Consider the following 90,805-nt stretch of genomic DNA (forward strand, 5'->3'; position numbering starts at 1 on the left):
GAGAGCGTCCAGAATCACCTACATCCGTAAGTGTTTGTGGAGAACGAACTTCGCCCAAGCAGCAGCTTTAAGGACAAAAGGAATATTATCGTTACATCTTGAGGAGAAACACTATGTTAGTCTTGGAGCTGGTGATCGTACTGCTCGCCATATTTTTAGGTGCCAGACTGGGGGGCATCGGAATAGGGTTCGCTGGTGGCTTAGGGGTTTTAGTCCTTGCCATGATCGGCGTTAAACCGGGCAACATTCCCTTCGACGTTATTTCAATCATCATGGCCGTTATCGCCGCAATCTCTGCCATGCAGGTTGCCGGTGGTATGGACTATCTTGTTCACCAAACCGAAAAACTGCTGCGTAAGAATCCTAAATACATCACGATTCTAGCGCCGATTGTTACCTATTTTCTGACTATCTTTGCAGGTACAGGGAACATTTCGCTGTCTGCACTACCGGTTATCGCCGAAGTGGCAAAAGAACAAGGCATTAAACCATGCCGCCCTCTTTCCACCGCCGTAGTTTCAGCTCAGATCGCGATTACTGCATCCCCTATCTCAGCCGCTGTGGTTTATATGTCTTCTGTAATGGAAGGCCATGGTGTTAGTTACATCCACCTGCTCATGGTCGTTATTCCATCAACCTTCTTAGCAGTACTCGTGATGTCTCTCATCGTATCTTGGTGTTTTGACTCCAAACTGTCTGACGATCCTGTTTACCAGAAGCGTTTGTCCGAGGGTCTGATTGAACTGCGTGGCGATAAGCAAGTGGTTATCAAACCTCGTGCGAAAAGCTCCGTATGGCTGTTCCTGCTGGGCGTTGTGTGCGTAGTTTGCTATGCCATCATCAATAGCCCAAGTCTGGGTCTGGTGGAAAAACCACTGATGAACACCACCAACGCGATCCTGATCATCATGTTGAGCGTTGCAACCCTGACGACTATTCTGTGTCGTGTTGAAACTGACAGCATCCTGAACTCTAGCACCTTCAAAGCAGGTATGAGCGCATGTATCTGTATTCTGGGTGTAGCGTGGCTGGGGGATACTTTCGTTCAAGCCAACCTTGAGTGGATCAAAGAAACTGCAGGTACTGTCATCCAGTCTCATCCTTGGTTGCTGGCAGTCATCTTCTTCTTCGCTTCTGCTCTGCTTTACTCACAGGCAGCAACGGCTAAAGCGCTGATGCCAATGGCACTGGCTCTGAACGTTTCTCCTCTGACCGCAGTCGCGTCTTTCGCAGCGGTTTCTGGCCTGTTTATTCTGCCAACCTACCCAACGCTGGTTGCTGCAGTCCAGATGGATGACACCGGTACAACTCGCATCGGGAAATTGGTCTTCAACCATCCATTCTTCATCCCTGGCACTATCGGCGTAGCACTGTCTGTTATCTTCGGCTTCGTGCTGGGTAGCGTAATGCTGTAAGCCCTCTTAGCTTCAAACTCGAAAAGGACGCCAAGGCGTCCTTTTCTTATTCTGCAAACTCACACCTCGCTGTACTGACAATCTCCGCCCACACAAGGTATAGTGTTGATTCAAAATCATCCACGGTGAGGTCTAGCTTAGATGTCAGATACAGAAAAGTCACAGCTCGAAACCATCACAGATGCCATCGTGGTGCTCTGTACTGCGCCAGATGAGGCCTGTGCTCAGCAGTTAGCTTCGCTAGCGCTTAGCGAAAAATTGGCCGCCTGCGTCACACTGCTACCCGGCGCATCCTCCATGTATTACTGGGAAGGAAAACTGGAACAGGAATATGAAGTCCAGATGATTTTGAAAAGCGAACGCTCATATCAGGAAGCGCTTCTCAACTTCCTGAAACAGCATCATCCATACCAAACCCCTGAGCTTTTAGTTCTACCAGTTCACGCGGGAGATAAAGATTACCTGTCATGGCTCAACGCTTCTTTACGCTAGTTTTTCTGTTTTTATGCACTCTGTTTCCGGCACATGCGGCGCTATTTGATAGTAAAACGCAGTTCGTGCCGGTCGATCAGGCATTTGCCTTTGATTTTAAACAACAAGAACACAAACTCGACCTAAGCTGGCAAATCAAATCCGGCTATTACCTTTACCGTCAGCAAATTAAAATCGAACCTCGTCAGGCAACGCTCAACGACTTCACCTTACCTACCGGTATTGAGCATCATGATGAGTTCTACGGTAAAACCGCCATTTTTAAAGATGCGCTAACGCTGAATCTGCTGCTGCAAAACGCTGATAAAGGTGCCAGTCTTATCGTCACCTATCAAGGTTGCGCTGAGGCAGGCTTCTGCTATCCGCCTGAAACCAAAACCATCCCGCTAGACTCGGTAGCTCCGCTCAACGCAGATGCTTCATCAGGCATCACACCGATATCTGAGCCTGCAACACCGTCTTTACCCTTCTCCCCGCTTTGGGCTTTATTAATTGGGATTGGTATTGCATTCACCCCTTGCATACTTCCGATGTACCCGCTGATTTCCGCTATTATTCTTGGGCAAGATCGTCAACAAAGCTATCGAAGAATATTCGTTTTATCACTGGTATACGTACAGGGGATGGCGCTGACATACACCTTGCTCGGCATGGTCGTTGCCGCTGCGGGATTGCAGTTCCAAGCAGCATTCCAACATCCTTATGTTCTCATTGGGCTATCTGTTTTATTCGTACTACTGGCGCTGTCGATGTTTGGTATGTTCACTTTGCAACTGCCTTCGTCGCTGCAAACTCGCCTCACGCTCTGGAGCAACAAACAGCGCAGTGGTTCGCTGGCTGGCGTATTCGTCATGGGCGCACTCGCTGGACTCATCTGCTCCCCATGTACCACGGCACCGCTGAGTGCAATCCTGCTGTACATCGCACAACGTGGCAACACGTTGGCCGGTGGCGGGACGCTGTATCTCTACGCATTAGGCATGGGTATACCGCTTATCTTAGTGACAACATTTGGCAACCGTTTACTGCCACGCAGTGGCCCATGGATGCAATACGTCAAAGAAGCTTTTGGTTTCGTGATTCTGGCCTTACCGGTATTCCTGCTGGAGCGCATCCTTGGTGATGAGTGGGGCTTACGCCTCTGGTCATTACTGGGAGTCGCTTTCTTTGGCTGGGCATTTGCACTCAGTTTAAAATCGTCCCATCGATTCGCACGCATTATGCAAATCGCCATGTTCGGCGCGGCGCTTATTTGCTCACGTCCCCTGCAGGACTGGGCATTCGGCAGCACGTCACAAACTGCGATTGCTCACCTTCCATTCCAAAAGATCAATAATATCAGTGAACTGAATCATGCGTTGGCGACAGCAAAAGCAGAAAATAAGCCAGTTATGCTCGACTTGTACGCAGACTGGTGTGTCGCCTGTAAAGAGTTTGAAAAATACACGTTTAGCGACCCAAGTGTGCGCCAACAACTGTCCGATACGGTGCTATTGCAGGCCGATGTCACCGCAAATAACGCAGAACATGCGGCTCTGCTCAAGCATTTAAATGTTTTAGGTTTACCGACGATTCTGTTCTACAACGCACAGGGGCAAGAGCAGCCACAACAACGTGTTACTGGGTTTATGCAGGCCAGCGAATTCAACGCACATTTGCACAATCGCTAACCATCAACGACACTGAGGATCCGATCGTGAAAGATCCGCATATTAGACAGGAGGATCGCGTGCAACGAGAACTCGTGCTCAGCCAGGTGCTCAGCCTGCTGGAACAACAGGGACTAGCGACAACTACCTTGGAAAGATTGGCTCCGCAGCTTGATATTGCTAAGGAAGAGCTAGTCCGTTTTTGGCCAGATCGTGAAGCCCTGCTTTACGACAGTTTGCGCTACCACGCACAGCAAATTGATACTTGGCGTCGGCAAGTGTTGCTAGACGAATCACTCTCTGCGCGGGATAAAATTTTAGCGCGCTATCATGTCTTGGCCGAGTGTGTGCAGCAACAACGCTATCCTGGCTGCTTGTTTATCGCGGCCTGTAGCTTCTTTCCAGAAGACGATCATCCGATTCACCAGCTCGCCGAACAGCAAAAAACAGCCTCTTACGAGTTCACCCTAGCGCTGTTGCAAGATATTGATATGGATGACCCTGAAATGGTCGCTCATCAGATGGAGCTCGTTCTGGAAGGTTGTTTAAGCCGCCTATTAGTGAAACGCCAACTAAAAGATGTCGAAACAGCACGCCGTCTAGCCGAGGATATCTTGCAGATCGCACGCTGTCGTCGTAATGGTGCGTTGAGCTAACGCTCAGTAGCACCAAACACATACGAATAAGCCACCCTGAGCGAAGGGTGGCTTATTTGAAGGTAGGAGAATACGAACAGAACCGAATTAGTTAGCGTCAACCAGTGTTACGCTATCGGTGATAATGCCGTCTTCAGCGCCTTTCAGAGCCAAATTAGCTTCATAATATTTGCCATCTTTCAGCAGTTGCTGAGCTTTTTTCACTGCCTGCTGAGTTTGTTTCAGTGGCATCAGATATTGAGTTTCAGTTACGCCAACGCCGGCCAAACGCAGCTCTTCCATTGCCCCTTTATGATCGCCTTTCTTGAATTTAGCATTAGCGCTATCAATGGCTTTCTGTTTTTCAGGGGTCGCAACAAAATCTTCAGCCAATGAGATAGAGGCGTTGATGACCACATAGTTATCACCCGCCAGCGGCGTTTTCTTATCGGTCTTGATGAACTCTTTCCAGTTGGTGCTATCGTCAGACAGTAGAGTATTTGCTTGATTTACCAGTTTCTGCGCAACGTCTGGATAGCCGCGGAATAAGGACACGCGGGCATATTGCACATCACGCATGGCATTAAAGCCTTGCTGAGCGACTTTCGCGACCTCTTTAGCTTGTTGAGCCGTCAGCACGTTGGTACTTACAGTGGTGGTGGTTGCTGCCGGCGCTGTGGCTGCAGAATCAGCGGCCCAGGTAAAAGTTGACATCATGGCAAGAGAAAGCGCGGTTGCTGTAAGTATACGTTTCATAATTATCACACCTGATTTCATTTATATTATTCGGTTATGCGCTCCCTATCAAAAAGGGAGACTCGCAATCAACGAAATCAAGGTTATATATCGCCAACGATGGCTGTCAACGCACTGGAATTAAAGGCATTTTTTGTAAAATAAGCATGACATCTCGAGGTATAAATAATTTACAGCCTATCGTTAAGTATTTAAATTCATTACAAAAGGATAAAAAATCGTCGAGCAACAGGGTCAAATTAGCACCTAACCTATTGTTAAAAAACAAAAATAACTAAAAAACCTATCGTCAAAAAAAGTAAACCGACATCAATATTAGCTCTCTACATCAGATGTATTTACTCGCTACACACATAAAAGAATCAAAATAGGATTCTAATATATAAAATTTAGTTCCATGTTCTCTCGTGCCATATAGTTTCCACCTCTGCAGCCAGCTGAAAAATATCCCACGTAATTTTATGTCAGCCTTAAATGTCATCTTTTATCAACTCACGCAGGGCTTTTTAGTATCTAAGTAAACAAACACCCCCCCTGACCAGCCAATTTTTAAAGAGAAAAAGCAAAACGTCCTCTGACATGGCGCACATTTCATGCAAAACAACTAAAAACGACGAAACATTAGGCAACTGAGCAAACTATTGAAGAAATTACGTTGACGCCACCGCACAGATCCAGTTTAATACGCCCCGTTGCCCGGATAGCTCAGTCGGTAGAGCAGGGGATTGAAAATCCCCGTGTCCTTGGTTCGATTCCGAGTCCGGGCACCACTATTTAGAAAAACCCGCCTATGGCGGGTTTTTTGCTTTTAAACACACCAATCCTTTCTGATGCCTTCTCCGAGTACAATTTTTCTAGATTCACAGGATCATTGATTGCTCTGTACCCTCGTTCAAATATGAAAAATCCCTGTGACTAATAAATGAGATACCTGGCCTACGTGATTAAATAATCAGTTTTAGAATGAATGCTGATTATTTAAGAAACTAAGATATTCAAACCTGACACAGGACATACAGAACGGCACTTATTCAATTTCTCTAGATAAAGAAAAACCCGCCATTGGCGGGTTTGATATGAATCTATCATGGGGAAAACTTAGCGCACTAAGACTGCTCACTAAATACCGCTTCGGGAGGCACTGTAACCGCCGATTGTCCTACGGCATGGCTAGCTAAACAGCGAGCTACTGAATCTGTGGTTTGTCCACGCAGAGCTTCACGTTTGCGGAAAGCGGAGCGGTGCTGGCTCTTCACCGTTTCAATATCACGCTCTGGTTCACTTTTGGGTAAATAGAACCATCCTTCCCTATCTATCTCGCCGCCACACTCCAGCCAGAAGCTATCATAACTGGATTTTAAACGCTGGCTTTTAATATGTGCTTTATTAGATATGCCAACAATTGATGAAACACCCAGTGATTGAGCGATCGCATACAGCGCAGAGATAAGTAAATTCTTTGGTCGCATGCCATGCATCAGCTTGGTCATGCTTTTAACTAGTTCAGCTGCATTTTCCGAAGCAGGACCCTGTAATCCACTTACAAATAGCTCGCCTTTATCACCGAATGAAAACGTTAAGCCGTATACTTCCTGCTGCTGTTCATTAAACAGATATAGACCTAAATCGCCTTCACGCGTGAACTTAGAACGCATGAGCTTAAGCTGAGCGAAGTCTCCGCTTTTAAGCTCAATATCAGCCAGCACAATTCCTTCGTTCGTCGGAGAATAAATTTTCTCAAGAGCCTGATGTGAAAAGCTATTCTCAATCATATTGAGCGTAGACATCGCCGTTCTCAGTTTCTGTTTACCAGACCAAGTACGGTTGAGGTATTTATTGACCGGACGTTTGATAAAAGGATGTGCGATCGTATTAGTCACATGATTCAATAACTGCGAACTATAATAATCACGGCACATTTTTTTATATTTAATATATTTAAACGTCGGTAATGCGGCAATACGGCAACCAAGTTTAACAGCATCATACCCGCTGTTCAGAGAACGCCATAAGCTGCTCTGGTGCCGCCATTTTTTGAAAAAGCTCATATTGGCCCCAACAAATTAATAATAGTTATATAACCCAGCTGCAGATGGCTCCCTGTGGCAGATCTGATAGGCGGGGGAAGCTGAGATCGAAGTAACCCTAAGTTTGAGCTATACGAACTCAACCAAACATAAACAAAAGGTGGATTATAGAGGTTGAAGTGTAAGTCCAAGAGAATATAGCGGTATTATTCTATCCAGCAAGTAAAAATAGCGACACAATATCTCGATGAGTATGTTTAACGACGTGATCGAATACCACTTGATAACAACGGGTTGTCCTGACTGAGCAACGTAGACATACCCTGTTTGCGATCCTATCTAAGAGAGAGCGGCCTCATAAGAGGCCACGTCTTAATCAGCAATAGAAGCGACAATATTTTTTATCTGCTGTTGCTGTTGCTGGTGCTGGCTAAGCTCATGTGCTGAAGAATAACCTTTATTTTGGATAATCACTTCACTTAAGCCCACCAGCCAATCGTAAATATAGAATCCCGTATTATTAGATGGCATGACTGAAAGCTTAGTTAAACGCAAAGAGTCTCCCCAGCTCGCCGTTTTCATCGCAGGTGGTTTCGCAAAGAGCTTTTGTCCACGGTTTACACGGCTATCAGGCCGCAATGATTCGGGTATTTGCTGGAAGCCTAACCATGCGACAAAATCGCCTAGCACGCTTAATACGCGTGAAACCTGACGATCCACCAGCATATCTACCCTTGTGCCTTCATTCTCAATCCCTGACAACGCTTGTGATAAAGTCGAGGCAATATGCATACGCACACTGGCCGTTATCAACTCTTGTGACAGTAGTTCTAACTCTGATTTACCCAGACCCAGCAAGGCTAGTAACGATTCATTCTCCGCCAAATTGCGCAGATGGTTAATCCAATATTGATAAGCTTGATTGGCAAAATTGGCCTCGGTTTGCGCTTCTGATGTTACGAAATCAGTCTCAGGAACAAAGTCAGCGACCAAATCGATATTCATCTCAATGCCAAACGGATCGCCATGCATAATTGGCAATACGCTATCGCTGTGGTTCCCCGAAACAACGGCACAGTTCGCCTGATTATTTAGCTGTAGATACAGTCTACGCAGTTCATCCCGAGTGGGTAATAAGCGTTCGAGTAGCTCACCATGTACTCCGGTTCGGTTTTGTAGCGCCTTAAGCAACGTCTGGGATATTCGAAGTTTCTCTTTTTCCTCTTCTTCCTCATCCAGCGCTAACCAGTTGCCTAACAGATGATCAGCCAGCTCACGCCGCAGCGATTCTAACCTCAGATTCAGACGTCTCAGAGTAGTCTCGCTGTTCACCTCCGTAGCTAAATAATCCACCATGCGACGAACACCGCTTTTATCGGTCACTAGCATCGACCCCCAGCTCTCACCTGGCAAACCCACATATCGCTGAACGGCGTCGTCGTAGCTCTTATTCTGGGTTACGCGCAGGTCAAACGGCGTAAGCGCCCAAATCAACGTAGGTTTACGCTGCTCTGTATCTCCTAACGTGCTTTTTGTCCAATGAGCCAGAATTTTGCCCACTGACTGCGTCGTGGTTTTTTCACCGACCGCGGTACATACCATTAATGCACCAAGCTGTTGGTTATCAGCATAGCGTTCTAATAAACCCTGTGTTTTAGCTCGTTGCAAAATGCCGTTCAGTGAGGATGAAGGTTCATATTCTCTTTCCAGAGAGCGACCAATGCCGGGAAAATCCAGCACGTCAGTCTGCTGAAATAGTGGTTCCCGAGCTGCGCCAGCTAAAGGCAGCGTGATTTCAAATGTCAGCAGCGCCAGTTCAGCAATGGAAAGTTCTACTGGTTTCGCTGTTTTGCGGTTGATGAGTGGACAAACCTGTACGCTAAAATCAAGCGGCGAGTTGGCATTTTCCAGCACTTCAGGGCTCAATATCCCTTCGGCTGGCAGCTGCATATCATCCACCAGAACGCTTAACGGAACCGCGACTTTCTCCGCACAGGATAAACGCTGTAAAATATGGCTAAAGCTGGCATAGGCCGACGTCAGTTCGTCTACGCCATTCCACAGCAGTGAGAACAATCGGGCGCGATGATCTACGCTCAAATACGGCGCAAGCCTTACCGCCGATGGCCAAAAATCACGGTTCATCCGTTTGCCACGTGAGCCAATGCGGCGATTTACCGCATCCCACAGCGCGACAACATCATATTCGCTCAATCCCGCCACAATGTCCGGCTGACGCAACGTTGAGAGAGCCGCTAAATGCTCGTCGATAACACCTTCATCCAGTTCTTGATAGTCAAACTCTGATGAGAAATCATTGATAAACGCATCAACCAGCATTTTGGCGATTTCATATTCTTTCAACAACGCCAGCTCAACAGGGTAATCATGATTATCTATACCCCTGCGGCGAGAGAATCGAGTGACGATACCGCAATCCAGATTTCCGGGGTTGATATGAGTGAGAAAGTCCAGCGTGCGCCCCGCCAAATAGATTTCTAACCGCCCATTTTCATTTGCAACTAGCGCGTGGATCAAATGTGATTTACCCGCCTGAGACAGCCCCCAAAAACCAATACTTGGCGGGCTTTGTGGCGAACTCTGTAAAGCCGTGAGCTGATGATGACAGCGATAAAGTTTTACTCGCAGGCTATCTGCTTCGATATTCAACCGAGGTGAGTGTTCGCGCGCGTTATCCACCCAATCAATTGCCTGAGTCACGCTATGCGCAATCGTCTGTAACTGGCTATTTATCTGCTTTGCATTCAATGATTTCATTAGCTAAATACGCTCCCACTGTCGATCCAATAATGGGCGCTATCCGATAAGGTATTTAATTGCAGTTTTAAATGGTGCAAAGGTACCGAACTGCCATCATCAAGTTTTACATCAGAAAGGGCAAAGCACTCAGGGCCTTGCTCATCGTTCATCGCTACCACGGCGAGCTTCACATACAACACACTTTCGCCAGCGACTTTGCGCGCCAGTTGCTGGTCAGTAATGGATAACCGATACAGCGGTGAAGCAGGCCAACGATCGTTATCTAATTGACGAAATCCAAGGCATAACGGACCGCGCATCTGAAAAACGTTGTCGCTTGGCAGCACAAATTTGGGATCATCAAGATCGATATCGCTGTAGCACACATCGTTGCTCATTAATGCTTGATGGTTATCAAGCATGCCCAAATAACGCACCGTTGAATATGGCTGAAAATCACCGGCCTTACAGTTAAAACTCGCTAAGCGTAAATTCACCGCTAACAGGCAAATCATGGCGCCAACGGCCGCCGTTGACTTCGGATTATCTATGCGTCCACGTTTGTTAAATGGATACCACTCGCTGGTGTGATAACCTTCAAGCGGCAAAATTCGGTTGATTGGCAGCGGTTGAAGATGACGGAACAATGCCTGAATACCAGGAAATCGCGACGGTCTACCGGTCAGTAGTAATACATCGCAGGAATACAGCGCGACCACTTCGCATAACGAACGCAGGTTTTGCGTAATACGCATGCGCGGAGAAAGAAACTCAGCATGTAGCTTACTTAGTTTCAGAATGAGCGGCACCTGTAAAACATCGAATGGAGCGGCGTCGGTAGGCTGGGCCCGTTGCACATCATTATTGATATAGTTCAGTACGGTATCCGTTGGCTGCTGGCTTAACAGTTCGCCAAAGGTAGTATCAATCTCAGCGCCGCTATCGAGAGGATCGTAGCCTTCATAACGCTCCAGAATAGCGCGCCCGATAGGACTAAAGAGCTGCAAGGTAGCTTGCTGTCGCAGCACGGATATACCTTCACCGCCAAACAGTTTCGCCATCCGCTCATCTGCATCTATCACGCCCGCTTTCCTGCATGCAGTCTGCAACGCTGGCAATACATATAGACGAATGACATCTAACAAAATGTCATCTCCTGCCAGTTTAAAACCTTCACGGAATAACAGCCGTGGCGTTATTTTGACATTGCTTCCTGCTCCATCATCTAAACGATACTGTGTGATCGCCAAATCTGTTGTGCCGCCACCAATATCGATTGACGCGATACGTAATGTTTTGCCCACGGTTTCCCCTTCAGCCAGCTCACGATCGGCGCGAGCCTGACTGGCAAAGAATTCTTCAGTGCGCCCGCCAAAGTTAACCTGTGTTTCGTTATAGAGATAAACCATCTGTCCACAGGTGGCCTCATCCCACTCCATCTGAACATCAGGAACGGGAACCGTGCTTTTTACGCGATCGTTTTCATGGGTAAAGTCATCGTCAGCGGGATGCCAGCCCATGCTTTTCCATACCAGACCGATAGCCTGAACCATGCGCCGACGGAAGATTTCGCGCTCTGGTTTCGGCATTGCAGAAGGCAACGTCAGGATAATACTGCGTAGCTGGCGCGGAGCCGCTGAGTGCGTCATTTTTAAACGCTGGGCGACGCTGTTTATCTGCATCAACGCCTGTGCCAACAATTCAGAAAGCATGAACGTCATCAGCGAACTACGGCTGTAGTGCGCGGAAAAGACAGGGAGACGCTCATCTAAAGGCTGTTCGTATAGCGGCTGGCCTTCGTCATTGATCAGGAAAGTCAGCGGCAGCGCGGTTGCTAACGTCTCTTGCTGCGTTTGCTCCAGTGAATTAAAACGCCAACCATGCATGTACTGCTCTTCATCCCACAGGTAGCGACGCGGACTGGAAAGCCCAGTCGATCCTTCCGTTCCCACCCTCTGTAGCGCCATACGGCTGGCCTCTCGACCGACACGCACGATCGATGGCCAAATAAATGCTTGTTCACGTCCACTTTCAACAGAGAAATTACGCTTGCCAAATTCAGCCTGTGCAAACTCAACTCGACTGTCGAACAGTTCGTTATACACGTAATGCGGCTGGCTCATGTCACGTAGCTGTAGCTCGTAGGTCTGCTTTAGCCCATTATGCTCATCGAGATGATCTTCAACCAAAATTCCACAGGTGTGGGAGTTACCAACATCCATAATTAGATCGACATGCACAGTCGGTTCTTGCAGCGTATTGGTATTCATTTTAATCGTTGGCACATTCAACTGATGACCCAATAAATGCAGTAAATTCAGGTAGTGCGCCTGATACTCAAACTCGCGTAGCGCGGTTTGGATACCGACCGAATGACGATCTTCCTGCTGCGTAACCTGCTGAATGAACACTTCACGCAGCCAACCATCCACCCAAGTAAGATCCAGAAATTCGCCCAGTTCTTCACTGCGATATGCCAATGCAAATCCAGCGCCGGTTTTCACATCATTTTCACTTGGCGCGAGCGATTCTGCATTGTGAATATCGGCATAAACCGCCGTATCAAACGCCATGCACAGGCGATAGGTATTGCCATCACGATCGGGTTCATCTAACGCTAAAATCTGCATTCGTGCCCAATTGTCTGGCCCCCCTAAGAAAGTACGCGGCGGATTGAATCGGAAAAATGGCAGCGGCAACCAGATTTTATTGAGTAGCCGCAGAGAATGCTCTAGAGGAATACTCGACTCGGGTTTTACTCGCTCCGGCTGAGCCCCTGCAGGAGCAGGCAGCCAATAGGTGTCAGTTTCAGCATTGTGCAGTAAACGTAGCAATGGGCCATTTGCGGTTTGGCGAACAAACTTTCCCGGTAGCTCAGAGGAAAAATTGGGCTTTAAGGCAAAGTCTAAAAACTGGATGCCGCTGTTCTGAATGAGTGCAACCTGATGTTTATAATCGGAAATTGTGGCTAACATGGTTTATTCACCCATTATTTACTGAGACGATTTGCCAATGCGCGTCATATTCATTGGCAAAAGAGTGTCGGCGTCATAGCGCCCTTTACATTCGGCTACGTCGTTCTCACCTGCTTTGCAGATAAGCTGTGGAATCTTGTAACGTGAACCATCGCTGCATTTCGCTTTAATTCTGCTATCAACCACTAAACTTCCTGAGCTCATGAGGCCGGTGGTGACATTCGCACTACAGCTAATCCCGTCACCGTGGGTGATTTTCACCGTGCCTTTGCTGTTTTTTATTTGATACACCAAACTTGGTGGTTTGCCGGTTCGTGGCGTTTTGATGTCTAAACTGGCGCGCCATTTCCCATTCATGAAACGCGTTGAGCCCATTTTTACCGCCTCTGCGGGCATCACTAACGCATTAGGCGCAGCGGCTGTCACCGGTGTTTCCTCCACCTTTATCTCTGGCTTTTTCTCTATCGGAGCTGCTGGCGCAGGCTCTGGCGAGGTCACGTGAGCGACGGGTAAATGCGTGGTCGTCACTAAGGTTTTGGTCGCGAGAGCAGGTTTTGTAGCCACGACGGCTGTTTTAACCTCTGGCTCGGAAGGTTTGGCCGCTGCCACATCTCCTTTAGCTCGTATCTGGACAAATAAGATCCCTAAAGCGATCAACGCTAGAGGCAACCACCAAAGTTGACGCCAGTCACGGCGAGGACGCGTTGTTTGAGCATCAATGGAGGTGGGACTTATGTCCAAAGAATCGTCAACGGTAGATGTTTGTTGGGAGGCCGTGTTTGCAAGCGCAACAGAAGGAACGGTAATAGGGGGCTTTGTTGGTAATTCGGTGATAGCCAGTTTTTCTGGCACGGTGTCAGCGCTGGCTGCACGTAAGCAATCAAAGGCATCGGTGCGAGATTTTTTATCGAGATTAACGAATCCCCAGAATGTTAATACCGGTTTACCATCAACTAAGAAAACATGGTTGGAGCCAGGAAACTGCATCGCCTTAGCAAGCAAAATACCAAACAAGCGCAGAGCAGGTTTATCTGAGTTTTGGGCTTTAAGGCTGAGGGTGTTGGCCGTTTGCTGGCAATGCTCTAGCTGGCGCAACGCTGAGGCGCGTTCTTCATCGCTGGCTGCTATCCAAGATGTGACTTTTCCCGCGATTGGCGCATACCAATCTATCCGATCGCCCCGTTCATTTGGCTGAGGGATCGCGAGGCTATCAGCGATAGTCTGTTGATGGCGCAGTCGCAGAGTTTCTCTGAGCTGCAAAGCTGAAGCGTAAACGGGCTGGCCGTTTTCACCCAATGCGAGAAAATCATCTAAGCTGCCGCTGCGTAATAATTGTTTTGCCACGAAAAGGACCTTTTGATAGACGCCTGACTACAGCGGCTACTTTAAGGCTTATGTTGCAAATCAAACGGTCAAAAAAGTGGCTAAAATGGTAAATACTTGGTCAATCACCCCGCGTATAACTGCTTTACTTTATCCATCCTAGGCAAGATCTACTCTGCCCAACGCTCTTAAATAGCAATCATGGCGTAGCATCCACCGATGCTGAGAGGTTTAAGTCTCTCATTTTCTCACCCATTTGAATCGTTTTTGGCGCAGGGGTATTCCGCTACTTTAGTGCATAGATTGTGCGTTACCTTCAAGAGCAATGTGACCATCATCACAGTTTGTATCTTCATGAATTATATCACTATTCATCATGATTTATTTCTTATGGAATCGATTGCTTAGTCGCATATATATTTATATAAAATCTTATTTTCTGTATTTTTATTCTCAATAAATAAAAAAATTATTCTCTATAGTCATTTTCCTAAATTTAAAAATAAGTAAATCATTCGACGTCATTTCTATACAAAAATTTACTCATTACGCTAAAGAATAAAAGATATTTATTTTAAGTCCGCATTGAAATTACAGCGTATAAATATCAATCGCTTGTAAACGCAATAAATCGGAATATTCCTACCAAAAGTGCGTTTTTTTTAAACACAAACTAAACAAACTAGTACAAAAAACACTATCCATTGATTTCATTGATAAAAAAATAATTCAATTTTCGTACAGGGATCGCTATTATTATCTAGCGTCTTCATTTTTGTGATTAATGTCACATGATGATATAGTTTCACAAGTAAAATACTTATTAAGTTGGAATCTATCATGAAAAAATTAACTAGCCTGGCCGTTATTATCGGCTTAGCAACTTCAGCTTCCGCTTTCGCTGCAAACTCAGACAACACTGGTTATTATGCCGGTGCTAAATTGGGTACCAGCTTAGAGCAAATTCACGGTCAGAAATCTGCAACTGGTAGCAGCGTTCCACGTGACACCAAACAAGCAGGCACCGCTGGTCTGGTATTCGGTTATAACTTCCAGAATGAATTTAACCTGCCAATCCGTGCAGAATTAGATTATTCATTCCGTGATACTACTGATACCGATCACTTCATCAAAGCTGACAACACTCGTACTCACAACCGTGTACGTCTGCAGACCGCTATGCTGAACGGTTACTACGACATCAATACCGACACTGCTTTCACTCCATACATCAGTGCTGGTATCGGTTACGCTAACGTAAACCTGAAAAACACTCAGGATGGCGCAAGCCACTCTGGTAACGGTGACAACTTCGCGTGGAGCGTTGGTACTGGTGTTTCTTACGCTATCAACAACCACCTGGATCTGGATCTGGGCTACAAATACCTGGACGCTGGCGATGCAACTGCACAAGCTTCCAAAGTTAAAGTGGCTACCCACGATTTCACCGCTGGTGTTAACTACTACTTCTAAGAGCGTTTCCTCTAGGATTTACGCCTAGAAAACGTCTAAAAGTATGTTTAATAAAAAACCCGCTTCGGCGGGTTTTTTTTCGGGGAGACGAGTCCTAAACCCCTTTATCCCTCTTCAACGCCTTTCCGTCTTGTCGCAATTGTTTTATCCTCCCGCCCCGTAATAAGCGTAATTCTGATTTGTTTTGGAGCACTGTGTGGCAACTAAGCTGAGTAATCAATTGCTGGAAGATATTCTGGCTCAGGTACGCCCTTTAATTGGGCAGGGCAAAGTTGCGGATTACATTCCAGCATTGGCTGAAGTACCGGCCGATAAACTGGGGATTGCTGTTTGCACCGTGGACGGTGAAACTTATCAGGCGGGGGACGCCAATGAGCGTTTTTCGATCCAGTCGATCTCAAAGGTATTGAGTTTAACCGTGGCGCTTAGCCGTTATGCTGAGTCGGATATCTGGGCTCGAGTCGGGAAAGAGCCATCGGGGCAACCCTTTAACTCCCTACTACAGTTGGAGTTGGAGCAAGGTAAGCCACGTAACCCGTTTATCAATGCTGGCGCATTGGTGGTGTGCGATATGTTGCAGTCGCGTCTGAGCGCGCCCAAGCAGAGAATGCTAGAGGTGGTGCGCGCCTTGTCTGGCGAGCCGGATATTGTGTACGACGCCCGGGTGGCACGCTCCGAGTTCGAACATTCAGACCGTAATGCGGCGATCGCCTATCTGATGAAATCGTTCGGCAACTTTGATAATGACGTGATAACGGTGCTGCAAACTTATTTCCATTACTGTGCTTTAAGAATGAGTTGTATGGAATTGGCGCGCACTTTTGTCTATCTTGCCAACAACGGGCATTCGCCTGCGTTGGAGGAGCCACTCATCAATGAGCGGCAGAACCGCCAGATTAATGCCATGATGGTTACCAGTGGCATGTATGATGGTGCTGGCGAATTTGCCTATCGTGTCGGGATGCCCGGCAAGTCAGGCGTGGGCGGCGGAATTATTGCCGTTGTCCCCCATGAAATGAGTATTGCAGTTTGGTGCCCTGAACTGGATGCCTCTGGCAACTCACTGGCGGGAACCGCTGCGCTTGAAATTCTTGCGCAGCGCATTGGCCGCTCGATTTTTTAGGAGACAAAGAACGCATGATTCGTAAATTAGGATTATCTCTACTGATGTTGACCGCGTGGCAGGCTCAGGCGGCATGGGAATGTAATGTTAAGCCGCAGGATGACATCATTGTTAATCCTCAGCAGGTACAAATCGTAGGTGCGAGTGGCAACCTGACTATCGATAAAAACGGTAATATGACCCGCGATGGCAAAGCCGTTACGCTGAGCACCAAAGCGCAACAGCAGGCAGTGAATCTGCAATCGGGGATCCGCAAGGATTTCCCATGGATCGATGAAGGAGCGCAGACTCGTTTGGAAAAAGCGCGCGTTTCTCTGGATAAAGTTATCGTTGAACAGGTTGGCAGCGATAGCAACATTCGTAATCGATTGACCAAACTGGATTCTCAGCTAAAAGAGCAGATGCAGCGTATTCTAGAAAAACGCAGCGATGGGTATACCTTCCACCATCAGGCTATTTCTAAAGTCGAGCAGGAAGGCCAGAATCTCGTTAACCAGACCATGGGTGGTGTCTTACAAGACAGCATCAATGAGATGGGGCTGAAACAGGCGGCAAATGCGACTAAGTCTGATAACCCTCTGCAGGCCATCATGGGCAACCTAGGTGGTTTACAGCAGGCGATTCGCTCCGAGTGGAGCAAGCAGGAAGATGATTTCAAATCTTTCGGCAAAGACGTATGCAGTCGTATTACCACGCTGGATTCTCAGCGTCAGGCTCTGTTGAAAGAGCTGCCAAAGGCGTAATCGACAAAAATAATTTGCCAGCCGTTTGGCTGGCAAATTAATCATTTCACTGAATTCACGACGGGTTTCTGCGGCTTACCTGAAAACAGGTAGCGCAGCAGCGGTACGCGCCGGTGGATTTCATATAGCATCAGCGAGCCCAACACCACCAGCGTGACGCCAACAGCGAAGCCAAGCAGAGGTTGGGGATGTACATTCTCCATCAGGCTTCCGTAGATAATCGTGAGTGGGTGGTGTACCAGATAGATAAACAGCGATGCTCCCACGAAGTACGTCACCCCACGCGATTCCCTATTCAGCAGTCGATGTCCCAGAGTTAACACGACCTTTGTCATGGTGAGACCAATGATGAATATCAGGCAAAACTGCACGCTGAGCTGTAGCGGCGCAAATACCTGAGTATTTTCATTGAGCAAATACAGCCCGACCGATGCCGCAGCAATCAGACCGTCAATGAATGACACTCGAGTGATATTTTCTTTATGTTTGATATGGACAAACGCCACTGCACCGAGCAGGTAAAACGGGAAGTACATCAGCGTATTAACCACTAAAAAGTTAAACAGTGCAGAGCCTGTAACTGTCGGCATTAACGTTGCAGAAAGCTTATGTAGCAGGGCAAAACCGACGCCAAGAGCAATAAAAATCGGTAACAATGCCCCAGTGGAGACTTTGCTCCATAGCGCACGATTGACGATGGCGTTGAGCAGCGGGGCGCTTATCACTGTCAGCAGGCTTAGCGTAAGCAAAAACCATAGATGCGAAACTAAATACCACACGCAGATGTTAGCCTTTTGCCACAGGTCGGCTTGCGCCCAATCACTGATCCCGGTGGTGTGATGCAAGATGAACCAAAACTGTGGCAGCGTGATAAGAACCATCGCCGTGGCCATCGGAATGAGCAGTCGGGTCAGGCGAACATTCAGCCACTTTTTCAACGGATAGCGCTGGTACAGCATGCAAGAAAAATAGCCGGAAATGACAAAAAACACCTGCATGCGGAATGCATGAATGAAGTCATTAAACAAACTTAATGGCAGGCTTTCTGGCATGCTGTTGACCACCCAATGGTGAGCCGAATAGACCAGTGAAACGTGGAAAGGTATCCCCAACAACATGAGCGTGGCGCGGATATAATCTAGATAGTGTTCTCGTTGGATAGTTTTAGCCAATGCGTTGTACCCAAAAATCCTGTCAGATAAGCATTAAAGTGGCGTAACTCTAGGGAGATAATGAACGTCGGGCAAGTGCCGACGCACATTTTTGGATTAATCTGCACATAAGCGTAGCTTAAATAAGAATTGCTAGCAGATTTAAAGCGTTGGCTCCTGTTGAGCTGAGGAGGTAACGACTAATTCTACTTGCTGTTGTTGCAGCAAAGCACTGAGCGCAGCAGGAGGTTCATCGTCTGTAAATAAGGCGGTCGCTTTCCCCACATTGCCGATTTCCACCGCCGCAGATGCATGGAACTTGGTATGGTCGGCTGCAAGTAAAATATGCCGTGAATGCGCCATCATTGCTTTGACTACGGTGGTTTCGTTCACATCAAAATCTAACAGGCTACCATCCGCTTCTATGGCTCCCATGCTGGTAATCAGATAGTCGGCGCGAAATCCTTCCACAAAGGAGACGGCACTCGGGCCAATAATGCCGCCGTTATGAGGTCGCAGAGTACCGCCGGGAACCATCACTTCGAACTCCGTATTTTTATACAGAATATGCGCGACTCGCAGACTGTTAGTGATAATGCGTAAATGGCTGTGGTTCATCAGGGCACGAGCGATATGCTCTACGGTCGTGCCAATGGTGATAAATACCGTGGAGCGATCGGGAATATAGTCGGCGATGGCCTCGGCTATCGCCATTTTTTCATTGGTATAAGAGATCTCTCGTTGCTCAAAGGCGGTGTTTACCACGCTTGAAGCACGTCCCGCGCCACCATGATGACGTGAGATCAGTCCCTGATCGCTGAGCTTGCGAATGTCTCTACGTACGGTTTGCGTTGAAACATCTAAAAGTTGTGCCAGTTCATCAATGTTCATATATCCACGCTGAGCGATCAATTGGATCAACTGATCGTGGCGTGGATTACCCGTTAATTCGGTCAGACTCATGTTTATTTCTCTTCAATGGGTCATGTTGTTGATCATTTTATACAAAACGAGTGAGGAAAGAGTCAGTTTGATCACAATCAGGGATGCCAGCTCGCCCACCTGGTTGGGTACATTTGAGTGCCGCCACGGCGTTAGCATAGCGTACTGAGGCAGCAATATCTGGTTGACGGCCTAGCGCCACGGCGAGTGCTCCGTGGAAAACATCGCCAGCGCCAGTGGTATCGACGACTTCAACGTGAAATCCCGCCTGATGCTGCAACTGCCCGTGCTGCAGCCAAAAACATCCTTTCTTACCTTGAGTGACATAAACTTGAGCATTTGTGTCATTTTCTGCCATCTGCAATGCGCGTTGGATATCATTTTCGCCTGTCATGCGTTGTAATCCGGGCTCAGAAAATGCTGCGTGGTCTGCTAACGCCACCAGTGGGCGGATATCCTGCGGTGTGACATCTGCATCGAGTAAGGTGGCAACTCCCGCTTGTTTTGCCAGCGTGAAAGCCGTCAACGTGCCCTGATGCCAGCGCACATCGGCAAGAACCATATCGTATTGGCTGAAGTCTATTGCCGTTAGCCACTGGGCATCATTAGGCAAGTCAGGGCTTGGATGATTGATGATGATACGCTCTCCATAAGCATCAACCAAGATGGCTGACTGAGACGATCTGGCCTGCGAATAACGCTGAGTGAACGCTGTGTTTACACCGTAAGACTCAAGTTCATTGAGTAGTGTATCTCCCGTCGCGTCGTCACCGACACGGCCTATAAAATCAACGTTAGCGCCCAGTCGTGCCGCTGCGACAGCCGCCGTTGCTGCTGGGCCACCTCCTATTTCTCGATAATCATGAGCTACGTATTTCCCACCACCTGTAGGTAATTTGTCGACGTAATACAACCTGTCCAGTACTGCAATTCCTACGCATGCAATTCGAGTCATGACTTATTCCTCTAAAGTGTTAATTCCCTTTCCGCACCCCGGTGCATTCCGAACTTATTTATCTTTGCACGGCTCTCTCTGACGAGAAGCGTTGGATTGGGAGGTTGCACGATCCATCACTGATTATCAGTAAAACCAGCCTTCGATCACGATGCCGCTATTTTAATTCTCCCAAATGTTAAAAGAGTGATGGCTGTCAATTTTTTGACCATAAATTACAAATACGATCAAAAACAGACAAAATATTCCATCAATGAACTCAAAGTGACATTGAATGACAGGAGAGTGAAATGGCAAAGATCGCTTTTATCGGGTTAGGACAAATGGGGCTGCCTATGGCCAATAACCTGCTTAAGCAGGGGCATCAGCTAAGTGTGTTTGATATCAGTACTCAAGCGATGGTGCAGTTAGTAGGCAAAGGTGCGCGGGCATGTCATAGCCCAGCGGATGCAGCGCAGAACGTGGAGTTCGTTATCACCATGCTGCCAAACGGCGATTTGGTGCGAGAGGTGTTATTCGGTGCTGAGGGTATCTGCACCACGCTTTTACCATCGGCATTGGTGATTGATATGTCCACCATTCATCCGCTGCAAACGGACAAATTGATTGCTGAGATGAAGGATCGCGGTTTCAGCATGATGGATGCCCCCGTTGGACGCACCTCAGATCACGCAATCGCAGGTACCTTGCTGATTCTGGCCGGTGGTACTTCAGAGCAGGTGGAGTATGCAACTCCAGTATTGATGGGGATGGGTTCTGAGCTGATCAACGCTGGTGGGCCAGGGATGGGGATTCGCGTCAAGTTAATAAACAACTATATGAGCATCGCTTTGAATGCACTTTCTGCCGAAGCCGCGGTGCTGTGTGAGGCGCTAGGGCTATCGTTTGATGTGGCGCTGAAGGTGATGAGTGGCACACCAGCAGGCAAAGGCCACTTCACTACGTCATGGCCAAATAAGGTACTTAAGGGAGATCTCACACCTGCTTTCATGATCGATTTGGCTCACAAAGATCTGGGGATCGCGCTTGATGTCGCGAATCAACTGCATGTCTCGATGCCAATGGGGGCCGCTTCACGTGAGGTTTATAGCCAAGCGAGAGCCAGCGGGAGAGGCCGTCAGGATTGGACCGCTATTCTGGAACAGGTGCGAGCAGCATCAGGCCTGAAAAAATAATCGTAATTCGTTTATTTTCAAATAATTAAGGGGCTGATGCTCAGCTCAAAAGGGAGAAGAAAATGCCTTATGTATCCGGTAAAACCATGATCCAACAGGCGTGGAAACACGGCTATGCCATTGGCGCATTTAGCGCTCACAACGCAGAAACGGTGCGTGCCATTTTACTGGCGGCACAGGAAGAACAATCACCGGTCATGATTCAGGTCGGACAAAAAGTGATTAGCGTGATGGGGCTAAAACCGATGAAAGAGATCATCGATGCTTTTATGCACGATATCACGGTGCCAGTTTGTATCCATTTGGATCATAGCCGCAGTTTTGAGCAAACCATGCAGGCAATCCAGTGTGGTTTCCAGTCGGTCATGTTCGATGGTTCTCATTTGTCCTTTGAGGAGAACGTCCGTATTACCCGTGCGGCATCGGAGGTTGCCCATGCGCTAAACATCGGCATGGAAGGTGAAATTGGCAAAATTGGTGGCACCGAAGATGATATTTCCGTGGATGAAAAAGATGCGCTAATCACGAGCTGCGATGAGGCACTGCGTTTCTCCGAAGGGACTGATGTGGATTATTTAGCGGTCTCTATCGGCACCGCGCATGGCGTCTACAAACAGGAGCCTAAACTCGCATTTGGACGCCTGCAAGAAATTCGTGAAATCGTGAAAAAACCGATTGTGTTACATGGTGGCTCAGGCGTTCCTGACGATCAAATTCGCCAAGCTATTGCATTAGGTGTTGCCAAAGTCAACGTCGATACTGAGCTGCGTCAGGCCTTTACCCAAGGGCTTTGCGAAGTATTAACCAACGATCCTGAAGAGTATGCGCTGGCTGTCTCTCTGGGTCATGGACGTGACGTGATGAAAGAAAAAGTAATCGAAAAAATCCGCTTATTTGGCAGCAATGGCAAAGCGTTGCAATTCTGAATATTCATTAAAGGATTAAGAACATGACGACCATTCAACGCCAGCATTTTGGCGAACACCTAGGGCAAACCGTTTCTCTTTTCACATTAAGCAATAGCCAAGGTATGCGCCTGTGTGTCACGGATTATGGATGTATTGTGACTCAGCTCTGGGCTCCCAACCGAGATGGAAAATCAGAAGACGTGGTGATGGGGTTTGATGATTTGGCTTCTTATCAGGCGGGTCATCCATTTTTTGGTGCTATTGCCGGACGATGCGCCAACCGCATTGCTGGGGGACGTTTCAAAATTGACGGGCAAGAGTATCTGCTTGCTACCAATGAAGCGCCGACTGGACAGCATTTGCACGGTGGTATCCGTGGTTTTGATAAGTATGTCTGGCAAGCGCAGGAAGATGGCGACGGTGTGATTTTTAGCCGTACCTCCGTGGATGGAGAAGAAGGCTATCCGGGAAATCTCACGGTGTGTCATCGCATCGGTCTTACTGATGACAACGTGGTGACGTTCGAGTTTGAAGCGCAAACGGATAAACCGACGCTGGTGAATCTGGTGAACCATAGCCACTACAACCTACGCGGCCATACTCACCTTATCCACGATCAACAGCTCAAAATCGATGCCGACTTCATGACGCCGGTCGATGAATCCACCATGTTGCCGACAGGAGAGATTGTTCGAGTTGCCGGTACGGCGTTTGATTTTCGCAATGCTCGTCGCTTAGGGGATGCGATGCAACAGCGTGCGGCACAGGACTTCGATATGAATTATGTCTTGAAGCCAACCGACACTGACTTACATCCGGCAGCCACGATGATTTGCCCACACAGTGGTCGTGTTATGGAGGTACATACCACGCTACCAGGTGTGCAGTTCTACAATGCATTCAAGCTTTCTAACAAGGTTTGGAATGGGAAAGAAGGGCACCGTTATCAGGCATTCTCCGGGATTTGCCTTGAGACACAAGCATTCCCAGACAGCATTCATTTTCCTCATTTTAGCAACGTTGTTTTGCGCCCAGGGCAAACATATGCCAGCCGCACCGAGCATCGTTTTCGCGTTATTGCTTAAATAAATTAATTACTGGAAGCAACATCATGTCAAATAAAGCAAAAGTCGGCGTTTTAGCGTTAGGACGTAATACCTTTGATGTGCCCTATGCCCAGGAAATGTTACAGCAGGCGTGGCATTCACTGGCATTGATGGATCTCGAGCTGGTGGGGGAGCCGGAGCTGCAGTTCGATGTTGAGTCAGCGCTGAAGGCATTACCCGCGCTGAAGCAGGCCGATCTTGATCTGCTGCTGATTTTACAGGTGACGTTCACCGATGCTTCGTTAACCACCGAAGTGATCCGCGATTTCCCAGTTCCAACCGCGATGTGGTCGTTTCCGGAAGCGCGTACCGGTGGGCGTCTGCGTCTAAATTCATTTTGTGGCGTGAATCTGGCTTGTCATGCCCTCAGCCGTGAAGGAATCAAGGTTCAAACGATTCACGGTGCGCCAGATGATGCGAGTGCGATAAATGAATTGCAACAACTAGCACAGGCGGCGGCAATCGTACGTCGCTTCAAGCAGACCAAGGTGATGGTTATTGGCGAGCACCCATTGGGTTTTGACGCTTGTAACTACAACCAGCAACAGCTTGAACAGCACTTCGGTGTTCAGGTCGCCCGTCAGCCGGTGTTGTCATTTATTGATGAAGTTAAAGCGCTACCTGATAGCGTGGCAGATGCCCCCTATGCACGCCGTGCAAAAGATTTCCCTAATCTCGGGGAAATGGATCAGGACGCGACGCGTAAAACCCTTAAAGTCTATTCCGCCCTGCAAGCTAAAGCCTTGCGTGAAGGTTATTCCGGCATTGCAGTGCGCTGCTGGCCAGACTTTTTCACCGATTACGGCTGTGCGGCCTGTGGTGCGCTAGCGCTGATGAATGAAGACAAAGTGCCGTGTGGCTGTGAAGCCGATATGTTCGGCGTCCTTTCTTCACTGATGGCTCAGTGGGCATCTGGGAATGCTGCGTTTAACACGGATTTGGTAGACATCGACCCACAAAATAACAGCGTTGTGTTCTGGCACTGTGGGCAGGCACCTATCGAAATGGCCGACCGTGATGGTCCCGTTCAGGCCACCATTCATTCTAACCGTAAGTTACCGCTGCTGTCTGAGTTTGCGCTCAAACCTGGACGTATCACCTTATGTCGCATCACACAGGGCGAGGGGAAATTACGCCTGATGTTGGCCGGTGGTGAAATGATCAAAGCGCCGTTGGCCTTCTCTGGGACCGCTGGCACCGCTCGCTTGGATGTTGATGCCGATGTTTATCGCAAGCGTTTGATCGACGCTGGAATGGAACATCACACGTCGCTGGTCTACGGCGAGCACCGTCCTCTGCTACGTAAAGTGGCGCAGTTGCTCAATCTTGAGGTTGTTGAACTGAGCGAGTAAGCGCTCTTTTTCTCAATTGGGATAAGCCCCTTCTCTAAGAAGAGAAGGATTGGTCAGCTTGTCTAGAATTCTCAATCCTTTATGGAGATCTACCATGGTTTCGCAGCAAAGTGGTCTTGAGTTACAGCAGCAACATGACGGTTTTACTCTTATTTTTCAGAATCGCGTATTACTTAAACACTCGTCAGAGAGCCCTTGCTTATGGATTGGGCATGGCAAAGCTGATATCGATATGTTCCGTGGTAATTTCAGTATCAAAGATCGGTTAGGTGAAAAACTGGCTCTGATTGATGCTGAGATTTCATCTACGGCAGCGGGTTTTGACATTCGCTTTAGCCGTGGTGATGTTGCTCAGGCAACGTTAAACGTTGCTATTGATGCCCACGATCGTCTTGAAATGAAGCTCAGTAATGCCGACAGTGAAAATAATCGCATGTGGCTGCGTTTAGCCGCAGAACCTCAGGATCATATTTACGGTTGCGGTGAGCAATTCTCCTATTTTGATTTACGTGGCAAACCATTCCCTTTATGGACTAGCGAGCAGGGCGTTGGGCGTAACAAGCAAAGCTATGTAACTTGGCAAGCCGATTGCAAAGAAAACGCCGGAGGGGATTATTACTGGACCTTTTTCCCGCAGCCAACCTTTGTCAGTAGCCAGAAATACTTCTGCCATTTCGATAACAGTTGCTACATGAACTTTGATTTTTCCGCACCTGAATATCATGAACTGGCTATTTGGCAGGATGAAGCGGTGCTGCATTTTGACTGTGCGGATAGCTACATCACTTTGCTGGAGAAACTCACTGCGCTGCTTGGACGCCAGCCAGAATTGCCAGACTGGGTTTATGACGGCGTAATTTTGGGCATTCAGGGCGGCACCGAGGTTTGTCAGAAAAAGCTGGATGTCATGCGTGAACATGGCGTAAAGGTCAGCGGTATTTGGGCTCAAGACTGGGAAGGTCGCCGCGTGACTTCCTTCGGTAAACGTTTGATGTGGAACTGGCGTTGGGACAGCGAACTTTATCCCGAGCTTGATAAGCGTATTCCACAGTGGAAAAAAGAGGGCGTGCGTTTCTTGGGGTACATCAATCCGTACGTTGCCATCGAGAAGGAACTGTATGCGGAAGCGGCTGAAAAAGGTTATCTCACCAAAGATTACAACGGTGAAGATTATCAGGTGGAGTTCGGTGAATTTTATGCGGGGGTAGTCGATCTCACCAAGCCTGAAGCCTATGACTGGTACAAGAATGTGATTAAAAAGAATCTGATCGAATTTGGCCTTGATGGCTGGATGGCAGATTTTGGTGAATATCTACCTACTGATACCGTATTACATAACGGCGTTGATGCAGAAATTATGCATAACGCGTGGCCTGCGCTATGGGCAAAATGCAACTACGACGCATTGGTAGAAACGGGCAAATTAGGCGAAATCCTGTTCTTTATGCGCGCGGGATATACCGATAGCCAGAAATATTCCGTGATGATGTGGGCCGGTGATCAAAACGTTGATTGGAGCTTAGACGATGGTCTTGCATCGGTTATTCCGGCTGCTTTATCGCTGGCGATGACCGGGCACGGTTTACATCACAGCGATATCGGTGGTTACACCACGCTTTTCGATATGAAGCGTAATAAAGAATTGCTAATGCGCTGGTGTGAATTCTGCGCCTTCACTCCGTTAATGCGTACTCATGAAGGAAATCGCCCAGACGATAATTGGCAGTTTGATCATGATATAGAAACCATTAGCCAGTTTGCACGAATGAGCCATATTTTTGTTGCTCTCAAACCCTACATCAAACAGGCGGTTAAATTTAATTCGCAGTCCGGTTTACCGGTAATGCGACCACTATTTTTGCACTATGAAGATGATGCTCACACTTATGGCCTGAAATATCAGTACTTGTTTGGCCGCGATCTGCTGGTGGCACCGGTTTATGAGGAAGGGCGCACGGATTGGTCACTGTATCTGCCACAGGATAATTGGATAAACCTGTGGACAGGCGAACCACACGCAGGTGGTTGTGAAGTGACTGTTGCAGCGCCAATGGGGCAACCTCCGGTGTTCTATCGTGCAGACAGTGAATGGGCAGAATTGTTTGCCTCATTGAAGACGCTATAAGTAAAGTCTCTAGTCCCTTAGCCTCCCTTTTCGAGAGAGGCTAAGGGGGAGGCTATCGTGGTTTATACATGGAGAACCACCATGACTCAGGTTTTAAATAACAATAATGAACCGGCAAAATTATTATTGCCACTGCGGGAAAAAATTGCTTATGGCATGGGCGATTTGGGCTCAAATATATTATTAGATATTGGTACGCTTTATTTATTAAAGTTTTATACCGATGTATTAGGCATTCCCGGCACCTATGGCGGTATTATTTTTCTTATTGCTAAATTCTTTACCGCATTTACCGATATGGGCACCGGTATTATGCTGGATTCCCGAACTAAAATCGGGCCCAAAGGTAAGTTTCGTCCATTCGTACTCTATGCAGCGTTTCCGGTTACCTTGTTAGCTATTGCCAACTTTATTGGCACTGGCTTTGAAATTACTGGAAAAACCGTAGTGGCTACGGCGCTATTCATGCTTTATGGCTTGTTCTTTAGCATGATGAATTGTTCATATGGTGCGATGGTACCCGCTATCACTAAAAACCCTAATGAGAGAGCATCTCTTGCCGCATGGCGTCAGGGCGGTGCGACTTTGGGGTTATTGCTATGTACCGTGGGTTTTGTACCCGTTATGGATTTAGTTGAAGGAAACTCTCAGCTTGGCTACATCGTAGCGGCCACACTCTTTTCTCTGGTCGGGCTGTTCTTTATGTGGTGCTGCTATGCCGGAGTGAAAGAGCGTTATGTAGAGGCACCAGCAGCCCATAATGCGCAGGGAAGCGCGCAGAAAAAACCGGGTATTTTGCAATCCTTTCGAGCAATTGCGGGTAACCGTCCACTGTTTATCTTATGTATTGCCAACCTCTGTACGCTAGGGGCATTTAACGTCAAATTAGCCATTCAAGTTTATTACACCCAATATGTGCTTAATGACCCTATCTTATTGTCATATATGGGCTTCTTCAGCATGGGGTGTATTTTCATTGGCGTATTCTTAATGCCGATGGCAGTACGTAAATTCGGTAAAAAAACGGTATATTTAGGAGGGCTCGCTATTTGGATTGTTGGCGATGTGCTCAACTATATGTATGGTGATACCTCAGTAACTTTTGTTCTTTATTCATGTTTAGCCTTCTTTGGCTCAGCATTCGTCAATAGCCTAAACTGGGCGCTGGTGTCTGACACGGTTGAATATGGCGAATGGCGGACTGGCATACGGTCTGAAGGCACTGTCTATACCGGATTCACCTTTTTCCGCAAAGTATCGCAGGCACTGGCCGGCTTTTTCCCTGGTTGGATGCTAACTCAGATTGGCTATGTTCCTAATATTGCACAGGCTGCACATACCATCGAGGGTCTGCGTGAGCTGATCTTTATCTATCCGGCGGCGTTGGCTCTGACGACGATTGTGGCAATGGGCTGTTTCTATAATTTGAACGAGACAATGTATGTGAAAATCGTGGGTGAAATTGAAGCGCGCAAGCGTGATACAAGCCCAGTTATTTAATAAAAATCTCACTTATGGCAGGCCGCCATGAAGTTAATGAAGTTTTGTGGCGGATAAGTGCGGGCAATATAATAATGAAAGGACCTGTCAGATGGAAAATTTAGAACATCAGGATCCCGTTACCCTAAAGTTATCACTACGGGAAAAAATCGCTTATGGCATGGGTGATTTTGGTTCGAATCTTTTACTGTGTATCGGCACGTTGTATTTGTTGAAGTTCTATACTGATATTTTAGGTATTCCAGCAATTTACGGAGGAGTAATCTTCCTTATTGCTAAGTTCTTTACGGCTTTCACCGATATTCTTACTGGCGTTCTAGTTGATTCTCGTCGGAATATAGGTGTAAAGGGTAAGTTTAAGCCGTTTATTTTTTATGCTTCTTTGCCTGTCGCTTTACTGGAGATCGCTAATTTTATTCACGTTGACGTTTCTATTAATTTAAAAACGGTGCTGGCGACGGTCTTGTTCATGCTGTTTGGATTATTTTACAGCCTGATGAATTGCTCTTATGGTGCGATGGTACCCGCGATAACTAAAAATCCTCATGAACGAGCCTCCCTTGCTGCATGGCGTCAAGGTGGATCTACCTTAGGTCTATTGCTATGTACTGTCGGTTTCATGCCAATTCAGACTTTATTTTTATCACAACCAGAATTAGGGTATTTAGTGGGCGCATCGGTATTTGCTACTTGTGGTTTACTCTGCATGTGGTGGTGCCATTCTGGTGTGAAAGAGCGCTATGTTGAGCTTGTTCCTCTCCACCATAAACCAAGCATTTTTAAGTCGTTTTGTGCCATTTTTAAAAACCCGCCGCTGCTGGTGCTGTGCATTGCTAATTTATGTACTTTAGCTGCATTTAATATAAAACTGGCGATTCAGGTTTATTATACCCAGTACGTTTTACAGGATATTAATCTATTAGCCTATATGGGATTCTTTAGTATGGGCTGCATTTTAATTGGTGTTCTGCTAGTGCCAACAGCGGTAAAACGTTTTGGGAAAAAACAGGTCTATTTGGGTGGGCTAATGCTGTGGGCCTTAGGCGATCTGCTCAACTATTTCTATGGTAGTTCGTGGGGAAATAGCTCCGTTGTTTTTGTTGTGTTTTCCTGTATGGCATTCTTTGGCACGGCATTCGTCAATAGCCTGAATTGGGCGCTGGTACCTGACACTGTTGACTACGGAGAATGGAAAACAGGTATTCGCGCTGAAGGATCTGTGTATACCGGATATACGTTTTCGCGAAAGATATCGGCGGCACTCGCTGGTTTCTTGCCTGGAATAATGTTAACTCAGATTGGCTATATTCCCAATGTCATCCAAACCGAGTCGGTGTTGGAAGGGTTGCGAAGGCTCATATTTATTTATCCTTGTGTATTAGCGATTATCGCGGCTATTACTATGGGGTTATTCTATAAGCTTAGCGAAAAAAGATTTGTACAAATTATTAATGAGTTAAATGCAAGGAAACTCGCTAAATAAATTAGTTCTAGTATTTAAACCGACATGCTGTTATTACCTTCAGGTTTTTCCTGAGGGTGATATTTGTCAATTTTCATGATGTCAGTGATTTAATATTTCAATAGGGATTTGTCATGAATAAAATAAGTACAGCAATAATATTAGCCTCTTTTATATCTGGAACTGCTTATGCCGGGGCTTATCTTGAGACTCGAGAGGCTTACAATACGGCCTCAGAAGAAAGTGAGATTATCCTACGCGGTGGTTATAACTTTGATAATGGTTCGGGGTTAATGTATACCAATGCTTATAATGTTGGGAAAATGGATCAGTTAAAGCATAGCTATAACGAACTGGAAGGATGGTATCCATTGTTCCGTCCCACAGAAAATTGGACGATTTCTCCTGGTGGGTTAATTAACTCAAGTAGTGCGGGTTCTGGCGGTGCTGCTTATTTAGATGTAAATTATAAATTTCTACCATGGTTTAATTTAACGACTCGATATCGCTACAATCATAATAACTATGACACAATCGATACCAATGGCGAATATGATAAAAATGATACGCATGAAATGGCAATGTACTGGAATTTCAAGGTTAGCGATCAGTTTTTATATACCTTTGAGCCACACTATTTCATCCGCGTTAATGACTTCAAAAGTAAAAATGATGAAAGCCACCACTGGGAAATTACTAACAAGTTTAGTTATAAAATAGATAATAATTGGATGCCTTATTTAGAGCTGCAATGGCTAGACCGGTGGGACTATTATAATCGCGAACAATACCGCATTCGTTTAGGTTTACGGTATTCATTCTGATCAATGACATAACGCTCTCCCCGCAGGGAGGGCGTTATTCACCTTCCCCAACCTCCAGATTTGATATCACCTGTTCGACATCATTAATGCTGCCAATTTTTATTTCACTGGTGCGGTTCATTTTGCTTTTATCAATAAGCAGGAGGGATTGCAGCGCACGTTTGAGCAACAGGGACTTGAATTCGGCGTTATAGCTGTTGGAGTCCCAGAGAATGCCTTCTTTATCAATACCTTCGCAGGAGAAGATAAACAGGTCGATTTCAAGCTCTTTCAGCTGAGAAATAATCGCAGGATTCACATAGCAGGCATATTTTCGCTGCAATAGGCCACCGGAACTTATCAGTTGGATATGTTCTCGTTTGGATAGCTCCTGACAGATCCGTACGCTGTTAGTAAATACGGTGATATCAATATCTGGCAGCTGTTTTGCCAGATACCAGCAGGTTGAGCTGGCATCTAGCGCGATAGTCATACCCTCATCAATCCATGGCAGCGTTTGGCGGGCAATATCGGCTTTACTGGTGAAGTGGCTTTTTAGGCGGGCGCTGAAAGGGTCACCGCTGTCCTGAGTATCGCGCTTGATACTTTTGGCACGGCCATGTTGACGGATGATCTTTCCCTGAGCCTGAAGCGCATTAAGATCGCGTCGGATCGTTTCTTTACTGACATGCAGTAGATCGGCAAGATCTTCTGTGGTTAGCGTTTCATGCTGTCGGATGAGTTGTACGATTGCCTGATGGCGATCTGTTTTCACGGTGGCTCTCCTCTCACGAAAAACCATGCGTCCGGCTTTCGCTTAATGGCCGACGCATGGCTGAATGCAGCAGAGCAAGAGATTAAGGCGTCACTCCTTTTTTTAACAGTATATTCCCGTATTTAGCCGTCTCGCCTGTGATAACGATCGCAAAGGCCTTTTGAGCGCGTTCATAAAATGCGAAACGATCGATGCGTTCAATTGTAAGCTCGCTCTGCTCATGGTGCGTAAGAGCCTGTAAATAGCGCTGTTCGACGCTGGGATCGAGTGTGTCTCCAGCGACAGCGGCCATCATAACCAGCGGCGGGGCATAACTGTCGAGCTCGAATAGTGGAATGATGGCTGTCAGCAGATCGCTGACTTTTAATCCATCGGCTCTAATGACCTTTGGTCCCATGCTATGCGCGGGGAAATGCGCGTCGGAGAAAATGATTTCGTCGCCGTGCCCCATTTCAGCCAATGTCTTGAGTAGCTGTGGTGAAATGAGCGGGGAGATATTTTTTAGCATTTCAAACTCCTTCTAAAATGGGGTTATGACTCGTCGTCAGCTCACGGTATTCAGCACTTTGCTCGCTGGGATAATAAGACTGATAGCGATAGTTAACCTGTTGGCGAGCCTGCTCGGGAGAGTCGTAATAGCCAACGCCGCTCCATGCAAACATAGCGGCACCGAGTACGGTCGTCTCAGCATCGTGCAGAACTTTGATCGGCAGATTTAATACGTCTGCTTTGATCTGGTTCCATAGCGTATTGCGACTGCCACCGCCGACGAGTAAAAGCTCTTTTGAGGTAAACCCGCCGATATTTTCCAGTAACGCGAGATTTTGCTGTAGCTGCCAAGAAAGCCCTTCCAATGCAGAGCGATAGAAATGGCCACGCTCAGTATGCAAACGCATTCCACTCCAGCCAGCCGGGGAACGGTTATCAAGCAGTTGGCAGTTCATCCGTAATCCTTCGCTACCGGGGCTAATATTGGCCGCTTCTGCAATCATCTGGGAATACACATCCGGTAGCTTTCCGTTAGGCCAGTAAAGCTGACGAACCTTTTCCAGCACACCTGAAGCAAGCCACTGTAGACCCGGATTGAACAAGCCTTCACAGCTGTCCAACTCGCAGGTAGAGCCAATAAAACGGGGCAACAGTGATGTATTGACCTGCGGAGTTCGCACCATCAATATTTCCCATGTGCCGGATGAAAGCACCGGTTGATCGAGACCCGCTCCTGAACCAAATAGGGCAAATTGGGTATCGTGTCCGGTAGCAATGACCGGTGTACCCGCAGGAATACCAAGGCGTTCCGCCATGTGTGGTAATAAATGACCAATATGTTCCCCTGCCGCAACGATGCGGGGAAAAAGTCCGATAGGGAGTCCAGTTCGCTGTAAAATCGTGTCGCTAAACGTTTCCTGACGCACATCGAGCAGTTGGCTTGTGCCCGCCATTGTGCGATCGGTAGTGAACTCACCGGTGAGACGTTGGTTAATCAGCGATGAGATAAACAGCCATGCATGGGCTTTTTCTAGCAGTTCTGGGCGGTTTTCTTTCAGCCATATGAGTTTATATAACGTGTTGAAACTGAATTGACCGATCCCCGAAATAGTTTGTAGTTCGCCGGGAGTAATGTAGCGGTCAATCTTTTCCATAATCGCCGCCGTACGTGGACATTTCCAGCTAATGACGGGGTAAAGTAGTTCACCATTGGCATCAACCAGAGCACCATCAACGCCAAATGTTGTTACGCTGATGGCATGAATTTTAGCGCCACCAAGTTTAGGCATGATTCTCTGGCAGCAATCGGCAAAGCGTTGCAGGATGTCATCGAGTGACCAAACGTGCCATTGGTCATTTTCAGTGGCGGGCTGGCTGGCGTTTGGTGTGGTCGCTTTGGCAACAACGATGCCTTGAGCATCAACCGCAATGGCGCGGACATTGGTGGCTCCGCAGTCCAAAATGATCACCACATCATTGTTCATGGTGGCTCCTCGTTAGTATTGATCCGTCATACTTCAAGCTTGCATTTTGTTGTCTGCATTCACTTACCCGAGTACTCGCTCTGACTAGAGTAAGCTCATCACAATGTGCTGACTTGCTGCCTCAATGAAGCTCGAATTATTGAAGGTATAAATGCGCAGATCCCCACCCGACCATCACCCATAGAAGGCGCGGTTGGGCGGGGTAAGCCATCAGCCTTTATTTTTTATACAAAGGTCCATAGTTTTGGCAGGCACGGTAGTCTTGGCCTTCAATATCCATGCCGTGTGCGCCCCATGAGGATGGACGGTAGATATCACCGTCAGCCACGTTATGCATACAGACAGGAATACGCAGCATAGAGGCCAGCGTAATGAGGTCTGCGCCTACGTGACCGATGGTGAGCACGCCGTGGTTTGCGCCCCAGTTCGCCATGACCGAATAGACATCGGTGAACGGCCCTTTGCCGGTCAAACGCGGAGCGAACCATGTGGTTGGCCAGGTTTCGTTGGTACGCTTGTCGAGAATGTCATGCACATCTTGCGGAAGCTCAACGCTCCACCCCTCGGCAATTTGCAGTACCGGACCAATACCCTTAATGATGTTGACGCGCGACATGGTGAATGCGACGCCGCCGCGGGTGAGGAATCGAGATGAGTAGCCACCGCCGCGGAAATATTCGTGGATCGCTGGGCACCATTCCGTTGCTTGCAAGCAAGCGTCAGCTTCTTTCTGGCTGATTTCCCAATGGGGTTTCATCGTTGGTTTACCCTGAGCGTCAAGTTGGCGGCAAGAACCGTCCAGTGCCGCAGAGCCAGAGTTAATCAGATGAATGATCCCGTGTTGAGCATGGCCAGTGAGTTCGCTGCCCGTAACGCGTTTGACCGCTTCAGGTGACCAATAGGTGCGCACGTCAGCAAATACTTGAGCGGTGCCCGTCAGCATATGGCCTAGCAACATGGCGACGCCATTGAGGCTATCGTTTTCTGTGGCAACCACGAAAGGCTTGCGTACACCATTCCAGTCAAATGAACTGTTTAGCAGTGCTTCGGCGGTGTCTCCGTTTGGATATTGATCTGTCCAGTGACGCTGCCCTTGGAAACCCGCGGCGATCGCGTTATATCCCAGCGACTCCTCCACAAAGCCTTGCTCTGCCAGTTTGGCGTTGCCCTGCATCATGTCGCGAATACACATCGCCATGAGTAAGCTTTCACGCAGTACCGCACAGCTGCTTTCAGGAGAACGGCGATACTGTTCGGCGTTCAGATCTGGGCCGAAACGGAAGTTTTCATCAGCCCATGCCAGCGCTAGCTCAAGCTCTTCCTCATCGTAAATTTTCTGGTCGATGCGACGACGTAGCTCAGTCATATCGACCGACTGCACTTTCATTCCCAGCCAAGATTCGAAGAAGTTGTGGTCGACGATAGAACCGGCGATGCCCATCGATACGCCGCCTAAGGACATATAGCTTTTGCCTTTAATTCCCGCAACGGCAAGGCCTGCGCGAGCGAAACGCAGCAATTTCTCTTTGACGTCGGCGGGAATGCTGTCGTCGCCGCTGTCTTGCACATCGTGACCATAAATAGAGAAGGCAGGAATACCTTTTTGGCTATGTGCTGCTAATGCGGCGGCTAGATAAACGGCGCCAGGGCGTTCGGTGCCGTTAAAACCCCAGATGGCCTTCGGACGCATTGGGTCCATATCAATGGTTTCACTGCCATAGCACCAGCAAGGCGTTACAGTAATGGTCAGTCCAACGTTTTGGCTGCTGAATTTATCTTCACAGGCAGCGGACTCTGCCATTCCGGCAATGCAGCCGTCGGCAATGACGCACTCCACCGTAGCGCCACAGGCATGGCGCAGATTTTCACTCAGAAGTTGTGCAGTGGCTTTCGCCATATTCATGGTTTGTTCTTCAAGCGACTCACGAACCCCCATGCGGCGGCCATCAATGACGGGGCGGATACCAATTTTGGGCAGGTTTTTAATAGGTAAGTGTTGGCTATTCATTCTTATTCCTCACATTAATCAGTAATTTATTGTCGTTAAGGTTGAATTGCTTAAGCCGTTACGCGCGGCAGGACGTTTGATCTGAATTTGGCAAAGATGAAAATAATGGCGAAGCACAGTGCAGGGATCAGTTCAGCCGTTGGAATATTGCCGGCAGCGTCGCTGACGAATCCCATAAGCGGAGTCACAATGCCGCCGCCGATGATGGTCATCACGATGATGGATGAACCATATTTGGTATCTTGATCTAACCCTTTGATGCCGAGGGAGAAAATAGTCGGGTACTGGATTGACATAAACATGCTGCACAGCGTTAGCGCAATAAGGCCGACGTGGCCACCTGCGGCTGCGGAGATGACGCATAACACCATAGAGATGAAGGCATACACGGCCAGTACTTTATGTGGGGCGTAGTGACGGATAAGCCATGTGCCGCTGAAACGACCAATGAAGAAACAAACCATGGTTGCGGTTAAGTAGTTTGCGGCAAAGCCTGGGGTTGTGCCTGGTAGTTCTTCGATGGCGTAACGAATCAAATAGCTCCAGCAGGCGGTCTGAGCACCGACATAGCAGAACTGTGCTAATACTGCCCAGCGCCAGTGACGAATGCGTAATAAACGAGCCACGGATTTCAGCAGAGAGCCGCCCTTATCACCACTATGTGCATCACTTTGAATAACAGGGAACTTGGTAAAGGCAATCAACAGCGCGACAAATAGTACAATGGCGACAATCATCATATAGGGTGACTGCACCGCTAATACTAAACTGTGGTTGTATGCGGCTAGCTGCTCTGGCGACATCTGAGCCAGTACATCGGCTGACTGATGAGGAACATGGGATAAAATAAGCCCCTGACCAAAGACCACAGCGATAATCGCGCCAAAGGAATTAAAGGTTTGAGCTAGGTTAATTCTGAAGTGTCCAGTTTCTTCTGGCCCTAATACGGTAACGAAAGGGTTAGCTGCGGTTTCTAAACAACCAAGGCCCGCGGCAATAATAAATAATCCGATAAGAAATAATGTATAGTTCATTCCCTCGGCGGCAGGCCAGAAAAGTGCTGCGCCTATGGCGTAAAATAAAAGACCGGTAATAATCCCTGCTTTATAACTTAACTTTTTCATTAATATCCCAGCAGGGATAGGGATTAGGAAGTAACCAAAGTAAAATGCTGACTGAATCAATCCAGCCTGAAAATTAGTTAAGGTGAACGCCTGTTGAAACTGCGGCAGTAAAATATCGTTGAGGTTGTTAGCCACTGCCCATAAAAAGAATAACGAACATAATAATGCGAAAGGGATTAAATAGTTCCCTTTGCGTTCATGGCTAGCAACGCGGTAGTTTTCTGACTGGATCGAAACGTTTCCCATAGCGCCCTCGTTAGGTCATACAGAGATATTGAGTAAATCCGTTCTTATTCCGCAGTCACGTCCACAGGCACTCTCCGTTCAATGGGAGGCGGGGTGCAATCATGCCGTTTATGCGGTAAGTGAAGCTATTCTTAAAATAAAAAATCACTAAAAGTATGAGTTCAGTCACATTCGATATTATTGGCAGGGGAAGTGTGAACGTGGTCACTTTAATAAAACAAAAAACATGCCCGTTTTAATCAATAACCATAAAAAAAACACAGTTAGCGTGACCGATTATTTAATTTTTGATTTAAACGGTCAGTTCTTTGTTTATAGGTGAAATAATTGCCCGTTTTTATATTGTTATGTTTAAACGGACATTTTTATTCCTGTTTTTATCCACTTATTGGGTATTGATTCACTTATTGTATTGAACTGTGTCACATATTTTTATTTGAGCATTTATTGTTGTTACGGGGAGGGGGAATATATCCCCATCATACTTCAAGTTGCCTTTTTGTTGGCAGCGTTTACTTGCCACTTCAATGCAACTCGAATTATTAGGGTATAGATGCTACGTACTTGGCCATATTAGTGGTTCCATCAATGATCAAAGAGGCAACAAATGGAAAGAGATTCATTGGCTCGTGAAATTATTCATACTTGTTTAGAAATGACTCGTCTGGGGTTGAATCAGGGCACAGCCGGTAATGTGAGTGTGCGTTATCACGACGGCATGCTGATTACTCCTACGGGGATCCCGTATGAGAATCTGACTGAATCTCATATTGTCTACATTGATGCTGACGGCAAGCCTGAAGAGGGGAAGGTGCCTTCTAGCGAATGGCGCTTCCATCAAATCGCCTATCAGACGCGACCAGAGGCTAATGCAGTCGTGCATAACCATGCCGTTCACTGCACCGCCGTTTCTATTTTGAACCGTCCGATTCCGGCCATCCATTACATGATTGCTGCCGCTGGTGGCAGCACTATACCTTGCGCCCCTTACGCCACTTTTGGCACGAAAAAGCTGTCTGAGCATGTTGCCGTGGCGCTGAAAAACCGTAAGGCCACGCTGCTGCAGCATCATGGAATGATCGCTTGTGAAGTGAATTTGCAAAAAGCATTGTGGCTAGCTCACGAAGTTGAAGTTTTAGCTGAACTTTATCTCTCAACATTGCCAATCGTTGATCCGGTACCGGTATTGTCTGATGAAGAAATCGCCATAGTGTTGGAGAAATTTAAAACCTACGGCCTGCGCGTTGAAGAGTAGGGCTGCCGTAAAACATTTCTCACTAAAGAGTATTCATTATGACAAATCGAATGATTTTGAATGAAACATCGTGGTTTGGACGTGGCGCGGTGAATGAGCTCGTGCCTGAGGTGCTGCGCCGTGGCTATGGCAAAGCATTGATCGTGACAGATGCGCAGTTGGTTTCCTGCGGTATCGTGGAGAAGGTGACGTCTAAATTAGACGCGGCAGAGTTGGAATATCAAATCTTTGATGAAGTCATGCCAAATCCGACTATTGCCGTTGTTCAGCGCGGGCTGGCGGCTTTTGACGCGAGCGGTGCTGACTATCTCATCGCCATTGGCGGTGGTTCGCCGCAGGATACCTGTAAGGCTATTGGTATTATCAGCGCCAATCCAGAGTTTGAAGATGTGCGTAGCTTAGAGGGCGTCTCCCCAACTCATAGCCCGAGCGTACCTATTCTTGCCATTCCGACCACGGCAGGAACAGCAGCGGAGGTGACCATTAACTATGTGATCACTGACGAAGAAAATCGCCGTAAATTTGTCTGCGTTGATCCTCATGATATCCCGCTGGTGGCTTTTATTGATGCCGATATGATGGACGGTATGCCAGCCAGTTTAAAAGCGGCGACCGGAGTAGATGCGCTCACTCATGCGATTGAAGGATACATTACGCGCGGAGCATGGGAACTCACCGACACGCTGCATCTCAAGGCGATTGAGATCATTGCCCGTTCGCTGCGTAACTCGGTGGCTGGTCAGCCAGAGGCCGTAGAGGATATGGCGCTGGGACAGTATGTTGCGGGGATGGGATTTTCTAACGTAGGTTTGGGCCTAGTTCATGGAATGGCTCACCCGCTGGGCGCGTTTTACAACACGCCGCACGGCGTTGCTAACGCGATTTTGTTGCCACATGTGATGCGCTATAACGCGGCCTATACTGGCGAGAAGTATCGCCAGATTGCGCAGGCAATGGGCGCTGATGTGGCTCATGCTACTTTGGAACAAGCGCGAGAGGCGGCGATCCAAGCGGTTGAAGCACTGAACCGCGACGTGGGTATTCCTGCTTCGTTGAAAGAGGTGGGAGCACGAGAAGAGGATATCTCTGATCTGGCACAGGCCGCTTTTGATGATGTTTGCACTGGTGGGAATCCGCGTGAGGCAAAACTAGAAGAGATCAAAGCGCTGTATCGGCAAGCCATGTGAGGCATCTATCTTTTAGATAAAACTAGGCTAAGTATTAGTAAGACGAGCCACGCGGACAGGACGTCTGCGTGGCGTTTGTGGCGAGCTCTTATCGTACGCTTACACCAGATATTCGATAGAAGTAATACACAGTTAATCAGCGGACGAAATACTCACCGGTTCTTCCAAATGCATATCCCATTAAGCCTGACGTTTGAATAATCCTGCGATTTGGAAGCAGCTGAAAGAGCTGAACAGCATTTCAATACCCACAATCGTGGTGACCAATGTTACGGACATCACTGGGCCTGCGGTAATGAACATGGCTGCGATGATCAAATCGAGAATACCAATCACGATTTGCAACCAAGCACCGTTGACACCGCGTAGTTTAAATCCAGCGGTTAGACGAATAATCCCTCCCACTGCAAACAGCGTCGCCAGAATCACCGACATAGTGAAAATACCAACGGCCGGATTAGTAATAAATACGTAGCCCATAATGATATAGGCTGCACCCATCAGAATTCCTGCCACCATCGGCCAGAAGTTACGAGTACGGTTGGCGATCATCCCGATAATCAAACCAATACCGCTAAGGACGAATAGCGTGCCCACAATTGCGCTCAAGGCTGCGCCGGAGGCAAAGGGGTTGATCAGGCAGAAAATACCGCCTAGTAACAATAGGAATGAAATAACCAGCAGCAGAGTACGCTGTTTTTTTAGAAAGTTTCCGTCCAGACCGAGCAAACTTTTACGATCAATATTTAACATGATGAGACTCCATTTTCTTCGGTTGCGTTCGGTAGTTAAATCACTGGCTTATTATAGTCATACGTTATGAATGAAATGGGCGCAAAGAATGTCGTTAATCGATCTCATTGATAAATGGAAAGCAAAGCTGCCAGTCATGGGGCAGTTGCAGCAGAGGGGTGATAACAAGAGATAAAAAAAGCCACCGTAAACGGTGGCTAAAAGCAGCAATATGAGAAAACGTTAGATGTGTGCTAAGCGGTTGTGCGCTTCACGTTGGCCTGGCATACGAATGGTCGCAGACAGTACCAGCGAGATGACGAGCAGTGTCATAATGACGGAGAAGGTCACGATGAAACCACCAAACATAGACGCAATAATTGAACCGATGATGCTGCCGATACCGAAGCCCAGATAGAGCAGGCCGTAGTTTTTGGTCAAATTGTTTAGGCCAAAGAAGTCACTGACCAGCGATGGATATACGGTGATGGTGCCACCGAAGCTGAACGCGATGCAGGCTACTGAGGCAAAGAACAGTGACTCATTCAGAGGAATGAACAACAGGGTACCCATACCGATAAGCGAAATCACCTGAGCTAAAGAGATAACTCGGATGCGCGCCATTTTGTCAGACAGAATGCCCAGAACTAAACGACCCGTCAGGTTAGCGATAGCAATTACGGTGACGGCGCTGGCGGCGGTAATGGCTGGCAGATGTACCATGCCTTCACCAATGTCTTTAGCTACACCGATAACGTACAAACCACTCATACAGGCTGTCAGGAACATCAGCGCCAGCATCCAATACTGTGGTTGGCGCACGGCTTCAGCCAGCGTGTAGTCTTGAGCGGTGCTGATACCTTGGGTGTTTTGTGTACTGTTTTCTTGTTTTGGCGCATCTTTCATCAGCATGGCACCAGCCATGACCATCACCATGGCTAAACCCCCCCAGATGATAAAGGTTTGTTCTAAGCCGTAGGTTGCTAGCAGATGAGTATCGATATATTTGAAACCAAGGCTACCCAAACCGTAAGCACCAATAGCGCAGGCTGAGATCATACCTTTGCGCTCAGGGAACCATTTTACGCAGTTGGAAAGCGTCATTAGATAGCCTGCGCCGTCGGCCAGACCCACTAAAACACCCGCGCTCAAATAAAGCATGACTAAATTGTTAGCGTGAGAGGTCAATACAAAGCCAAGTGCTAATACTGCGCCAGCGGCAATGGTGACTTTGCGTACGCCGAAGCGATCCTGCAACTTACCCGCCACGGAAGAGGCCAGCGCTAATGCGAGGCTCAGTAGACCAAAGGAAAAGGCGACGCGACTGATCGGCTCATCTAATTTTTCAGACAGAGGGCCGTTAAACAGGCTCCACGTATAAACGGAACCCAGAGCGAACTGAGTAATGATGGTGCCAACCAGAGTTAGCCAGCGGGTGCGATTGTAATTTTGCATGCCAGTCATATTCATGATGCTGCTCCAGATAAATATTTATTAACTGTGAGTATGTTAAGGCTATCTATAGGGCAGCGATCCATTCAGGGAATGAATAGCCTGAGTGCAGGAATGAAATGCATTAAAGCGGGAATGAATGAACGAAAAACGGGGTAAAAAAGGGGATTTTACGGTGATCCACAATTGATGTGGATCACATTTATCTGATATTAATTCACTGGTGAGGGCGTTTTAGAGCGGCGTTTCGACTAAAACTCCGCTGGAAAGACAGAAGCATCCGCTGATTGTGCCAATGGGAATATTCAATGATTCACCAGAAACCAGCAGATGCGTGTCTGCACCCACGGTGAATTCAAACTCTCCAGTGACAATGCGAGTGGTGATGGCCTGTGGCTGCTTGCGTAACTGACTGAAAGCACCAGATTCAAACGTCATTTCTGTGGCAGGCTTGCCGTTGCCGAGAATTCCGTTGCGGCGGGTAACGCCTACAGCAAACTCTTCGATCGGAGTTTGTGCTTTGAATGTCTCCATGAAACCTATCCTTATTGTTGCGGTTTTTTGTTTCTATGTGAGTTGCTAAAAAAGCAGGGCACAGACTACCACTCTGTCCGAGAACAAGCATCAAACGAGGGGGATTTCATCGGAATAAGATTAATTTGTTTCGATTTTAATCAGATAATTCTCGCAGGGCTGTTCACCACTTGAAGCGCTTAAAATGCAGGCATACACTAGCGCGTCGATTGATTTTGAGATCGTCAGCCCCTGTCAGCTTTTGACGAAAACCGTTCTTAACGTATATGTTTAACAAATATTGTTTTTAACGCGTACTGTTTCTAAAAGTTCTGCCGCAGGTTTTTCTCCGTCTGTCACAAAACACCTTAATTATGATTGTTAGACCTCAGCAACATTGGTTTCGCCGCCTATTTGTGTGGCATGGCTCTGTGCTACCTAAAATACTCTTTCGTCTAAGTTTAAACTTTGTTTTTGCCTGTATAGCCGTCGTTTGCTATCTATGGCACGAATCGTTGGATATTAATCTGACACTGGCTCCGTTCAGCTTGCTGGGGGTGGCGATTGCGATCTTCTTGGGTTTTCGTAATAACGCCAGCTATGCGCGCTTTACGGAAGCGCGGCTGTTATGGGGAAATTTGTTAATCACCGAGCGATCGTTGCTGCGAGAAGTCAAAAGCTTGATGCCGGATCCCGCTGAACAGGCGCGCTATTTTACGGCTCTGCTGATTGCCTTTACTTATTGTCTGAAGCATCAACTGCGTAAAACAGATATGCATGGGGATCTCGATCGCCTGCTGCCAGCGTCTGAACGCAATTCCGTGCTCAACAGCCATTCACCGTGCAATACGCTATTGTTGAAAATGGGGATGTGGTTGGGAGAGCAGAGAAGGCTGGGGCGCATTAGCGATATTAACTTTCATTCAATCGATAATAACCTGAACCACCTTTCCTCCATTTTGGGTGGCTGTGAACGTATTTCAAATACCCCGATCCCTTTTGCGTATAGCCTGATTGTGCACCGCACGGTTTATCTGTTTTGCGCCCTGCTGCCGTTTGCTTTGGTATCGGATCTTCATTACCTCACCCCGTTGGTATCGGTATTTATCTCTTACACCTTTATTTCTCTGGATTCATTGGCTGAGGAGTTGGAAGATCCGTTCGGCTTGGCGCCAAACGATTTACCGCTTAATGCCATTTCAGCAACGATTGAAATTAATCTGCGGGAAATGATTGAGGATGATGAGAAGCCAACGCCGATGAAACCGGATCATCATTGTTTGCTGAGCTAAGTTTTAGTCTTGCTTGCGCTAGACGAACTCCCCTTGATGGGGAGTTCGCGGACTTAGGGTTAGATCAAACCGGTGAACGATTTTGTCCTACGGCAAAAATATCATAGAACGAGAGTTCTGATTTTTTCTGCATAATGGCACGTAGCTTTTGTTTTCGGGAGTCATCGACCTGAGGCGACTGCAAAATACTGTCAACCAGAGCATCTGGCACCATGCGGGTGTTGTACCATTCACCGTTGAAGCAAACGCGCAGATCCAGAACGTCGATATCTTCGTAGTGGTAGCGCGGGTTAACGTCAAAGAAGAAGAACAGATTTAGCCCCAAAAACAGTAGCGTCATGACCCATGTAACATCCGCCAGCGTTTCTGATTGCAACATCACGGCCAGCGTAGCCGCGTAGGCCAGATACATGCCTACGAATAAACCTGGATGCTTTTTAATAAAGCTGATGCTGAAGCGGGGACGATTATCGCGACGCTCGGCTTTATTCACCTTCTCGATTTCTTCTTTGAGGATGCGTTCAATTTCGGTCATGGTAAGTCACCTGTAGTGATGTTACAGCTTGATAACATAATTCTATCATTTTTGTGTGGTGTTGGGCGCTCAATGTGATTTGAGCCCCGCGGCTGTCATGAGTAGACGAAACAGCATCGACACGCAGCCCAGCGCTAGCACGCTTCCCCCCCAAATTGCGACCAGCCATAACAAACGTTTCCACAATGGATTAGCCACGGTTTTTGCTTCGGAAATCGACATAATTTTCTCCTGACTTTGGGCTATAGCCATCAGTGATACCCCTCATCTGCGCTGATTTTTCCGCGGAATACGTAGTAGCTCCAGAAGGTATAAACCAAAATAATCGGGATGATGAACAAGGCTCCCACTAGCATAAAACCGAGGCTTTGCGGCGGTGCTGCGGCCTGCCAAATGTTGATTGACGGTGGAATAATGTGGGGCCAAATACTGATCCCTAATCCGCTAAAACCGAGAAAAACCAGCAATAAGGTCATGATAAAAGGAAGGTAGTGGCTATTATTGTGAGTTCCACGCCAGATAACCCCCGCGCAAACCAGCGTCAAAACAGGAACCGGTAGCAGGAATAAAATATTTGGCATGCTAAACCAGCGTTCAGAGATGGCACTGTGCGCCAGCGGTGTCCAGAGACTGATGATGCCAATGACGGTAAGCAGAGCCAGCAGCAGTGGGCGCGTGATGCGATACATCTTATGTTGTAGCTGATGGCTGGTTTTCATAATCAGCCAAGTGCTGCCTAGAAGTGCATAGGCCAACATGAGCCCAACGCCGCAGAACAGATTAAACGGTGTGAGCCAGTCAAATGCGCCCCCAACGAAAGTGCGTTCCATCACAGGGAAACCATTGATGACCGCACCCACAACGATACCTTGCATAAAGGTGGCACAGCCGGAACCGATGATGAATGCTTTATCCCAGAAATTACGGTGGGCTGGTAGCGCCTTGAAACGGAACTCAAAGGCGACGCCGCGGAAAATCAGCGCGATTAGCATTAGCGTCAGCGGTATCGATAGCGCATCAACAATCACCGCATAGGCCAGTGGAAATGCCCCAAACAGCGCTGCACCGCCGAGCACCAGCCAAGTTTCATTGCCGTCCCAAACCGGAGCGACCGTGTTCACCATCATGTCGCGCTCTTGCATATCTCGCGTCACTGGCAATAGCATCCCGATACCTAAATCAAAGCCGTCCATCACGATATACATAAGAGTGGCAAAGATTATGATGGCGAACCAAATCAGTGGCAGATCGATGCCCATTAGTGTGTCTCCTGCTGATGAGATGGCGTAGCGGCAATACGTCCGGCTGCGGTGGGTAATGCCCCATTGTCATCCGATGACGAATGACTCGGCTCTGGACCTTTGCGGATCAGACGCATCATGTAGGCGTAGCCCACGCCAAATACCGCGCCATAGACCACAAAGAAGGTCAGTAAACTGATACTCATATGCAGATCGCCATGGGCAGATACGGCATCTTTGGTTCGCATCAAACCATGTACAATCCATGGCTGGCGCCCGACTTCCGTTGTGATCCAGCCTGCTAGAATGGCGATTAGCCCAGAAGGTCCCATCCAAAAAACGAAGTGTAGGAAAGGACGCGAGGTATACAGCCGTTGTTTGTAGCGCAGCCACAGGCCAATCGCTCCGAGCAAAATCATCAGCATCCCTAAACCCGCCATAATGCGGAACGACCAGAACACCAACGGAGAGTTAGGACGATCTTCTTTGGCGAATTCGGCTAACGCAGGAACCTGTTTATCTAAACTATGAGTCAGGATGAGGCTGCCAAGATAAGGAACCTCCAGCTTAAAGCGGGTTTCTTCACGCTCCATATCGGGTAAACCAAATAGAATAAGCGGTGTTGCCTCTCCTGGTTTGTTATCCCAATGGCCTTCGATAGCGGCTATTTTGGCGGGCTGGTATTTCAGCGTATTAAGACCGTGCATATCACCGATAAAAGCTTGAAGCGGAGCGACAATCAGCGCCATCCATAATGCCATCGAGAGCATTTTTCGGGTTGCCGGCGTGTCGTTACCGCGTAGCAAATGCCAAGCAGCAGACGCTCCCACAAAGAAGGCGCTGCTGAGGAACGCCGCGGTCGTCATGTGCAGCAGGCGATATGGGAATGAAGGATTGAAAATTACCGCCAGCCAGTCAACTGGAACCACTTGGTTATTAACGATTTCGTAGCCATGAGGAGTATGCATCCAACTGTTGGAGGCAAGGATCCAGAACGTCGACATCAGTGTGCCAAGTGCCACCATGCAGGTGGCAAAAAAGTGGAGTTCTTTACCGACCTTGTTCCAGCCGAACAGCATTACGCCCAGAAAACCGGCTTCCAAGAAGAATGCGGTGAGCACTTCATAGGTTAACAGTGGGCCGGTAATACTGCCGGCAAACTGTGAAAAACCGCTCCAGTTGGTGCCAAACTGATAGGCCATCACCAAACCGGATACGACGCCCATACCAAAATTGACAGCGAAAACTTTCGCCCAAAAATGATAAAGCGTGCGGTAATCAGGATGACGTGTTTTGAGCCATAGCCCCTCGAGCACGGCCAAAAAGCTGGCTAACCCGATAGTGATGGCGGGAAAAATAATGTGAAAGGATACCGTAAAGGCAAATTGGATCCTGGCAAGATGAAATGCATCTAATCCGAACATGGACAGCCTCGTACTGACATAAAGTTCTGTCTGAAAATTGCAGGTGAGAGAAACGGTGTGCCGGACGATCAAGGCCGGAACGATGGAGAGGATCTTACGGGCTGTAAAATAGATATGACAGAAACAGAAATGTTGTTTTAATGTATAACAGTTTGATTTGGATCATGGCGTAGCCAACATGCGTTGTACCTTTCATAGGCAGTTTACATGAACGTTGAAGGGCGGAAATCGTGGGATGACGAGGCTTAATCAGGGGGCTGAGTGGCAAAATACGAAGATTTGGTGAAACGAATTCGTGGACAGATCACCGCTGAAATCTGGCAGGTCGGTGATAAGTTACCTTCTTTGCGCGAGCAGGTGGTGCATTCCGGACTCAGCCTGATGACTGTTATGCATGCCTATCAGATTCTGGAAAGTCAGGGGTGGATCGTTTCACGTCCACAGTCTGGTTATTACGTAGCACCACAGGCCAAATTTTTAACCCCGTCGCCCAGCCATGAACCGTTGCAGCGAGCTGAAGCCGTTGACATCAACGCGTTTATTTTTGATGTGCTACAGGCTAGTCGTGACTCGGCGATCGTACCTTTTGGCTCGGCATACCCTGACCCAACGTTGTTTCCTCGCCAGCAAATCAGTAAGTCGCTGACTACCGTAGCGCGTGCGATGACGACCCTAAGCGCCACCGATAATCTTCCTCCCGGAAATGAAGATCTGCGTAAGATCTTAGCTAAACGCTACGCTATGCAAGGTATTCGCATCGATCCTGAAGAGATCGTGATCACCGCTGGTGCGCTGGAGTCTTTGAATTTAAGTCTACAGGCGGTAACACAGCCGGGAGATTGGGTTATCGTAGAAAACCCCTGTTTCTATGGTGCGTTACAAGCGTTAGAGCGTTTGCGCTTAAAAGCGTTATCCATCGCGGCACACCCTGAGTTTGGGATTGATTTGGCGGCACTGGAACAGGCGTTAAAAACCTATCAAGTACGTGCCTGCTGGCTGATGACCAATATTCAAAATCCGCTTGGGTGTACGCTCTCGGTGGAGAAAAAACAGAAGTTGGTGGCGTTATTGCAAAAATATGATGTCTATCTTATCGAAGATGATGTTTACGGTGAGCTCTATGCGGGGGGAGAAAAACCGCTTCCGGCCAAAGCGTTTGATGACAGTGGAATGACGATGCACTGTTCTTCATTCTCCAAAAGCTTGGTTGCCGGTTTTCGAGTGGGATGGGTGGCCGCAGGAAGAATGGCGAGAAAAATCCAGCAGCTACAGCTGATGAGCACGCTTTCGACTAGCGCACCGATGCAGCTCGCGTTGGCCAACTATTTAGCTACCCGCAGTTATGACAGTCATCTGCGTCGCTTAAGGCGGGTGATGGAACAACGTAAGTATGCGGCGTGGCAGTCGCTACGCGCGCATTTGCCTGCTGGTGTGAATATTAATTACTCTCATGGCGGCTATTTTTTGTGGATCGAACTGCCTGCGAACGTTAATGCGACGGAGCTTTATCATCGTGCTTTGCAGGAAAAGATCAGCATTGCTCCCGGACAGATGTTTTCAGCTAGCAACCAGTACACTAACTATTTTCGCTTTAATGTTTCCCATGAATGGACGGATAAAAGTGAAAAGGCAGTGCAAAGGCTGTCTGCTATTGTGCGTGAGATGATGTGAATTTTATACAAGGTGGTCATCTGCTATATCATCATCTTGAGTGACGTCTTTCCGAAGAGTAGTTCACAAGGTCGAGATATTCATATTTGTTTTATGTATGTATTGAAGTTTTAAAAAAAATAACATGTATTAATTTAACTAATTTATAATGAATTAGATACATGCATAATAAAAACGTTTATGAAGAAAAGAAGTGGGGGGGATGACAAGGCGACCTTCTCTTTTGTAAATATTTATTATTTCTTTGCCATTTGAATTCTTTCAATAATAAGTTTCAATCACAACCTGTAATTAATAATCACGGTAAATTATTAAGGCAAATTACATTAAATATTTATCTGCTTAATCAAGGATGAATGAGCACTATATTGTCGAAAAGTTTTATTTCACTTTGCCGTATCAACAAAGTCACCGATAATACCGCAAGTCGTATTCTCAAAATGGCGTAATAACCCATATGCTAAATTTATTTACTGGTCTGGATTTATATACCGGGCTTGTGTTATTGCTTGCTCTAGCTTTTGTGCTTTTTTACGAAGCAATTAACGGTTTTCATGATACCGCTAATGCGGTGGCAACGGTCATCTATACCCGAGCTATGCGTCCTCAGCTAGCCGTTGTCATGGCCGCGGTTTTCAACTTTTTTGGTGTTTTGCTGGGCGGACTGAGCGTTGCCTATGCCATCGTGCATATGTTGCCAACAGATTTACTGCTTAATATGGGGTCCTCACATGGCCTTGCCATGGTGTTCTCAATGTTGCTAGCGGCGATTATCTGGAACTTGGGTACTTGGTATTTCGGTTTACCCGCATCCAGCTCTCATACATTGATAGGTGCGATTATTGGTATCGGTTTAACAAATGCACTAATGACCGGTACATCGGTGATCGATGCGCTGAATATCCCTAAAGTGATAGATATTTTTGCCTCTCTGATAGTTTCTCCTATTGTTGGATTAGTATGCGCTGGAGGCTTGATTTTCTTGCTACGCCGTTACTGGAGCGGAACTAAAAAGCGCGATCGTATCCACCGCGTCCCTGCTGAGCGTAAAAAGAAAGGGGGAAAGAAAAAACCACCGTTCTGGACGCGTATTGCACTGATCCTTTCTGCTGCCGGTGTGGCATTCTCTCACGGTGCTAACGACGGTCAGAAAGGTATCGGCCTGATCATGCTTGTGTTAGTTGGCATAGCCCCGGCGGGTTTTGTGGTAAACATGAATGCCTCTGGCTATGAAATCACTCGGACTCGTGATGCTATCGGCAATCTTGAGGTTTATTTCCAACAGCATCAGGATCAGTTGAAGTTAGTCACTGATATGGAGCAGCCCCTTCCATCTGCAACACCGGTTGGAACCCAGCCGACGGAGTTCCATTGCCACCCTGCAAACACGGTTGATGCGCTTAATCGTGTAAAGATGATGCTGTCTGGCAATATGGATAACTACAGCAAATTAAGCATAGCTCAGCGCAGTCAGCTACGTCGCATTATGCTGTGTATCTCTGATACGGCGGATAAAGTGGCGAAGCTGCCAAACATGAGCCGCGATGACCAGCAGTTACTGAAAAAACTGAGAACGGACATACTGAACACGATTGAATATGCGCCAATCTGGATCATTATGGCCGTCGCGCTGGCGCTGGGAATGGGTACGATGATCGGATGGAAACGTGTAGCAACGACCATCGGTGAGAAGATTGGCAAGAAAGGGATGACTTATGCTCAAGGGATGTCTGCGCAAATAACAGCCGCGGTCTCCATTGGCCTTGCAAGCTACGCAGGTATGCCAGTGTCCACGACCCATGTCTTATCCTCTGCGGTAGCAGGAACCATGATTGTTGACGGTGGGGGCTTGCAGAGAAAAACGGTGACTAGCATTTTGATGGCATGGGTATTCACTCTACCAGCGGCGATTCTTCTGTCTGGGGCATTATTCTGGGTTGCCCTACAGTTTACCTAAGCCGTAGCGGGTAAAAGTGGCCAGATAGGTTGAAATATCTTGGTGTTTATAAATAATCGCCCAGTTCAAGCGACTGGGCGTTAGTGTGTTGCTCTCTCATTGTAACGATACAGACTGATTGGAAATCGATTAGCTATTTTCAATACAACGATAGCCGCGAGCTTCCATAAAGCTTGTAATGGCCTTTTCTGCATCAATAAGTACTTCATCCAGTGGCTTATTAGCATCAATATCAACGAGTTGAGAACCATCAAACGTCAGTTGTGGCGTGATAGCAATTTTTTTTGCTAGAGCCTCTCTGCGGTGATCGGGCTTACGGGCACATGCAACATCAAGATCAACGTTTAGCTTGATCACTAAATCGGGTTTATGGTTGGCCATCCAGCTAAATGATGAACGTTCTAGACCCGCCAGCCATAAAACAAAGCGGCTACCCGTTACATTGGCAGGAAAAACGGTACCATCATAAGCACCAGGAATTTGTATCTGAGGGTAACGATCGGCTAATACAATTAACCCACGGCGATGGCATGCCAACATGCGACGAAAACGTAATAGCCGACGGAGAACAAAAGACATAATGACTAAGGCCGGAACGGGGCCCGGAAGTTTTTTAGCACTTTTGACCTTATTATGCTTAATAGTTTTGTTTAGTGCCTTTCCCATTAATGGTAGTTTTACAACGGCACGCTCTACATTCCCGGCTTGTTTCCCTAGATGTATTCTTACTGCTGGCCCATATTTTTGTACGCAGTTAATTAAGTGTTCACAAACCGTTGACTTGCCAGAACCATCACTGCCAATAACGGCTATGATTGGAATATTTATTGGCTGCATAAATGTATCCTGTATTTAAAATGCTTGAGGGTAATGTTTTATTATTAATATATTTACAATAATGTTTTTATTAAAAATAAAGCCACAATTAGTCATTGTCACAACTATGATGAGCATATATTCTGAGCACTCAATCGGTAATATACAATAACTTCTTTGATACTGGATTTTTCGTGAGTCAACAGAATACTCCAATTATTAATCACACTTTTGTTCGCGTGATAGCTATTGTTGGTTGTGATGGTTCAGGTAAATCGACCTTAGCAGCCAACCTAGTAAATAATCTCGCTTCGCAAATACCCACCGAACTGTTTTATCTTGGACAGTCATCGGGGCGTATTGGTGAATGGATTGGGCGTTTGCCTATTATTGGGATTTCTTTTAGCCGCTATTTACGGGCAAAAGCTGATTGTGTTCATGAACGTCCGTCCGCGCCGCCAGGTAATGCCACCACACTGGTTATTTACTTACTTTCCTATTGGCGGGCGTATAAGTTCCGAAAAATGCTGGCGAGAAGCCAACAAGGGCACTTACTCATTACCGATCGTTATCCCCAGGTAGAAGTCCCTGGGTTTCGCTTTGATGGTCCGCAATTAGCAAAAACGGCAGGTGGCAATTGGTGGGTTCGAACGCTGAGAAAACGTGAGCTTAAGCTGTATCACTGGATGGCTTCCTTTCAGCCTTTATTGTTGATCCGGTTGGATATTGATGAACAAACGGCGTTTTCTCGTAAGCCTGACCATAAGCTTGCTGTTTTGCATGAGAAAGTCGTTGTCACACCACACCTTACGTTTAATGGTGCGAAGATCCTTGAATTGGATGGACGAGAACCAGCGGACACAATCCTTAACAAGTCGCTAAGTACGATTCGAGCCTCTCTTTTGTAATCACAAAATCAGGTTTGCGATTACCTTTTAAGACTGAATGATATGCAGACAGATAAATTAAATGAAGCGCTACCTGAGTATATTCCAGGGCTTATTGCCGTTGTGGGTTGTGATGGTACCGGCAAGTCCACACTCACTGCCGATTTGGTAAAACAGCTGAAAAAACACTGGGTAACAGAACGTCGTTATCTGGGGCTCGTCTCTGGAGAAGATGGCGATAAGATTAAACGCTTACCCTTGGTTGGCGTATGGCTTGAGCGGCGTCTGGCGACCAAATCTTCAAAGACACAGAGCATGAGTACTAAGTCTCCTGCTCTTTGGGCTGCACTGATTATGTTCGGGTTTTCTTTGCGCCGTAGGGCAAATTTGCGTAAGGCTATATGCTTGGCACAAAGTGGCGTTTTAGTGATTAGCGATCGCTATCCACAGGCTGACGTTTCAGGTTTTCACTACGATGGGCCAGGCATTGGCGTAGAACGCGTAGAGGAGGGCGTTAAGCGTCATCTAGCTGAACGTGAGCGCCTGTTGTATCAGCAAATGGCTCTCTTACGCCCCGAATTAATTATTCGCCTTGATATTGATATTGATACTGCATTTTCCCGCAAGCCTGATCACGATTATGAGGAGCTGCGCGATAAAATCGCTATCATGACTAAGATTGGTTACAACGGCTCCAGAGTTCTCGAACTGGATTCAAGGGCCCCATACTGCGAGGTGCTAGATAAAGCACTAGAGGCAGTATCTTCAATTGCAATAGCCTCTCAGCGTAGGAGTACCACCATCTAAATAATGGTATTAAGCCGTTTTGGCTTGAGTCTAAATATTAAGATGAAGACAAATTCAGGTGGCAAATATTATTTTGTCTAATTATATATTGGATGAGCTAAGCCTTGCTGAGTGATTAATAACTTATTTAGCTGGTTTTTACCATGAAACATTGGTTTTCTGATGGAACTTTTCGCACTATTATACGTAACAGTGCCTATTTAGGCTCCAGTAATGTGGTGAGTGCCTTACTTGGTTTGATAGCACTTTCTTGTGCCGGTAAGGGTATGACTCCAGCAATGTTTGGGGTGCTTGTTATTATTCAATCGTATACCAAAGCGATTAGTGATTTTATCAAGTTTCAGACATGGCAATTGGTTGTTCAATATGGTACGCCGGCTTTGGAAAACAATAACCTGCAGCAATTTCGCGATGTGATTTCATTCTCTTTTGGCTTGGATATCGCGAGTGGTGCCGTTGCTGTGATTGGAGGGATGGTACTGCTGCCTTTTATTTCCCACTCCTTAGGGCTTGATTCTGATAGCTTTTGGCTCGCAATGCTTTACTGTACGTTGATTCCTTCCATGGCATCATCTACCCCAACCGGTATCTTAAGAGCGGTAAATCGTTTTGATTTGATTGCTGTTCAGCAGGCAACCAAGCCATTTTTGCGTGCACTCGGAAGCGTAATTGTTTATTTCGGTGATTATGGTTTTGCTGGGTTCATTATTACATGGTATGCATCCAATTTAATCGGTGGAACAATGTATTGGTGGTTTGCAGCGCGTGAATTGCGCCGCAGAAACATCCAAAATGCGTTGAGGCCACGTTTATTTGAGTCCGCTCGCCGTATAAAAGGAGCTTGGAGCTTTGTTTGGGCAACCAACTTCGCACACTCCATTTGGGCTGCTCGAAATTCATGTAGTACAGTTTTAGTGGGGATCATTTTAGGCCCTGCTGCTGCTGGCTTATTTAAGATTGCGATGACGTTCTTTGATGCAACGGGAACGCCGGCTAAATTGCTTGAAAAGAGTTTTTATCCCGAAGTAATGCGCTTAGATCCGCGCACTAAGACACCATGGCTGTTAGGGATAAAATCGGCACTGCTAGCGGGGGGGATTGGGATTATTGTTGCACTTGCAATTTTGGTTACAGGTGGACACTTAATTTCACTCGTTTTTGGTGCTAAATATCTTCAGGCATATGATCTGATACAGGTTATGCTGGGGGCTATTGTTATTTCAATGTTGGGCTTTCCTCAGGAATCGTTGTTGCTTATGGCGGGTAAGCAGCGAGCTTTCTTAGCAGCACAAACTGTGGCCTCTTTCTCCTATGTTGTACTCCTTGTGGTGTTGTCACATATGTTTGGCGTAATAGGGGCGGCTTTTGCTTATTTTGCGGGACAATGTTTGGACGTGCTGTTGTCTCTTATCCCGACGTTACAAGCATATTGCAACCGCCATTTACTTAGGTTTAACGCAGTTAGGGGAGAATAATAAATGGCCAATAAAAAGTTCTCACCTGAGGTTATAGAGCGTTTATTTACTGCGGTAGAGGAAGATGACGTCGTTGATTCACATGCTAGTTTGCCGCAGATTGTTGATTTGCAATGCTCTCAGGAAGTGATTAAGAACAATTATGCATTATGCCTGCAGTTTTGGGAGGATGGTGTCACGCGTAAGGACTTGCTGCGCCTGATTCTTAATCAACTAAAGAACGGTGAGTTATCTGAAAAAGAACAGAAGCAGTACAAATATATTCGCGCACGCTACAAGCATTTACGTTTTGCCCAACAACTTTATAGAAAGAAACATCAGTCAGGCTTTTTATTTAGCAAGATGACCGTATTTCTCGGGCGTTTTCAAGATGGATTTCGTAATAAACAGAAGGATATTATTACATTTTACGGGAAAGTATTACGGGTCTATCATTTAAACGCACCTGTCTGGATTTTCGTGCATTGCTCTTTACGTCATAGCCAATTAGATACAGCGGATGGTTTTATTCTTTATTGCCAAGAGCAAATGAAGACATTACAAAAATTGGTAGCTAAACCGCAGTTAACTGGAGAGGAGTTTCATGATGTGCGGAAAATTATTAGTCGGTTGGTGTCTTATTATGACACCTTAAGAACTATTAATCCGAATAATCAGGATGCGCTACAGATTTCCAGATTCTTAGCCGCTATTAATGGTTTGATGGGGGACAGACATGATGAAATGGTGGCTGATGATATGGAGAATCTAAAGTCTTATGATGCTCCTTCCGTTTTAGATTGTGATCTTCGAGCGCGGTTAGAGCTTCTTCTCTCTCGTTACCCATTGTAAAAAAATTTTTCATCATATTATATTTAATGAAGATCAGGGCGTTCGAACGCAAGAATAAAGGATGCATTATGGCGTTGCGTAGATTACTGATCGCCTCACTCCTGTTATGTCCGCTCTGGGTATCAGCGCATAATTTTGTTATTGATAAGCCAGTTTTGCCAATCAATATTACCGATCGCGGCGAGTTACTGCTGAATAATGATGACGTTAGCTATAAATGTTGGAGTAGTATTGAACTTGTGGGAAAAGTTCGCGTGGTACAGTATATCGCTGGGCGTACCTCTGCAAAAAAGAAAAACTCAATGCTGATTAAAGCCATCAAGAACGCGAACTTTCCAAGCGATCGCTTCCAGCCGACGACTATTGTCAATACGGATGATGTGATCTTAGGTTCAGGCTTTTTCGTACTTGGCAAAATTGAAAAAAATAAAAGGCGTTATTCCTGGGCGCAATTTATTATAGATAGTGATGGATTAGGGCGAAAAACGTGGCAGCTTAATGAAGAAAGCTCAACCATTCTAGTTCTGGATAAGTTTGGGCATATTCAGTGGGCTAAAGATGGAAGCTTGACGCCGGAGGAAGTACATCGAGTGCTTTCAATGGTACAGAAACTGATTGATGAAAAGTAAATATTCATTCAGATAATATTTTAAATGGCGCTATAGGCGAATGATTTATTTTGTTTCAGCAATATGCTGAATATTTTTTGTTTAGCCGCGACTAAATATTTTTTAGGCTATGTGGAGTGTTCGTAGTATATGAAATTGATTGAGCATTACATCATGGCCGAAATTCGCCGTTTGGTTGTCATTATTGTTGGCTTTCTTATCTTTATTTTTGCCAGCTATTCAGCTCAGCGGTATTTGACTGAAGCGGCCAATGGTACGTTAGCTCTGGAAGTTGTACTAGATATTGTATTTTACAAGGTATTGATTGCTCTAGAGATGCTGTTACCTGTTGGGCTTTATGTTTCAGTCGGTGTTGCCCTTGGGCAGTTGTATACTGACTCTGAAATTACCGCTATCTCTGCTATCGGAGCTAGTCCGATACGTCTGTATAAAGCAGTTATGTTCCTTGCTATCCCGTTAAGTATATTAGTAACGCTGATGTCTATGTATGCGAGACCTTGGGCTTATGCTCAAATTTATCAGCTGGAGCAACAGTCTCAATCCGAGTTAGATGTCAGTCATTTACGCGCGAAAATGTTTAATATTAATGATAGTGGCCGAATGATTCTGTCTGAAGAAATTAATCCAGACTCTAATCATTTGACTGATGTATTGATTTATACCTCATCAGGAAATAAAACCAGTGTCTATAGAGCTAAAACGGTAGACGTGACCAATCCTTCACCGATAACGCCTTCAGTGATATTGCATTCAGGCACGGGCTATACGTTGAGACATCAAGGCACTGATGACAGCGAACGAGTTTATCGTAATCTCACGTTGGATCTTAAACCGCTCAATCTGAGTGTGGATGCAAAACGTAAAGCAAAATCCGTGATAGCTCTCATTCGTTCCGCTGATCCGGCAGATTATGCAGAGGTGCAATGGAGAGAAAGTCGTGGGGTAAATGCATTTTTAATGGCGCTGTTGGCTATCTCTTTAAGTCGCGTCAAACCACGTCAGGGACGTTTTTCAACGCTGCTTCCACTCACAATATTATTTACTGTTATTTTTTATGGCGGCAATGTTTGCCGGTCACTGGTTGCCAGTGGTTATCTCTCTGTAACTCCAGGGGTATGGTTAGTGCCAATACTTATGTTTATTGGGGTCTTGGTGTTGATAGCTCGTGATTTTTCACTGCTGCAGAAATTATTTCGATGAAAATATTCAGTCGTTACTTAATTCGCAATATTTTTATAGGATTTGCCGCCGCGGCGGGGCTATTAATCCCGCTATTTACGACCTTCAATCTTATGAATGAGCTCGATGACGTCAGTCCTGGAGGATATCATTGGACGCAGGCTGTTGTGGTTGTCTTGATGACATTACCCCGAAGCCTCATTGATCTTGGCCCTTTTATTGCGCTACTTGGCGGGATAGTGGGGCTTGGCCAGCTTTCGAAAAGCATGGAGTTAACGGCAATACGCACTACGGGATTTTCAATCTTTAGGATATCTATAGTGGCATTGTGTGCGGGCCTGATGCTAACCGTATCATTGGGGGCAATCGATGAGTGGATCGCCTCCCCATTAGAGCAGCGCGCGTTGCAAATGAAAAATGCCGCGATTGCTCAAGATGAAAGCAACGATAGTGTGGGAAACATCCTGTGGGCAAGGCAAGGGAATGAATTTGTTACGGTGAAGTCTCTGAGTGAGGATAATCAGCCAGTAGGCGTTGAGATTTTTTACTATCGCCCCGATCGCTCTCTGGAGTCTTATATTTATGCGCAAAAAGCAACCATTCTTGATGGCAATATATGGATGCTGAGTGGCATCAATGAAAAAAGATGGGTAAGCGGGAAAGAAACAGTAGAGACGAAAGAAAGCTTACAGTGGAAATCGATATTTACCGGCATGACTCTGAAAGAATTGACTATGCCGAGTAGTACTTTCTCTATCAAGCAGCTCAACCAATATATTACCTATCTGCAGAATACCGATCAGCCGAGCATTGAATTTAAGATAGCGTTATGGCAAAAGCTAGGACGCGCTATTTTAACTTTAGCCATGATTTTACTGGCAATCCCATTCACCTTTAGCGTTCCGCGTTCACCAGGACTAGGAAGTCGCTTAGCCATTGGTGTCATTGTTGGACTCTTTACTTATATTAGTTACCAAATCGTTGTGAATGTAGGGCTATTGTTTTCCCTTAATGCCGCAATAGTTACGCTTACCCCTCCGTCATTTATTTTAGCTATCGCTTTAGTACTGGTTTATCAATTTGATCAGCGACACTGATACCGCTCTAGAAATTACATAACTTGCTGCTATATCGGCAGGAAAGAACTAGAACGGTACCCTTGTTTACGTCGTATCACTTTTTTAGCTTTGCAAACGCTTGAATAATGTCATCAATCTGTTCGTCAGTATGTGCGGCATTGACGCTGCAACGCAATAACGTGATACCGGCTGGCGCTGCTGGCGGCAGAATCAGGTTAACATAGACCCCTAGGCCTATTAGCTCGCGCCAGATACGTAAGCCATCATCTTTATGCCCAATGATTACTGGCACAACTGGGCTAATATGTGAACCCAGCTCATAGCCAAGTTTCTCTAACCCGGAATACAACCGATGTGAGTTGCTCCACAGCTTTTGGCGGAGTTCTGGGTGTTTTGCAATGGTTTTTAGGACTGAGCGAACAGAGGCAATACACGATGGAGACGGTGATGCAGTAAAAATAAATGGACGACTTGCATAGCGCAGAACGTCCATTGCTTTAGAACCGACGGCAAAGCCTCCAATAGACGCTAAGCTTTTGCTGAATGTCCCTACAATGATATCGACATCCTGCTCGACGCCGACCTCTTCAGCAAGTCCTCTGCCGGTCGCACCCATAACACCAAAAGAATGAGCTTCATCTACGATCAAGTATCCGCCCAGACGTCGTTTGATATCGACAATTTCAGCGAGTGGAGCAACATCGCCCAGCATGCTATAGATGCCTTCAACGATAATGATTGCCTCTCGAGCACGATCACCGAGGCGCATCATCCGGCGTTCAAGATCTTTGGCATCATTGTGACGGAAACGAATAATTTCAGCGCCACCCAGTGTACAAGCATCATAGATGCTGGCATGGCTATCGGCATCTAGCAATACAGCAGAGCCATGACCAGCCAGTGCGCTGATTATCCCCAAATTCGCGGTATAGCCCGTAGAAAAAACAATAGCGCTAGGGCGGTCAAAAAAATCAGCAATCTCATGTTCCAACGCGATATGTGATTCATAGCTACCGTTAGCCATGCGAGAACCGGTTGTTCCCGTTCCCTGAGTGGCTAATGCGTCCTGTCCGTCGGCAATCGCCTGAGCATCAAAGGTTAATCCCAGATAATTATTGGTACCAGCCAGAATGACCTTTTGATTACCAATACGTCCTTCAGTTGCGGAATAAACTTCATCAATACGAGTGCCAAATGGATTTATACCTGATGTACAAAATTGCTCTCGCTCGCTCGCCAGGCGTGAAAATTTATCATAAAGGCCCATTGGTATTCTCCAAATATGGTATTAAGGCTTCTAGTAATTGTGCGGGTGTTTTGACATCCAGCAATATATTGATAGGAATGGAAATATCAAATCTGTCTTCTAACATCATCAGCAGATCCATGACTTTTATAGATTCCAAACCAAGATCGTTAACCAGATCACTGTCAGGTTTTATATCTAATCCGCTTTCGACCATACCCTCTAAGCAGGAGAGGGTATAGTCCATCACTATTTTTCGATTTAACATAGAATTATTGACACACCTATTATCAAGATAATTAAAATAGCCCGCTGCGTAATGCATTCTCTAGACTAATTTTAGGGAACCAATTAATATTTTCGGACAGATGTTTATTACTCGCAGACCAGTCCAAATGTGTTAATTCACGGATTTTGCAACGAGTCAGCATGGGCTCTTTTCCTGCTAAAAAGCCTGTTAGAGTACTAATATCGGCAACGAGTTTGAGTAAAGGCAAAGGGATACCAACTAATCGCACTGAGCCATTACGTACCGTGGCACCGATTTCTTGAATACGCCTCCAGTCATAGCCCTCAGAAACACCATCACATAATTCATAAGAATGAGCCTGTGGCTGCTCGGCCATTAACCATTGGCTAACGGCTTCGGCTAAATCGCTCACATGAAGGAGTGATAGCCGAGTCTCAAGCGCGCCAAATCGTAGAAGAACGCCACGTAACATCCCGCTAAACAAGGGCTTTAACTCTTTATCTCCAGGGCCATAAACCGCAGTAGGACGAAAAATTCCCAGCGAAATACCTGAAGCCATATTTGTTAACTGTTGCTCGGCAACACGTTTAGAGTTTGCATACCAAGATAGTTCAGGATGGCGAGCTGCAAGAGAAGACATAAACAGAAAGCGCTCACAGACTCCGCTTTCTTTGGCAGCCTGCATAAGGCGCAGGCTGCCAGTGACGTTGCATTGAGTGAAGACATTTTCATTGTGCCCGCGGACTTGGCCTGCGCAATGGACTATAAAATTTGCGCTATCAACAAGCTCTGCGAGTGAGTAAGAGTCTTCCAGCGAACCGCGAACCCAACTGATATTGGTACGAGTATCGTTACGTGCAGATCTGGTTAACGCTCGAACATTAAAGCCGTGAGAAAGCAGGTTATTGACAATATGTTGACCTATAAAGCCAGTTCCACCTGTTACTGCCACGATTTTGTTCATTGTGCACAATCAGCCATTTGCATCTGCGGACTCAGTGTATTTGCAAAAGCCGTCAAATAACGTTTTTTGGCCTCTGCCCTAGCCGGTTTACCTGAGGATGTTCGTGGAATACTATGTGGCGGTAATAGTTCTATATCAGCAGAAACACCAAATTCGCTTTGAATCCGAGCCGTGAGTGAATGAACGATTTGCGCGCGACGTTGTTCAGAGCCGACTCTGCACTGGATTTGCAAAATAATTTGTTCCTGCGAGGTAACAAATGCGATTGCATCACCTGAATGAATTTCTGGCTCTTGTTCCGCAATATATTCAATATCCTGAGGCCATATATTGCGACCTCGGATAATAATCAGATCTTTTATACGGCCTGTGACGTATAAATATCCATTTAGCAGATAGCCTAAATCTCCGGTATCCATCCATCCTGTGGATTTAATGTCCCTTTGTGACGCAAGATCTTGGAAATAGCCACTCATTAGGCTAGGGCCAGATATATAGATATGGCCAATTTCTTGCTCAGGTAGAGGCATACCAATTTCATTTCGAATTTCAATCAGGTGACCTGGAAGCGCTTTACCGCAGTTCACGAAAGTAGAAACTGCTCGGGTTCCTTTAGTTGGTGCAACGGCTCTGCCCTGATTCTCTAAAATATCACGGTCAACTTCGTTTATCTGAGTACCTATTGCCTCTTCGCCAAAGCTAACTGCAAGCGCATTCTCAGCGAGGCCATAGCATGGCATAAAGGCCTTGCTGTCAAAATGTGCCTTACTAAAACATTCGCCAAATTGATTTAGCTGCTCGGCAGAAATAGGTTCAGCGCCAACCCCAGCTACGCGCCAGCAGGAGAGATCAAGTTCAGCAAGATCTTTATCATTTACGCGGCGCAGGCATAAATTGTATCCGAAAGGTGGTGCCACGGAGACGGTACAGCGGTTTTTACTAATTAGTTTCAGCCACTGCATTGGTCGCATAGCAAAATCTTGAGTGCTCAAATAGTCAACGGACAGTTGAGTTGCCATTGGGGTCAATAGAAAACCGACTAATCCCATATCGTGATAGAACGGTAGCCATGATATGCAACGATCACCGTCACGCAATTTGATACCGTCATGACTTATAGCACGCAGATTAGCCATGACTTCGCGGTGAGTAATTATTACCCCACGCGGAAAACGCGTACTGCCTGAAGTATATTGGAGGTAGGCAATATCATCTGGTGACGGTAGCTGTAACTCAATATCCATTTCAGGTAACGCATTAAAATCTTCGTTACTGAGAATATGGATCGTGGGTGAATCAATATTGACAACGTTAATGAGTGATAGCCATTCATTGCTACTGATTATTGCAGCAGGTTTACAGCTCGCTAATAAGCCTTGAAGTTTAGCTGTATAAGAGTCTCTTTGTCCCACCCCCATAGGAATGGCAAGAGGCACAGCAACTAAGCCGGCATACTGGCAGGAGAAAAAAGCTTCGACGAAACCAACACTTGTTTCGGCAATTATAGCGACGCGATCCCCTTTGTTTAGGTTTAAGGACAGCAACCGCCGTGCTCCTGCAATCGCTTTTGATTGTAGGTCGCGATATTCCAATACGGCTTCAAGTTGATTACGGCGATCATAAAAATTCATTCCTGCACTTCCTTGTGCGGCATAGTCCAAAGCTTCCACCAGAGTTGGAAAGTCTGCATAGCGCATAGGATGAGTCGAGATTCTATTGGACATACTACACCATGAGAATGTTTTAATTTAAAGTCATTGGATAATAAAAAACTAACTTCTAGTAAGAGTATAATGTAAATTATATAACCGTTTAGGTATAGAGTTGTTTTTCTAATTTCATTATTTTTTGTAAGGAATATCTTTTATTGTAATAATGGGTTTCTGATATATCGGTAATGTTGTTAATTAATGGGTAATATTCTCCATGTGAATGATTTATATTTATCATAGGGACTTATAAGTTATTAATTAAGTGAATGGTTCCTTATTTAGAAATGCTTTCTCAGAGATTGTAACAGCACTTAGTGGTAAAAAATAATCATGTTTATTCATTAACGTGAACTCACCACCTAGTGATTTATTTATGTGTTTTTTCATAAAGTATTTTTTGTATTAATTCTCCAATGAGAGAAAACCAACAACAATATATCGCAGTTATAACAATACCGGCTGGATTATTGTATATTCTAATGTGTTAAATATATTAAGGCTGTTTATGGTTCGCATTGAAAAGGTTATGAATGAGCATGACCTTAAGGATTTCATTTCTTTTCCATCCACGCTATATAAACATGATCCCAACTGGATTGCTCCTTTATTTGTTGAACGTGCTGAGCATCTTTCTAAGAAAAACCCAGGTTCTGAACACATTAAATGGCAAGCATGGGTGGCCAAGAAAGATGAGATAGTCGTTGGCCGAATAACTGCACAAATTGATACCCTGCATCGTGAACTGTATGGCGAAGATACAGGGCATTTTGGAATGATTGATGCCATCGATGACTGCGAGGTATTCAGTGCATTGTTTGCTGCTGCAGAAGAGTGGCTAAAATCTTTCGGTGCACGAAAGATTACGGGGCCTTTTAGCCTGAATATCAATCAGGAAAGTGGGTTGCTTATTGATGGTTTCGATACTCCACCATGCGTAATGATGCCACATGGTAAACCATATTATGAAACAAACATTAGGCAGCAAGGGTATGAGAAAGGGGTAGATCTGCTGGCTTATTGGATGCGTTGTTCCGAATTATATTTTTCTCCTTCATTGCTCCAGCTTATGGAGCAGGTACGCAAAAAAGTGACTGTTCGCTGCATTAAGCGTAAGCAATTCGACGATGAAATGCAGGTTATGAAGGAAATCTTTAATTCTGGGTGGCAGCATAACTGGGGATTTGTACCTTTTACCGAGCACGAGTTTGCCACAATGGGGGCTCAATTAAAGTATCTAGTACCTGATGATATGATTTACATTGCGGAGATCGATTCTGTGCCCTGTGCTTTTATCGTTGGTTTACCAAACATTAATGAAGCTATTGCCGATCTTAATGGACGTTTATTCCCTTTTGGCTGGGCAAAACTACTTTGGCGTTTAAAAATCAGCGGTGTGCGCACTGCACGAGTACCACTGATGGGCGTTCGCCAAGAATATCAATTTAGTCGTATAGGGCCGATAATTGCTCTTCTGTTAATAGAGGCATTACGTGACCCATTTGCGAAGCGCAAAATTGAAGCCTTAGAGATGTCTTGGATCCTTGAGTCAAACACAGGGATGCGTACCATTCTGGAGCGTATTGGTGCAATGCCTTATAAACAGTATCGCTTATATGAAAAGCAACTTTAGCATTATACCAATGTATTGATGAAGACGAATATATTGATGAAGGCGAAATTTACAATGTATCGATTGTTCGGTACATATCTAAGTCGCGGTATGCGGCTATCATTTTTTAAAAATAGATAGTCACATTTTGAATATCGCTAAAATGAAGTCGGTACTGTGAAGTTAATAGCTAGTAAGGTTTTTAGCCATGACACTTAGCGAAGGTTTTCGGATTTTTCATAGATCATTACCCCTTCGGCTTACCTACAATAACCATTTGCTTTATATAGTTTCATTGTCGGTTCGGCTATAAAAGTAATGACTTTATCGTCCTGCAAGTCAAAGTAGCAGGTCAGCAGGCTTCCTTTAGTCCGATGAGAGGACAGGGTTTGCGTTAGCTCCAAAGTAATACTGCGAGTTAACATGTCTATCTGACACACTCGGGTAGCCTCAAATCCGAATGAGCGGTTTACTTCAGGATAAAGCGCTTTAAATGCACTTTCTTTGCTAGAAAATGTAATTAATAGCGCAGTCTCATAAGAAATATTGCAGGCTGCAAGTAGCGTTTGTTCCAATGGCGTAGTGAATATATGAGCGGTTTTTTTAATGGATTTCGAGATTAGCATTTCAATATCGGCCCCCAGCGTTAGAGCCGAATTTAGTGGCGCCATTAATGCGATCGCGAAATTATCTGTGTGTGAAAGACTCCCGCCCCAGCCGTCTGGCCAGATTGGTGCGCGACTCGAAGCACTACCAACGCTGTCGTGGCATCCTTCCTTGTCTAGTAACAGCTTCGCAGCATATCGAGCCGCGACATACTCTGCGCGCCGTTTTACAGAAGCGTTATTTAGAATCTCGGGAAAGGGGATCTCTAACTCTCTGAATAACGCATCCTGATAATAATGACTGTCATACATAATTTGGCAGTATCTCAGCTCAGGCAAAAGAGTGACTACTCCCACGTCGATACGGTGTAGGAAGGGCAGCGCAGTGTGGATTGTTGATAGAGTAAACATGGAGATCCGACGATTAGTCACTGACTGCGATTATAGCTTGAAGGCCGCGGTTTGCGATAAAGAATTGGATGGCGTTTGATGAAGGGAGTCGATTCTAGAAAGCAAAAAACCCGCCATAGGCGGGTTTTTCTAAATAGTGGTGCCCGGACTCGGAATCGACCTTTCAATCTATCTTGTTGTTTTTGTTTGTTATTGTTTGGTTTGATAAAGTTGATACCTCCATTGGTACCTCGTAATGGTTTCGCTGGTTGTTGGCGGGAGTTTCAGAAGAGAAAGGTTACTGATTTTGGACTTCCTGAAATCATTGATTCGATTCCTTCATTCGATTCCTTCATTCGATTCCCGATTAACCTGGATGTTACCTCTGACGAGAGCACAATCAAAGGACATCCAACGGCTGATGGTCACCTGGTTCTGCAAGCACTCTGTTGATATCTCGGGTGTCCTGCATTGAAGAGAGGAACTGGTTCACGCTACCTTACTGGCAGGGCATTTAAAATGGAAAGCGCCACTTGTCTGAAGCAGCCATAAGCCTCCGTCCAGGCGACTTGTTTGCCAAATACCATCGGAGCAACAAATTTCTGGTAACGATCCTGATGTACAGGATTGTTTGTCAGTTCCTCCAGGCCCATTTTCAGCTCTGTCACAGGCGAGTCGCAAAATTGTGGATACTGGTTGCCGTAACGCTGGATATCCTGATCGATAGTTCTCTCAACAAAAGCAGTAAGCTGTGCTATGTCGACATTCCCCACGTTCACAATGCACCATGTATCGTAGATATGGCGAACCAGCGTGGTATCGTCAAAACGTTCAACATTGCGGGTGACAGCGGCTGTTCGTCGCAACATCGCCACTAATTTCTCTGCTTGTGTACTGGTTACGGTGACGGAAGGGAATGCCTGAACGATATGTGGTCTTTTCGTCATCTCGGTTACCAGCGAGTGAATATCCCGTACTTCTGCTGACTCCAGCAAATCAGATTCCATCAGCTCCAGTTTGATGAAAGGCCGCAGACAGGGTTCCTGTGCCAGACGCTGAGGATAACGAACCGGAATGTCATTGTAACGATACTCATCCCGGGTCACTTTCTGGTCATCATCAACGCTGAACATACCGGTAGCGGTTATTGCGTCAGTGATTGACTGGATAACCGCTTTACGGCTGGCTTTTCGCCCGGAGCGCGAAAGCGCCAGAAAGTCAGCGCCTGGAACCAGTTTGATATCCACGTCTTCTGACATGCGGTTCAGCGCCACCCCGGATTTTGCCAGGGCAGTACCGCCAGCGAAAACCAGCTGGTGAGTATCGAACGACAATGGCTTAAGCAGAGCCAGAAGCTCAACGATATAGTGATCTTTTTCCACAATGGCGACAGACTCAATACCAAGTGCGTCAGCTACCTCAGAAAAAAGAGTGTTGAGATTATCCATTCAGTTTACTGTTTCCTACCGACAACACGCGTTTAAAACGTGATGGTGTTTTTATCCCTGCCGAAACAGGGATTTGAGTAGACTTACCGCTGTTATATGCCCGTGTTGCGTCGGTAACGCGATAACGTACCTTCAGTCGATCCAGCGTTTCGACGATCACTGCAGCGGAACCACCGGGCGATGCTGGCATCAGCTTACCGGTGATACTGTTGCGGCGGGCCTTGGTGTACACGCCATAACCGACTTTCAACAGCACGCCTTCTTTAACCAGGGCGCGCAATGCTCTGCCAATCTGATCGTAGCCAGCAATGTCTTTGAAATCATCACGAGTGAAAACATAGCGCTTCGAACGTTTCAGTCGTGACTGTATACGGGCTTTGGTCGTCATGTTTTCCTCCTCTGTTTGTTTTTCAAGCATAGCAAAAATACGACATATTTAACAGCAAACACACGACAGGCATATTACCTTGCTGCCAGAGCTCCGGGATAGTGCCGGGCGATGATGTCATTCAGCTTATCGACCAGCTCTGGCCGCTTTAAGGTGATATGGGCCGTCCCCTTCTGAAAGTATTTGATTGCAAACATCTCATCCTCGTAACGGTTGCTGTGCCTGTTCTCATGAATATGATCGCCGATACGTCGGGTAACGTCAGCGCGGTTGTCGGGAACCGGTTTACCATCCAGGAGCATCAGCATGCGCTCCAGATCCGCTAACCTGTCACGTTGCCAGCCCCAGTTCAGACCAAAGCCCCACCTGTCGAATTTGACCAGCCCAGTAACAATAATTTTCGTACCAAACTTGCAAGGGCTGTTCGTTTTGAAATCCCAGCTCAACCCTTTAAATACGTTGATGACGCCCCGTTCAAACACGTCACCTTTACTCTGATGCAGTTGCTCAAACGTACTGAGAATATTGGCTTCGCTAACGGCAGGAATGTCATCCTTTTCCAGGCTGTTGTACCACTGGTCACGAGCCTGCGCGTCCATGAGCGACAACATGCCGGACTTTTTCATCAGGTCTCGCCATATACCGCGATCGAGATTACGGGTAATGACTTTCATTGCCGTTTCTGTTTTCTCCATCAGCCAGCAGCCGCAGCGAAAATCCTGCTTCATAGCCCAGTCAAGGGCGGTTTTACCGCCGATACTGCGGGTCAGTGTCGAAATATCGTCAAGCTGGCGGATCAGCGCTTCAATCTGCGTCAGTACGGCGTTACGTCCTGTGACGATACGTTCAATACTGGTCGAGCAAATCACATCGGTGTGGCCGGTTAACACTTCGGGTTCTGTGAGGGTAAGTTCTGACATCATTTCTTTCCTTTATATAAAGCAACGCGCCAGCCGGTGAGGACTGGCGCTTATGCGTGTGTGATGAGTGGGATTCGGTGGCTAATTTGTTCTGGGGTGTTGCAGAAGCTGCAGATCACGAACGTCCAGCAGCCAGTCAATCAGAATATTGAGGGCCGTTTCCGTGGGGAATTTAGGCATGCGAATACTTGTGAAGATTGGAGGTATGAGTTACCAGTCAAAGGTGGCGAAGCCTGGCAGTACTTCACCACAGGCATCAAGATGGATGACTCTGATAGTGTAACGACGTATCAGCGCCACGAGCAGGCGGCGACAGGTTTTCGACAGGCCCCGTTTCTTAAGCTGAAGCACCGGGTACTGCCACGCATCCAGATATATCAAATATCCTGAGCCGGTATAGCTTATCCACTCGCTGTCACCAAAGTCTTCATGCTGATGCGAAAGAGCGAATAGCAGGTTGTTGTCAGCCTCGGAGATATGGGCGGTACTACACTGGATGCCGTTAAGGCGGGTGACGGGCGGGAGCGGATCTTCAACGGCCAGTTTTCCAGGCTCGTCAGCAACATGAAGCGAATAACCGTTCTGGTTCACCACATCAATCAGTTCGGCCAGTTCAATACCGTCGATATCTACGGCGATCCGGCCCATGTTGAGGGCCAGTACGTTGATGGCGTCAGCTTCAATGTTCAGACTAACTTTCATTGCCCGGACTCCAGTGAATATTGCCCGGTGGTGATATCGGTGATGGCTCTGTAACCGCTACGTTTCATCAGCCCGGTGGCACGACGGGCGCGAAGTATATCGATACTGCTGATAAGTGGCGATTGTGTTTCTGCGCTGAAGCCACGACGGTCAGTACGCACCAGGTCATATTTCTCCACGATAAAATTCACCGCGTCACACAGTGAAATACCGGCGTCAATGTGTTCCTGGATCACGCCGTCATTGCCAAACGGCGTGTCGTTCAGCGTTAGACCGTAGTGCTGGTCCAGCAGGTACGTCAGTAGGGTCAGCCACACAGCCACTGCTGACACACAAGGTGACGGGCAAATCTCAGCCGCCCGTTTTGCGGATACAGGTAAAATTCTCATTACTGGTTCTCTTTGAGCGTTGGTTAAGTGTTGTGGGGTTTATGCGGTAGGTGCAGATGTCGGGTAAATCGCGATATAGACATAACCACAGGAGCCGAGACTGTCCGCTTCACAGGTCAGCCCTTTCGCGTGTAGCGTGACACAATGCTGGCGGTGTGGGGTAAGTTCACCGCTGATCAGTTTCAGTTCAAGCTGCTTAAGCAATAGAGGAAACGCCTGGTCAATATGGCGTAAATCCGCCTCGCTGAAGGTTCCGGTGATGCTGGCGCGGTCATTCAGGTAATGCAGTCGGTTGCCCTCCTGCACCAGGCGTGCGCCAAAACAGGGTGTGGTATCGCGCGGCAGACCCCAGCGCGGTGCGTCCGTGGGAACACGGGGCGTGAGTGTATCGGTCATTATTAAGCCTCGCTAAAAAGTCATACAGGAAAGGTTAAAGGTGATGCCGTTCAGCCGAAGCGCTGACCGGATGCGGTGAAGGTGTATTTAGCGTCGATGATGTCGTCGTCAACAATGGCGGGAGAGGTCTGCCAGCCGTATTCGCTTTCCAGCCAGTCGTATAACCAGCGGGCCAGCAACCGCATGGCTTCGGTTACCGCTGCTTCACTGTCTGTGGTCATGTCCTGCCCGGAAGGGCTGTGGTGTTCGACCGTGACTGCCATACAGTTTTCATGGATATGCTGGCCGTGATGGCGGATCGTGGCATGAAGCTGACCGCTGTTGTGCAACTGAATGGCTTGCAGTAAATCGGCAATCCGGTGAAGGTCTGCGTCTTCAGGGTAGTGTTCCCGGATCCGGTAGACGGCCTGCGGCTGGTAAGCATAATCTCCTTCAAAGCAGGCCCCCTCTCCCTGATGGCAAAAGCCGCTGAACCAGATACAGCGGTGCTGACGACTGCCGCCAGACAGGAGAGGTACCCTGTACATATTAATTTCGACGCCCAGGATATTGCAGGTGCCGCAGAACTCGTCAAACACGTTCTGATACCAGTCATCGTTCAGTGCATGCTCACGATACCAGGCGCGGGCTTGTTCTCTGGCCGATCCTGAAAGTTCATCCAGCGTATAAATGGTGGTGGAGATAATTCTGCTCATCGGTATTTTCCTTACTCAGTTCAGCGTGACGCTGCGTAATACGACATACGGGCCGTTGCGGTCCTGACGGCGCTCAGCGAAGACCGCGAGCACACCGCTGATATCCTGGACTTTTCGACCGTAGTAGTGGCAGACGCTGCCGCTCCATGTGTATTTTCCGGTACAAAAGCGAAACAACCGGGAACCAGGATGCTGACGGTAAATTGCCATCGCCTGTCGTTTACTGATGATTTTCAAAGCCAGCCTCTCTCAGAAAAGGAGACGATTTCCATGCCGCCCACCACCAGGTGGTCCAGCAGACGAATATCAACCAGTCCCAGTGCCTGCTGAATACGCGTAGTGACCTGACGGTCGGCATTGCTGGGTTCGGCAACCCCTGACGGATGGCAGTGCGCCACAATGACGGCAGCACAATTATGCTTCAGCCCCGCTTTCACCACTTCACGGGGATGGACCTGCGTATGGTTGATGGTGCCGGTGAAGAGCGTTTCGTGGGCTATGAGGCGATGCTGGTTATCGAGGAAGAGTGCGGTAAATTCTTCGCGCTCCAGTGAAGCGAGCTGCAGACGCAGCCAGTCACGGACGGCATGGCTGGAGGTAAATGACGCGCCGGGTTCGCGTAACTGGCGCTCCAGCAGGGTTAACGCCTCCCGGATGGTGTGCTGTGCGGATGCCGGTAATTCGGCAGCAAACAGCGGTAACTGTTGTTCCATAACGTTGGCCTCAGTCTATGATGTGCATAATGGCGTTACATTCCGGGTGGTTGAGCGCGTAATCCCGCAGGCGATAATAGTGCTCCGTCATGGCGTCGCATTCGGTACGCATGGCGTGGTGGCTGTAAGTCATCAGACAGACGGCAATCCCTGCGGCTTCAGCGCTGAGTTCACCACCGTTGCCGTTCATCGTGTTAAACAGCGACCATTTTTCATCGGTATTGTCGTCAGTTTCCGGGGCCATAAACGCACCGCCGTTGCTCAGCGTGAAAAACTGCCAGATGCCGCCGCTGTAGTCAGCGCAGAAGCGGTCCATCCAGGCGAACACGGTCGGTTCGAGGATTATCCACTGCGGTATGCAGCCGAAGTGCTGCGGCCAGAAGCCGATGCGCTGCTCGTCGGGTACGAGGCTGGCGGTCAGTGCGGGTGCAGAACCGGCACCGGCAGGTTGGGGTTGTAACGGGAGGGTGTCGTTAAGGTTGATAATGTCGGTCATAGTCGTTTTTCCTTGTTTATTTCTCGGGTGGGGGATACAGGTTTAGCAGGAGCGACGGGCAGGACTGCGCATCGCCGTTCTCATCACAACAGGCGGGCCATATAGTGTCGGCGAGGCTTAACTGGCAGAGGCTGAGTTCTCCGGGTCGGTAGAGAAGATGTGTGCACCAGGCGCACAGGTCGTCATCAGAGAGGGAGCGGCAGCCCGGAGCCTCATTCAGGGAAAGCGGATAAACGTCCGCCTGACGGGCATCGTCTGTAACATGCTGCATCAGATCAGGGCCTGGTGCAGCTCTTCGGCCATCACCCAGAGCGCCCTGTTGAGCTTAACGTCGCCATCAATCCCGTTAACCGCACGGGTGTGGCTGCGTTTGCCCTTCGCGGTACGTCCGGGCAGACCACCTTTCAGCAGGTTTTCCTGGCAACGATTGAAGACCGACCACAGATCGTCCTTGCGGTCTTCATAGCGTCGGGGTGTCAGTATCTGCGTGGCGGTTACAGGCTGGTGTTCTTCGCCAAAACGGTATGTCAGCGCCGCTTCGGCCAGGGCGTGTTGTGCTGGTGGGGGTAACCGCAGCGACTCCATCGCATCGCGCTTCTCTTCCACCCGGTCAAAGACGCCCAACACCTCGTAAGCGCCTTCAATGACCTTCTCCGCCACATTGCCCCGGTGAGGAACCCTGATTTCACCAAAGGATTGTCCACAGACGAGCGAATTGGTACAGACGCTTCGGAAGTATCCCGGCAAAAGCTGAAAGCTGGACTCGCCTCCATGCGAATTAAGAATAATAATTTCAGGTACATGCTGACCGTTTATCTGGCCCGCCCGACGAAGACGCAGAAGGTGTTTGGTGTGTTCCCGGCGGTCAGGGTCGCGTACGCGTGACTGGCAGGCGAAGAAGGGTTCAAAGCCTTCACGCTGCAGGTTCTCTAGCAGGGTAATGGTAGGGATATAGCTGTATCGGTCAGAGCGGGAGTCGTGTTTGTCTTCACTGAAGACGCTGGGGACATGCTGCATGAGTTCTTCACGGGTTAAGGGACGGTCACGGCGGATCTGATTTGTCCGCCCGAAGCGGCTGGCTAATCGCATTGTTAATTCCTTATGGTTGCTTTAACGGCATAAACAAAAAAGCCATGCTCCGGTGGGAGCATGGCCTGCTGGTGTGGTTGCTGGTGATGAGTCAATTTTTGGGTATACCGTGGCTGAGCAGATAGCGGTTCAGCCACTCTCCTGCATTTGCTTCAAAATTCCACGCCCGCCAGAACAACTGCCCTCCGCTGTCGCGAATGACCAGCCGAAAGTGCGTACCCTGGTCGTCTTCAATGGCTACGTTGGTGTACAGCGTGGCGACGGCTGTTGCCTGCTCTCGGGTGAACGGACCGGGTGGTAACGGCGTATTGTCAGTGTCCTGTATGGTGAACTCCTCTGATATCTGGCACAAAAACAAACGCCCCGCTCAGTGAGCAGGGCATCAACGGGAGGCTCCAGGTGTGGCGATAAGCTGCAGTATCTGCTCCATCAGCGCTGCGATTAAGGCACCTGCCAGCAGGGCTGCCGTCTGTCTGGCAATATAGATGCTGTCTTCGTCGTAACCTTCTTCGCGGAAGTGGTCTTCCACAAACTGCTGTGCCCGGCTGCTGGCGCACCACGTCAGCACCTGACGCAGGGCACTGAGCACCATTTTCAGTAATGTCATTGGGTTAAATCTCATGGGGGAAGCCGGAGGGATGAGGGGCATTCAGGGATGCCCCAGCCGGGTAAATAAGCGAGGAGCGGTGTTACTGCGGTGACGGTGATTCTGGCGGCACAGGGGCCTGACCGTGAATAATCCGGTGTTTCGCCAGCGCCTGAGGCATGTCGTTGATGCAGTACGTGATGTAGAAGACGTTGAACAGTACGGTGTAGAACGCATTCATTCTGAGGTCGAAGCGGAAGGTGTTCAGCGCATAATGTCGCAGTGCGGCTCTGGCCTTAAAGGCCCAGACGATATACATCACGCCGGTGGCGAACGACAGTATGGCGCTCAGTACCAGCAGTGTGTCACTACCCGTGTCGTAACCCGCCAGGTCCGGTGAGGCCATTACCCCAAACTGTCGACTGAGACCAAAACAGACGGCCAGCCAGATGATAAACAGGTTGCCGCAAACCGGATACCCGGTGGTGTCGCTGATAATGTCCTGTTTTTTATACAGCCACAGTAACGGCCAGATGCCGCAGGTGGCGATGGTGAGCAGCACAAAAGTGAGCGTTGGTGTTGCCAGTCGCTGGCTGAGTGTCGAGATGTCGGTCATATCGTATTGTCCTTGATTGATTTTGCTGTAAACAGGGGGAAATCATGCTGAAGAGGAGTTACCCGGCGGTGAGCGATGTACATTCGGGCATATCAGCCAGAACCTTGTGGACATTTCCGGCAGAAGGGGAAAAATGCCCCACCTTTTTGTCGTTGACGTAAATCTCAAACGAGGTTGCCTTTCTGATGGCATCAATGAACGAGAGCCAGGCGTTGTCGCCGTTACGCCAGCCCAGAGATGACGGCAGCGGGAATGGCTGGTCATCGGTGACGATGGTGATGGCTGTTTTCTCATCCTGTGAATCGGCACCGCTGCCGTCTGGCAGGGTGAGCATGACGTGATGCTGCAGGATGTTCTGGTCGTCAGGGTTGCCGGTGCAGTTGAGATTCAGCATGACGTTTTCCGGGCTGGTGATAATGTACTCGGTGACGCCCATACCGAAGCCACTGCTCCACATATTGGGGACCGCGTGTGCCGTGATGGCAAAGGTCAGTAATCCTGCTGGCAGGATGGCGTGCATGAATCGCATGGTGTTTTTCCTTCTGAGTCAAAAATGTTGTTGAGGGTCAGCCGTGTTACATGAGTTGTTTGCCCACGGCGATAAGCCCTGCCAGCCAGCCGATACACTGGGGACCCACAAGCCAGAACAGACGGGCCTTGAGTAATCCGGTCATCCCTTCGCGGGTGTATACCGCGTCCGGCATCAGCCATTGTCGAAGAGCAGCACCGACCGTCATACCGGCTCCGGGCCCCAGGGTCATCCAGAACAGATACCCCATTCCCTGACCAAAACTGCGTATCTCGCCGGTACTCCCGAACACGTTAAACAGCACGACCACAAGCGCGATGGCGAAGGCAATCGCGAAATATTTAATGACAAGCGCCATGTTCAGATTTCCTTATTTTCTGCACTGCTGAGCGGCACTCAGCATGTTGTCCATGAAGCGCGGGGGGACATAACCGTACTGCTGGTTCATTTTCTCCAGCTCCCCGTGCGTGTATTTCGTCTGCAGGATGTCGTAAACGCAGCCGCAAAGGAGGGTCGTGCCACCACCGGATTTACAGCCCCGGATAAACTCGCTTTCGGCTTTGGATTTCGCATCACCGCAGCCACTGAGTACCACTGTCGATAACATCAGGCAGATCGCGGAAAAATAACGTGCCGAACGGAGTGAACCGCCAGCAAGGGAAATGTTCATTGCTATATCCTTGAATAAACAGAGGGTTGAGTTTGATAAAACGGGTTAAAGGCCATCCTGTTGGGGGATGCCTTCATCCTGCAATCCGTGGCTGATGTCGTTAACCACGGTATCCGGGTCAAGCGAAATGGTCGCCAGATGCTTTCCGGTATCGGGGTTGCCCCGATACACATCGAGCGCGGCAAAAGGTTTGCCGTCATCATCCGAACCGGTAGAGACCTCGTAGGTGGTATCCCCGTTGCGGACGCTAAATTCCTGCAGGTTGATAACCTGGTTGCTCTGGTACGCGTAGCCCGTCGCCTGAGCCGGAACGGTAATATCCATCTCCTTATGCTCAGCGCCAGTCTTACCGAATGAATACGATACCGACGGGGTAACGATGCAGATTTCGACCTCCTTTTTGTGATTCAGGGCCTGTGCATAAAAGACGGGCTTTGCGCAGCGCTGATAATGCGCGTCGCGAAAGGCATCGGGCGTACCGGCATTCGCGTTCGGCAGCGATGCCAGCGTCAGTCCGACGCTTAATAACAGCAGGGCTGTGGGGTGTTTCATAGCCGGGCTCCTTTTAGTCCGGAGGTGGCTTCCGGGAACACTCCCCGGAAGGAATGGATAACGTTGCTGATGAAGCGAAAATGCGGCAGCGCGGAGATAAACTCTTCGCTGGCCGTCAGGGCATCAAGCTCAGGCTTGTTGCGAAAAGAGGTTTCCAGGACCGTGACGGCATTAATTTCTTCCATCCTGAAAACCTGGAGTGTTCTGGTGCGAGTGGTGACCAGAAACCAGTTTTTGCTCTGGAAGATCAGACGGTGTGGTGCTACGGTTTCATGAGTGCGTCCGTTAACCTGCAGCGTGACGGTGTGGTGATCGCGAATGGCTTCTGCCAGCAGTAAAAATGACGCTGACTGTGTGACTGCCGACGGTAAGCCGCCATGCCCGATAAGACAGGGCGATATCCCCGACGTGCTGGTGAGCAGCCGAATGAGCTTTCTGTTCTGGATGGGGATGATCCCTGAAATTCCCGTATTGTGGATAAAGGAGGATGTATCCGGCGAATGGGGCCGGAGAGGGCGTCGGGCAAGGCGGTAGGCTCCGCCGGAATGCTCAATACCCAGATGGAGCAGGCGCTGCTGGAAATCCCGTTGCAGCGTGCGTTCTGAGACAGCAAATTCATCAGCCAGTGTTTTCAGTACCAGGGCATGGCCCGCCAGTAGCCGACTGATGATGACAGACAGCCTGACGGCCAGGCGGTCATAACGATCGTGTTGTTCTTTCATTCTGAAATCAGCCTCCGGCTCTCCGTATGCTCCTGTTGATGGTGGAAAATTATGCCGTACCGGTTCGCCACGTTATGTCGTCCCTTTATGGTGGATGACGTAAAAATTATGACAACAACCATTTTTAGTTAAGTGGCTGTAAGTAAAAGGGTATAAGAGTATTAAGGGAAGGTGAGTGAAGTTTTTTACGACACATCCTGTCATTGGTGCGAAGGGCTGAAGGGATAAAAAACCGTATCACAGAGACGCCGTGGCATTCACGTTATCGTCGACGGTGTCTTCCGGGATACGGTTGTACCCCATACCGTTTACTGGAGCCGCTGAGTGTTACGCCATATTGAAGGTCTGCTCACACTGTGTGCAGCAGTATTCATCAAATACCGTCCCGTCCAGCCTCTCACCGGCTACTGCTCCCGCTACTGCGCCAGCACAGGCGCCGGACAGAAACCCAATGAGCCCTCCGGCTATCGTACCGACAACCGGAATGACTGAACCTATCAGCGCACCGGCGGATGCACCTTCAAGCCCGGCAAGGCCTCCGGCCGTTGCGCCAATCACCCCACCCGTTTTTTTACCCACATGACGCAGCTGTATGTGTTGCGAACCGCAATTCGGACAATTCATTTTGTTCTCCCTTGTTACTGGCAATAAAAGCCGCCTGAATAAACAGGCGGGCCGTGGATAAAAACGGCTCTGATACCGGAACAGGGAATGTGGTGATGGCAGCGCCGGAACGGGGGAAGCATGCACGCGGGTATTTTGCAGGGCTGTTCAGCGGGGACGGGGAACAAGAGTAGCGGCAGGGCATCAGAACCCCATTTTTTCTTATCAGACACTTTAACCTCCGTGAGTGAAATAACAAAACGGCAACATTTCTGCTGCCGTTCTCACATTGGTAATATAGGTCTGAGATTTTTTTGAATGTCATTTCAGGTCTGTATTGCTGTCTCCACTCACTTTATTTTCAGCGTAAAGCCCTCACTCACCACCACAGGTTTTTCGGTAATGGTCATTAATCAGCGTTTCCAGCATATCGCTGATGCGAACCCCGCTGCGTTCAGCCATAAAGTCCAGTCGTGTTTTGGTGTCGTTCTTCAGGTAGGTATTCAGTGCTTTTTTATCGGTACGGGACTGGCGTAATTTTTGCTGGTTCCAGGCTTTATTCAGGTTCAGAAGGAATAAACGCTTTGTGTCCGGTGCGTCACCCCATAAATCCAGCGCGGCACGTAGTGCCAAATTGCGCTCGGAATGACTCAGTGGCGTGAGCCAGGTCGTTAATCCGGGCGTGGATAAACTCATATAGAGTCCGCCGATATTACCGGCTTTCTCCTGCTGAACTTTTTGCAGGTTGTTCCAGGCCCATAATACCGCGTCTTCTTCATCCGGCAGCCATTTTAACGGCAGCGGTTTGCTGTAAATGATTTTCCACCGATCTTTCAGTTTTTCGAATACCTGTTTCTTAAGGTGATTCACAGGTGGCGTGGAAATGTAAATGTTGTCAAAGAAGGTGATGAGAATATGCATTCTCTCCTGATGACTTGCCGGAGATAAACTCAGATTTATTCGCTGATACCAGTTTTTCCCGAATTCAGCATTTGCTGGCGGGCCAATGCCAAACTCATAATCCCCGGCCATACAGAGATACGCCCATAGCCAGAAAGTGGCCCGCTCATTCTGACGAAGCCAGTCAAAACTATCCAGTGGAAGCACATTTTCATCACGGGCTGTTTCCATTTCAGACAGCAGTCCTGTCTGCTGGTTTTTATCCGGGATGGCCTGATTAATTAGCTGGTTTAACGCCTGTCGACAGCTTTCTGCATCCTGCCTGGGAACATTGCTGGTGTTAATTTTGTTGCTGGCATTCAACCATCCGGCATAAAACGCGCAAACTCTCAGGTCCCGACTCGTTATGAGTCCTCGCTTGCCATCATCATAATTTACAGCCATTATCAACACCTCATAAATTAAATTACACAGTAGTGGTGGTTGTAGTGATTGTCGTGGTTATACAGTAGCATAATGATGGTTTTCACGTCACCAAAAAACACATCTGGTAGTCATCGTGAAGTAAGGTTGTGGTTATATTGTGGTTTTTACTGGGTTTTATCATGGTTTTATAGTCGTTATTTTTAGTGTTCTATCCCTTTTATTCGCCTTGTTGCCCTGTTCTGTGTCTGTATTCTAGCATCTCTATACACTCAGTGTACTCTCTCGTTAGCCCGCCTGCACGTTCTCTGTTTTGCCCCATCATGGCGCCTTGTTCGCTTCTTGATGCATTTCTGGCATCAGGTAGGGTTATCTCTTCATATTTTCATTCGTTGCTCAGAATCAGTATTAAGGCATTCTATGGGGAGTAATGATTTAGGGGTTAATCTGGCTGGGGGTTATTTGAGATGATGAAGTGTCTTTTCTTCTGGTTGTTGAAAAGATAATTCCAGAGTGAGTGTTTATGGTTCTTATTGCATGTAAAGACTGTCTGGTGCTGCTTTGGTTGGTGTTACTATCAGGCTGAGTGTGTTGGATTGGTAATAATATAATAAAGAAGGGTGATATAACAAAGAAGGGGTGATTACTGAAAGTATAATGAGTGTTGATTACTAAACTTTGGGTTGTTATCAGGAAGATGGTGTTTATTACAGGATTGATTGTTGCTGGTAAGAGAGTCATGACTACAGAAATGAATAAGACGAATAACTTATGGTGGCTTGATTACTGCCCTGGTGGACAGTTATTAGAAACAGGGTAACTATTGGGTAGGGCTATTGGTGGGTTAAGATTACAGACCATTAAGTCATGACAGGTGCCCATTGCTTATCTGTTACCAAAGTCATCAGTAACCGTTACACGACTGACGACAGAACTGAGAGAGTAATAAGTATCAGCCTGAGAATAAGCTCACGCTGAGTGGCGTGGTCAGCACGATCGCAATGCGTCGTGAGTATATTGGCATTACCCTTTCCCATTAAGGCTTGTTATAACGATAGCTAACCACGGCAAGTCATTCGTTACCCAATAACGACTGAATGGTCTGAAGCCTTTCGTGCGTGTATTTACCTGGGCTTTATTCACATCAATGAGAACGTGAGCTAAAGGGTATGAAGAGTGACTGCGAGATAATGGTAAGCGACGTAGCGGGTGACCTGAGTCATAGCCAGGGGATATACCAGTCAACTGGAATGCAGTACGTGAAATTGAACGTGTTTATCCAGGGTCAGTATGCGAGGAATGATTAGCGCATTAACAAGATATTATTTAACAGAGGGGTGAACGTTGTAATATTTTATTTCGCTGAATATTCCTGTAAGCCCGTATAACCACGTTTGAGTTAATATTGATGGAAAGCTACGAGTGAATTGATTGCGTTGCTCTTGGTGCGTTACAGCGCGCTTTATATGGGGAGAGAGACTGCCCGTTGGCTGACCAGAAAGTTAATATCCGTTTCTGTATTGTTATCGGTTCACCGGGTAATGTATCGGGCGTTTAACTCAACGGAGGCAGGTGTTATCCATGAAAGCAGACGTACAGTACGCATTTCATCATTTTGGTATCCCGGTGCAGGATGGTAATACTGCAGGCAAGTTCAGTGCCAGCGCGGGGATGTATACCACCGATAATCCAGGCAAGTTTCGGGTGCAGTGGCATCGTTTCACTGATGACTCGCCGCTCCATCCGTTGCTGAAAACCGTTCCACACGTGGCGTTTAAGGTCAGTAGTCTGGCTGAGGCGATTGCGGGCGAGACGGTTATCCTGGGGCCTTATGAACCTATCGATGATTACCGGGTGGCTGTTATTGATGACGGCGGTATACCGATTGAACTGATTGAAACCACGCTCAGCGATGAGGAACTGTGGGCGCGTGCAGCCTCCGGACAGGGGAGTTTGTACCGGAAGCCAGAAGAAGCGTCAGAGTGAAATAACCAATGGCACAAGGCTTCACTGCGTCAGTCAATGGCGATAACCTTTCACTTTCAGAGGCACACGGCATCATACCGATTAATCCGGGATAATCTGCGTGCCTCTTTGGCTTCATATTGCCAGCTAACCTGCCAGCAGATGTATCTAGGTGAGGCTACTGGGACTCCTCTGCGTCACTGAAGCATGTCCCGTATTCTGCGCATCCAGCCGAGGACTTCACCCTCAGGATCGCGTTCGTGGATACGGGCGGCAGTCATCAAAGGGAACGCCCGTTCTGCCAGACGAGCCTTGGCAGGATTATCTTTCATCACACCGTCAAAGCCCTGAGCCAGCGAATAGGCTTCTGCAAACACTTTTGGCGTAGCTTTGCCTCCGACAGGATGATCGGTGACCGCGATCATCACACCAAAGGCGTCGTGGATAGCATCGGGATGAAGGTAACTCTCGACTTCATGTTTCAGCGTCTGTGCCGCCCAGCATCCGTTACCCCGTGCGTTGACGGCATCCACCGCTTCAGCATAGGCAGGAACGTCCCGATCGTAGATGTGTATCTCCCTGCGGTTCAGAGCACGAAGATAATTTTCATTCACCCAGTGCTTGAGCGTTCCTCCCCCCAGTACGATAAATGCCACTCGCTCGTCGTTATCAAGGTCAGGAAGGGTGTTGTCTTCTGCATGCAGCGCTTTACTGAGTGCTTTAAAGGCGGTGACATCGGTTGGTCCTTCGACACAGAACAGCAGTCTGACCCGGTTGTCTGGTGTGACGCCCAGCGTATCGGTAACGATGCCAAAAACGTCAGCACCGGCCTGAATGGTCGGCTGCCCGGTAGCGGCATCACGGGATACAAAGCGGATGCTGTCCCCTGGTAGCTCTGCAGCAAAGCCCGGACTGTGCGTGGTGAGGATAACCTGGCAACCGGCTTCCAGTGACAGAGATTTAAACGATTCAATTAATATGCGCTGATAGTTGGGATGTTGCGAGGTTTCGGGTTCTTCAATGGCGTAGATGATACTGCGGCGATTGCTGGACTTAAGCCGCCGTTCTGCTTCGGCTTTAAAAAAGCTGACCAGCACCAGACGACGGACGCCGCTCCCGCGTTTATTCAGAGGGATCCCCCCATCAGTATTGAGCCCGACGGAGAACAGCCCTTGCCATTTTGCCGGCGTGGGAGGCGTAAATTCAGGGGTGAGTTCTCTCGCCAGACCGGGTTCAATGGTTTTCAGCGCCTCATGGGTGTTTCGGGCAATCTCTTCTGCTTTTTGCTGGACCCTTAACTGGATCCTGGCAATGTCTTCCTGTACTTCGGCTAGAGCAGCCGTGATGGCGGCCTTCATCGGACTTTGCACTTCATCGTCGGAATCCCGGCTGCTTCTGTCGCTCTGGAAAAGTGCAAACATCGGCAACCAGCTCTCGATTTGCTCCCAGATACGCTTTGTGTCTTCTTTAGCTTTTCCGACGGCCAGCAGCGTTTCAGTTAACTGTAAATCGGCTGATGCTGCCCATATGGCCTTTCGCATTCCGGGGTTCCCTTTGAGGGGAACATCGAGCCCGAGATCTTTCACCCGGGCCTGGAGCTCTTTTTCCTTAAGCTCGAGGAGATTCTGAAAACCCACTGCAGCCGGATGGTTTGCAATCACGAAAATCTCAGCGGTTGGTTTTTTGTTACTGCAGTTGTAGATCTTGCGAATTAGAAGTGAGCCGGTGCTGCTTAGCAAAAATTCTTCTGCCAGTGTCGTTTCAGCGCCGGAGTCCAGCGTCAGGGAAGAGGGGTGATCGGTAAACTCACAGGTGATCTCAACATTATCCCGGCCACTGTGAATACAGGCATCTCCTTTCTCAATGGATACCACGCTGTTATTGAAGAAGATCTCCAGTGCTTCCAGGATCGTCGATTTCCCAATGTCGTTGCGTCCGACAAAGGTTGTCAGGTCATCGAGCTCAACGCTTACTTCATCTGCATAACAGCGGAAATTCTTTACTGCCACACTCTTCAGACGCATGTCTTTTCCCTTTTTAATGAACAGGTCATTTGACCGGTTCATTATCTTACCTGGCGACTGAAGATTTTGTTGATGGTGATTTGATTTATCGCGGGACTTAAATGGATAACGCCATGAAGGCTTACGATATCGTCGTGCGATACCCGGCAATCTGGTCCGGTATAGTGTGATGGTGGGTTTTCTGATAAGTACTTTTTTACAGCACCGGTAATGGTTATGAACGATAACCCACCGGAGTCCATTTCAATGAGTTACACCTACGACCCTTACTGGCAGCAACGCATCGCCGATACCTTCAATTGCGCACTTAACGCTTACCCCCGCTTACTGGCCCTGCGTGTTGACCTCCGTCTGCCGGATACGCCAGCGGCCACCGATGCCGCTGTTATCTCCCGTTTTATCGATGCCCTGAAAGCCCGCATTGACGCGTACTTTCAGCGTCATCGCCGCGAGGGTAAACGTGTCTGGCCGACCACGCTGCGCTTTGTCTGGGCGCGGGAGTTTGGCGAGATTAAGGGGAAAAAGCATTACCACGTGGTCCTGCTGCTGAACCGCGATACCTGGTGCGGGCCGGGGGATTACAACGATCCGGAAACGTTAGCCGGGATGATTAAACAGGCATGGTGTAGCGCACTGCAGGTGGATGCACAGGCGCATGCCGTTCTGGCACGATTCCCCAAAAGCCCGGTGTCCTGGCTGACGCGCGGCAATACCACAGAGCTTCAACTGGCACTGGCGCAGGCCGCTTACCTTGCCAAACGCGAAACCAAAGTCACCGGCGACGGTGAGCGTAACTTCGGTTGCAGCCGGGGCTGAGTGTACCCGCACGCATAAATTCTACCGGCCTGATGCGATGGGCCGGTAATTTTTTACAGGCAATCCCTATCCTTTGAGGAGAACCGGCATGTCCAGAATTCAGTGACACCGGACGTCTCCCGACAACCATTCCTCAGAGGGAGATAAATACCATGACCACACTGAATACGAACAACGCCGGCACCACAACTGCCACACTGCTTTGCGCAGAAAACCCCCTTATCGACATGACCTTTATCACCACCTGCACCGGCATGACGGATAAGTGGTTCTACAAACTTATCCAGGAGGGGCAGTTTCCTAAACCCATCAAGCTCGGTCGCAGCAGTCGCTGGCGTAAAAGCGAAGTGGAATCCTGGCTGCGCCAGCGCATTGCCGATTCCCGTGGCGCCTGAGCAGAGGGGATATCTGAATGGAAAAACGACGGCGTACTCAGCCATGGACAATTCCTCCACGCTGGACGTGCCCCCGTTGCCAGCGACGGTACTGTGGTATCAAACCCTGTCCCGTGTGTTTTCGTCCCTCCGGTGCCCCTGCGCAACCGTAACCTTTCTGTAGTCCTGGACCGGCCATCGCTGGTACCGACCCGCTAACGCATAACTAAACCGCCATTCGCACCCTGTCTGCACTGCCCGCACCGGGACGGCTGACGCCTGCGTGTCGTCTGGTGGTGAGGAACAACACAATGTATGCAAAATCCTTTATGGCCCTGGACGGTAACGGTCGTCTTACTGGGGCCAGAACCGCGCAGTCCGCACCGTATGACCACTATACCTGCCACCTCTGCGGCAGTGCACTGCAATACCATCCTCAATACGACTCTGAACGCCCATGGTTTGAACACCAGACAGCAACGCTTTCGGACAACGGAAGACAGCATTGCCCGTACGTGAAACCGGAAGCCAGTGCACTGAGGCTGTCAGGGCGTCTGCAGCGGATTATCCCGGGCGCCACGCCCGTGGTCCGCAGGGCAGACTGGCACTGTAGCGGTTGCGACAGTGTGTACCACGGCGAGCATTACTGCCTGACCTGCAGGAGCGGTGAATACAGTCGTGAAAGCGCAGATGCGGGCAACCTGCCCGCAGAGGTGACGACATGCGCATGCTGAAGTGTTACCTGGCAAATGACCGCGAAGGGCATTTTGTGACCGCCGGTGAGGCGATGAGCGTACCGGGTCAGGTATGGAGCTGTGCGTCCTGTGGCTGTCGGCTGATACTGCATGCCAGTATGCACGAAGACCCGTGGTTTGAGCATGACCAGCAGACCGTGGCCCGGCATGTACTGATGAACTGTGCGCATCTGGACCCGGAGGTGAAGGCCGAAGCCCGGCACAACAAACTGCGCAGTATTATCGGCGGGCTGGGTGCCCCCGTCATGTCGCTTGCCTGGTACTGCGTGTGGTGCGGCGACTATTATCAGGGCGTGAAGCATTGTCCACGTTGCCTGACCGGCATCTACAGCATTGAAGAAGCGAACTGGCAGATGAATTACGGCTGTAACACGCTCCCCGGATAAGCCCGGTGAGGGTTTTTCGCATTAGATATACCGTGCAACCCGCCCCCCCCCTGAATCAACCAAAAGAGTTAATCCCCATGAATAGCCCTCACTCCGGTGCAGAAGCCGGCAATGCTGTGGATGCAGCCAATACACGCGCATTTCTGCAGCAGGCCGTTGATCATTACCCCCGACTGGTGGCGTTCAGTTTTACCCTGGTGTTGCCGCACCGCGAAACCGTGGCCGATTACCGTTCTTTAATTTTACGCTTTCACACTGAGGTCTGGCAGCGTACTGGTGCATGCTCTCAGGAACGTCAGCAGGAACGTAAGAATTCTCCACCGACGGTGTTACGCTGGATATGGGAGGCGGCCAGCGCGCCAGAATGCAAAATGGTGCTGATGCTCAATCTCGATACACTGGGGACAGAACGAAACCCGCAGATGGCAGACGGTGCGCCTCAGGCGCTTAACACCATCATCGCTGACACATGGCAAAGGGTAGCCGGAACCGCCTGCGCTGGCGTAACGAGTATGACGCAGAACATTATCAGCCGCGCTGGCAGGGACGCTTTCACTGCGCCATTTAACCAGCTAAAGACGCGGGTGCAGGAAATGACGATTCCGGTAACTCTCGCCCGAACGGGCGTTATTTGCACCTGAGTGTCCAGGCTGTGTGACGATGAGGGTAGATGTTTCGTTCTGCGCTGATGTTATCCCCGGCCTTCAGCCCTTTTCCGCGCGACGCGCTGCCGATATAATCTCCGCCATGAATAAAACGAATCACACTGCATTACCTCCTGAAGAATCACTGGTTGACCTGGCGCATTTTGCCTGGTGCGCACTGACGGCCCTGCGCCTTGTTCAGCAGGAGGGGCAGGCGCACTCCTCGCTGACCTCTCATGCTTTTTTACTACGCTGGCTGGCGGGGGCGCAGAAGCAGCGCCGCTTTCCGCGCTCTGTTGCCTCTGATATTGACAGCTTGTTGCGCCTGGGACGCCAGAAAGGCCCCGCAACTGGATTACTGAACCGGCTGCAATACCTCTGGCAGTCCTGCACGGAGCCGGTGACGCAGCCGTCGGATTTGTTTCGCCTGACCCGTGCGATTGAGCACCTGAAATCACAGGGCTGGGTCAATGCCGTGGTAACTGATGAAGAATGGGTTCCCGACACCTTGTTTGCCGAATATGCGAATACCTCTGCATTACTGGTCAGGAAATCCGAACTGCAGCGCCATTTTAACGAACAGGGGTAGCAGACCGCGCCGGTGGCGTTTATCGTGGCTGGCGACAGTCGTGTTGTGGGCGATGCGCTTGAGAAGCGGGAGCTGCGTTACGCGACGGGTGAGCAACACGCTAGCGGGTATTTGCTGTCTCTGTTGCCACTGAAGTGCAAATAGCAACATTAACGCAAGGGAAATGAGCATGGGGCGGATTGAGTACCAGGTAGAAAAGTACCAGTTTTCATGTTCTGACGAGGCGCCCCGCCTGACCCTGCAGTGGGCGGATGTGCTCGAAGAATGCCGCCAGGTAAAAGCCGGAGCAGAAGAACGTCTGCGCATTGCCTTGCTGAACGTCGATTACGTCACCAGCTTTGAGCTGCCTTTTCGTTTACTGTTGCTCCGTACACCGCAGTTGATCGCTGATCTGCGCGATGAGCTACAGCTTAATCAGAAAGATGCGATTTTCAACGGTAAGCGTTTTGGCTGCGTCTGGAGCCTGAAGACAGATCTCAGCGCAATACCGGACGAATTTCATTACCACCTGGTGACCCGCATACGGCGTGTGAGCCCGGATGGCGTTTCGGCAGTACCCTTTCAGCAAATCGCAAAAGAGGTTAAATCGCCACGTGAGCGTATCAGGCGGGCAATTGTCGGCACCAATGTTATAAGACCTGAATTCACCATTTGATTTGTCCGCTCCACCCAACATGCGGTTTCCTAAAGGTTCTCACACCGAAAAAGGAACCAGCATGCTAAGCAGAGAGGACCATTTAATGATAAAGCAAATGCGGGGTCAGGGGGCATACATCGTTGATATTGCCCATTACCTGGGATGTTCGGAGAAAACCGTTCGCCGCCATCTTCATTTCCCTGAACCTCCCACTCGAGGAAAACGGCGACGGTTATCCAAACTTCAGCCCTTTATTCCCTACATCGATATGCGGTTGAATGAAAATGTCTGGAATGCCGAAGTGATCTTCCAGGAGATCAGGGAGGCCGGTTATTCCGGGGGCCGTTCCATGCTGCGCTATTACATTCAACCCAAGCGTAAAATGCGTCCTGGCAGGAAAACGGTTCGCTTTGAAACGCAACCCGGTTACCAGCTTCAACATGACTGGGGGGAAATCGAGGTTGAGATCGCCGGTCAATCCTGTATCGCCAACTTTGCTGTGAATACGCTGGGCTTCTCCCGGCGCTTCCACGTCTATGCTGCGCCCCGACAAGATGCCGAGCATACCTATGAATCGCTGGTTCAAACCTTCCGCTACTTCGGCGGCAGTGTGAAAACCGTCCTGGTGGATAACCAGAAAGCCGCCGTCCTGAAGCACAGCAATAACGGCGTGGTCATCTTCAATGCCGGGTTCCTCCAACTGGCTGAGCACTATGGTTTTATTCCCCGAGCCTGCCGTCCCCGGCGAGCACAAACCAAGGGAAAAGTAGAGCGTATGGTCGGTTATGTGAAGCATAACTTCTTCGTCCGTTACCGCCAGTTCGACAGCTTCGCCCATCTGAACCAGATGTTGACGCAGTGGCTGGTGAAGGTCACCGATGGTCGAAAACTGCGCCAGTTCCGACAAACACCGCAAGAACGGTTCGGCGAAGAGCAGGCCGCCCTGTTGCCTTTGCCGGCAGGAGACTTTGATACCAGTTACTTCGATATCCGTCATGTGGCCTGGGATGGTTATATCGAGGTTCGGGGCAACCGTTATAGCGTGCCGGAAACCTGCTGTGGTCAACCGGTAACCATCCGTATCACATTGGATGAGGAGTTGCGTATCTACAGTAATGAGCGGTTGGTGGCCAGCCATCAACTGAATACCGGTTCACCGGGCTGGCAAACAGTGCCGGAACACCATCAGGCGCTGTGGCAGCAGGTCAGCAGTGTAGAGCGACGTTCACTGAGTGAGTATGAGGGGCTGCTGTGATAAATGATCTGGATACCTTACTGGCTCGACTGAAAATGGATCATCTGGGCGCTGCGGTTGACAGCGTCTGCGAGCATGCGGCGAAAGAAGAGCTGAACTACCGCGAGTTCCTGGTCCAGGCCTTGTCACAGGAGTGGAATGGCCGACATCAAAAGGGACTGGAGTCCCGGTTAAAGCAAGCCCGATTGCCGTGGGTCAAAACGCTGGAGCAGTTCGACTTTACCTTCCAGCCCGGTATCGATCGCAAAGTGATCCGCGAACTGGCGGGGCTGGCGTTCGTCGAGCGCAGTGAAAATGTGATCCTGCTGGGCCCCCCGGGTGTGGGCAAAACACACCTTGCCGTCGCCCTGGGCGTCAAAGCCGCTGATGCGGGTCACCGTGTGTTGTTCATGCCGCTGGACCGTTTAACTGCAACATTAATGAAAGCCAAGCAGGAAAACCGGCTGGAAAGACAACTTCAGCAGTTGAGCTATGCTCGGGTGCTGATCCTGGATGAGATAGGCTATCTGCCGATGTCACGTGATGAATCCAGCCTGTTCTTCGTAAGCGCCCCATAAAGGACGTCTGGTTATTTTTGTCCAACCTGTGGACCATAGTGCCCATCTATTATTGACGGGCACTAATGATGAACACCGGGACAGGCGATATCGAATATCGCCAGCAACTCTCTGAGGTATTACGCCTTCGGTTTGATGAGAAACTATCAATCCGCGCTATTTCACAGCAAGTCTCAATGGGCCACTCAACGGTTCATATAATGGTCCAGCGCTTCGCAAAATCAGGTGTACCGTGGCCTCTACCAAAAAAACTGTCAGCAGAGCATCTTGATGTGATCCTTTTTCCAGGCCGCAGAAAGGCGACGAAAAAATTACCGGAGACCAGACTGCCGTCAGATGATTCATGGCGGACCCGGGCCAGAACTCGTTACAGCCGTGAATTTAAGGAAGAACTCGTCAGACAATCGCTTCGTAAGCGCCCCGTGAGGGACGTCTTGAGAAGATTGTCCTGTCTGGTAACAATCGCGTCCATCTGAATATTGATGGACGCGAACGATGAATTCTGGGACAAACGATGTGACTTGCTATCGGGCTTATTTACCTGATGCGCTTCGACTCCGGTTTGAAGATAACCTTTCTATCCGGGCAATAGCTCAGCACCTTAATCTCAGCCATTCCACGGTGCATGTGCTTTTCCAGCGATTTATTGCATCCGGCATTAAGTGGCCATTACCAGAAACGCTCTCTTTTACCCAGCTCGACCAGATGCTGTTTACTAACAGAAAAAAGGGTAATCGTCCTGATACTGTTCCTGTTGATACTGGTGATGCCCAATGGCGTAAGAAACGTCGGACCAGCTACAGCCGTGAATTTAAAATCAACCTGGTTAAGCAGGCATTACAGCCGGGTGCTGTTGTTGCTCGCATTGCCAGAGAACACGGCATCAATGATAACATGCTGTTTAACTGGAAAAACCTGTACGAAAATGGCTTGTTAAACGACGATAATATGCAGGAAGGACTGCCCGTTCCGGTTGCACTGACTGATACTCCAGAACCTGCAGCTCCTGTAACTAATCCCTTCTGGCAAAACAAAAACAACGAATCTCCCGTTGTTGAGAATAATAACTCTCCCCGATGTGAACTGCACCTGGCATCAGGAGTGGTAAAACTCTTTGACCCGCTGACACCTGAAATACTGCGAGTTCTCATCCATGAGATGAAAGGCGGTTCCCGATGATAACGCTGCCGACCGGTACCAGAATCTGGATCATCGCTGGCGTCACCGATATGCGTTGTGGCTTCAACGGTCTGGCCTCGAAGGTGCAAAACACGCTGAAGGATGACCCGTTCTCCGGGCATATCTTCGTCTTCCGGGGCCGCAGTGGCAAAATGGTGAAAATACTGTGGGCCGATCGTGACGGGTTGTGCCTGTTCGCCAAACGCCTCGAGCAGGGCCGCTTCGTGTGGCCGGTGAGCCGTGAAGGGAAAGTGCATCTGACACCTGCCCAGTTGTCCATGCTACTGGAGGGGATCGCCTGGCAGCATCCAAAACGGACGGAACGGCCTGGTATACGAATATAACCCGTGATAAAACAGGGGAATGAACAGTGCACTTCCCGATGACATCGAGCAACTGAAGGCCCTGCTGGTCGCCCAGCAGGCGATTATCGTTCGTCTGTCCGGTGAAATAACCGGCTATGCCCGCGAGATCGGCTCACTCAGGGCGCTGGTCGCTAAACTACAGAGAATGCTGTTTGGCCGCAGCAGCGAGAAAAATCGCGAGAAGATAGAAAAGAAGATCGCTCAGGCTGAAAAGCGTATAACCGACCTCCAGAACAGGCTTGGCGAAGCGCACTCGCAACTTACCTCAATGGCCGGAGATGCAGTACCAAAAACATCAGACTCTCCCACCCGCAAAGCGCTTCCGGCCACACTCCCCCGTGACAGACAGGTTATCTCCCCGGCAGAAACCGAATGCCCTGTCTGCAGTGGCAAACTGAAACCGCTGGGGGAAAGCATCTCTGAACAACTGGATATTATCAACACCGCGTTCAGGGTAATCGAAACGGTCCGTCCAAAACTGGCCTGCAGTCGGTGCGACTGTATCGTGCAGGCAGCGCTGCCGCCAAAACCCATCGAGCGCAGTTATGCCAGCCCGGGTCTGTTGGCGCGAATTATCATGGCGAAGTTCGCTGAGCACCTGCCGCTGTATCGTCAGTCGGAAATCTACGCCCGGCAGGGCGTGGAGCTGAGCCGTAATACGATGGGGCGCTGGGTTGATATTATGGGAGAGCAACTCCGTCCGCTGTATGATGAACTGAACCACTATGTGCTGATGCCGGGTAAAGTGCATGCAGACGACACGCCGGTGAATGTACTGGAACCCGGTCAGGGTAAAACCCGTACCGGGCGGCTGTGGGTCTATGTTCGTGACGATCGCAACGCCGGCTCAACCATGCCGGCCGCAGTGTGGTTCTCCTACTCTCCCGACCGCAAAGGTATCCATCCACAGCAACATTTGGCGGACTACAGCGGTATCCTGCAGGCTGATGCCTACGCGGGTTACAACGCTCTTTACGAAAGTGGGCGGGTAACCGAAGCGGCTTGCATGGCGCATGCCCGACGCAAGATCCACGATGTACATGTTCGCCATCCAACGACAGCAACAACAGAAGCGCTCAGTCGTATCGGGGCGCTGTATGCTATCGAGTCAGAGATCCGCGGCAGTCCGGCAGAAGAGCGACTGGCGGTCAGAAAATCCAGATCGGTACCGCTGATGCAGTCGTTGTATGACTGGCTCCAGGGGCAGATGAACATGCTGTCGCGCCACTCGGACACAGCGAAGGCGTTCACCTATCTGCTGAAGCAATGGGATGCACTGAACGAATACTGCCGCAATGGCTGGGTTGAGATCGACAATAATCTGTGCGAAAACGCATTTCGTGTGGTTGCGCTGGGGCGGCGTAACTACATGTTCTTCGGCTCTGATGGTGGTGGTGACAGTGCGGCAGTGATGTACAGCCTGATCGGAAGCTGCAAACTCAACGGCATTGAGCCGGAAGCCTGGATGCGCCACGTGATCAGTGTCATCAATACCTGGCCTGCCAACCGCGTGAAAGAGCTGTTGCCCTGGAACGTAACCCTCTCTGTAAACTAATTTTTACCCCACGTCCTTCACGGGGCGCTTACAAATGAACCACGAGTCTGTCTGGAATATTGAACCTGTAACTCACGATGAGAAACCCAACAATCCCACCGGGTGTGACGGTGGAGAACCTGAGCGGCAGTGACCTGCGGCATGCCCGCAGGG

87 protein-coding genes, 1 tRNA gene and 2 pseudogenes are annotated in these 90,805 nt (G+C 48.3%); 42 read left to right on the forward strand and 48 right to left on the reverse strand.

Annotated features, from left to right (window positions below; genetic code table 11):
* The first annotated feature begins 113 nt into the window (after nt 1–113).
* From M988_RS18290 to dicD, 4 genes are all read left to right on the forward strand, one after another.
* Nucleotides 114–1,415, forward strand: a complete 1,302-nt coding sequence (locus M988_RS18290) for an anaerobic C4-dicarboxylate transporter (protein ID WP_008814804.1) — start codon at nt 114–116, stop codon at nt 1,413–1,415.
* A 141-nt stretch (nt 1,416–1,556) separates the two neighbouring features.
* Nucleotides 1,557–1,907, forward strand: a complete 351-nt coding sequence (gene cutA / locus M988_RS18295) for a divalent cation tolerance protein CutA (RefSeq protein ID WP_064575215.1) — start codon at nt 1,557–1,559, stop codon at nt 1,905–1,907.
* On the forward strand, nt 1,883–3,577 hold the full coding sequence (locus M988_RS18300) for a protein-disulfide reductase DsbD (RefSeq protein WP_064575217.1): 1,695 nt from the start codon (nt 1,883–1,885) through the stop codon (nt 3,575–3,577). Before cutA ends, M988_RS18300 begins: the two co-directional genes overlap by 25 nt.
* Nucleotides 3,578–3,636: 59 nt before the next feature.
* Nucleotides 3,637–4,212 carry a division control transcriptional repressor DicD gene (gene dicD, locus M988_RS18305; RefSeq protein WP_039188013.1) on the forward strand — a complete coding sequence of 192 codons (576 nt, stop codon included), beginning with the start codon at nt 3,637–3,639 and terminating at the stop codon, nt 4,210–4,212.
* Nucleotides 4,213–4,299: 87 nt separating this feature from the next.
* Here the strand turns inward: dicD and M988_RS18310 are convergent, their stop codons facing one another.
* Complete coding sequence (locus M988_RS18310) at nt 4,300–4,947, reverse strand: YfdX family protein (RefSeq protein ID WP_064575218.1); 648 nt, start codon at nt 4,945–4,947, stop codon at nt 4,300–4,302.
* 694 nt (nt 4,948–5,641) lie between these two features.
* Between M988_RS18310 and M988_RS18315 the strand changes: the two genes are divergently transcribed.
* A tRNA-Phe gene (locus M988_RS18315) sits at nt 5,642–5,717 on the forward strand.
* A 336-nt stretch (nt 5,718–6,053) separates the two neighbouring features.
* Here M988_RS18315 and M988_RS18320 read toward each other — a convergent pair.
* From M988_RS18320 to M988_RS18335, 4 genes are all read right to left on the reverse strand, one after another.
* A complete protein-coding gene (locus tag M988_RS18320) occupies nt 6,054–6,995 on the reverse strand; it encodes a VirK/YbjX family protein (protein WP_061059295.1) in 942 nt (313 codons plus the stop codon).
* Nucleotides 6,996–7,346: 351 nt separating this feature from the next.
* Nucleotides 7,347–9,752, reverse strand: a complete 2,406-nt coding sequence (locus tag M988_RS18325) for a virulence factor SrfC family protein (protein WP_064575220.1) — start codon at nt 9,750–9,752, stop codon at nt 7,347–7,349.
* Nucleotides 9,752–12,709, reverse strand: a complete 2,958-nt coding sequence (locus M988_RS18330; protein ID WP_064575222.1) for a virulence factor SrfB — start codon at nt 12,707–12,709, stop codon at nt 9,752–9,754. Before M988_RS18330 ends, M988_RS18325 begins: the two co-directional genes overlap by 1 nt.
* A gap of 18 nt (nt 12,710–12,727) precedes the next feature.
* Nucleotides 12,728–14,053: an SrfA family protein gene (locus M988_RS18335; protein WP_064575224.1), complete on the reverse strand. Its 1,326-nt coding sequence runs from the start codon at nt 14,051–14,053 to the stop codon at nt 12,728–12,730.
* 819 nt (nt 14,054–14,872) lie between these two features.
* Here M988_RS18335 and M988_RS18340 point away from each other — a divergent pair.
* The 3 genes from M988_RS18340 (at nt 14,873) to M988_RS18350 (ending at nt 17,371) form a co-directional block, all read left to right on the forward strand.
* Nucleotides 14,873–15,505 (forward strand): outer membrane protein, encoded by a 633-nt coding sequence (locus tag M988_RS18340; protein WP_039187770.1) that lies wholly within the window; start codon nt 14,873–14,875, stop codon nt 15,503–15,505.
* A 196-nt stretch (nt 15,506–15,701) separates the two neighbouring features.
* Entirely contained in the window at nt 15,702–16,628 is a 927-nt protein-coding gene (gene glsB, locus M988_RS18345; protein ID WP_008814757.1) for a glutaminase B, read from the forward strand.
* A 14-nt stretch (nt 16,629–16,642) separates the two neighbouring features.
* Nucleotides 16,643–17,371, forward strand: a complete 729-nt coding sequence (locus M988_RS18350) for a YggN family protein (protein ID WP_008814758.1) — start codon at nt 16,643–16,645, stop codon at nt 17,369–17,371.
* 41 nt (nt 17,372–17,412) lie between these two features.
* On the opposite strand, the gene mdoC is transcribed toward M988_RS18350, so the two are convergent.
* The 3 genes from mdoC to M988_RS18365 form a co-directional block, all read right to left on the reverse strand.
* Nucleotides 17,413–18,543, reverse strand: a complete 1,131-nt coding sequence (gene mdoC / locus M988_RS18355) for a glucans biosynthesis protein MdoC (protein WP_074388461.1) — start codon at nt 18,541–18,543, stop codon at nt 17,413–17,415.
* A 141-nt stretch (nt 18,544–18,684) separates the two neighbouring features.
* The gene (locus M988_RS18360; protein WP_004093409.1) at nt 18,685–19,485 is read right to left on the reverse strand and encodes a DeoR/GlpR family DNA-binding transcription regulator; all 801 of its coding nucleotides are present in this window, start codon (nt 19,483–19,485) and stop codon (nt 18,685–18,687) included.
* 37 nt (nt 19,486–19,522) lie between these two features.
* Nucleotides 19,523–20,419, reverse strand: coding sequence for a sugar kinase (locus M988_RS18365; protein WP_008814760.1), 897 nt, complete (start codon nt 20,417–20,419; stop codon nt 19,523–19,525).
* A gap of 290 nt (nt 20,420–20,709) precedes the next feature.
* Between M988_RS18365 and yihU the strand changes: the two genes are divergently transcribed.
* The 8 genes from yihU to ompL all read left to right on the forward strand — a co-directional run bounded on the left by yihU (nt 20,710) and on the right by ompL (nt 30,871).
* Complete coding sequence (gene yihU / locus M988_RS18370; RefSeq protein ID WP_039187773.1) at nt 20,710–21,594, forward strand: sulfolactaldehyde 3-reductase; 885 nt, start codon at nt 20,710–20,712, stop codon at nt 21,592–21,594.
* Between the two features lie 62 nt (nt 21,595–21,656).
* On the forward strand, nt 21,657–22,520 hold the full coding sequence (locus tag M988_RS18375) for a class II fructose-bisphosphate aldolase (RefSeq protein WP_008814762.1): 864 nt from the start codon (nt 21,657–21,659) through the stop codon (nt 22,518–22,520).
* Nucleotides 22,521–22,543: 23 nt separating this feature from the next.
* Nucleotides 22,544–23,587, forward strand: coding sequence for an aldose epimerase family protein (locus tag M988_RS18380; protein ID WP_004093390.1), 1,044 nt, complete (start codon nt 22,544–22,546; stop codon nt 23,585–23,587).
* Between the two features lie 26 nt (nt 23,588–23,613).
* Entirely contained in the window at nt 23,614–24,960 is a 1,347-nt protein-coding gene (locus M988_RS18385; RefSeq protein WP_064575226.1) for an L-fucose/L-arabinose isomerase family protein, read from the forward strand.
* Nucleotides 24,961–25,054: 94 nt separating this feature from the next.
* Nucleotides 25,055–27,085, forward strand: a complete 2,031-nt coding sequence (locus M988_RS18390; RefSeq protein ID WP_064575228.1) for an alpha-glucosidase — start codon at nt 25,055–25,057, stop codon at nt 27,083–27,085.
* Nucleotides 27,086–27,166: 81 nt separating this feature from the next.
* A complete protein-coding gene (locus M988_RS18395; protein WP_008814766.1) occupies nt 27,167–28,585 on the forward strand; it encodes an MFS transporter in 1,419 nt (472 codons plus the stop codon).
* Between the two features lie 91 nt (nt 28,586–28,676).
* Nucleotides 28,677–30,068, forward strand: a complete 1,392-nt coding sequence (locus M988_RS18400; RefSeq protein ID WP_064575230.1) for an MFS transporter — start codon at nt 28,677–28,679, stop codon at nt 30,066–30,068.
* A 113-nt stretch (nt 30,069–30,181) separates the two neighbouring features.
* Nucleotides 30,182–30,871, forward strand: coding sequence for a porin OmpL (ompL, locus tag M988_RS18405; protein WP_039187777.1), 690 nt, complete (start codon nt 30,182–30,184; stop codon nt 30,869–30,871).
* A gap of 34 nt (nt 30,872–30,905) precedes the next feature.
* Here the strand turns inward: ompL and fucR are convergent, their stop codons facing one another.
* From fucR to fucP, 5 genes are all read right to left on the reverse strand, one after another.
* The gene (gene fucR, locus M988_RS18410; RefSeq protein WP_064575232.1) at nt 30,906–31,625 is read right to left on the reverse strand and encodes an L-fucose operon activator; all 720 of its coding nucleotides are present in this window, start codon (nt 31,623–31,625) and stop codon (nt 30,906–30,908) included.
* An 82-nt stretch (nt 31,626–31,707) separates the two neighbouring features.
* Entirely contained in the window at nt 31,708–32,133 is a 426-nt protein-coding gene (gene fucU, locus M988_RS18415; protein WP_061059288.1) for an L-fucose mutarotase, read from the reverse strand.
* Nucleotide 32,134: 1 nt separating this feature from the next.
* Nucleotides 32,135–33,598: an L-fuculokinase gene (gene fucK / locus M988_RS18420; RefSeq protein WP_008814771.1), complete on the reverse strand. Its 1,464-nt coding sequence runs from the start codon at nt 33,596–33,598 to the stop codon at nt 32,135–32,137.
* Between the two features lie 217 nt (nt 33,599–33,815).
* Nucleotides 33,816–35,606: an L-fucose isomerase gene (fucI, locus tag M988_RS18425; protein WP_064575234.1), complete on the reverse strand. Its 1,791-nt coding sequence runs from the start codon at nt 35,604–35,606 to the stop codon at nt 33,816–33,818.
* Nucleotides 35,607–35,656: 50 nt separating this feature from the next.
* A complete protein-coding gene (gene fucP / locus M988_RS18430; protein ID WP_008814773.1) occupies nt 35,657–36,976 on the reverse strand; it encodes an L-fucose:H+ symporter permease in 1,320 nt (439 codons plus the stop codon).
* Between the two features lie 607 nt (nt 36,977–37,583).
* Between fucP and fucA the strand changes: the two genes are divergently transcribed.
* Nucleotides 37,584–38,231: an L-fuculose-phosphate aldolase gene (gene fucA / locus M988_RS18435; RefSeq protein WP_008814774.1), complete on the forward strand. Its 648-nt coding sequence runs from the start codon at nt 37,584–37,586 to the stop codon at nt 38,229–38,231.
* 38 nt (nt 38,232–38,269) lie between these two features.
* Nucleotides 38,270–39,418, forward strand: a complete 1,149-nt coding sequence (fucO, locus tag M988_RS18440) for a lactaldehyde reductase (RefSeq protein ID WP_064575236.1) — start codon at nt 38,270–38,272, stop codon at nt 39,416–39,418.
* A gap of 180 nt (nt 39,419–39,598) precedes the next feature.
* Here fucO and M988_RS18445 read toward each other — a convergent pair whose 3' ends face one another.
* The 3 genes from M988_RS18445 to M988_RS18455 form a co-directional block, all read right to left on the reverse strand.
* Nucleotides 39,599–40,171 carry an HdeD family acid-resistance protein gene (locus M988_RS18445; protein WP_008814776.1) on the reverse strand — a complete coding sequence of 191 codons (573 nt, stop codon included), beginning with the start codon at nt 40,169–40,171 and terminating at the stop codon, nt 39,599–39,601.
* A gap of 222 nt (nt 40,172–40,393) precedes the next feature.
* On the reverse strand, nt 40,394–41,620 hold the full coding sequence (locus tag M988_RS18450) for an L-lactate MFS transporter (protein WP_008814777.1): 1,227 nt from the start codon (nt 41,618–41,620) through the stop codon (nt 40,394–40,396).
* A gap of 216 nt (nt 41,621–41,836) precedes the next feature.
* Nucleotides 41,837–42,136: a cupin domain-containing protein gene (locus M988_RS18455; protein ID WP_039187780.1), complete on the reverse strand. Its 300-nt coding sequence runs from the start codon at nt 42,134–42,136 to the stop codon at nt 41,837–41,839.
* Nucleotides 42,137–42,489: 353 nt separating this feature from the next.
* Here M988_RS18455 and M988_RS18460 point away from each other — a divergent pair, with 353 nt between their 5' ends.
* On the forward strand, nt 42,490–43,407 hold the full coding sequence (locus tag M988_RS18460) for a bestrophin family protein (RefSeq protein ID WP_008814779.1): 918 nt from the start codon (nt 42,490–42,492) through the stop codon (nt 43,405–43,407).
* Between the two features lie 64 nt (nt 43,408–43,471).
* On the opposite strand, the gene M988_RS18465 is transcribed toward M988_RS18460, so the two are convergent.
* The 4 genes from M988_RS18465 to M988_RS18480 all read right to left on the reverse strand — a co-directional run bounded on the left by M988_RS18465 (nt 43,472) and on the right by M988_RS18480 (nt 46,607).
* On the reverse strand, nt 43,472–43,942 hold the full coding sequence (locus M988_RS18465) for a YlaC family protein (protein WP_008814780.1): 471 nt from the start codon (nt 43,940–43,942) through the stop codon (nt 43,472–43,474).
* A gap of 69 nt (nt 43,943–44,011) precedes the next feature.
* The gene (locus tag M988_RS18470; protein WP_179289127.1) at nt 44,012–44,140 is read right to left on the reverse strand and encodes a DUF2474 domain-containing protein; all 129 of its coding nucleotides are present in this window, start codon (nt 44,138–44,140) and stop codon (nt 44,012–44,014) included.
* 53 nt (nt 44,141–44,193) lie between these two features.
* Nucleotides 44,194–45,201 carry a cytochrome d ubiquinol oxidase subunit II gene (gene cydB, locus M988_RS18475; protein WP_064575241.1) on the reverse strand — a complete coding sequence of 336 codons (1,008 nt, stop codon included), beginning with the start codon at nt 45,199–45,201 and terminating at the stop codon, nt 44,194–44,196.
* Nucleotides 45,201–46,607 carry a cytochrome ubiquinol oxidase subunit I gene (locus tag M988_RS18480; RefSeq protein WP_064575242.1) on the reverse strand — a complete coding sequence of 469 codons (1,407 nt, stop codon included), beginning with the start codon at nt 46,605–46,607 and terminating at the stop codon, nt 45,201–45,203. Before M988_RS18480 ends, cydB begins: the two co-directional genes overlap by 1 nt.
* A gap of 261 nt (nt 46,608–46,868) precedes the next feature.
* Here M988_RS18480 and M988_RS18485 point away from each other — a divergent pair, with 261 nt between their 5' ends.
* Both M988_RS18485 and pitA read left to right on the forward strand, forming a co-directional pair.
* Nucleotides 46,869–48,278 (forward strand): aminotransferase-like domain-containing protein, encoded by a 1,410-nt coding sequence (locus M988_RS18485; protein WP_039187784.1) that lies wholly within the window; start codon nt 46,869–46,871, stop codon nt 48,276–48,278.
* A 457-nt stretch (nt 48,279–48,735) separates the two neighbouring features.
* On the forward strand, nt 48,736–50,235 hold the full coding sequence (gene pitA / locus M988_RS18490; protein WP_008814785.1) for an inorganic phosphate transporter PitA: 1,500 nt from the start codon (nt 48,736–48,738) through the stop codon (nt 50,233–50,235).
* A gap of 129 nt (nt 50,236–50,364) precedes the next feature.
* On the opposite strand, the gene M988_RS18495 is transcribed toward pitA, so the two are convergent.
* Nucleotides 50,365–51,072 carry a nucleoside/nucleotide kinase family protein gene (locus tag M988_RS18495; protein ID WP_064575245.1) on the reverse strand — a complete coding sequence of 236 codons (708 nt, stop codon included), beginning with the start codon at nt 51,070–51,072 and terminating at the stop codon, nt 50,365–50,367.
* Between the two features lie 173 nt (nt 51,073–51,245).
* Between M988_RS18495 and M988_RS18500 the strand changes: the two genes are divergently transcribed.
* From M988_RS18500 to lptG, 7 genes are all read left to right on the forward strand, one after another.
* Entirely contained in the window at nt 51,246–51,959 is a 714-nt protein-coding gene (locus M988_RS18500; protein WP_008814787.1) for a nucleoside/nucleotide kinase family protein, read from the forward strand.
* A gap of 42 nt (nt 51,960–52,001) precedes the next feature.
* Nucleotides 52,002–52,745 (forward strand): nucleoside/nucleotide kinase family protein, encoded by a 744-nt coding sequence (locus M988_RS18505; protein WP_064575247.1) that lies wholly within the window; start codon nt 52,002–52,004, stop codon nt 52,743–52,745.
* 143 nt (nt 52,746–52,888) lie between these two features.
* Nucleotides 52,889–54,220, forward strand: a complete 1,332-nt coding sequence (locus M988_RS18510; RefSeq protein WP_008814789.1) for a lipopolysaccharide biosynthesis protein — start codon at nt 52,889–52,891, stop codon at nt 54,218–54,220.
* 3 nt (nt 54,221–54,223) lie between these two features.
* Complete coding sequence (locus M988_RS18515) at nt 54,224–55,051, forward strand: hypothetical protein (RefSeq protein WP_039187788.1); 828 nt, start codon at nt 54,224–54,226, stop codon at nt 55,049–55,051.
* Nucleotides 55,052–55,119: 68 nt separating this feature from the next.
* Nucleotides 55,120–55,680 (forward strand): YtfJ family protein, encoded by a 561-nt coding sequence (locus M988_RS18520; RefSeq protein WP_064575249.1) that lies wholly within the window; start codon nt 55,120–55,122, stop codon nt 55,678–55,680.
* A 129-nt stretch (nt 55,681–55,809) separates the two neighbouring features.
* Nucleotides 55,810–56,880 (forward strand): LPS export ABC transporter permease LptF, encoded by a 1,071-nt coding sequence (lptF, locus tag M988_RS18525; protein ID WP_064575251.1) that lies wholly within the window; start codon nt 55,810–55,812, stop codon nt 56,878–56,880.
* On the forward strand, nt 56,877–57,956 hold the full coding sequence (gene lptG, locus M988_RS18530) for an LPS export ABC transporter permease LptG (RefSeq protein ID WP_064575253.1): 1,080 nt from the start codon (nt 56,877–56,879) through the stop codon (nt 57,954–57,956). Before lptF ends, lptG begins: the two co-directional genes overlap by 4 nt.
* Nucleotides 57,957–58,032: 76 nt before the next feature.
* On the opposite strand, the gene spt is transcribed toward lptG, so the two are convergent.
* Genes spt through M988_RS18550 form a run of 4 tightly spaced genes read right to left on the reverse strand, consistent with a single transcriptional unit; the run spans nt 58,033 to nt 62,122 of the window.
* Nucleotides 58,033–59,205, reverse strand: coding sequence for a serine palmitoyltransferase (gene spt / locus M988_RS18535; RefSeq protein WP_064575255.1), 1,173 nt, complete (start codon nt 59,203–59,205; stop codon nt 58,033–58,035).
* The gene (locus tag M988_RS18540; RefSeq protein ID WP_016361112.1) at nt 59,192–59,452 is read right to left on the reverse strand and encodes an acyl carrier protein; all 261 of its coding nucleotides are present in this window, start codon (nt 59,450–59,452) and stop codon (nt 59,192–59,194) included. The genes spt and M988_RS18540 overlap by 14 nt, the downstream gene beginning before the upstream one ends.
* 31 nt (nt 59,453–59,483) lie before the next feature.
* The gene (locus tag M988_RS18545) at nt 59,484–60,398 is read right to left on the reverse strand and encodes an NAD-dependent epimerase/dehydratase family protein (RefSeq protein WP_064575258.1); all 915 of its coding nucleotides are present in this window, start codon (nt 60,396–60,398) and stop codon (nt 59,484–59,486) included.
* On the reverse strand, nt 60,395–62,122 hold the full coding sequence (locus M988_RS18550; RefSeq protein ID WP_074388462.1) for a fatty acyl-AMP ligase: 1,728 nt from the start codon (nt 62,120–62,122) through the stop codon (nt 60,395–60,397). Before M988_RS18550 ends, M988_RS18545 begins: the two co-directional genes overlap by 4 nt.
* A 493-nt stretch (nt 62,123–62,615) precedes the next feature.
* Between M988_RS18550 and M988_RS18555 the strand changes: the two genes are divergently transcribed.
* The gene (locus tag M988_RS18555) at nt 62,616–63,740 is read left to right on the forward strand and encodes a hypothetical protein (RefSeq protein WP_008814798.1); all 1,125 of its coding nucleotides are present in this window, start codon (nt 62,616–62,618) and stop codon (nt 63,738–63,740) included.
* 239 nt (nt 63,741–63,979) lie between these two features.
* Here the strand turns inward: M988_RS18555 and M988_RS18560 are convergent, their stop codons facing one another.
* The 22 genes from M988_RS18560 to M988_RS18665 all read right to left on the reverse strand — a co-directional run bounded on the left by M988_RS18560 (nt 63,980) and on the right by M988_RS18665 (nt 77,572).
* Complete coding sequence (locus tag M988_RS18560; RefSeq protein ID WP_064575262.1) at nt 63,980–64,735, reverse strand: 4'-phosphopantetheinyl transferase family protein; 756 nt, start codon at nt 64,733–64,735, stop codon at nt 63,980–63,982.
* A gap of 473 nt (nt 64,736–65,208) precedes the next feature.
* Nucleotides 65,209–66,162 (reverse strand): nucleotidyl transferase AbiEii/AbiGii toxin family protein, encoded by a 954-nt coding sequence (locus tag M988_RS18565; RefSeq protein WP_042894331.1) that lies wholly within the window; start codon nt 66,160–66,162, stop codon nt 65,209–65,211.
* Nucleotides 66,155–66,550 carry a DUF6088 family protein gene (locus M988_RS18570; protein ID WP_042894334.1) on the reverse strand — a complete coding sequence of 132 codons (396 nt, stop codon included), beginning with the start codon at nt 66,548–66,550 and terminating at the stop codon, nt 66,155–66,157. Before M988_RS18570 ends, M988_RS18565 begins: the two co-directional genes overlap by 8 nt.
* 74 nt (nt 66,551–66,624) lie before the next feature.
* Nucleotides 66,625–67,470: a DUF4942 domain-containing protein gene (locus M988_RS18575; RefSeq protein ID WP_064575263.1), complete on the reverse strand. Its 846-nt coding sequence runs from the start codon at nt 67,468–67,470 to the stop codon at nt 66,625–66,627.
* 210 nt (nt 67,471–67,680) lie between these two features.
* Nucleotides 67,681–68,172, reverse strand: a complete 492-nt coding sequence (locus M988_RS18580) for a DUF5983 family protein (RefSeq protein WP_042894338.1) — start codon at nt 68,170–68,172, stop codon at nt 67,681–67,683.
* Nucleotides 68,169–68,561 carry a TA system toxin CbtA family protein gene (locus tag M988_RS18585; protein WP_042894341.1) on the reverse strand — a complete coding sequence of 131 codons (393 nt, stop codon included), beginning with the start codon at nt 68,559–68,561 and terminating at the stop codon, nt 68,169–68,171. The genes M988_RS18580 and M988_RS18585 overlap by 4 nt, the downstream gene beginning before the upstream one ends.
* A 39-nt stretch (nt 68,562–68,600) precedes the next feature.
* Nucleotides 68,601–68,957 (reverse strand): type IV toxin-antitoxin system YeeU family antitoxin, encoded by a 357-nt coding sequence (locus M988_RS18590; protein WP_064575265.1) that lies wholly within the window; start codon nt 68,955–68,957, stop codon nt 68,601–68,603.
* A 50-nt stretch (nt 68,958–69,007) separates the two neighbouring features.
* Entirely contained in the window at nt 69,008–69,652 is a 645-nt protein-coding gene (locus M988_RS18595) for a hypothetical protein (RefSeq protein WP_064575267.1), read from the reverse strand.
* Between the two features lie 15 nt (nt 69,653–69,667).
* On the reverse strand, nt 69,668–69,889 hold the full coding sequence (locus tag M988_RS18600; protein ID WP_025203170.1) for a DUF987 domain-containing protein: 222 nt from the start codon (nt 69,887–69,889) through the stop codon (nt 69,668–69,670).
* Complete coding sequence (gene radC / locus M988_RS18605; protein WP_064575269.1) at nt 69,886–70,365, reverse strand: RadC family protein; 480 nt, start codon at nt 70,363–70,365, stop codon at nt 69,886–69,888. Before radC ends, M988_RS18600 begins: the two co-directional genes overlap by 4 nt.
* 10 nt (nt 70,366–70,375) lie before the next feature.
* Nucleotides 70,376–70,861: an antirestriction protein gene (locus tag M988_RS18610; protein WP_074388463.1), complete on the reverse strand. Its 486-nt coding sequence runs from the start codon at nt 70,859–70,861 to the stop codon at nt 70,376–70,378.
* A 270-nt stretch (nt 70,862–71,131) separates the two neighbouring features.
* Nucleotides 71,132–71,950 (reverse strand): DUF932 domain-containing protein, encoded by an 819-nt coding sequence (locus M988_RS18615; protein WP_025203216.1) that lies wholly within the window; start codon nt 71,948–71,950, stop codon nt 71,132–71,134.
* Between the two features lie 91 nt (nt 71,951–72,041).
* Complete coding sequence (locus M988_RS22535; RefSeq protein WP_025203175.1) at nt 72,042–72,275, reverse strand: DUF905 domain-containing protein; 234 nt, start codon at nt 72,273–72,275, stop codon at nt 72,042–72,044.
* A gap of 57 nt (nt 72,276–72,332) precedes the next feature.
* Complete coding sequence (locus M988_RS18625; protein ID WP_248846522.1) at nt 72,333–72,572, reverse strand: hypothetical protein; 240 nt, start codon at nt 72,570–72,572, stop codon at nt 72,333–72,335.
* 67 nt (nt 72,573–72,639) lie between these two features.
* Nucleotides 72,640–73,152 carry a DUF4234 domain-containing protein gene (locus M988_RS18630; RefSeq protein WP_064575276.1) on the reverse strand — a complete coding sequence of 171 codons (513 nt, stop codon included), beginning with the start codon at nt 73,150–73,152 and terminating at the stop codon, nt 72,640–72,642.
* 58 nt (nt 73,153–73,210) lie between these two features.
* A complete protein-coding gene (locus M988_RS18635; RefSeq protein ID WP_064575278.1) occupies nt 73,211–73,681 on the reverse strand; it encodes a hypothetical protein in 471 nt (156 codons plus the stop codon).
* Between the two features lie 46 nt (nt 73,682–73,727).
* Complete coding sequence (locus M988_RS18640; protein WP_064575286.1) at nt 73,728–74,039, reverse strand: hypothetical protein; 312 nt, start codon at nt 74,037–74,039, stop codon at nt 73,728–73,730.
* Nucleotides 74,040–74,051: 12 nt separating this feature from the next.
* A complete protein-coding gene (locus M988_RS18645; RefSeq protein WP_064575288.1) occupies nt 74,052–74,351 on the reverse strand; it encodes a hypothetical protein in 300 nt (99 codons plus the stop codon).
* Between the two features lie 45 nt (nt 74,352–74,396).
* Nucleotides 74,397–74,903, reverse strand: a complete 507-nt coding sequence (locus tag M988_RS23170) for a hypothetical protein (protein WP_248846523.1) — start codon at nt 74,901–74,903, stop codon at nt 74,397–74,399.
* Nucleotides 74,900–75,625: a WYL domain-containing protein gene (locus M988_RS18655; protein ID WP_064575290.1), complete on the reverse strand. Its 726-nt coding sequence runs from the start codon at nt 75,623–75,625 to the stop codon at nt 74,900–74,902. The genes M988_RS23170 and M988_RS18655 overlap by 4 nt, the downstream gene beginning before the upstream one ends.
* 327 nt (nt 75,626–75,952) lie before the next feature.
* On the reverse strand, nt 75,953–76,249 hold the full coding sequence (locus M988_RS18660) for a hypothetical protein (protein ID WP_064575292.1): 297 nt from the start codon (nt 76,247–76,249) through the stop codon (nt 75,953–75,955).
* A gap of 354 nt (nt 76,250–76,603) precedes the next feature.
* Nucleotides 76,604–77,572, reverse strand: a complete 969-nt coding sequence (locus M988_RS18665) for a hypothetical protein (protein ID WP_064575294.1) — start codon at nt 77,570–77,572, stop codon at nt 76,604–76,606.
* A gap of 1,560 nt (nt 77,573–79,132) precedes the next feature.
* Here M988_RS18665 and M988_RS18670 point away from each other — a divergent pair.
* A complete protein-coding gene (locus tag M988_RS18670) occupies nt 79,133–79,537 on the forward strand; it encodes a VOC family protein (RefSeq protein ID WP_064575296.1) in 405 nt (134 codons plus the stop codon).
* A gap of 176 nt (nt 79,538–79,713) precedes the next feature.
* Here the strand turns inward: M988_RS18670 and M988_RS18675 are convergent, their stop codons facing one another.
* Nucleotides 79,714–81,582 (reverse strand): ATP-binding protein, encoded by a 1,869-nt coding sequence (locus tag M988_RS18675; RefSeq protein ID WP_235891797.1) that lies wholly within the window; start codon nt 81,580–81,582, stop codon nt 79,714–79,716.
* A gap of 204 nt (nt 81,583–81,786) precedes the next feature.
* Here M988_RS18675 and M988_RS18680 point away from each other — a divergent pair, with 204 nt between their 5' ends.
* The 12 genes and pseudogenes from M988_RS18680 (at nt 81,787) to tnpC (ending at nt 90,652) form a co-directional block, all read left to right on the forward strand.
* Nucleotides 81,787–82,356 carry an inovirus Gp2 family protein gene (locus M988_RS18680; protein WP_064575298.1) on the forward strand — a complete coding sequence of 190 codons (570 nt, stop codon included), beginning with the start codon at nt 81,787–81,789 and terminating at the stop codon, nt 82,354–82,356.
* Nucleotides 82,357–82,508: 152 nt separating this feature from the next.
* A complete protein-coding gene (locus M988_RS18685; protein ID WP_042894388.1) occupies nt 82,509–82,751 on the forward strand; it encodes a helix-turn-helix transcriptional regulator in 243 nt (80 codons plus the stop codon).
* 290 nt (nt 82,752–83,041) lie between these two features.
* Nucleotides 83,042–83,464, forward strand: a complete 423-nt coding sequence (locus M988_RS22540) for a putative zinc ribbon protein (protein ID WP_072035686.1) — start codon at nt 83,042–83,044, stop codon at nt 83,462–83,464.
* Entirely contained in the window at nt 83,452–83,871 is a 420-nt protein-coding gene (locus tag M988_RS18690; protein WP_064575300.1) for a putative zinc ribbon protein, read from the forward strand. Before M988_RS22540 ends, M988_RS18690 begins: the two co-directional genes overlap by 13 nt.
* Before the next feature lie 77 nt (nt 83,872–83,948).
* Nucleotides 83,949–84,512, forward strand: coding sequence for a YagK/YfjJ domain-containing protein (locus M988_RS18695; RefSeq protein WP_042894391.1), 564 nt, complete (start codon nt 83,949–83,951; stop codon nt 84,510–84,512).
* A 19-nt stretch (nt 84,513–84,531) separates the two neighbouring features.
* Nucleotides 84,532–85,104, forward strand: coding sequence for a DUF2913 family protein (locus M988_RS18700; RefSeq protein WP_064575306.1), 573 nt, complete (start codon nt 84,532–84,534; stop codon nt 85,102–85,104).
* Between the two features lie 169 nt (nt 85,105–85,273).
* Nucleotides 85,274–85,720 (forward strand): annotated as a pseudogene (locus M988_RS18705) (ECs1377 family protein); the annotation flags it as partial.
* Between the two features lie 100 nt (nt 85,721–85,820).
* Nucleotides 85,821–86,996 carry an IS21 family transposase gene (gene istA, locus M988_RS18710; RefSeq protein ID WP_064575308.1) on the forward strand — a complete coding sequence of 392 codons (1,176 nt, stop codon included), beginning with the start codon at nt 85,821–85,823 and terminating at the stop codon, nt 86,994–86,996.
* Nucleotides 86,997–87,031: 35 nt separating this feature from the next.
* Nucleotides 87,032–87,538: pseudogene (locus M988_RS18715) on the forward strand (ATP-binding protein); the annotation flags it as partial.
* Between the two features lie 510 nt (nt 87,539–88,048).
* Complete coding sequence (tnpA, locus tag M988_RS18720) at nt 88,049–88,732, forward strand: IS66-like element accessory protein TnpA (protein ID WP_001572387.1); 684 nt, start codon at nt 88,049–88,051, stop codon at nt 88,730–88,732.
* Entirely contained in the window at nt 88,729–89,076 is a 348-nt protein-coding gene (gene tnpB, locus M988_RS18725; RefSeq protein WP_001572386.1) for an IS66 family insertion sequence element accessory protein TnpB, read from the forward strand. Before tnpA ends, tnpB begins: the two co-directional genes overlap by 4 nt.
* A 19-nt stretch (nt 89,077–89,095) precedes the next feature.
* On the forward strand, nt 89,096–90,652 hold the full coding sequence (gene tnpC, locus M988_RS18730; RefSeq protein ID WP_064575310.1) for an IS66 family transposase: 1,557 nt from the start codon (nt 89,096–89,098) through the stop codon (nt 90,650–90,652).
* Nucleotides 90,653–90,805 lie beyond the last annotated feature (153 nt).

Origin of the sequence: Hafnia paralvei ATCC 29927 (assembly GCF_001655005.1) — a bacterium.
Lineage (GTDB): Bacteria > Pseudomonadota > Gammaproteobacteria > Enterobacterales > Enterobacteriaceae > Hafnia > Hafnia paralvei.

Bases quoted from the DNA above. Each gene is read 5' to 3' on its own strand.
- tnpC (WP_064575310.1), top strand. From the start codon at position 89,096: ATGAACAGTGCACTTCCCGATGACATCGAGCAACTGAAGGCCCTGCTG.
- M988_RS18360 (WP_004093409.1), bottom strand. From the start codon at position 19,485: ATGAGTCTGACCGAATTAACGGGTAATCCACGCCACGATCAGTTGATC.
- M988_RS18450 (WP_008814777.1), bottom strand. From the start codon at position 41,620: ATGAATATGACTGGCATGCAAAATTACAATCGCACCCGCTGGCTAACT.
- M988_RS18700 (WP_064575306.1), top strand. From the start codon at position 84,532: ATGAGGGTAGATGTTTCGTTCTGCGCTGATGTTATCCCCGGCCTTCAG.
- M988_RS18665 (WP_064575294.1), bottom strand. From the start codon at position 77,572: ATGGCTGTAAATTATGATGATGGCAAGCGAGGACTCATAACGAGTCGG.
- cydB (WP_064575241.1), bottom strand. From the start codon at position 45,201: ATGGGCATCGATCTGCCACTGATTTGGTTCGCCATCATAATCTTTGCC.
- cutA (WP_064575215.1), top strand. From the start codon at position 1,557: ATGTCAGATACAGAAAAGTCACAGCTCGAAACCATCACAGATGCCATC.
- M988_RS18655 (WP_064575290.1), bottom strand. From the start codon at position 75,625: ATGAAAGAACAACACGATCGTTATGACCGCCTGGCCGTCAGGCTGTCT.
- M988_RS18350 (WP_008814758.1), top strand. From the start codon at position 16,643: ATGATTCGTAAATTAGGATTATCTCTACTGATGTTGACCGCGTGGCAG.
- fucO (WP_064575236.1), top strand. From the start codon at position 38,270: ATGACAAATCGAATGATTTTGAATGAAACATCGTGGTTTGGACGTGGC.
- M988_RS18580 (WP_042894338.1), bottom strand. From the start codon at position 68,172: ATGAAAGTTAGTCTGAACATTGAAGCTGACGCCATCAACGTACTGGCC.
- fucA (WP_008814774.1), top strand. From the start codon at position 37,584: ATGGAAAGAGATTCATTGGCTCGTGAAATTATTCATACTTGTTTAGAA.
- fucP (WP_008814773.1), bottom strand. From the start codon at position 36,976: ATGGGAAACGTTTCGATCCAGTCAGAAAACTACCGCGTTGCTAGCCAT.
- M988_RS18515 (WP_039187788.1), top strand. From the start codon at position 54,224: ATGGCCAATAAAAAGTTCTCACCTGAGGTTATAGAGCGTTTATTTACT.
- M988_RS18445 (WP_008814776.1), bottom strand. From the start codon at position 40,171: ATGTTAAATATTGATCGTAAAAGTTTGCTCGGTCTGGACGGAAACTTT.
- M988_RS18635 (WP_064575278.1), bottom strand. From the start codon at position 73,681: ATGCGATTCATGCACGCCATCCTGCCAGCAGGATTACTGACCTTTGCC.
- M988_RS18540 (WP_016361112.1), bottom strand. From the start codon at position 59,452: ATGTTAAATCGAAAAATAGTGATGGACTATACCCTCTCCTGCTTAGAG.
- M988_RS18480 (WP_064575242.1), bottom strand. From the start codon at position 46,607: ATGTTCGGATTAGATGCATTTCATCTTGCCAGGATCCAATTTGCCTTT.
- M988_RS23170 (WP_248846523.1), bottom strand. From the start codon at position 74,903: ATGAAACACCCCACAGCCCTGCTGTTATTAAGCGTCGGACTGACGCTG.
- ompL (WP_039187777.1), top strand. From the start codon at position 30,182: ATGAATAAAATAAGTACAGCAATAATATTAGCCTCTTTTATATCTGGA.
- M988_RS18520 (WP_064575249.1), top strand. From the start codon at position 55,120: ATGGCGTTGCGTAGATTACTGATCGCCTCACTCCTGTTATGTCCGCTC.
- M988_RS18590 (WP_064575265.1), bottom strand. From the start codon at position 68,957: ATGACCGATACACTCACGCCCCGTGTTCCCACGGACGCACCGCGCTGG.
- M988_RS18585 (WP_042894341.1), bottom strand. From the start codon at position 68,561: ATGAGAATTTTACCTGTATCCGCAAAACGGGCGGCTGAGATTTGCCCG.
- M988_RS18690 (WP_064575300.1), top strand. From the start codon at position 83,452: ATGCGCATGCTGAAGTGTTACCTGGCAAATGACCGCGAAGGGCATTTT.
- M988_RS18545 (WP_064575258.1), bottom strand. From the start codon at position 60,398: ATGAACAAAATCGTGGCAGTAACAGGTGGAACTGGCTTTATAGGTCAA.
- spt (WP_064575255.1), bottom strand. From the start codon at position 59,205: ATGGGCCTTTATGATAAATTTTCACGCCTGGCGAGCGAGCGAGAGCAA.
- M988_RS18365 (WP_008814760.1), bottom strand. From the start codon at position 20,419: ATGACTCGAATTGCATGCGTAGGAATTGCAGTACTGGACAGGTTGTAT.
- M988_RS18695 (WP_042894391.1), top strand. From the start codon at position 83,949: ATGAATAGCCCTCACTCCGGTGCAGAAGCCGGCAATGCTGTGGATGCA.
- lptG (WP_064575253.1), top strand. From the start codon at position 56,877: ATGAAAATATTCAGTCGTTACTTAATTCGCAATATTTTTATAGGATTT.
- M988_RS18465 (WP_008814780.1), bottom strand. From the start codon at position 43,942: ATGACCGAAATTGAACGCATCCTCAAAGAAGAAATCGAGAAGGTGAAT.
- M988_RS18330 (WP_064575222.1), bottom strand. From the start codon at position 12,709: ATGTTAGCCACAATTTCCGATTATAAACATCAGGTTGCACTCATTCAG.
- yihU (WP_039187773.1), top strand. From the start codon at position 20,710: ATGGCAAAGATCGCTTTTATCGGGTTAGGACAAATGGGGCTGCCTATG.
- fucI (WP_064575234.1), bottom strand. From the start codon at position 35,606: ATGAATAGCCAACACTTACCTATTAAAAACCTGCCCAAAATTGGTATC.
- M988_RS18570 (WP_042894334.1), bottom strand. From the start codon at position 66,550: ATGACGACCAAAGCCCGTATACAGTCACGACTGAAACGTTCGAAGCGC.
- M988_RS18640 (WP_064575286.1), bottom strand. From the start codon at position 74,039: ATGGCGCTTGTCATTAAATATTTCGCGATTGCCTTCGCCATCGCGCTT.
- M988_RS18495 (WP_064575245.1), bottom strand. From the start codon at position 51,072: ATGCAGCCAATAAATATTCCAATCATAGCCGTTATTGGCAGTGATGGT.
- M988_RS18395 (WP_008814766.1), top strand. From the start codon at position 27,167: ATGACTCAGGTTTTAAATAACAATAATGAACCGGCAAAATTATTATTG.
- M988_RS22540 (WP_072035686.1), top strand. From the start codon at position 83,042: ATGTATGCAAAATCCTTTATGGCCCTGGACGGTAACGGTCGTCTTACT.
- M988_RS18670 (WP_064575296.1), top strand. From the start codon at position 79,133: ATGAAAGCAGACGTACAGTACGCATTTCATCATTTTGGTATCCCGGTG.
- M988_RS18400 (WP_064575230.1), top strand. From the start codon at position 28,677: ATGGAAAATTTAGAACATCAGGATCCCGTTACCCTAAAGTTATCACTA.
- M988_RS18385 (WP_064575226.1), top strand. From the start codon at position 23,614: ATGTCAAATAAAGCAAAAGTCGGCGTTTTAGCGTTAGGACGTAATACC.
- M988_RS18310 (WP_064575218.1), bottom strand. From the start codon at position 4,947: ATGAAACGTATACTTACAGCAACCGCGCTTTCTCTTGCCATGATGTCA.
- M988_RS18630 (WP_064575276.1), bottom strand. From the start codon at position 73,152: ATGACCGACATCTCGACACTCAGCCAGCGACTGGCAACACCAACGCTC.
- M988_RS18550 (WP_074388462.1), bottom strand. From the start codon at position 62,122: ATGTCCAATAGAATCTCGACTCATCCTATGCGCTATGCAGACTTTCCA.
- istA (WP_064575308.1), top strand. From the start codon at position 85,821: ATGCTAAGCAGAGAGGACCATTTAATGATAAAGCAAATGCGGGGTCAG.
- tnpA (WP_001572387.1), top strand. From the start codon at position 88,049: ATGAATTCTGGGACAAACGATGTGACTTGCTATCGGGCTTATTTACCT.
- M988_RS18300 (WP_064575217.1), top strand. From the start codon at position 1,883: ATGGCTCAACGCTTCTTTACGCTAGTTTTTCTGTTTTTATGCACTCTG.
- M988_RS18455 (WP_039187780.1), bottom strand. From the start codon at position 42,136: ATGGAGACATTCAAAGCACAAACTCCGATCGAAGAGTTTGCTGTAGGC.
- M988_RS18660 (WP_064575292.1), bottom strand. From the start codon at position 76,249: ATGAATTGTCCGAATTGCGGTTCGCAACACATACAGCTGCGTCATGTG.
- M988_RS18610 (WP_074388463.1), bottom strand. From the start codon at position 70,861: ATGACCGACATTATCAACCTTAACGACACCCTCCCGTTACAACCCCAA.
- M988_RS18595 (WP_064575267.1), bottom strand. From the start codon at position 69,652: ATGAGCAGAATTATCTCCACCACCATTTATACGCTGGATGAACTTTCA.
- M988_RS18685 (WP_042894388.1), top strand. From the start codon at position 82,509: ATGACCACACTGAATACGAACAACGCCGGCACCACAACTGCCACACTG.
- M988_RS18560 (WP_064575262.1), bottom strand. From the start codon at position 64,735: ATGTTTACTCTATCAACAATCCACACTGCGCTGCCCTTCCTACACCGT.
- M988_RS18460 (WP_008814779.1), top strand. From the start codon at position 42,490: ATGATTGTTAGACCTCAGCAACATTGGTTTCGCCGCCTATTTGTGTGG.
- M988_RS18625 (WP_248846522.1), bottom strand. From the start codon at position 72,572: ATGAGATTTAACCCAATGACATTACTGAAAATGGTGCTCAGTGCCCTG.
- M988_RS18290 (WP_008814804.1), top strand. From the start codon at position 114: ATGTTAGTCTTGGAGCTGGTGATCGTACTGCTCGCCATATTTTTAGGT.
- M988_RS18340 (WP_039187770.1), top strand. From the start codon at position 14,873: ATGAAAAAATTAACTAGCCTGGCCGTTATTATCGGCTTAGCAACTTCA.
- M988_RS18575 (WP_064575263.1), bottom strand. From the start codon at position 67,470: ATGTCAGAACTTACCCTCACAGAACCCGAAGTGTTAACCGGCCACACC.
- M988_RS18380 (WP_004093390.1), top strand. From the start codon at position 22,544: ATGACGACCATTCAACGCCAGCATTTTGGCGAACACCTAGGGCAAACC.
- M988_RS18505 (WP_064575247.1), top strand. From the start codon at position 52,002: ATGCAGACAGATAAATTAAATGAAGCGCTACCTGAGTATATTCCAGGG.
- M988_RS18320 (WP_061059295.1), bottom strand. From the start codon at position 6,995: ATGAGCTTTTTCAAAAAATGGCGGCACCAGAGCAGCTTATGGCGTTCT.
- tnpB (WP_001572386.1), top strand. From the start codon at position 88,729: ATGATAACGCTGCCGACCGGTACCAGAATCTGGATCATCGCTGGCGTC.
- radC (WP_064575269.1), bottom strand. From the start codon at position 70,365: ATGGAACAACAGTTACCGCTGTTTGCTGCCGAATTACCGGCATCCGCA.
- M988_RS18555 (WP_008814798.1), top strand. From the start codon at position 62,616: ATGGTTCGCATTGAAAAGGTTATGAATGAGCATGACCTTAAGGATTTC.
- fucU (WP_061059288.1), bottom strand. From the start codon at position 32,133: ATGCTAAAAAATATCTCCCCGCTCATTTCACCACAGCTACTCAAGACA.
- lptF (WP_064575251.1), top strand. From the start codon at position 55,810: ATGAAATTGATTGAGCATTACATCATGGCCGAAATTCGCCGTTTGGTT.
- M988_RS18675 (WP_235891797.1), bottom strand. From the start codon at position 81,582: ATGAACCGGTCAAATGACCTGTTCATTAAAAAGGGAAAAGACATGCGT.
- M988_RS18680 (WP_064575298.1), top strand. From the start codon at position 81,787: ATGAGTTACACCTACGACCCTTACTGGCAGCAACGCATCGCCGATACC.
- M988_RS18645 (WP_064575288.1), bottom strand. From the start codon at position 74,351: ATGAACATTTCCCTTGCTGGCGGTTCACTCCGTTCGGCACGTTATTTT.
- M988_RS18510 (WP_008814789.1), top strand. From the start codon at position 52,889: ATGAAACATTGGTTTTCTGATGGAACTTTTCGCACTATTATACGTAAC.
- M988_RS18390 (WP_064575228.1), top strand. From the start codon at position 25,055: ATGGTTTCGCAGCAAAGTGGTCTTGAGTTACAGCAGCAACATGACGGT.
- M988_RS18615 (WP_025203216.1), bottom strand. From the start codon at position 71,950: ATGCGATTAGCCAGCCGCTTCGGGCGGACAAATCAGATCCGCCGTGAC.
- fucK (WP_008814771.1), bottom strand. From the start codon at position 33,598: ATGAACAATGATGTGGTGATCATTTTGGACTGCGGAGCCACCAATGTC.
- M988_RS18325 (WP_064575220.1), bottom strand. From the start codon at position 9,752: ATGAAATCATTGAATGCAAAGCAGATAAATAGCCAGTTACAGACGATT.
- pitA (WP_008814785.1), top strand. From the start codon at position 48,736: ATGCTAAATTTATTTACTGGTCTGGATTTATATACCGGGCTTGTGTTA.
- M988_RS18375 (WP_008814762.1), top strand. From the start codon at position 21,657: ATGCCTTATGTATCCGGTAAAACCATGATCCAACAGGCGTGGAAACAC.
- M988_RS18565 (WP_042894331.1), bottom strand. From the start codon at position 66,162: ATGGATAATCTCAACACTCTTTTTTCTGAGGTAGCTGACGCACTTGGT.